97 protein-coding genes and 2 pseudogenes (2 of these 99 cut by a window edge) are annotated in these 115,343 nt (G+C 55.0%); 27 read left to right on the forward strand and 72 right to left on the reverse strand.

Translation table 11 applies throughout. From position 1 onward, the window contains the following. The 11 genes and pseudogenes from ACZ46I_RS12115 to ACZ46I_RS12165 all read right to left on the reverse strand — a co-directional run. A protein-coding gene (locus ACZ46I_RS12115; RefSeq protein WP_464280935.1) for a hypothetical protein crosses the window boundary here: on the reverse strand, positions 1 to 322 show its 5' portion. Its footprint begins 200 nt before the window's first position; the window shows 322 of its 522 coding nt (coding positions 1-322); the start codon lies at positions 320 to 322; its stop codon lies off the left edge, out of view. Positions 323 to 399: 77 nt separating this feature from the next. Further along, on the reverse strand, positions 400 to 1,098 hold the full coding sequence (locus ACZ46I_RS12120; RefSeq protein ID WP_464280936.1) for an RHS repeat-associated core domain-containing protein: 699 nt from the start codon (positions 1,096 to 1,098) through the stop codon (positions 400 to 402). A gap of 98 nt (positions 1,099 to 1,196) precedes the next feature. Continuing rightward, positions 1,197 to 1,487, reverse strand: coding sequence for a hypothetical protein (locus tag ACZ46I_RS12125; RefSeq protein ID WP_464280937.1), 291 nt, complete (start codon positions 1,485 to 1,487; stop codon positions 1,197 to 1,199). Between the two features lie 5 nt (positions 1,488 to 1,492). Then, positions 1,493 to 2,473 (reverse strand): RHS repeat-associated core domain-containing protein, encoded by a 981-nt coding sequence (locus ACZ46I_RS12130; protein WP_464280938.1) that lies wholly within the window; start codon positions 2,471 to 2,473, stop codon positions 1,493 to 1,495. Further along, positions 2,401 to 3,006: a hypothetical protein gene (locus ACZ46I_RS12135; protein ID WP_464280939.1), complete on the reverse strand. Its 606-nt coding sequence runs from the start codon at positions 3,004 to 3,006 to the stop codon at positions 2,401 to 2,403. Before ACZ46I_RS12135 ends, ACZ46I_RS12130 begins: the two co-directional genes overlap by 73 nt. A gap of 184 nt (positions 3,007 to 3,190) precedes the next feature. Next, positions 3,191 to 3,520, reverse strand: coding sequence for an RHS repeat domain-containing protein (locus ACZ46I_RS12140; protein WP_464280940.1), 330 nt, complete (start codon positions 3,518 to 3,520; stop codon positions 3,191 to 3,193). 139 nt (positions 3,521 to 3,659) lie between these two features. Beyond that, positions 3,660 to 4,076: a hypothetical protein gene (locus ACZ46I_RS12145; RefSeq protein WP_464281865.1), complete on the reverse strand. Its 417-nt coding sequence runs from the start codon at positions 4,074 to 4,076 to the stop codon at positions 3,660 to 3,662. Positions 4,077 to 4,109: 33 nt separating this feature from the next. Beyond that, positions 4,110 to 4,322: pseudogene (locus ACZ46I_RS12150) on the reverse strand (RHS repeat-associated core domain-containing protein); the annotation flags it as partial. Between the two features lie 362 nt (positions 4,323 to 4,684). After that, positions 4,685 to 5,287, reverse strand: a complete 603-nt coding sequence (locus ACZ46I_RS12155) for a hypothetical protein (protein ID WP_226508826.1) — start codon at positions 5,285 to 5,287, stop codon at positions 4,685 to 4,687. Further along, positions 5,284 to 8,844, reverse strand: coding sequence for a DUF5675 family protein (locus ACZ46I_RS12160; protein ID WP_464281856.1), 3,561 nt, complete (start codon positions 8,842 to 8,844; stop codon positions 5,284 to 5,286). The genes ACZ46I_RS12155 and ACZ46I_RS12160 overlap by 4 nt, the downstream gene beginning before the upstream one ends. 141 nt (positions 8,845 to 8,985) lie before the next feature. After that, positions 8,986 to 9,615 (reverse strand): annotated as a pseudogene (locus ACZ46I_RS12165) (DUF6531 domain-containing protein); the annotation flags it as partial. A 387-nt stretch (positions 9,616 to 10,002) separates the two neighbouring features. On the opposite strand from ACZ46I_RS12165, the gene ACZ46I_RS12170 reads away from it, so the two are divergent. From ACZ46I_RS12170 to upp, 6 genes are all read left to right on the forward strand, one after another. Beyond that, positions 10,003 to 12,360 carry an endonuclease MutS2 gene (locus tag ACZ46I_RS12170; protein WP_464280941.1) on the forward strand — a complete coding sequence of 786 codons (2,358 nt, stop codon included), beginning with the start codon at positions 10,003 to 10,005 and terminating at the stop codon, positions 12,358 to 12,360. Positions 12,361 to 12,476: 116 nt separating this feature from the next. Then, the gene (locus ACZ46I_RS12175; protein ID WP_464280942.1) at positions 12,477 to 13,229 is read left to right on the forward strand and encodes a Tim44 domain-containing protein; all 753 of its coding nucleotides are present in this window, start codon (positions 12,477 to 12,479) and stop codon (positions 13,227 to 13,229) included. A gap of 3 nt (positions 13,230 to 13,232) precedes the next feature. After that, entirely contained in the window at positions 13,233 to 14,270 is a 1,038-nt protein-coding gene (argC, locus tag ACZ46I_RS12180) for an N-acetyl-gamma-glutamyl-phosphate reductase (protein WP_464280943.1), read from the forward strand. Between the two features lie 13 nt (positions 14,271 to 14,283). Continuing rightward, positions 14,284 to 15,078 (forward strand): septal ring lytic transglycosylase RlpA family protein, encoded by a 795-nt coding sequence (locus ACZ46I_RS12185; protein ID WP_013505425.1) that lies wholly within the window; start codon positions 14,284 to 14,286, stop codon positions 15,076 to 15,078. Between the two features lie 84 nt (positions 15,079 to 15,162). Further along, positions 15,163 to 16,377 (forward strand): solute carrier family 23 protein, encoded by a 1,215-nt coding sequence (locus ACZ46I_RS12190; RefSeq protein ID WP_041726510.1) that lies wholly within the window; start codon positions 15,163 to 15,165, stop codon positions 16,375 to 16,377. 2 nt (positions 16,378 to 16,379) lie between these two features. Then, the gene (upp, locus tag ACZ46I_RS12195; protein WP_013505427.1) at positions 16,380 to 17,009 is read left to right on the forward strand and encodes a uracil phosphoribosyltransferase; all 630 of its coding nucleotides are present in this window, start codon (positions 16,380 to 16,382) and stop codon (positions 17,007 to 17,009) included. A gap of 76 nt (positions 17,010 to 17,085) precedes the next feature. Here the strand turns inward: upp and ACZ46I_RS12200 are convergent, their stop codons facing one another. The 3 genes from ACZ46I_RS12200 to ACZ46I_RS12210 all read right to left on the reverse strand — a co-directional run bounded on the left by ACZ46I_RS12200 (position 17,086) and on the right by ACZ46I_RS12210 (position 20,080). Further along, on the reverse strand, positions 17,086 to 17,661 hold the full coding sequence (locus tag ACZ46I_RS12200; protein ID WP_013505428.1) for a D-sedoheptulose-7-phosphate isomerase: 576 nt from the start codon (positions 17,659 to 17,661) through the stop codon (positions 17,086 to 17,088). Between the two features lie 19 nt (positions 17,662 to 17,680). Beyond that, entirely contained in the window at positions 17,681 to 18,238 is a 558-nt protein-coding gene (locus ACZ46I_RS12205; protein WP_464280944.1) for a TlpA family protein disulfide reductase, read from the reverse strand. Between the two features lie 102 nt (positions 18,239 to 18,340). After that, positions 18,341 to 20,080, reverse strand: a complete 1,740-nt coding sequence (locus ACZ46I_RS12210; RefSeq protein WP_464280945.1) for a cation:proton antiporter domain-containing protein — start codon at positions 20,078 to 20,080, stop codon at positions 18,341 to 18,343. Positions 20,081 to 20,599: 519 nt separating this feature from the next. Here ACZ46I_RS12210 and ACZ46I_RS12215 point away from each other — a divergent pair. Next, positions 20,600 to 22,138: a cytochrome ubiquinol oxidase subunit I gene (locus tag ACZ46I_RS12215; protein ID WP_464280946.1), complete on the forward strand. Its 1,539-nt coding sequence runs from the start codon at positions 20,600 to 20,602 to the stop codon at positions 22,136 to 22,138. Further along, entirely contained in the window at positions 22,138 to 23,268 is a 1,131-nt protein-coding gene (gene cydB / locus ACZ46I_RS12220; RefSeq protein WP_464280947.1) for a cytochrome d ubiquinol oxidase subunit II, read from the forward strand. The genes ACZ46I_RS12215 and cydB overlap by 1 nt, the downstream gene beginning before the upstream one ends. A gap of 258 nt (positions 23,269 to 23,526) precedes the next feature. On the opposite strand, the gene ACZ46I_RS12225 is transcribed toward cydB, so the two are convergent. From ACZ46I_RS12225 to ACZ46I_RS12240, 4 genes are read right to left on the reverse strand one after another with little or no spacing between them, the layout of a single operon-like run. Further along, positions 23,527 to 25,005, reverse strand: coding sequence for a DUF342 domain-containing protein (locus ACZ46I_RS12225; protein ID WP_464280948.1), 1,479 nt, complete (start codon positions 25,003 to 25,005; stop codon positions 23,527 to 23,529). A 14-nt stretch (positions 25,006 to 25,019) separates the two neighbouring features. Continuing rightward, positions 25,020 to 26,264 (reverse strand): EAL and HDOD domain-containing protein, encoded by a 1,245-nt coding sequence (locus ACZ46I_RS12230; protein ID WP_464280949.1) that lies wholly within the window; start codon positions 26,262 to 26,264, stop codon positions 25,020 to 25,022. A 56-nt stretch (positions 26,265 to 26,320) separates the two neighbouring features. Next, positions 26,321 to 26,995: a LexA family transcriptional regulator gene (locus tag ACZ46I_RS12235; protein WP_464280950.1), complete on the reverse strand. Its 675-nt coding sequence runs from the start codon at positions 26,993 to 26,995 to the stop codon at positions 26,321 to 26,323. 54 nt (positions 26,996 to 27,049) lie between these two features. After that, the gene (locus tag ACZ46I_RS12240; protein WP_464280951.1) at positions 27,050 to 28,279 is read right to left on the reverse strand and encodes a sensor histidine kinase; all 1,230 of its coding nucleotides are present in this window, start codon (positions 28,277 to 28,279) and stop codon (positions 27,050 to 27,052) included. Positions 28,280 to 28,638: 359 nt separating this feature from the next. On the opposite strand from ACZ46I_RS12240, the gene ACZ46I_RS12245 reads away from it, so the two are divergent. The 5 genes from ACZ46I_RS12245 (at position 28,639) to ACZ46I_RS12265 (ending at position 33,788) form a co-directional block, all read left to right on the forward strand. Next, positions 28,639 to 29,940 (forward strand): homoserine dehydrogenase, encoded by a 1,302-nt coding sequence (locus ACZ46I_RS12245; RefSeq protein WP_013505440.1) that lies wholly within the window; start codon positions 28,639 to 28,641, stop codon positions 29,938 to 29,940. Positions 29,941 to 29,942: 2 nt separating this feature from the next. Next, positions 29,943 to 31,004, forward strand: coding sequence for a threonine synthase (thrC, locus tag ACZ46I_RS12250; protein WP_013505441.1), 1,062 nt, complete (start codon positions 29,943 to 29,945; stop codon positions 31,002 to 31,004). Beyond that, a complete protein-coding gene (locus ACZ46I_RS12255) occupies positions 31,001 to 32,215 on the forward strand; it encodes a cofactor-independent phosphoglycerate mutase (RefSeq protein ID WP_464280952.1) in 1,215 nt (404 codons plus the stop codon). The genes thrC and ACZ46I_RS12255 overlap by 4 nt, the downstream gene beginning before the upstream one ends. After that, positions 32,216 to 33,448, forward strand: coding sequence for an aspartate kinase (locus tag ACZ46I_RS12260; protein ID WP_464280953.1), 1,233 nt, complete (start codon positions 32,216 to 32,218; stop codon positions 33,446 to 33,448). It abuts the gene before it with no gap. 169 nt (positions 33,449 to 33,617) lie between these two features. After that, complete coding sequence (locus ACZ46I_RS12265) at positions 33,618 to 33,788, forward strand: 4Fe-4S binding protein (RefSeq protein ID WP_013505444.1); 171 nt, start codon at positions 33,618 to 33,620, stop codon at positions 33,786 to 33,788. A 107-nt stretch (positions 33,789 to 33,895) separates the two neighbouring features. Here ACZ46I_RS12265 and ACZ46I_RS12270 read toward each other — a convergent pair whose 3' ends face one another. The 15 genes from ACZ46I_RS12270 to ACZ46I_RS12340 form a co-directional block, all read right to left on the reverse strand. Next, positions 33,896 to 34,675 carry an IclR family transcriptional regulator gene (locus ACZ46I_RS12270; RefSeq protein ID WP_013505445.1) on the reverse strand — a complete coding sequence of 260 codons (780 nt, stop codon included), beginning with the start codon at positions 34,673 to 34,675 and terminating at the stop codon, positions 33,896 to 33,898. A gap of 167 nt (positions 34,676 to 34,842) precedes the next feature. Beyond that, positions 34,843 to 35,490, reverse strand: coding sequence for a fructose-6-phosphate aldolase (fsa, locus tag ACZ46I_RS12275; protein WP_013505446.1), 648 nt, complete (start codon positions 35,488 to 35,490; stop codon positions 34,843 to 34,845). A 13-nt stretch (positions 35,491 to 35,503) separates the two neighbouring features. Then, positions 35,504 to 36,223 carry an RNA-binding cell elongation regulator Jag/EloR gene (gene jag / locus ACZ46I_RS12280; protein ID WP_013505447.1) on the reverse strand — a complete coding sequence of 240 codons (720 nt, stop codon included), beginning with the start codon at positions 36,221 to 36,223 and terminating at the stop codon, positions 35,504 to 35,506. 26 nt (positions 36,224 to 36,249) lie between these two features. Further along, complete coding sequence (gene yidC / locus ACZ46I_RS12285; RefSeq protein WP_464280954.1) at positions 36,250 to 37,809, reverse strand: membrane protein insertase YidC; 1,560 nt, start codon at positions 37,807 to 37,809, stop codon at positions 36,250 to 36,252. A gap of 11 nt (positions 37,810 to 37,820) precedes the next feature. Beyond that, a complete protein-coding gene (gene yidD, locus ACZ46I_RS12290; RefSeq protein ID WP_013505449.1) occupies positions 37,821 to 38,033 on the reverse strand; it encodes a membrane protein insertion efficiency factor YidD in 213 nt (70 codons plus the stop codon). A gap of 3 nt (positions 38,034 to 38,036) precedes the next feature. Continuing rightward, positions 38,037 to 38,390: a ribonuclease P protein component gene (gene rnpA / locus ACZ46I_RS12295; protein WP_013505450.1), complete on the reverse strand. Its 354-nt coding sequence runs from the start codon at positions 38,388 to 38,390 to the stop codon at positions 38,037 to 38,039. Beyond that, entirely contained in the window at positions 38,390 to 38,527 is a 138-nt protein-coding gene (gene rpmH / locus ACZ46I_RS12300; protein ID WP_013505451.1) for a 50S ribosomal protein L34, read from the reverse strand. Before rpmH ends, rnpA begins: the two co-directional genes overlap by 1 nt. 117 nt (positions 38,528 to 38,644) lie before the next feature. Continuing rightward, a complete protein-coding gene (locus ACZ46I_RS12305) occupies positions 38,645 to 39,583 on the reverse strand; it encodes an exopolyphosphatase (protein WP_464280955.1) in 939 nt (312 codons plus the stop codon). A gap of 19 nt (positions 39,584 to 39,602) precedes the next feature. Next, complete coding sequence (locus ACZ46I_RS12310) at positions 39,603 to 39,911, reverse strand: MTH1187 family thiamine-binding protein (RefSeq protein WP_226508810.1); 309 nt, start codon at positions 39,909 to 39,911, stop codon at positions 39,603 to 39,605. 22 nt (positions 39,912 to 39,933) lie between these two features. Further along, positions 39,934 to 41,712 carry an aspartate--tRNA ligase gene (gene aspS, locus ACZ46I_RS12315; protein WP_013505454.1) on the reverse strand — a complete coding sequence of 593 codons (1,779 nt, stop codon included), beginning with the start codon at positions 41,710 to 41,712 and terminating at the stop codon, positions 39,934 to 39,936. 76 nt (positions 41,713 to 41,788) lie between these two features. Beyond that, positions 41,789 to 43,045 carry a histidine--tRNA ligase gene (gene hisS, locus ACZ46I_RS12320; RefSeq protein ID WP_464280956.1) on the reverse strand — a complete coding sequence of 419 codons (1,257 nt, stop codon included), beginning with the start codon at positions 43,043 to 43,045 and terminating at the stop codon, positions 41,789 to 41,791. A 20-nt stretch (positions 43,046 to 43,065) separates the two neighbouring features. After that, positions 43,066 to 43,572: a hypothetical protein gene (locus ACZ46I_RS12325; protein ID WP_013505456.1), complete on the reverse strand. Its 507-nt coding sequence runs from the start codon at positions 43,570 to 43,572 to the stop codon at positions 43,066 to 43,068. Next, positions 43,565 to 44,191, reverse strand: a complete 627-nt coding sequence (gene rdgC / locus ACZ46I_RS12330; RefSeq protein WP_464280957.1) for a recombination-associated protein RdgC — start codon at positions 44,189 to 44,191, stop codon at positions 43,565 to 43,567. The genes ACZ46I_RS12325 and rdgC overlap by 8 nt, the downstream gene beginning before the upstream one ends. Before the next feature lie 120 nt (positions 44,192 to 44,311). Then, positions 44,312 to 45,409 carry an Mrp/NBP35 family ATP-binding protein gene (locus tag ACZ46I_RS12335; protein ID WP_013505458.1) on the reverse strand — a complete coding sequence of 366 codons (1,098 nt, stop codon included), beginning with the start codon at positions 45,407 to 45,409 and terminating at the stop codon, positions 44,312 to 44,314. A 60-nt stretch (positions 45,410 to 45,469) separates the two neighbouring features. Further along, complete coding sequence (locus tag ACZ46I_RS12340) at positions 45,470 to 46,261, reverse strand: SHOCT domain-containing protein (RefSeq protein ID WP_464280958.1); 792 nt, start codon at positions 46,259 to 46,261, stop codon at positions 45,470 to 45,472. A gap of 222 nt (positions 46,262 to 46,483) precedes the next feature. On the opposite strand from ACZ46I_RS12340, the gene pyrF reads away from it, so the two are divergent. Together pyrF and ACZ46I_RS12350 are read left to right on the forward strand one after the other, a co-directional pair. Then, positions 46,484 to 47,185: an orotidine-5'-phosphate decarboxylase gene (gene pyrF / locus ACZ46I_RS12345; protein ID WP_013505460.1), complete on the forward strand. Its 702-nt coding sequence runs from the start codon at positions 46,484 to 46,486 to the stop codon at positions 47,183 to 47,185. A gap of 7 nt (positions 47,186 to 47,192) precedes the next feature. Further along, entirely contained in the window at positions 47,193 to 47,540 is a 348-nt protein-coding gene (locus ACZ46I_RS12350) for a hypothetical protein (protein WP_464280959.1), read from the forward strand. 10 nt (positions 47,541 to 47,550) lie between these two features. Here ACZ46I_RS12350 and ACZ46I_RS12355 read toward each other — a convergent pair whose 3' ends face one another. Both ACZ46I_RS12355 and ACZ46I_RS12360 read right to left on the reverse strand, forming a co-directional pair. Beyond that, positions 47,551 to 48,090, reverse strand: coding sequence for a DUF192 domain-containing protein (locus ACZ46I_RS12355; RefSeq protein ID WP_013505462.1), 540 nt, complete (start codon positions 48,088 to 48,090; stop codon positions 47,551 to 47,553). After that, a complete protein-coding gene (locus ACZ46I_RS12360; protein WP_464280960.1) occupies positions 48,069 to 49,976 on the reverse strand; it encodes a c-type heme family protein in 1,908 nt (635 codons plus the stop codon). The genes ACZ46I_RS12355 and ACZ46I_RS12360 overlap by 22 nt, the downstream gene beginning before the upstream one ends. Positions 49,977 to 50,119: 143 nt before the next feature. On the opposite strand from ACZ46I_RS12360, the gene msrA reads away from it, so the two are divergent. Next, entirely contained in the window at positions 50,120 to 50,686 is a 567-nt protein-coding gene (gene msrA / locus ACZ46I_RS12365; protein WP_464280961.1) for a peptide-methionine (S)-S-oxide reductase MsrA, read from the forward strand. 153 nt (positions 50,687 to 50,839) lie between these two features. Further along, the gene (locus ACZ46I_RS12370) at positions 50,840 to 51,142 is read left to right on the forward strand and encodes a J domain-containing protein (protein ID WP_013505465.1); all 303 of its coding nucleotides are present in this window, start codon (positions 50,840 to 50,842) and stop codon (positions 51,140 to 51,142) included. 2 nt (positions 51,143 to 51,144) lie between these two features. Here the strand turns inward: ACZ46I_RS12370 and ACZ46I_RS12375 are convergent, their stop codons facing one another. Then, entirely contained in the window at positions 51,145 to 52,860 is a 1,716-nt protein-coding gene (locus ACZ46I_RS12375) for an ABC transporter ATP-binding protein (protein ID WP_464280962.1), read from the reverse strand. A gap of 83 nt (positions 52,861 to 52,943) precedes the next feature. Here ACZ46I_RS12375 and ACZ46I_RS12380 point away from each other — a divergent pair, with 83 nt between their 5' ends. Beyond that, positions 52,944 to 53,828, forward strand: a complete 885-nt coding sequence (locus ACZ46I_RS12380; RefSeq protein WP_464280963.1) for a hypothetical protein — start codon at positions 52,944 to 52,946, stop codon at positions 53,826 to 53,828. 40 nt (positions 53,829 to 53,868) lie between these two features. Here ACZ46I_RS12380 and ACZ46I_RS12385 read toward each other — a convergent pair whose 3' ends face one another. Further along, positions 53,869 to 55,269 carry an IS4 family transposase gene (locus tag ACZ46I_RS12385; protein WP_464280369.1) on the reverse strand — a complete coding sequence of 467 codons (1,401 nt, stop codon included), beginning with the start codon at positions 55,267 to 55,269 and terminating at the stop codon, positions 53,869 to 53,871. Positions 55,270 to 55,541: 272 nt separating this feature from the next. On the opposite strand from ACZ46I_RS12385, the gene ACZ46I_RS12390 reads away from it, so the two are divergent. Then, positions 55,542 to 57,272, forward strand: coding sequence for a SulP family inorganic anion transporter (locus ACZ46I_RS12390; protein ID WP_464280964.1), 1,731 nt, complete (start codon positions 55,542 to 55,544; stop codon positions 57,270 to 57,272). Here ACZ46I_RS12390 and ACZ46I_RS12395 read toward each other — a convergent pair. Further along, positions 57,234 to 57,905 carry a metal-dependent hydrolase gene (locus ACZ46I_RS12395; protein WP_464280965.1) on the reverse strand — a complete coding sequence of 224 codons (672 nt, stop codon included), beginning with the start codon at positions 57,903 to 57,905 and terminating at the stop codon, positions 57,234 to 57,236. The two genes, ACZ46I_RS12390 and ACZ46I_RS12395, sit on opposite strands and share 39 nt — an antisense overlap. A 133-nt stretch (positions 57,906 to 58,038) precedes the next feature. Between ACZ46I_RS12395 and ACZ46I_RS12400 the strand changes: the two genes are divergently transcribed. Beyond that, positions 58,039 to 59,496 (forward strand): cyclic nucleotide-binding domain-containing protein, encoded by a 1,458-nt coding sequence (locus ACZ46I_RS12400; protein WP_464280966.1) that lies wholly within the window; start codon positions 58,039 to 58,041, stop codon positions 59,494 to 59,496. Positions 59,497 to 59,607: 111 nt separating this feature from the next. Here the strand turns inward: ACZ46I_RS12400 and ACZ46I_RS12405 are convergent, their stop codons facing one another. Next, positions 59,608 to 59,976 carry a hypothetical protein gene (locus ACZ46I_RS12405; protein WP_013505471.1) on the reverse strand — a complete coding sequence of 123 codons (369 nt, stop codon included), beginning with the start codon at positions 59,974 to 59,976 and terminating at the stop codon, positions 59,608 to 59,610. Between the two features lie 233 nt (positions 59,977 to 60,209). Then, a complete protein-coding gene (locus ACZ46I_RS12410) occupies positions 60,210 to 60,404 on the reverse strand; it encodes a ferredoxin (protein ID WP_013505472.1) in 195 nt (64 codons plus the stop codon). A 1,008-nt stretch (positions 60,405 to 61,412) separates the two neighbouring features. On the opposite strand from ACZ46I_RS12410, the gene ACZ46I_RS12415 reads away from it, so the two are divergent. Next, positions 61,413 to 62,903: a methyl-accepting chemotaxis protein gene (locus tag ACZ46I_RS12415; RefSeq protein WP_464280967.1), complete on the forward strand. Its 1,491-nt coding sequence runs from the start codon at positions 61,413 to 61,415 to the stop codon at positions 62,901 to 62,903. Positions 62,904 to 63,080: 177 nt separating this feature from the next. Then, a complete protein-coding gene (gene folE / locus ACZ46I_RS12420; RefSeq protein ID WP_013505474.1) occupies positions 63,081 to 63,695 on the forward strand; it encodes a GTP cyclohydrolase I FolE in 615 nt (204 codons plus the stop codon). A 9-nt stretch (positions 63,696 to 63,704) separates the two neighbouring features. Here folE and ACZ46I_RS12425 read toward each other — a convergent pair whose 3' ends face one another. The 4 genes from ACZ46I_RS12425 to ACZ46I_RS12440 are packed head-to-tail and all read right to left on the reverse strand — an operon-like array spanning position 63,705 to position 73,543. After that, positions 63,705 to 65,003 (reverse strand): 3-deoxy-D-manno-octulosonic acid transferase, encoded by a 1,299-nt coding sequence (locus ACZ46I_RS12425; protein WP_464280968.1) that lies wholly within the window; start codon positions 65,001 to 65,003, stop codon positions 63,705 to 63,707. Between the two features lie 20 nt (positions 65,004 to 65,023). Beyond that, positions 65,024 to 66,046, reverse strand: coding sequence for a pilus assembly protein PilM (gene pilM, locus ACZ46I_RS12430; protein ID WP_464280969.1), 1,023 nt, complete (start codon positions 66,044 to 66,046; stop codon positions 65,024 to 65,026). After that, entirely contained in the window at positions 66,043 to 68,736 is a 2,694-nt protein-coding gene (glnD, locus tag ACZ46I_RS12435; protein ID WP_464280970.1) for a [protein-PII] uridylyltransferase, read from the reverse strand. Before glnD ends, pilM begins: the two co-directional genes overlap by 4 nt. Before the next feature lies 1 nt (position 68,737). Then, positions 68,738 to 73,543, reverse strand: a complete 4,806-nt coding sequence (locus ACZ46I_RS12440; protein WP_464280971.1) for an NAD-glutamate dehydrogenase domain-containing protein — start codon at positions 73,541 to 73,543, stop codon at positions 68,738 to 68,740. Between the two features lie 382 nt (positions 73,544 to 73,925). On the opposite strand from ACZ46I_RS12440, the gene ACZ46I_RS12445 reads away from it, so the two are divergent. Further along, positions 73,926 to 75,476, forward strand: a complete 1,551-nt coding sequence (locus tag ACZ46I_RS12445; protein WP_464280972.1) for an ATP-binding protein — start codon at positions 73,926 to 73,928, stop codon at positions 75,474 to 75,476. A gap of 58 nt (positions 75,477 to 75,534) precedes the next feature. Here the strand turns inward: ACZ46I_RS12445 and ACZ46I_RS12450 are convergent, their stop codons facing one another. Together ACZ46I_RS12450 and ACZ46I_RS12455 are read right to left on the reverse strand one after the other, a co-directional pair. Continuing rightward, positions 75,535 to 75,993, reverse strand: coding sequence for a hypothetical protein (locus tag ACZ46I_RS12450; protein ID WP_013505480.1), 459 nt, complete (start codon positions 75,991 to 75,993; stop codon positions 75,535 to 75,537). Positions 75,994 to 76,079: 86 nt separating this feature from the next. After that, positions 76,080 to 77,975, reverse strand: coding sequence for a motility associated factor glycosyltransferase family protein (locus tag ACZ46I_RS12455; RefSeq protein WP_464280973.1), 1,896 nt, complete (start codon positions 77,973 to 77,975; stop codon positions 76,080 to 76,082). Between the two features lie 146 nt (positions 77,976 to 78,121). On the opposite strand from ACZ46I_RS12455, the gene bioB reads away from it, so the two are divergent. Beyond that, a complete protein-coding gene (bioB, locus tag ACZ46I_RS12460) occupies positions 78,122 to 79,126 on the forward strand; it encodes a biotin synthase BioB (protein WP_464280974.1) in 1,005 nt (334 codons plus the stop codon). A 31-nt stretch (positions 79,127 to 79,157) separates the two neighbouring features. Here bioB and ACZ46I_RS12465 read toward each other — a convergent pair whose 3' ends face one another. The 7 genes from ACZ46I_RS12465 to gdhA all read right to left on the reverse strand — a co-directional run bounded on the left by ACZ46I_RS12465 (position 79,158) and on the right by gdhA (position 90,743). Then, positions 79,158 to 82,268 carry an efflux RND transporter permease subunit gene (locus tag ACZ46I_RS12465; RefSeq protein WP_464280975.1) on the reverse strand — a complete coding sequence of 1,037 codons (3,111 nt, stop codon included), beginning with the start codon at positions 82,266 to 82,268 and terminating at the stop codon, positions 79,158 to 79,160. Positions 82,269 to 82,271: 3 nt separating this feature from the next. Further along, the gene (locus tag ACZ46I_RS12470; protein WP_464280976.1) at positions 82,272 to 83,339 is read right to left on the reverse strand and encodes an efflux RND transporter periplasmic adaptor subunit; all 1,068 of its coding nucleotides are present in this window, start codon (positions 83,337 to 83,339) and stop codon (positions 82,272 to 82,274) included. 952 nt (positions 83,340 to 84,291) lie between these two features. After that, entirely contained in the window at positions 84,292 to 84,873 is a 582-nt protein-coding gene (locus ACZ46I_RS12475) for a peroxiredoxin (RefSeq protein WP_013505485.1), read from the reverse strand. 66 nt (positions 84,874 to 84,939) lie between these two features. Continuing rightward, entirely contained in the window at positions 84,940 to 87,102 is a 2,163-nt protein-coding gene (gene ptsP, locus ACZ46I_RS12480; protein WP_226508794.1) for a phosphoenolpyruvate--protein phosphotransferase, read from the reverse strand. Positions 87,103 to 87,116: 14 nt separating this feature from the next. Continuing rightward, positions 87,117 to 88,136 (reverse strand): tRNA preQ1(34) S-adenosylmethionine ribosyltransferase-isomerase QueA, encoded by a 1,020-nt coding sequence (queA, locus tag ACZ46I_RS12485; protein ID WP_464280977.1) that lies wholly within the window; start codon positions 88,134 to 88,136, stop codon positions 87,117 to 87,119. Between the two features lies 1 nt (position 88,137). Continuing rightward, the gene (locus ACZ46I_RS12490; protein WP_013505488.1) at positions 88,138 to 89,232 is read right to left on the reverse strand and encodes a 6-phosphofructokinase; all 1,095 of its coding nucleotides are present in this window, start codon (positions 89,230 to 89,232) and stop codon (positions 88,138 to 88,140) included. A 164-nt stretch (positions 89,233 to 89,396) separates the two neighbouring features. Further along, complete coding sequence (gene gdhA / locus ACZ46I_RS12495; RefSeq protein WP_464280978.1) at positions 89,397 to 90,743, reverse strand: NADP-specific glutamate dehydrogenase; 1,347 nt, start codon at positions 90,741 to 90,743, stop codon at positions 89,397 to 89,399. A 284-nt stretch (positions 90,744 to 91,027) separates the two neighbouring features. Between gdhA and ACZ46I_RS12500 the strand changes: the two genes are divergently transcribed. The 3 genes from ACZ46I_RS12500 to aat all read left to right on the forward strand — a co-directional run bounded on the left by ACZ46I_RS12500 (position 91,028) and on the right by aat (position 95,338). Next, on the forward strand, positions 91,028 to 93,637 hold the full coding sequence (locus ACZ46I_RS12500; protein WP_013505490.1) for a PEP/pyruvate-binding domain-containing protein: 2,610 nt from the start codon (positions 91,028 to 91,030) through the stop codon (positions 93,635 to 93,637). 161 nt (positions 93,638 to 93,798) lie between these two features. Beyond that, positions 93,799 to 94,572, forward strand: a complete 774-nt coding sequence (locus ACZ46I_RS12505) for an MBL fold metallo-hydrolase (RefSeq protein WP_013505491.1) — start codon at positions 93,799 to 93,801, stop codon at positions 94,570 to 94,572. A gap of 28 nt (positions 94,573 to 94,600) precedes the next feature. Beyond that, positions 94,601 to 95,338 carry a leucyl/phenylalanyl-tRNA--protein transferase gene (aat, locus tag ACZ46I_RS12510; RefSeq protein WP_464280979.1) on the forward strand — a complete coding sequence of 246 codons (738 nt, stop codon included), beginning with the start codon at positions 94,601 to 94,603 and terminating at the stop codon, positions 95,336 to 95,338. 23 nt (positions 95,339 to 95,361) lie between these two features. Here the strand turns inward: aat and ACZ46I_RS12515 are convergent, their stop codons facing one another. The 19 genes from ACZ46I_RS12515 to ACZ46I_RS12605 all read right to left on the reverse strand — a co-directional run. Next, positions 95,362 to 96,216, reverse strand: a complete 855-nt coding sequence (locus tag ACZ46I_RS12515) for a peptidoglycan DD-metalloendopeptidase family protein (RefSeq protein WP_464280980.1) — start codon at positions 96,214 to 96,216, stop codon at positions 95,362 to 95,364. A gap of 6 nt (positions 96,217 to 96,222) precedes the next feature. Beyond that, on the reverse strand, positions 96,223 to 99,150 hold the full coding sequence (locus ACZ46I_RS12520; protein ID WP_464280981.1) for a motility associated factor glycosyltransferase family protein: 2,928 nt from the start codon (positions 99,148 to 99,150) through the stop codon (positions 96,223 to 96,225). Between the two features lie 84 nt (positions 99,151 to 99,234). Next, on the reverse strand, positions 99,235 to 100,290 hold the full coding sequence (pseI, locus tag ACZ46I_RS12525; protein WP_013505495.1) for a pseudaminic acid synthase: 1,056 nt from the start codon (positions 100,288 to 100,290) through the stop codon (positions 99,235 to 99,237). Next, a complete protein-coding gene (gene pseG, locus ACZ46I_RS12530) occupies positions 100,280 to 101,815 on the reverse strand; it encodes a UDP-2,4-diacetamido-2,4,6-trideoxy-beta-L-altropyranose hydrolase (protein WP_464280982.1) in 1,536 nt (511 codons plus the stop codon). The genes pseI and pseG overlap by 11 nt, the downstream gene beginning before the upstream one ends. Before the next feature lie 2 nt (positions 101,816 to 101,817). Continuing rightward, complete coding sequence (locus ACZ46I_RS12535; protein ID WP_464280983.1) at positions 101,818 to 103,107, reverse strand: aminotransferase class III-fold pyridoxal phosphate-dependent enzyme; 1,290 nt, start codon at positions 103,105 to 103,107, stop codon at positions 101,818 to 101,820. A 4-nt stretch (positions 103,108 to 103,111) separates the two neighbouring features. Further along, entirely contained in the window at positions 103,112 to 103,885 is a 774-nt protein-coding gene (locus tag ACZ46I_RS12540; RefSeq protein WP_464281857.1) for a cytidylyltransferase domain-containing protein, read from the reverse strand. Positions 103,886 to 103,888: 3 nt separating this feature from the next. Beyond that, positions 103,889 to 104,779: an aldo/keto reductase gene (locus ACZ46I_RS12545; RefSeq protein WP_464280984.1), complete on the reverse strand. Its 891-nt coding sequence runs from the start codon at positions 104,777 to 104,779 to the stop codon at positions 103,889 to 103,891. After that, positions 104,776 to 105,309: a GNAT family N-acetyltransferase gene (locus ACZ46I_RS12550; protein WP_464280985.1), complete on the reverse strand. Its 534-nt coding sequence runs from the start codon at positions 105,307 to 105,309 to the stop codon at positions 104,776 to 104,778. The genes ACZ46I_RS12545 and ACZ46I_RS12550 overlap by 4 nt, the downstream gene beginning before the upstream one ends. Then, positions 105,300 to 106,010: a pseudaminic acid cytidylyltransferase gene (gene pseF, locus ACZ46I_RS12555; RefSeq protein WP_464280986.1), complete on the reverse strand. Its 711-nt coding sequence runs from the start codon at positions 106,008 to 106,010 to the stop codon at positions 105,300 to 105,302. Before pseF ends, ACZ46I_RS12550 begins: the two co-directional genes overlap by 10 nt. An 8-nt stretch (positions 106,011 to 106,018) precedes the next feature. Continuing rightward, the gene (gene pseB / locus ACZ46I_RS12560) at positions 106,019 to 107,014 is read right to left on the reverse strand and encodes a UDP-N-acetylglucosamine 4,6-dehydratase (inverting) (RefSeq protein ID WP_041725924.1); all 996 of its coding nucleotides are present in this window, start codon (positions 107,012 to 107,014) and stop codon (positions 106,019 to 106,021) included. 217 nt (positions 107,015 to 107,231) lie between these two features. Further along, entirely contained in the window at positions 107,232 to 107,573 is a 342-nt protein-coding gene (gene hypA, locus ACZ46I_RS12565; RefSeq protein WP_013505503.1) for a hydrogenase maturation nickel metallochaperone HypA, read from the reverse strand. A 76-nt stretch (positions 107,574 to 107,649) separates the two neighbouring features. Beyond that, a complete protein-coding gene (locus tag ACZ46I_RS12570; RefSeq protein WP_013505504.1) occupies positions 107,650 to 109,137 on the reverse strand; it encodes an NADH-quinone oxidoreductase subunit N in 1,488 nt (495 codons plus the stop codon). After that, complete coding sequence (locus ACZ46I_RS12575) at positions 109,134 to 110,642, reverse strand: complex I subunit 4 family protein (RefSeq protein ID WP_013505505.1); 1,509 nt, start codon at positions 110,640 to 110,642, stop codon at positions 109,134 to 109,136. Before ACZ46I_RS12575 ends, ACZ46I_RS12570 begins: the two co-directional genes overlap by 4 nt. 15 nt (positions 110,643 to 110,657) lie before the next feature. Further along, positions 110,658 to 112,574, reverse strand: a complete 1,917-nt coding sequence (gene nuoL / locus ACZ46I_RS12580) for an NADH-quinone oxidoreductase subunit L (protein WP_013505506.1) — start codon at positions 112,572 to 112,574, stop codon at positions 110,658 to 110,660. A 31-nt stretch (positions 112,575 to 112,605) separates the two neighbouring features. Then, positions 112,606 to 112,917 (reverse strand): NADH-quinone oxidoreductase subunit NuoK, encoded by a 312-nt coding sequence (gene nuoK, locus ACZ46I_RS12585; protein ID WP_013505507.1) that lies wholly within the window; start codon positions 112,915 to 112,917, stop codon positions 112,606 to 112,608. Further along, entirely contained in the window at positions 112,918 to 113,424 is a 507-nt protein-coding gene (locus ACZ46I_RS12590) for an NADH-quinone oxidoreductase subunit J family protein (RefSeq protein WP_013505508.1), read from the reverse strand. Further along, positions 113,424 to 113,945 (reverse strand): NuoI/complex I 23 kDa subunit family protein, encoded by a 522-nt coding sequence (locus ACZ46I_RS12595; RefSeq protein ID WP_013505509.1) that lies wholly within the window; start codon positions 113,943 to 113,945, stop codon positions 113,424 to 113,426. Before ACZ46I_RS12595 ends, ACZ46I_RS12590 begins: the two co-directional genes overlap by 1 nt. A 24-nt stretch (positions 113,946 to 113,969) precedes the next feature. Next, on the reverse strand, positions 113,970 to 115,256 hold the full coding sequence (locus ACZ46I_RS12600) for a complex I subunit 1/NuoH family protein (protein WP_464280987.1): 1,287 nt from the start codon (positions 115,254 to 115,256) through the stop codon (positions 113,970 to 113,972). Then, positions 115,253 to 115,343: the 3' portion of an NADH-quinone oxidoreductase subunit G gene (locus ACZ46I_RS12605; RefSeq protein ID WP_464280988.1), read on the reverse strand. It continues 1,481 nt past the right edge of the window; only the last 91 of its 1,572 coding nucleotides appear in the window; its start codon lies beyond the right edge, outside the window — the gene reads right to left on this strand; the stop codon is at positions 115,253 to 115,255. The genes ACZ46I_RS12600 and ACZ46I_RS12605 overlap by 4 nt, the downstream gene beginning before the upstream one ends.

The raw sequence follows: 115,343 nt of genomic DNA on the forward strand, positions 1-115,343 counted from the left end.
GATATTCCAAGGGACGCCCTCCCCAAGCATTATACATACCTGTCGCGTCAAGCACATAAGAACGATCTTGAAATACCACAGTAATTTTCTTCACGTAGTTTTCTGGGATATTTGCATCTACTCCGAAAGGAATACCTCCATTGATACGACATATTGAGCCACCTGAAGAACAATATTCTATATCGGCATTTTTTTTGTCGAACACCGCTTCAATAATCGTCACATTCACACTACTGGGCAGAGTAAAACTTGAAACAGATTCTGCTAAAACCCAAAAGGGGCTGCATAATGCAAGAACTGCGACTATATAAAAACGTATCATGGCACCACCCTCAATATATGATCTAAGCTATTAACAATATACTTACGAATATCCGGACCTAAAATCACACACCCTTCCTATGCGCTTTGATTTCCATATCTATTATCTCTGTGTATCTGCAAAGCGTCCCTGCCAAAAGTATTTGTCCCAGATAGAGGAATTAAGGGCAACACACCAGAACCTGTACGTGTGCTATTAAATTGTGGCCCAATTTGATAAATTCCCTCTGGGATCGGGCCAACATTTTTAACATGCTGCATTTCTGGGTTGTTCCATCCTGGGCCTTTTCCAGAATACCCCCTTCCGACATACGCGAGATCACCATTACCATCATCATAAAACAATTGTCCCGTTGACTGGCGATATACCCAATCAAGGCCAGTCGGATCAATGCGCATTAAAGGGTTATTTCCCACATACCCATAGGTATTCAACCCACCTCTCAATCCAATCGGGTCACTTTGGGTATAGCGCCCGATACTGGCATCATAATACCGGTGCCAATTGTACCACAGCCCGCTTTCCTGGTCGTAATACTGGCCGGGGAAGCCAAGATTCAGCCCGCCGATCTGGTCAATCTGCACGGTGCGGTCAAAGGCCTGGTTGTCTGCTTGCCAGACTATAGACTGGCTGGCGTTGGTCACCACTTCCGGCCGGCCAAGGTGATCGTTGTGGATGAAGGAGAGTGTACTGCCCTTGACCAAGCCGATGGGCTGGCCGTGCAGCCAGATATACTGGCGCGTCAGCGCCGTACTGTCATGGGCTGTCTCACCCAATAAAGCACCATCGGCATAAATCTCAAGTATCCATTCACAGTTTCATCGCAGGTTGCCTTTTCAACAGGGAGCTTGATCCATCATCAACGAATACAAAATTATTTTCCGTCACGAAATAATATGTATTCACCTTCATTGATAAAACCAATTTCCCCATCTGACAAACGAACCTTGTATACTAGGTAATGCTTTACATCAATACACTTCAATACTTTCACTTCCTGTTGCGCCTGCAATTCTGCAATCTTTTTTTTAGGTGGTAATGACATTGCCGTTTCTAATGTCTCATATACCGGCACAACTTCTTTTGCAATCAAGGATAAACCTCTCTCCTGAAAACAACCACTTGCGAAAAAAAACACTACAAAGGCCAATCCAATTCTTATCACTTTTATCACCTCGCCCAAGGAGCATCATCCCAAAAACCACGCCGTGGCCCTGGATAAAATGTTACCCCTCCATAATACGATGAATTCAATAAATCGTAACCAATGCTGACAGGGAAAAAGGAACTCAAAATAGGACTATTTAACACACTATTTAAACAAGTTTTATGTGGATCACCACAGTTGTTACTCAAAGCGCTGTAATTCCCTTGATCTTTCGCGTAACACTCCTCAAGTTGCTGTTCCTGCTCAGATGTTAAGTTGAGAGTAAATCCAATACCTGAACGAAACGTAGATTGTCGATGCGCATAGTTTGAAGCATTAGAATATGTAGTATCCCAGCCATTAGGTCCCCATGAATAATTTTTTCCATTCACGTTTGCAGATATATGTCCAAATGAAGAATTACGCCAACCGATAGGTTGCCAAACAATCAATTCAGTGTAAAGCCCCATTGGATCGACATACTTCACCGGATTCCCATTGGCATACCCATAGGTATTCAACCCACCCGCCAGCCCAATCGGGTCACTCTGGGTATATCTTCCAGTGGTGGCATCGTAGTAACGGTGCCAGTTGTACCACAGTCCGCTTTCCTGATCGTAGTACTGCCCTGGAAAGCCCAGATTCAGCCCGCCAATCTGGTCAATCTGCACGGTGCGGTCAAAGGCCCTGTTGTCAGCTTGCCAGACTATGGACTGGCTGGCGTTGGTCACCACTTCGGGCCGGCCCAGGTGATCGTTGTGGATGAAGGAGAGTGTACTGCCCTTGATCAGGCCGATGGGCTGGCCGTGCAGCCAGATATACTGGGTGGTGAGTGCTGTGCCGTTGGCCGACGTCTCGCCCAGCAATGCGCCATTTGGCGAGTAAATGTAGTTGACACTGCCACCGGCTCCACTTTTGCGCACGCGCTGGTTCAGGGCGTTGTAGATGTAGGTGGTAATGCCTCTCGCATTATCAGATTTATATCCTCTTTCCAAGTTACCCAAGACAAAACCCCAGTATGATAAGGCGAATCTGGCCAACCTGTTGTTATTGAGGGGAATGATGAGGCTATTTCATTAAATTCTTTAAGAGATTCGATATGGTGAGAAGTATAGCCATACACCCTTATCTTTTCATCAGAGTAAACTTCTTTGGCTGGCACAGGACTTTTCATTACAAAAAAGCGTTTCCAGCTCAATCGGTATTCTGGTGGCATAATCCAAATCTCTAGAGACTCTTTAGCAAGTGCTTCACGATGCCAAACTTCATTTTTATCCTTCCAATGAAAAAAGACATCAATATCTCCTTCCAGTAAAAGTAATATCCCCTTAGATCCATCATACTCCAAACCATCATAGTGCCCATAAGGAATAACACCAGTTATTTTTTTTATTAATCGCCAAGAATCCGGCATACTATCTTCTATTATTTTTGCATAATACTCCAGCTCATTATAATCACTAACCATAGCGATACTCACAATACAAAAACTGAATACTACAATAAGAATTGCAATTTTGAACTTGATGAATTTCATTCTGATATTCTTCAAGGTATTGCCCCTAATCTGCCACCTGGTGCACCGGGATATATTAACTCGAAGTTTAATACAGCATCTTGAACGGCATTATGACAGTCATTGATAAAGGGAAACCAAAGTCCATTGTTCTGGTTTTGTCGCATAAATCTCATGATCTCTTCCTCTTTACCCACACTGCCTTCTACTTCATTGCAGAAATCACCACCAGAGCGTCCCCTCTCATTAGAAATTTTTCCACTCCCAAAACTTCCCCGCATCCCTTCAGCCGTATTTGTCGTGGTATCCCACAGGCATGGTTGCCATAAAAGGGAAATCCGTCTACTTTGCGATTGCAGATAAGTACCTGCAACCCCATCGGATCAACATAGTTCAAAGGATTCTGAAGAGCGTACCCATACGTATTCAACCCACCCGCCAGTCCAATCGGGTCACTCTGGGTATATCTGCCAGTGATGTTCTGTTTATAGTTAAAGTAATTGCTCAAAAAATCATCCAGCACCAAAAAGAACATCTATTAAATTCTTCACCCACCGAATTGTTTTTGTGATAAACGAATCCTTCCCGGATTTGAGATCTCTAAAGTAGAGTACCGTGCAGTAAATCATGAAAGCAATAGCAAGACATATTATTACAAATGAAAATGTTGACATTTAAAAACCCCACGTACCTATTTCTCGGATAATTTCCCTAGGTTTATCCTGAAAATTTCCCACTTTATTTTTTAAAAAATTCCACATAGATGGTTCACAAGGGTCATCAAACTCCGTCCCAAAAGGTAAAACTCCCAAAAGATTTTCCCAACTAGCATCGGACCAACTTTCATTCCAAGCTTCATTCCATTGCTGCAGTGAACGATCCCAGGCAGATTGAGCAGACCAGAGGTTCCATGTACCAAGTGTCATTACTCCAATACCAACAGGTACACCCATACCAGTACTCACTAACCCTGCTGTTGCACCAAGCTTTAACATACCGCTCGCATACAGACGACCTGCATTTGCAGCATTACTAAGTGAAGAAACCCCTTTAGTAGGGTTAAATAATCCATGGGGATCAATATACTTCACCGGATTCCCGTTGACATACGAATACGTATTCAACCCACCCGCCAGCCCAATCGGGTCACTCTGGGTATATCTTCCAGTGGTGGCGTCATAGTAACGGTGCCAGTTGTACCACAGTCCGCTTTCCTGATCGTAGTACTGCCCTGGAAATCCCAGATTCAGCCCGCCAATCTGGTCAATCTGCACGGTGCGGTCAAAGGCCCTGTTGTCAGCTTGCCAGACTATGGACTGGCTGGCGTTGGTCACCACTTCGGGCCGGCCCAGGTGATCGTTGTGGATGAAGGAGAGTGTACTGCCCTTGATCAGGCCGATGGGCTGGCCGTGCAGCCAGATATACTGGGTGGTGAGTGCTGTGCCGTTGGCCGACGTCTCGCCCAGCAATGCGCCATTTGGCGAGTAAATGTAGTTGACACTGCCACCGGCTGCGCATTCAGACCATTACCAGCCATCAGCAGTTAGACCAGCACGTTGAATGGAAGCCATGCCCTGCGTTTCATATTGTCGCCTTTCATGTCCATAAACATTCAAACCTCTACAGAATAAGATTAATATCCTGACATGTTTTTCGAGAAACAAAACATATAATGAAATTTAATTATCAAAATCAACCATTAATCTTCAGGCAAAAACTCTAATTGAATCCTAAACAAGAATTCCAGTTTATTAATCATAGAATTACGACAAGCCTCTATAATCATTGAATATTCATCCATATCAACATCATCAAGTATCATGATTCTATTCTGCAATGCAGCTATTTGAGCATGAATATCATCAGCAAGCTCCAGTGGAAAATTTATCAGCATATGAGTCAACTCATCAAGTGAAACATCTTCTTCAATCGATAACCGAAAAAAAATCTCTGGATGTTTTTCGAAAAACAACCCACCACTTCTTTTAAAGTCTCCTCTTTCACCACCATCAAGGCACTTCATGATAATCAATCCTGCATGAAACGCCGCCACACTTCCCATAGAAACCTGTCTGTAAAGTTTCGAATTTAACTCAACAGGAAAAAGTATAGTAGAGTATGGCCCATTTCCCCAACTACATTCCTCCAAAAGAGGAATGATATTATCTCTAAACTCAATAAAAGACTCATCGTTAATACTGTCAATAAATCCACTATATATTTCAATAGCATCAGGCTGCTTACTATTTACGGAAAATGAAAAAAATACAATCAAAATAAATATCGAAAATAATTTTATCATTGCCACCATCCTCCAATTGTCACGTTAATCACTCCAGTACCATCATTCATTATAATATCTGAAATTGCATTCATTGCTTTGACACTCTTCCCAATATAATCCGTCCTTGAGTTTAACCCTACACCAAAACAACCCTCCAATTCTTCAGGGTAATTTGCAACATGAAGCTGTATACGAGTTGCACCAGGAACATCGGTAAGCTCTACACGACCAACACTTCTATCCATTCTTAAGAATGCACTGTAAGTTCCAGCACGCACTGGCAAACGTAGGTTTGGTGGATTGCGATTTTCAAGCGTATAACCTGAGAATGTCTGGTTTGTGATATCGCTTGTGACAGTTATTGTTCCACCAATAGATAATGGAGTAGCTCCTATTCTGTTAATGACAATCGTAACATCGAGCCCCATTGGATCAATATACTTCACCGGATTCCCATTGGCATACCCATAGGTATTCAACCCACCTCTCAATCCAATCGGGTCACTCTGGGTATATCTTCCAGTGGTGGCATCGTAGTAACGGTGCCAGTTGTACCACAGTCCGCTTTCCTGGTCGTAATACTGGCCGGGGAAGCCAAGATTGAGGCCACCTATCTGGTCGATCTGCACGCTGCGGTCAAAGGCCTGGTTGTCTGCTTGCCAGACCACGGCTTTGCTGTTGTTGGTCACCACTTCGGGCCGGCCCAGGTGATCGTTATGAATGAAGGAGAGTGTACTGCCCTTGATCAGGCCGATGGGCTGGCCGTGCAGCCAGATATACTGGGTGGTGAGTGCTGTGCCGTTGGCCGACGTCTCGCCCAGCAATGCGCCATTTGGCGAGTAAATGTAGTTGACACTGCCACCGGCTCCACTTTTGCGCACGCGCTGGTTCAGGGCATTGTAGGTGTAGGTGGTAGTGCCTTGTGGAGTGCTGACACTCTGCTTGCGGTTGAAGCGGTCATACGCATAGGTCCGGTTACTGCCCGCTCCACTCTGGGAGGTGATATTGCCCAGCACGTCATGGGCAAAAGTTCTGGCTCCGCTTCCGCTGATACTGTTCAGGCGATTGCTGTTGCCAGCCACAGCGTACTGACTGTTGCCGGCACTGCTGGTGTGCTGGATGCGGTTGCCGTTGGCGTCATAGCTCCAGCTGTCACTGCCGCTCAGCCGCCAGGCCTGAGCGAGGCGCAGCAGAGGGTCATAGTTGTACTGCGTCGTGCGGGCGCTATTGAGGTGATCCTTGATGGCCAGGATGAGACTGTCAGTGGTCTGGGTATATTCCAGGGACTGCACGCCGCCACTTTGAATGTGGGTGAGCTGGTAATTCAGGTTGTGGGGGGTGGAGCGGCCAAGGCCGTTGCCATAGGTCCAGCCGGAAGATGGCCCGTAGGGGTAATAAGAGATATTCGAGGCCAGGGCGTGGGTAATACCGCCAACCCTGGCTTTGACGGTGCTGACACGGCCAAGATTATCGTATTCATAGAGGGCCTGGTTGCCACCTGGGTAGGTGATGGCGGTGACGCGGCCCTGGCTGTCATAGGTCCAACTGGTCACATAGCTGGTGCCATTGATGACGGCTGTCTGGCTATTCAGACTTCCATCCAGATTATAGCTGTAGCTGATGATGCCGCCGCTGTCGCTGATGGAGCACAGGCGACCCTTGCCATGGGTGCAGGTGTCGTAGCTCCAGCTCTGCACGGCTGAGCCGGAAACTGCCTGGGTGACGCGGTCCAGGGCATCATAGGTATACTGGGTGACCTGCCCGTTGCTGCGGGTCATGCGTATCATGCGCCCGGCAATGTCATAGGCGAACTGGGTTGCTCCGGTGTCGGGGCTGGTGATGCGCAGGAGATTGTCCAGGCCATCGTAGAGGAAGGTGGTCTGCTTGCCTCTGGGGTCACTCACCTGCACCAGGTTGCCAGCGCCGTTGTAAACGTATGTGGTGACGTTTCCGCCGGGCTCCGTGGTGCGCGTGAGCTGGTTGTTGACATTATACTGGTAGTATGTGGTGTTACCCAGGCTGTCAATCCGTGCAATCAGGTTGCCGTTGTTATCCCAGCGGTAGCTGGAGTGACGACCATTGTAACCCTCATCCTCAAGTATACGGCCCAGTGCGTCGCGGACAAGCTGCTGGGAGTACTGCAGGGTGTGGCCAGTCTGATAACTGACGGTCGTAATGTCTCCAGAGAGGATTTTCTCGTATTCCTGCACGATCAGGCGGATGTTGCCAGCACCATGGGCAATGCGATCTATGGTGCCATTGCTGGCATAATCGGTATATTCGGTGATACCGTCAGCGGTTTTTTTCGTGACCCCAAACGGGCCGTACTCAAATATGGTCGCGCGTATCTGTCCTGTGTTTAATGCTTCTTCATGGCGGATAATCCGGCCACGGGCATCATAGGCAATATTCCTGACCAGCCCGTTTGGATCGGTGATTCTGCCAGGCAATCCAAGGCTGTTATGATCTGCGTAGGTTGTTACATGACCCAGTGCGTTGGTTATGCTGGTCAGATACCCTTGGTTGTTCCATTGATATCTGGTCTGATCCGCCGTGCCCGGCAGTGGACCATCCACGATCATCTGGGCCGGCATTGCGTTGCTGTGAAAGGTGTAGCTGTAGGTAATATCACGGCATTGACCGGCAACGCCAAAGCTGCTTCTGTTACAGCGCCTTACCATTTGCAGGCGATGTTTCGCCGCATGAGCAGCCGGATAATAGTGAAGCTGCATCTCATCCAGGGGCTCATTCTGTGACGCGCCAAAACGCTTGATACTGGTCAACCGTTTGGCAGGAAAAGCATTGCTGGAGCTTGGATATTCCCAGGTGTACTGGGTGAACGCGACTTGTGAACCAAGTGCGCTTTCTTTTGTGCGCTCTTCGATGACGGAGTCATTGTTGTCACGCACATATTCTGTGACTGTGCCATTCCAGTCCGTCTGTGAAAGGATCCTTCCGCGCTCATCGTAGGCAGTCTGGGCCATGGCATCAGGGCATGACTGCACACCGCTGCGTTCGACGCGCACGAGCTGACGCTTGCCGGCCACAACGGCGTAGTGGTACTCACTTTGCAAACCCTGTGCGTTGCTTACCCGTGTGGAATCGTCGCCATAGTCAAATGTTGTCTTGAAGGAGCCGTCGGCGCGCGCACTTTCGATCACTTTGCGGCCAGCATAGAGGTAACGGCTGTAACGTTGTCCATTGATGGAGATGCCAGTCAGCAAATCGTTATCCGCGCCATTCTCGCCATAGTGATAGGTCCGCGAACCCGTCCCGCCAGCATAGGTTACGGTATTATTGCCGTAGGCGTAGAAGTTTCCACCGGAATCGGTAATGCCGGTAATGACATCATTATTCCAATGAAACTGGATAAAGCGGCCTGATGTATGGGTAACGCGATTCAGACGCGAGTTACTGTGATAGGTGAATGTCCAGCCTATACCGTTCGCATCGTGCTTACTTAAAATATTTCCATACTGGCTGTAAATTTCAATCCCTCCATCGTCTGGATGGATTGTCCATTTTCTGCTGGTAAAATTATAAGCTCCCCACGGGTCGGCAATATCTTCCTGCACACTGCCATCAGGCAATATCCGATCAATGGCGACAACAAAAAGATCATCAGCATCATATCGCCAGTCGTAGCAACCTCCATATCCAGAACTGCAGGTTTCAAAAGAACCACCTATTACGTTGGCATGCTCGTAAGTAATGTTAAGCGCATAGCTGAAGCTGTGTCTCCATCTTCCCCCCAAGCCTGACATACCAAGAGCGCGTTTTCGTTCGGAGTGATAATAACGAATAAATTCCAGTGGCATCGCAACGGCGCTGCTGTCAGAAAAATCCGTTTCCACCTGAACCTTGTATCCACCTGCAATTATGACGGGATTACTGGCCGTCATACATTCTTCGTTCGAACCTAAAGGTGTGTTCTGCATGGCAGATGGAGGTGTCTGCCCACCTCCCGTGGAGCCATTGCCTCCGGAAGAACCGCCACCACCGCTATTGCCCGGGTCATCTCCTTCTCTGTCCTGGCACCCAGGATACCAGTTGAGACCTTCACATTCTCCATCTTGCTCAGCATCTACATTCACATCTGGAAGTTGGTAAGGATAGACGGCACATTGAGGCAAGTCACCAGCCAAGCACTCGTACTGGTTTGAATAGCTCCCAAAGGCAGAATCACCGTAAAACCATTCACACATTGCGAGAACTTCCTGCTCGCACTCTTGATACGTATCATAAGCCCCTGACAAACCCTTGCCCATGACCAAAATGACAATACAGAGCAATAATACCTTTTCTAAAGGTAACCTGACCTTCATAATACTTGACAAGACACGCATACGAACCCACCTTCCTGGTCAGATGAGAGGAGTTTATCAACCCGTGTCACACCAGATTGACAACCCATTCCCAGTGATCAAACAGCTGATCTGCTAACTCAGCAGACAAGAGATCCACTCCCCCTGGGCCAAATGGACATTAATGACAATCACCGCAAGATAGTGTTGACGATTTTTGTTTTTCCACACTAATGATTCACAATCGTATTGATCTACTGCAAAATGTCAATATATATTTCATGTAAGGTCGCGCTTACTCCATGCAGACATTCTTGACTAATAGCTGCTGACACGGCATAGTTCGCAGATCGGTTCATGGAAACATTTCGCTGCCGTGGCTGCCATATGTCTCCATGCTCACCAGCACGCACTCCGGAGTATCTGAATATGACCACAACCAACCACGCCCTGGCGGTGCTGGAATACGCCAGGCTCAAAGAGCTGCTCAAGGAATTCACGGTTTCCAGCCTTGGCAAGCGGGAGCTTGATCGCCTGGAGCCTGCCCATTCCTATCTGGATGTGCGTTCGCGCCATGCCATCAGTCTGGAGTTCTATCTGCTGAACCGCGACCACGGCGGTATTCCCTTTGGGCCTCTTTACGATCCACTGTGGTTGTGGGAGAAGATCGGGCAGAAGGGGGAGCTGCTGGAGCCGGGTGAGCTTTTGCAGGTGGCCCGCTTTCTGCTGGTGGTGAAGGGCGTCAAGGGCTTTCTGGCGGAGCTGGCGGGCGATACCTTTGTGCGCAGTCGCGAGATGGGGGGCGATCTGCATCCCTGCGCGGATCTGAAGAGCCGCATTGAGCTGTGCATCGAAGAGGGTGGCCAGATCAGCGACAGCGCTTCCCCCAATCTCAAGCGCATTCGGAGGGAGCTGCGCACGGCGCGCTCCAGGGTCAAAAAACAGATGGAGCGCTACCTGAGCGATGCCCAGTACAAGGACATCATCATCGACCCCATTATCACCATTCGCCGCGACCGTTACGTCATTCCCCTGCGCTCCAACTTCAAGGGCAAGATTGACGGCATCGTGCAGGATCACTCGGCCAGTGGCGGCACCTTTTTTGTGGAGCCCAAGGAAAGCGTGGAGTTGAATAACCGTCTGGCGGAGCTGCAGGCGGGTGAGCGCGAAGAGGAGTACCGCATTATCCGCGAGTTGGGCGAGCTGGTGCAGTCGCGCCTGCGGGCCTTGCAGGAGAATACGGCGCTGCTGGCGCGCATGGATATGTACACGGCCTTTGCCCGCTACGCCATCCGTTACCATGGAACGTTCCTGGAGCCTTCCCAGCACAAGGGCTGCTGCCTGCCCAGGCTGCGCCATCCCTTGCTGAAAAATCCGGTTCCGGTGGACGCGTATCTGGGAGGCGAGCACCCCTCCATGCTGCTGATCACCGGCCCCAACACCGGCGGCAAGACTATCGCCCTCAAGTCCCTGGGGCTGGCGGTACTGAGCCACAACAGTGGTATGCCGGTGCTGTGCAGTGAGGTGGAAAGCTTTATGGGCTATTTTGACAGTGTCTTCGCCGATATCGGCGACGAGCAGTCCATCGAGCAGAACCTCTCCACCTTCAGCGGCCATATCGTCAACATCGCCCATGTGGCGGGCAATGCCACGGAGCGCTCCCTGGTGCTGCTGGACGAGTTGGGCAGCGGCACCGACCCTGAAGAGGGCGGCGCCCTGGCGGTGGGGATTCTGGAATACTTCCGTCAGCGCAAGTGCAGTGTGGTGGCCACCACCCACCATAATGCCGTCAAGCGCTACGCCTTCACCACAGGCGGAATCGGCAACGCCTGCATGGAGTTCGACCTGCAGACGCTGCAGCCCACCTATCGCATTCTCTATGGCTATCAGGGGGAATCCAGCGCCCTGGCCATCGCCCAGCGCCACGGCCTGCCCGCTGAAATCCTGGAAACTTCCCGAAACTTCCTGGAAAGCCAGTCCGGCGAAGAGGCCAAGACCATTGCGGCCCTGGAGCGCAAGCTGGAGAAGTTTGCCCGTCGCAGCGACCAGTTTGAGCGCGAGTCCAGGGAACTGAAGGAGAAGTTGCGCACGGTGACCCTCCAGCAGCAGAACCTGGACAGCGAGGCCCAGCACATCCTGCAGCAGGCCACCATGCAGGCGCGGGACATTCTGCGCCAGGCCCGCCGTGAGGCCGATGGCTATATCAAAAAACTCAAGGACACCTCGGTGCGCCAGCACGCCGAAGCCCAGGCTGAATTCAACCAGCTCAGCCGCCAGGTCTACGCCGAAGCGGATCGCATGGAGCGCTCCCACCTGGAAAAACCCCTCTCCCTGGAGCCGGGGCAGCGGGTCTTTGTGGCAAAGCTGCAGCGCGACGGCACCATTGTCAGCCGCAGTGGCAAGAGCGTGCAGGTGGAAGTGGGAGGCATGACCATCAAATCCCGCGCCGATGAGCTGTTTGCGCCCCGCGATACGCAAAGTCCAACGCCGGCAGCCAGTGAAGGCAGGAAGTCAGTGTCAAACTACCAGGCACCTGCCACCAGCGTGAAACCCGAACTGTTACTGGTGGGCAAGCGGGTGGAAGAAGCCCTGGACGAACTGGAAAAGTACATCAGCAGTGCCGCCGTGGCCGAGCGTGAATCGGTGCGTATCGTCCACGGGCTGGGCAGTGGACGCCTGAAGCGGGCCGTGCGGGAGTATCTGCAGCAGAGCCCCCTGGTGAAGGAGTTGCGCGATGGCGAGGCCTTTGAAGGTGGTCTGGGCGCCACGGTGGTGCAACTCACCTGATCCCGGCATGCTTGCGCGCCTTGCCTGATGCCTTTTTCCACGGCACGCTAATTCTTTACTTTTGACGGTCATGTCAGTATTCTGTGACCACAAACTTTCCCGGAGGATTCCAGCGAATGAAGCGTTTTCCCTTTGTACTCCTGATCATCTTTGTGTTCATATATTCCATTTCCACATCCCATGCGGCACCATCCTCCAATTCCGCCACATTCAGTATTTTTGATATCCTCTTTATCGGCGCGATCATCTTCTTCATCGTGCGCGCCCTGCGCGGTCGCACTTCCCGCAACAACAACCCCAAGGACGACTGGACCCTCGGCGGCAAAGACCAGGATAGCTATTCCCCTACCGCCAGCAACGAACCGCGTACAACAACACCCGGTGCAGACAAGATAACCTCCCTGTATCCTGAACAGACAACCCACAAGGGACTGCGCCCCATTGAGATGAGCGACCCCAACTTCACGGAAGGTGACTTTCTGGCTGCCGCCCGCGAGGTTTTCAGCACGGTGCAGCAGGCCAAGGCCAACGAAGAGCTTGAACAGATTGAATTCCTGATGGACAAGGCTATGCTCAACCAGCTTCAGGAGGACATTGCCACCTGGCGCAAAGAAGGCAAGCGCGTTCAGCTGGATTCCGCCACCATCCACTCGGCACTGGTGGCCGATGCCATTCAGCAGATGGGAACGGACTGCATTACGGTGAAATTTGAAGCAACCCTGGACCGCACTTTCCTGCCTGTCGATGTTGAGGGTGAACCTGAGCCGCTACACGAAACAGTCACGGAATACTGGCGCTTCATGCGCAATATCGGCGAAGCCGCCTGGCAGCTGATAGGCGTGTATGACGCCGACGAGTACGAGGAGTAAACAATGATACGGGCCGCCATTATCGGGGCTACCGGCTACACCGGCGCGGAGCTGATGCGTATTCTGCTGCTCCATCCGGAAGCAACCCTGGAAGTCGCCACCAGTCAGTCCAGCTGCACAGAGCGCGTCACCGACCACTATCCGGCCCTGCATGGCCTGTGCGATCTTCGCTTCGAAGAGAACATACCGGAGTCCATAGCCAGGCGCATCGATGTGGTCTTTCTGGCGCTGCCCCATGGCGAGGCCATGGAAGCGGCCATTGCCTACCACCAGCTGGGGGTGAGGGTTATCGACCTGAGCGCCGATTTCCGCATTGATGACGCCGCCGCCTACCGGAATATCTACGGCAAAGACCACCTGGCACCCCAACTGTTGCGTCAGAAAGTCTACGGCCTCAGTGAGATCAATCGCACCGCCATTGCCGCCAGCTCTCTGGTGGCCAATCCCGGCTGCTATCCCACCTGCACACTGCTCTCGGTGGCTCCCTTGGCGCAGAAGGGCCTTCTCTGCAATCCCGTCATCGTCGACGCCAAAAGTGGTGTCAGTGGTGCTGGCAAGAAGCCCGGCCCCCGCACCCACTTTGTGGAAATCAACGAAGGTTTCTCTCCCTATGGCGTAGGCACCCACCGCCACCAGCCGGAGATCACCCAGGAGATGGACAAGCTGGGCACTCTGCAAAGTGACGTGATATTCACCCCCCACCTGCTCCCCTTGAGTCGTGGCATGCTGACCACCACCTACCTGGGACTGCAACCCGGCACCACGGTGGAACAGGTTGTGACTGCCTATGAACAGTTCTGCCAGCACGAACCCTTTGTGTACTTTCTGGGCCTGGACCGTTTCCCCAGTGTGCGCGACGTGCGTGGCTCCAATAACTGCTTTATCGGCATACACATCGACATTGCCCATCAGCGGGCCATCGTGATTGCTGCCATTGATAACCTGATGAAGGGTGCGTCGGGGCAGGCGGTGCAGAACATGAACATCATGTTCGGCCTTCCCGAAGACTGCGGCCTGAAGGGTATGCTTCAAGTGCTCTGACGGAGTCGTATCCATGCGCATTGTGCTCACGCTGCTGCTTCTGGCCTCCACTCTGTGGCTGACCACCGCCTGCGGCCCACGGGATCCACGGGCTTCCATGCCACCCATACGCAAGGACTTCGGCACCCCCGCCGGACACGCTCCCGGCACCTTGCGATCCTATACCATCGACGGACAGACCTATCATCCCGTTGAAACTGTCTCCACAGGCTTTCGTGAGCGGGGCATCGCGTCCTGGTACGGTCACCCCTTCCACGGACGCAAGACCAGCAACGGCGAGACCTACGACATGTACAAGTTCACGGCCGCCCATAAAACCCTGCCCATGAACGTCTATGTGCAGGTGAACAATCTGGAGAACGGCAAGTCCACCATCGTGCGCATCAACGATCGTGGACCCTTCGCGCCACGCCGGATCATCGATCTTTCCAAGGCTGCGGCAGAGCGTATCGACATGGTCGGCCCCGGCACCGCTCCCGTCGAAATCATCGTGCTGGGCTACAACCTGCGCGATCCTCGCGCGCAGACGACCCGCCACCAGACCGGTGATTTTTTCCGCTCCCGGGAAATGATCCAGCAGGGTAATTTCACCCTGCAGGTGGGCGCTTTCCGCAGCCGTGAAAACGCAGAACAGCAAGCGCAACAGCTCCGTACCCAGTACCAGCACGTGAGTGTCACTCCCCATGACTCACCCCAGGGAACACTTTACCGGGTCAGGGTCGGCAGGTATACTACCCTCGCGACAGCCGAACTGGAGAGCGAGCGGCTGCAGCGCCGCGGTGTGGACAACGTCGTGGTGGCTCAGTAGCTCTGTACCAGACCAACACTGTTTATCGCCTGTAACGGGCATAGAATACTTTCTCTGGAGGAATGTTTGGAATCCCTGTCACCCATCCGGAAAACCATTACCGGCGTACAAATGCTCTTTGTCGCTTTTGGCGCCCTGGTTCTGGTTCCCCTGCTCACCGGCCTTGATCCCTCGGTCGCCCTCTTCACCGCCGGCATCGGCACCCTGCTCTTTCAGTTTATCACCAAACGCACAGTGCCCATCTTCCTGGCCAGCTCATTTGCCTACATCGCCCCCATCATCGTTGCCACAGAGCTCTATGGCCTGCCCGGCACACTGGGTGGTCTGCTGGCCGCCGGTCTGGTGCAAGTGGCCCTCTCCTTCGCCGTACGTCTCAAAGGTGACGGTTTTATCCACAAGTATCTGCCCGCCATTGTAGTAGGGCCAGTCATCATGCTGATCGGGCTGATTCTCGCTCCGGTGGCCGTGAACATGGCCCAGGGAATGACTGGCGACGGCAGTTACCAGCTGGTGCCGCTGCCTCAGGCCATTACGGTTGCCGCTGTATCTCTGCTGACCACTATTGGCGTGACCCTGTGGGGACGAGGCATGCTGCGTTTTATTCCGATCCTGATGGGCGTCGGCAGTGGTTACGCTACTGCTTTGATTCTGGGTATCGTCAGTTTTGACCCCATTCGCGAAGCCCAGTGGTTCTCAGTACCGGCCTTCACCATGCCCGAATTCCACCTGGCTGCCATTCTCTTTATGATTCCCGTGGTCATTGCACCGACCATTGAACACATCGGCGATATGATCGCCATTTCCAAGGTCACCGGCAAAGACTATCTGAAGGAGCCGGGTCTGAAGAATACCCTGCTGGGTGACGGCCTGGCCACCTCCACAGCCGCCATGTTCGGCGGACCACCTAACACCACCTACTCTGAAGTGACCGGCGCCGTGGCCCTGCTGCGCATCTACGATACGACCATCATGACCATCGCCGCCATCACGGCTATTACCCTCGCCTTTGTGGGCAAGCTGGGAGCCATACTGGCGACGATTCCCGTGCCCGTCATGGGCGGTATCATGATCCTGCTCTTCGGCATGATCACCGCCATCGGCATTGGTTCCCTGGTACGGGCCAAGGTGGATATGGCCAACGGACGCAACATGATCATCGTCGCCGTCATTCTCGTCTTCGGCATCGGCGGTATGGCGCTGAATATCGGCCAGTTTCACCTGGGCAGCCTTGGGCTTGCCGGACTGGTGGGCGTCATTCTGAACATTGTGCTGCCACAGAACCTGGGCAAGGAGAGCTGAGCGTGCAGGATGTCTTTATTGTGGATCATCCGCTGATCCAGCATAAACTTACCTATATCAGGGACAGGAATACTTCCACCAAGATGTTCAAGGAGCTGCTGGAAGAGGTTTCCATGCTGATGGCCTATGAGATCACCCGCAACCTGGAGCTGGAAGATACTGACATCGAGACTCCCCTGGTGCCAACCAGGGGTAAGGTGCTGGGTGGCAAAAAGCTGGCGGTGGTACCCATTCTGCGGGCAGGCCTTGGTATGGTGCGCGGCATTGAAAACCTGATTCCCAATGTGCGCATTGGCCACCTGGGTATGTATCGCGATCACGATACCCTGCAACCGGTAGTCTACTACAACAAGCTGCCCCAGGATATGCACCAGCGGGATGTTATTCTGGTGGACCCCATGCTGGCGACAGGTGGCAGCGCTGTCATCGCCGTGGATGAGCTGAAAAAAGCCGGAGCACGCAGTGTCAAGTTTATGGCGCTGATCGCCGCGCCAGAGGGCATCCGTCACTTCTTCGACCATCACCCCGATGTGCCGATCTATGTGGCCGCTGTAGATGAAAAGCTCAGTGAGCAGGGCTACATTCTTCCCGGGCTCGGTGATGCGGGAGATCGCATTTTCGGGACCAGATAACGCTGATTTTCTACACACAAACGCCCCCGCAGGAGATTCCCGCAGGGGCGTTTTCTGTTATCACGAACGGGAGAAGCTACCCGAACTCCATACGTTTTTCGATCAGATCGCACAGGATGTGGATCACCATGATGTGCATCTCCTGGATACGCGGTGTATGGGGTGAGGGAATGATGATAGAGTGGTGGGTCATGGCGGCCAGCTTGCCACCATCGCGACCACTGAGGCTGATGGTGACGCCGCCTTTGCGATGGGCCTCTTCCATGGCGCTGATCACGTTGGGGGAATTGCCGGAAGTGCTGATGCCAAAGACAATATCACCTCCCTGACAGAGCCCTTCCACCTGGCGCCGGAAGACATTTTCATAGCCATAGTCATTGGCGATGGCCGTCATGGCGGCATTGTCAGCGCACAGGGCAATGGCGGGATAGGAGTGGCGCTCCAGCAGAAAGCGACCGAGCAGCTCACCGGCCATATGCATGGCATCACTGGCCGAGCCGCCATTGCCCATCAGCAGCACCTTGTGCTTATGGCGCAGGGCGCCGGCTATCACATCGGCGATGGTGGCAATGGTGGGGATCAGCTGCTCCATCTGATCAAGCAGCTGACGGTGCTCCTTCAGCTGGCGGCTGATGATATCATAGGTATCCACTGACTTTCCTCCTGGGCACTCAGTGTGCCATAAGCCTTTCAATCAGGTCATCCATTTCGGTGCCACGGGGAATGCCCACAAAGCGGCGAACGGGATTGCCTTCCTTGTCCAGGATGTCCGACGTCGGCGTTGAGGATATGCGGGTGTTTTCAATAACATAGCCCGCGCTGGTATGCACCACGGGGAAGGTGATGTTGTTCTGCTGCAGGTAACGCTCAAGCTCTGCCGCCGAAATGCGGTCCAGGTTGAAGCTGATAATGTCAAAGTCGCTGCCGTAGTGGGTGTCATAGAGCTTCTGCAGGTGTGGCAGCTCCTGCACACAGGCGGGGCAGTCCTTGGACCAGTAGTTCACCAGCAACACATTGCCTTTGTTATTGCCGATGCTCACCGAACGTCCGAAGACATCCGTGAAACTGGCCTGCTGGATGTGCGCGGAAAGGTGTACCGCTTCGGCCTGGATGGTTTGCTTGTCTCCCGAGAGGCCGATAAAGAGGATCAGGCCGACGATTATGGCCAGTGCCAGGCCAGAGCCAATCCAGAAGGTGCTGTTGCTTTTCTTCTTCGTATTTTTTGCCATGAAAAACCTCGTATTCTGTCATGAAGTCAACAAGTGAGGAAACTATCACAGATTGCCCGGGGCGAAAAGTCCCTGAGGTACTTAATGGAGGCGGGTGAGGGATCAGGTTGCTGTCACTGGAGAGTGAGAACCTTCAGTCGCTTCACGTTGCAGCCGCAGCTCCATGAGAAACTGCGTATAATTCTCTACCTCGAGGATACGCGCCATCAGCTGCGAGTCTCGGAAGAGCCCGCCTATATCTGACATGATATCAAGCTGATGCCCCGCCTCATCATAGGGGGTGAGCACCAGAATGACCAGGTGCACCGGCATATCGTCGGGAGTGTCGAAATCTATTCCCTTGGGCACAATACCGATGGCGACCAGAGGCTCCCTGAGCCAGGGAATTCGCGCGTGCGGGACTGCCACACCATTTCCCAGTGCTGTTGACATCAGGCACTCGCGGTTCCAGACCATCCTGTTCACCCGCTGAGCGTCAAGGGGGTTGGGGCAGGTTTCGCACGCGACATGGGACAATTCCAGGATCGCCTCTTCACGATTTTCCGGTTGCCAGTTGGCGAGAAATGCATGGGAAGAGGCGAAATCAGTGAAGTGCACCGGGCGTTTGCGTTTAAGGATGAACTGCAGCAACGCACCACTAGTCATGGATGTGACCAGCGCCAGTATCACCAGGGCCACGAACATGGGCTGCCCTATCAGACCTACCTGCAGGGCCAGCAGACTGAGAATGATTTCCATGGCTCCCCGCGAGTTCATGGCAAAACCAATGGCCCAGGATTCTCGGCGACTGAAATTCCCGATGCGGGCACCCAGCAGGCATCCACCTACTTTGCCGAGTGTGCCCAGGAAAAGTACCATCAGAACCAGCAGCAAGTCAAAGTGCTCAATAAAATTCACCTTGAGCCCGATGCTGGCAAAAAATATAGGGGCAAAGATAAATGAAATAAACTGATCAATGGTCGCACGAGTGCGTTCGCGCAGATGTCGCGAATCCCCTAAGGCGATCCCCAGAATAAAAGCACCAAAGATGGCATGAATACCTACCCATTCAGTAAAGGCCGCGCACAGAAGCCCCAGAGTCACGGAAAAACCAAGAATACCGCCAGGGTAGCTTGTGTGGGCATTGATCCACGGCAGAACCCGGTTGATAATCCAGCGGCCCGCGGTGAGCATAAATACAACAAAAACAAGGGTAAGCATAATGGTATAGCTGATATCCGGTCCATTACTGACAACGGCAGAACCCATCAAACCAAGGATCATGGCAAAGATAATCCAGCCGGCAAGGTCGTTGACCATGGCCGACGCGATAACAACCATTCCAATGTCAGAACGATAGAGGTTCAGATCCATCAAAGTTTTGGCAATAACCGGAAGGGCCGAAATGGAAAGAGCGGTCGCGAAGAAGAGTGCATAGAGGTTCAAGGAGGTATGGCCAGTAAAATGGAAAAGTGACGGCATGGCAATAACGGCCAGATAACCGAGGCCAAAGGGAATAACCATGCCGAAGAAGGCGATGGAAGTCGCGCTTTTCCCCTGACGCCAGAGGGTGGAGAGATCCACTTCCATACCTGCTACCAGCAGGAAAAGGGTTATGGCAATTAGGCTGAAGGCTCCAATGGCAATTGCCACGGGACCGTAGGCCGGAAACAGGGCGTTGAAAACCGAGGGGAAAAGGGTTCCAAGCAATGTTGGCCCGAGCAGGATGCCCGCCGCAATCTCCCCCAGCACCGATGGTTGGCCAAGCCTGCGGGCAACCTCACCGAAAAAGCGTGCAGCGCCTAGCAACACGGCAACTGCCAGCAGGAACATCACCAGATCGTGATGAGACATTAACTCCATCAGGACAACTCCCTCGGAAAATTATTTGCAGCCCTTCACTGTGCGTGGGAAGACAGGCATAACCGGGACCAGAGAGGGGTAGATGAGCGGTACTTCCACCAGCGTTCCCGCTGAAAAAAACCACTGTGCACCGTGAAGTATTACAGGTATTTTTGTTAAAGGAGCCACGCTCAAGGGAAAATCACCGCACACTACCGCGCTTCAGGCACACCCTTAGCAATTCACCCTGGCTTTATACCAAATCAGACCCTGATTGTCTTTCGAAAATCCACGCTTTCCCCTTCAACCATTCCTCATAATGCTTTTCAGGCTTTCTTTCTCCTCAGAATACACCGCGCATTTTATTCTTGACTGACGCGGTAAACAATATCATAATCGCCAATGTGATTCGGGAAAATAATCACAATTCGCCATCTGCTCTTTCTCAGTACAGTGACACGTGATAGGATGCGCCTGTCAGCTGAAATGAGAAAAGCGCAGGCACTTTAACGCGGAAAAGACTTACACAAGGAGTCGTCTATGGAGTTGGCTACCGGAATAGGGTACGTGGACTGGTCACGTCTGCAGTTCGCGGTTACCGCAATGTTTCACTTTATTTTTGTTCCGCTCACGCTCGGTCTTGCCTTTATCGTGGCTATCATGGAAACCATCTACGTCAAAACCGGTGATGAATACTGGAAGATGGTGACAAAGTTCTGGATGAAGCTCTTTGCCATCAACTTCGTGGTCGGTATTTCCACCGGGCTCATTATGGAATTTCAATTTGGCACCAACTGGTCCAACTACTCCTGGCTGGTGGGCGATATTTTTGGCGCTCCTTTGGCCGTGGAGGGTATTGTGGCCTTCTTCCTGGAGGCGACTTTCTTCGCCGTCATGTTTTTTGGCTGGGACAAGGTACGCCAGGGAACGCACCTCTTCGCCACCTGGATGGTTGCCATCGGCTCCAACCTCTCAGCATTGTGGATTCTTATCGCTAACGGCTGGATGCAGTATCCGGTGGGATCGCACTTCAATCCCGACACGGCACGCAATGAAATGCTCAACTTCTGGGAGATTCTCTTTTCGCCAGTGGCCATCACCAAATTCCTGCACACGGTAGCCAGTGGCTATGTGGTTGCCGCTCTCTTTGTGGTGGGCATCAGCGCCTGGTATCTGCTTAAAAAACGCGATGTGCAGTTCGCCAAGCGCAGTATGGCCATCGGCGCGGCCTTCGGCCTGATGATGTCCATATTCCTGGCCATGAGCGGCGATGAATCCGGCTACGAGATTGCCCAGAAGCAGCCCATGAAGCTGGCTGCCATGGAAGGTCTCTATGATGGCGAGCGTCAGGCTGGCGTCGTGGCCCTGGGGATGCTGACACCAGGAAAACGACCTGGTGACGACCGCGACCCCTTCCTCTTTGATATCCATATTCCCTATGCTCTCTCCTTCATGGGCTATCGTGATGTCAATGCCTTTGTGCCTGGCATCAATGATCTGGTCTACGGGAATTCCGCAGAGGGAATTGAATCGGCCAGCACCCTGATTGAACGGGGCAAAACCGCGCAGTCAGCCCTGGCATCATACAAGCAGGCCCAGGACAACGGCGACTTTGTGGCAGCGGCACGGTACCGTGCGCTCGTGGAGCAAAACGCTCCCTACATCGGTTACGGCTACCTGGAAAACCCCACTGATATTGTTCCGCCGGTGGCTCTGACATTCTACAGCTTCCGGGTCATGGTAGGCCTTGGGGTCTTCTTCATTGCCCTCTTCGCCGGTATTTTCTTCTTCCTGCGACGAGGGACCATAGAAGACAAGCCCTGGTTCCTGCGCCTGTGCGTTTTCTCGATTCCCCTTGGCTTTATCGCCGCCCAGGCGGGCTGGCTGGTAGCTGAAGTCGGGCGTCAGCCCTGGGCCATCCAGGATCTGTTGCCGGTACAGGCTGCCGCAACCTCTATTGGTGCCGGCGCGGTGCAGATCACCTTCTGGCTCTTTGTCCTGCTGTTTATCATCTTCTTCATTGCCGGTCTGCGGGTTATGCTGCAGCAGATCGTCATCGGACCACAGGGAGGCAAGTGATGTTTGGAAGCTTTGAACACCTGACACTGCAACAATACTGGTGGATCATCCTCTCACTGCTGGCGGGTCTGCTGGTCTTCATGATGTTTGTCCAGGGCGGTCAGACACTGCTGCGCACCCTGGCCAGAGACGAGGAGGAAAAGAGCCTGATGATCAACTCCCTGGGACGCAAGTGGGAGCTTGGCTTCACCACCCTGGTGCTCTTTGGTGGCGCTTTTTTTGCCGCGTTCCCACTCTTTTATGCCACCAGCTTCGGCGGCGCCTACTTTGTGTGGATGGCGATTCTCTACTGCTTTGTCCTCCAGGCGGTATCCTATGAGTTCCGCAGAAAACCGGGCAACCTTCTGGGTGCCGGCACCTACGAAACCTTCCTGCTGATCAACGGCAGCATCGGGGTCATCCTGATCGGCACTGCCGTGGGCACCCTCTTCAGTGGAGCGGCCTTCAGCCTCAACGAGTACAATCTCTCCCAGTGGCAGAACGACCTGCGCGGGCTTGAAGCGGCCTTCAACCTGTTCAATGTCTCCCTGGGCCTTGCCGTGTTCTTCCTGGGTCGCATGCTGGGTGCCATGTACTTCATGAATAATATCGACCACCAGGGTATCCGCGAACGGGGCCGCAAGTCGGTGCTCATCAACACCATCCTGTTCCTGCCATTCTTCCTGATCTTTGCCGTGTGGCTGCTGCTGCGTGACGGCTACGCCTACGACCCCCTCAGCGGCTTTGTTTTCCTGGAGAGCTACAAGTACCTGAAGAACTTCCTGGCCATGCCTGTGGTACTGGTCATGTTCCTGGCTGGCGTGCTGCTGGTTCTCTACTCGGTATTCATCACCGTGTTTAAAAAATCCCTCAGCGGTATCTGGTTCGGTGGGCCAGGAGCGGTGCTGGTGGTCATGAGCCTGTTCCTGAATCTGGGGCTCAACAACACCGCATTCTACCCTTCCTACTACGACCTGCAGAGCTCGCTGACCATCGTTAACAGCTCTGCCAGCCACTATACGCTGACGGTAATGAGTTACGTCTCCCTGGTGGTTCCGGTGGTGCTGGGATATATTATCCTGGCCTGGCGAGCCATGGACCGCAAAAAAATCACGGCTGAAGAGATCAGCCAGAACAAAGAAGCGTATTAAGGGGGAGCATATGTCTGAACTGGTAAAATCGGCAGTCATGCTGGCCGTCTGGCCGGTGTTGATCTACGCCAGCTATCGTTTCTGCTTCTGGAGCCTGAAGAGCTATCTGAAAAAAGAGCAGTAACCCGCAGGAGCAACTGTCCTTTTGCCCCTGCTGCAAGGACACACAACGTGCACCTCCGAACGGTTCACACATAATAAAAGCGGCGAGGCCTGAGGGCCCGCCGCTTTTGCATTGTTTCAGCTCTGCCTGCGTTCTCAGCGGCCCAGCTTCTCGATGATGCAGTTGTTCTCAAAGTCGTAGGTAAAGGTGCAGCGGCTGCGGGTGGAATTCAGGTATTTTTCCACCCCATACATGTCGATGACGGTATCGCGATCGCAATGGGAGAGGATGCGAATGGTACCCGGCGTACGCTGAATCATCGTCTTGATAACCTCCTTGAAGCGAACCAGCAGCTCGCGCACCTGGGCAAGGCGTTTGGCTTTCTGGGATGCGTCGGGAGGGATAAACCAGGCGTGAGGATCCGTGGAGAGAATGTTGCCACCTTCGTCAAGTTTGATGGCGTATCCGGGGGGAACCAGGTGTACATTGTGGCTGCGCCGGGCTTCGCCCAGCAGGGATTCGCTTTTAATGCCGATATTGGCGAAATAGCTTTCCAGCAGCTCCATTTCGAAGCTGAGATTGGAGTACTGGCTGCGAAACTGGTTGATCACTTCCAGCGCGCAGGGATCATAGGCGATAATGAAGCTGGGCATATTCAGTGAAGAGTTGATTTCGGAGATGACCAGTTCATCGTAAGCGGTGATGCGACTGGATATCACTGAGTTCACCATGACGTTGGTGCCAATGACTTCCGTGCGGGCGATGGACTTGATGACCACTTCGCGTTCGCTGGTTACCCTGGCGTTTTCGGCGAAATCCATTTGCGCCAGCCTGCGCGCTTTGATATTCCCGTAGCAGCCACCGTTTATCACCACACTTTCACCCTTGATGACGGCATTCTTCTCCACATGGCCTTCAATGGTGACATCTCCGGTGGCTTCGATCTCAAAACCGGCTTTCACGGTGCCAGTAATGGTTACAGAGCCATCAAAGCGGATATTGCCCGTTGCATAATCCACATCGCCTTTCAGGGCGAATACTTCACTGACGATAATGGTCTGTTCCTGCTGCAGGACAACACCATCGCGCTGGGCAATGAACAGGGTACGTTCATTATCGGGATAGTGCTGCTCCCGCACACCGGCACCTGCCTTGAGTTTCAGGCGGTTCTCTCCATTGCGGGCGGCAATGGTTTTGCCGAAAATGGTAAAACCCTTCACTCCCTTGGTGGCCCACTGAATCTCCAGAATCGTATTGCCGGACTTGACCTCTTTGACCAGCCCCCGCTCCCGGAAGTTGATGGCACCGGTCTGTTCGTCAATTTCACCGGGGCTACGCGCCAGGTCAATGGAATAATGAACCGATGAGTCTTCACCATGAACGGGAGGAACTCCGGTGGCAATGGTAATGCGCAAGGGAAATCCCATGGCGCTTTTGGCGTGCTCACGCTGTATCTGTCGGATCTGCTGCGTGACGTCAATCACATAGGGTTCGGCAATGTGCGCCACATCCACCGCGTCGCGCCAGACGGTATCGCTGAGGTTGCGCAGGCTGTATATCAGCAGCGTCGCTTTCAGCTTGTCATCGGATATCTCCAGGGACACGGTTCTGGTAACAGGAATCTTGCTGCTCACCGCGGCCCTCCTGTTCAGCGTTCCAGGGTTCGGATAAAGTTCTGCAGAAACTCGTAGGTATTGATGCGCATATTCTCCAGCGCATCAAGGTCAAGACCAAGCCCGGTGGCATAGCCTTCCACGGTATCCGTGGTCTGCTTTTCCATGGCCTCTACCAGCTGCAGCATGGTGCCGATACGTCCCTCATAATGAAGCACGGCCTCCGACACCACTTCACTGAGTTTCAGGCTGCTGATGATTTCAGTTTTATCCATCTGGAAGATCACGTCCACCAGGGAGAGAATGCCCACCAGAAAGCTCTGATCTTTTTCGGCACTGGCGGAGCCGTACAGATGGGCTGCAATTTCCTCCATCAGCTTGGCGCGAAAGATGGCCGACTCAAAGACTGGCCCGCGCAGTCCACCATTCTGGGGATCAGAGTAGCAGAGCAGGAGCAGCCAGTTCTGGAGCTTGATGCGCCCCATCAGGGTGATGGCATGGTGCAGGGAGGCAATATTGCTGCGCAGGTAGAAGGCACCGGAGTTGATGTATTTGAGGAGATTGACGCTGAGTTCCGGGCAGAATTTCAGCTCGCTTTCGATTTCCTGGGACGTGCTGGTTTCCGAATTCAGCAGCTGAATGGTTTTCAGCACTGTCAGCTTCGAGGGCTCGTAGGCATGGCCTTCAATGACTTCGGTATGGGCGAAGTAATAGCCCTGGAAAAGCGAGAATCCCAGCTTGCGGCACAGTTCCACATCGCGGCGATTTTCCATTTTCTCGATAATCAGCGTAGTGTAGAACTGCCGGTAGGTGTGGGCCATGCGCACCAGTCGACGCGGGCTGTTCAGGCTGAAGTCCACCTTGATAAACTCCACCTTGTCCACCAGGTTCTTGAAGCGGGTCAGGTACTCCCGCTCGAATATCACCTCATCCAGGGCAAAACGGTATCCCTTGAATGACAGGTCGCGCACCCGCTCCACCAGCTCATCGGAAATAGTGCTGTGTTCAAGGATTTCAAAGACAATACGGTCCTGGGGCAGAGCTTCAATGGCATCGGTCATCAGAAAACGATCATCGATGTTGACAAAGCCAAGCTTATCGCCGATGAGGTTGTTGATCCCGAAATTCATGAGAAAATTCACCAGGGTTCGCGCAGAGGCCTGAACAGAATCTTCATACACCGTAAAGTTGGCTTTTCCATGGCGGAAAAACAACTCATAGGCAACAATCTGGTTATCGGCATCCAATATGGGTTGTCTTCCGATATATATCTTGTGCATGGTGTGTACCCCAGTCGTAATTTTTTCCGTCAATGTCTCTCCACATTGCTCCAAACTCAGATACGTCCGCCTTTCCACACCACCAGACCAAAGATATCTTCAGCAGACAGCTGCTCTGGATGCACCCTCTCGGAGGGATAGGCCGGGTTATCGCTGAAAAAGCGTAAAAATCCATTCAACAGGAGCTCTACTCTTTTAATGATCAGGTTCTGTTTCGCCTGAAAAACATAAATACCATTGGTTTCAATAGCGGTACAGCTCCTGTCCACGACCATCAGATCCCCTTTGCGTATGGTCGGTTCCATGCTGTCACAATGGGCGCGCACGATGGCCATGGTCTCTGTTGAAAACCCTATGGCCTGCAGCAGCTGATCCTTGCTGTGGGGAGACACAACTGTCTCAAGGGTTCTGTCATCAATCGGGCTGCTTTCGTATTCATGAAGCAGTGCATTTTCCTCACTGGAGGACTTACCAGAAAGAATTGCCGCTGTTTTTGCCTGAAAAGCAGATACTCCCACCATCTGCCCGTGTTCAGAGATACCGATAAGCGCATCCATGCTGACCTGATAATCCAGCGCGATTTTCAGCATCCACTCCAGAGGAAAAAATCCCCGTTTCTTGGCCCCGGAAACCGAGGCCGGGTTAATTCCCAAGGCATCCGCCAGCTCTGCCTGAGTGGACAAGCCGGTCAGCTGCTGTATTCTGCTCCATGCACCGTTAAAGGGAACCATGGCTGCTCCTGTTTGCCTGTGGGATGGGTAAACCCGGATATGCGCCGTGTGGAATCACTGCACCTCAATACTCAGGGGCAGCCGGATCGTCGTTCGCGTGCCTTCGCTGGTATTTTCCACACTGATGACTCCCGCCATCTTTTCCTCTATGACAATTTTCGCCAGATACAGCTCTGTGCCCGTCCCTCGCACCACTCCACTGCCAACCCCCCGCTCACGGGTAGTGAAGTAGGGGTCGAATATCCGCGCAAGAACAGACTCGTCAATACCTCCACCATTATCACTGATGGCGATAATCACTTCACCCGCTGTCTGCTCCACATGAATGAGAATCCTGCCTGGCTTGCGCGCCAGAATAATCGCGTCGCGAGAGTTGCCGATAATGGACAGCAGTACCTGTTGAAACTCACGGGGGTAGCCGAACAGTGAAACATGAGAGCTGGTGTCTTCAAGGGTGATGCGGATATTGTTGTCCTTGAGCTGCGGCCAGATAAAGATCAGCACACTCTTAAGCGCCTCTTCCAGCTCAAAACGCACCTTGCTGGCATCAGGCTTGAGGATATTGCGAAAGGTGTCTATGGTGCCCGAAAGCATCTTCAGCTCATTGATAATGTCTTCGGCATACTGCTGCAACCCGGTACTGCTCAGAGTGCCTTCATCGTAGTCCATTCGCAGGCTCTCCACCAGCAGGGACACAACCGTCAGAGGCTGCCGCCAATGGTGCGCAACGGCACTGAGCATCTCGCCCATGGCGATAACACGGGTGCGCTGCAGGATAATATGCTGCTGCTGAAGACAACGCTCAGACTCCTCCTGGACACGTTTATTCAGGTAGGTATTCGCTTCACGCAAATCATCAAGGCTTTTATCCACCTGCGATTCCAGGGAAGACACCTTCTCCTCAAGACCACGAAAGCCTGAGCGCAGATGCAGCAGATTCTGCAGGCGACCCAGCAGCTCGACCTTGTCTACAGGCTTTGTAACCACATCGTTCAGGCCGGCATCGAGGGCTTCGTAGAGAGCCCACTTATCCCCTTTTTCCGTAACCAGAATGCCCGCAACATGTTCTCGTCCCGGTATCTGACGGATCTGACGAAATATATCCAGCCCACTGGCTCCGGCCAGTTCGGCGTCCACCACCAGGACATCCACCGGATTCTCGACACACCAGGCGAACCCCTGAACTTCACAGGCAAATCGCTCAGCGCGACTGTGCAGCTTTTCTGCAGCGGCCTGCGTCAATTCTGCTGTGGTAATACTGCCGATGCTGACTACCGTGTTCATGGAGCACCCTCCTGCAGGTCGTACACACTATCCTCTGGAAGCAGCCACAGAGCCGGTGAACCGGCACCTGCGACCGCCTGACATTAACCTCTTATTAATCCATACTGTCAATATGTATACTTCAGGCTAATTTTGTCAAGGCATTTCTCCTCCGTAGCTACATTGACATTCATTATGCGCCATATTGACCCATTTATTTGCACAAAGCTAATCGCGGCACTCCCGCCAGCTCCACTCCCCTGACTGCCCTTCAGGCAGAGTGCCACCCCTTATGCTGTGCCGCTCACCATGCATGAGCCTGTTGACATAAATCATGAAATTGTCGTACATTCCCACCACTTGGAACTCAGGAGATATTCATGAAACAGGTCAATGTTGGGTTACTGGGATACGGTGTTGTCGGAAAAGGCATTGCCGATATTCTGGAGGCCAACCACCAGCTTATTGCACAGCGAACCGGGGTCGACATCCGGGTCACCAAAGCCCTGGTAAAGGATCTGGACGAAGTCCAGGAAAAACCACCCCATATAGAAATTACTGTCGACCCTTACGCCATTTTTGATGACAGCTCCATTGATATCGTCGTCGAGGTCATGGGCGGTTATGAACCGGCCCGGACCTTTTCCATAGAAGCGATGAAGCGCGGCAAGCACGTGGTCACTGCCAACAAGGCCTGCATCGCCGCCCACTACTGCGACCTGCTTGCTGCTGCCCAGGAGAATGGCGTTTCTTACCTCTTTGAAGGGTCTGTCGCCGGAGGCATTCCCATTGTCCGGGCCATCCGTGACAGCCTGACCGCGAATAATGTCCGCAGCATCAGTGGTATTATCAATGGCACCGCCAACTATATCCTCTCCAAGATGACTGACGAGAAGATCTCCTTCTACGAAGCCCTGGCCCAGGCTCAGAAACTCGGCTACGCCGAGGTTGACCCCACCTTTGATATCGAGGGCATCGACGCCAGCCACAAAATCTTCATCCTGGCCCTGCTGAGCTGGGGGGTAGAGCTCGACTTCAACGCTATCTACACCGAGGGTATTTCCAACATATCACCCATTGATATTGAACTGGCCCGCGAGTTGAATAACAAGATCAAGCTGCTGGCCATCGCCAAGGAATGCGACGGCGATATCGACATCCGCGTTCACCCCACCATGGTGGGTGAGGATCACCCTCTCTACAGCGTTGACGGCGTCTTCAACGCGGTGTACCTGGAAGGTGACTACCTGGGACCAGCCATGTTCTACGGACAGGGGGCCGGACGCTACCCCACCGGCAGTGCCGTGGTGTCTGATATTATCGAGATCGCCAGAGACATGGCCTGTGATATTGCCGGAAAGCGCATTCAACCCTTTGGCTACCATACTCTGCGCAAAGCGCGCATCGTCTCCATAGAAGAGATTCATTCAGCCTTCTATATCCGTTTCACCGTCAAGGACACCGTGGGAGTGCTGCGCGATATTTCTCGTATTCTCTCCGAACACGGTATCTCCATCGCCTCGGCCATACAAAAAGAACGCGGCATCCAGGCAGACGACAGCGTCCCCTTTGTCATCATCACCCACGAAGCCAGGGGATATGATATTCTCCTGTCAATCCGCGAAATAGAACGGCTGGACTTCTGCACCGAACCCCCTGTCATGATCCGCGTGGAGGACTAAAAATGTACCAAGGACTTATATACCGTTTTCAAGACCGCCTGCCTGTGAGCGAAAAAACCCCCATGATCAGCCTGTGCGAAGGCAACACACCCCTGATTGCCTGCAGAAATCTGGTCGAAGCCATCGGCAATCCCAACCTGGAAATATTCCTGAAGTATGAAGGCCTGAACCCCACCGGCTCCTTTAAAGACCGTGGCATGTTCCTGGCCGTAGCCAAGGCCGTAGAAGACGGAGCCAAGGCGATCATCTGCGCTTCCACCGGCAATACTTCCGCCTCGGCAGCGGCTTATGCGGCCAGGGCGGGTATCAAGGCCTATGTCCTGATCCCCGATGGAAAAATAGCTTTTGGCAAACTTTCCCAGGCGGTCATGCACGGCGCCCGCGTCATTCAGATCGACGGAAACTTCGACGATGCCCTGAACCTGGTGCGCGACATCTCCGATAAATTCCCGGTAGCACTGGTGAACAGCGTCAACCCCTATCGCATTGAGGGCCAGAAGACTGCCGCCTTTGAAATCATTGAGGCCCTTGGCGATGCTCCCGACTATCACGTCATTCCCGTCGGCAATGCCGGCAACATCACGGCTTACTGGAAAGGCTACCGCGAGTACCACCAGGCGGGCAAGTCAACACGCCTGCCAAAAATGCTCGGCTTCCAGGCTGCCGGCTCCGCTCCTATTGTACTCGGACATCCGGTCAAGGAACCGGAGACCATCGCCACGGCAATCCGCATCGGCAATCCAGCCAGCTGGAAGCAGGCGGAAGCGGCCCGCGATGAATCGGGCGGCCTGATCGACATGGTAACGGACGAGGAGATTCTGGAGGCGTACAACCTGCTGGCACGCACCGAGGGCGTCTTCTGCGAACCGGCCAGTGCGGCAACCATTGCCGGCGTCATCAAACTCAATAACGCCGGATACTTCACGGGCCGCTGCCGTCTCACCTGCACTCTGACAGGTCACGGCCTCAAAGACCCCGACACCGCCATGAAACAGAAGATCGATCTGGTGAAGTCCAGCAGTGATATGCCCAGTGTGCTGGCCGCCCTGGGACTGGAGGCATGAAACACGTTGTCTTTCTGGGCGACGGCATGAGTGATCACCCGCTGGCAACCCTTGATGGCAAGACTCCTCTGCAGGTAGCCCGCACGCCCCATATGGACGCCATGGTGGCCAGTGGTATTGGCGGCAGCACTCTCAACGCCCCCGATCACCTTCCAGTGGGCAGCGATATCTGCAACCTGGGAGTTCTCGGATACCGGCTTGACACCGGCTATACCGGACGCAGTCCCATTGAGGCTGCCGCCATGGGGGTGGAGCTATCCGATACCGATGTGGCCTTCCGCTGCAATCTGGTCAGTCTGAAAGAAGACAACGGCGTCATGGACGATTTCAGCGCAGGCCATATTTCCACGGAGGAGGCCTGCCGCTATATTCAGTACCTGAAGCAGCACCTGCAAAACGAGCAGTTCTCTTTTTTTCCGGGGGTAAGCTACCGCCACCTGGTGGTCTGGCATGGAGGCATGGAGAGGATGATAACGACTCCGCCCCACGATATTTCCGATCAGGCCATCGCCCCTCACCTCCCCCATGGTGAAGGAGCGGAACCGGTGCGCACACTGATGGAACGGTCCATGGAAATACTGCGCGACTGCCCATTGAATCAGGAACGGGCGAGACTGGGAAAGATACCCGTCAGCGCCATCTGGCTGTGGGGCCAGGGAAAACGGCCAAGCTTTCAGCGCTTCACTGACCTCTACGGGAAAAGAGGCGCCATGATCACGGCTGTAGACCTGATGCGCGGCGTCGCCAACTGTATAGGCTTTCGCAATATTCACGTGGAGGGCGCTACTGGCTGGATAGACACCAACTATGAAGGCAAGGCCCAGGCGTGCATTGAGGCACTCGCGGATGTCGACCTCGTTTACATCCATGTGGAAAGCCCCGATGAGTCGGGCCATGCCGGCAAACTGCAGTTTAAGATTCAGGCTATTGAAGATTTCGATGCCAAGGTGGTCGGACCGGTCATGGCGCACCTGCAGTCGCGATACCATGACAACTTTCGTGCTGTAGCGCTGCCCGACCATCCGACTCCGGTCGAGGTCAGGACCCATACACGCGACCGGGTACCCTTTGCCATGACGGGGGCGCGAATCACTCCCGACCCATGCACCAGCTACGATGAAAGTCTTCTGCAATGCGGGTCGGTACACCTGCATGACAGTACACAACTGATGAAAATGTTACTCGCAATCGATGAACAGAAAGGGAGTTAAATGGCACTCATTGTCATGAAGTTCGGCGGGACCAGTGTTGGCTCCGTCGAAAAAATCAAAAACGTGGCTCAGATTGTCTCCAACGTCAAAAAAGAGGGCAACGATGTGGTCGTTGCTGTCAGCGCAATGGCTGGCGAAACCGACAAACTGGTAGGGCTTGTCAGTGAAATCGCACCAACCGCGAACCCCAGAGAGTATGATCAGGTCGTGGCCACTGGCGAACAGGTGACCATCGGCCTGCTTGCCCTGGCCCTGCAGCAAATTGGCATCGACGCCATCTCCTATTGCGGCTGGCAGATGGGCATGATCACCGACAGCGCCCACTCCAAGGCGCGCATTGAAGAAATCCGGGCCGAACGCGTTCACGCGTCCCTCAAAGAAGGAAAGGTCGTTGTCGTGGCCGGATTCCAGGGAATCACCCAGGACACCCAGGACGTGGCAACGCTCGGACGAGGCGGTTCAGACACAACTGCCGTCGCTGTGGCTGTCGGATTGAAGGCCGACCGCTGCGACATCTACACCGATGTCGATGGTGTCTATACCACAGATCCGCGCATTGTCCCGGAAGCTCGCAGACTCCCTGTCGTCTCCTACGATGAAATGCTTGAAATGGCCAGCATGGGGGCCAAAGTCCTGCAGACCCGCAGCGTGGAGTTCGCCAAAAAATACAACATGCCTGTGCGCGTGCGCTCGACATTCAAACTTGATGATGAAGGAACACTGGTTACATCGGAGGAGGATACCAATATGGAAAAAGTCATGATTTCCGGCATTGCCTATAATAAGAATGAAGCCAAGATCACCCTGACCCGCATCAACGACAAACCGGGCCTGGCCAGCACTATCTTCAGCGCCATCGCCCAGAAGAACGTCAATGTTGATGTGATCATTCAGAATATCTCCCCCAGAGGAGACGGCCAGACTGACCTCTCCTTTACCGTGCCCAAAAATGAAGTACACAAGGCTCTCGAAGCTCTGGAGAGCCTGAAATCCTCACAGCAGATTGGCGATATCCTCGTCGATGAAAAGGTTGCCAAGGTTTCCATTATCGGAGCCGGAATGCAATCCCATGCCGGTGTGGCAGCCAAGATGTTTACCGCTCTGGCCAATGAAGGTATCAATATCATGATGATCTCCACTTCAGAAATCAAAATATCCTGCGTCATCGCCGAAAAGTACACCGAGCTTGCCGTGCGCGCACTCCATGAAGCCTTCGAACTGGAGAAGGAGTAACTTCGCAGAGTCATAACCCATTGCTCTGCTGAATGTTGCCAGACCACTGAAAGCGCTTCAGCAGAGCATTTTCATCGGGGAAAAAGACTTGACAACCGACCACTGCCTCGCTAGATTCTGTGCTAGGTATGTTGTATACATTCACCTGAAATTCCCCTGGAGGTCTTCCATGGCTTATGTAATTAGCGATGCGTGCGTAAACTGTGGCGCTTGCGAACCTGAGTGCCCGGTTTCCGCTATTTCTCAAGGCGATGCCATCTATGTTATTGATGCCGACACCTGCATCGACTGTGGCGCATGCGAATCCGTATGCCCTTCCGGCGCTATCTCCGCAGGCTGATCACACGAACTCACTCAGCTTGCCAACAAAAAGAGCCGCCTGACTTTTGTCAGGCGGCTCTTTTATTGCGGAATCTACAGGAAACAGAACGCTTCACCCACGGGTGATCAGTAGGCGCCCAGTCGCCGGGAAATTTCCCGCCCGGCTTCCATGACAATTGGCAGTATCTCATTCTCAACCCGCTCAAGGGTCATGCGCTGCACCGGCCCAGTAAAACTGATACCGGCAACCGGGGTATTTGTGTAATCCTTGACACTGACTCCCACACAAACAACTCCCTGCTGATACTCCTCGAGATCAACAGCATAGCCCCGTTTCGCGGAAAGCTGCACATCTTCCATAATTTTATCGACCGAATCAAGGGTGTTCGGGGTCCACTTCCTGAGATCACACTGGGAGAGAATACGCTCAACCTCTTCACTGCTGTCATGGGAAAGCTGAGCTTTTCCAATGGCGGTACAGTACGCCGGAACAATAGTTCCCACACGGGGAACCACCCGAACAGGATGTGAGGTTTCGACGATATCCAGGTACACCACGTTGGTATCGCGCAGGACGCCCAGATAAATGGACTCGTTGCACTTGGCCACCGCCTCTTCCAGCACAGGCCGCGCCTGCTTCAGCAATCCCAGCTGACTGACAAACACCTGACCCAGCTCAAGGGAGCGATAGCCAAGCTGATAATTTCCATTGACCGGGTTCTGCTCGATGTATCCTCTGGATTCGAGGGTTGCCAAAAGGCGAAAGACATTGTTCTTATGCAACCCGAGTTTTTTGGAGAGCTCGGTCACTCCCATCTCGGATTCTTCGCTCACACAGAACTCTTCCAATATATCCAGAGCGTGGGAAACGGATTGAATAATATAGTCAGTTTTTTTGCGTTCCATTGGTTGCCTACCTTCAGAGTCATAATTGCCGGACAATATAGAATGATGTTTTATAACAGTCAATAACTTTTATCGACTCTCTCTTGTGTTATTGTGATAACATTCTCAATCCCCTTGAAATGACACTATTTGTGAAGATAGTGTCATGGAAATGTCAAAATACCATTCTATTGGTTGGTTTTCTGCCAGTCAGCGAGGAAGGCATCAATTCCCCGATCGGTAAGGGGATGCTGAACCAGTTGGGAAAGGACCTTAAAGGGGATAGTTGCAATATCAGCGCCAATCAGAGCGGAATCAAGCACATGCAGGGGGCTGCGCACACTGGCGACAATAATCTGGGTGGCAAAATCGTAGTTATCATATATGGTGCGGATTTGGGAAACAAGCTCAAGTCCACCAGCAGCGATGTCATCCAGTCTCCCCACAAAGGGACTGATATAGGTAGCACCGGCTTTGGCTGCCAGCAGTGCCTGATTCGCACTGAAGCACAGAGTGACGTTGGTCATGATACCTTCAGAGCACAGCGCCTTGGTAGCCTGAAGACCTTCGAGGGTCAGGGGGAGCTTAATGACAATATTATCGGCTATCTTCGCCAGCTCCCTGGCTTCGCGAAGCATTCCCTTTGCATCAAGGGCTATGACCTCGGCGCTGACCGGACCATCCACGAGAGCGCAGATATCACGGAAAAGTTCTCGCGAATCCTGCTTACCCTCTTTGGCCAGCAGGCTCGGGTTGGTGGTAACTCCGTCAATCAGACCCCAGGCACTGGCCTGAGTAATTTCCTGCAGGTTAGCGGTATCAATAAAAAACTTCATAGGTGAACTCCTTCTACTCTTCCGCAGCCTGACGAGGCCCGCTGCTGCGCCGCCTGCTGTTTGCCCCTGGGCGGCGACTGTTACTGTAAGGTCGCTCGGCGCCTTCCGGGATAATAATCACCTTGCGGCGGTGCCCTTCACCGCTGGAGGCGGTTTTAATACTTTCAATATCCTGCAGTGTGACATGGACAATTTTTCGCTCGCGCGAGTTCATGGGGCGCATGGGAATACTGCGACCGGTATCTATCGCCTTTTGAGCCAGCTCCAGCGCCTCTTCTCGCAGCGTAAGCTCAACTTCCTTCAGGTAGTTGTTGCTGTCGATCATCAGTCGCAGGTGATCTTCCGCAGACTGATTCACCATACGCGAGATAACAAAGGCAATGGCTTCCAGGGGCTCACCATTGTGATAGCGCAATACCTCGTCGTCAGTGGAGTTCACATGAAAAAGCCAGGTACCGTCGGATTGCTCGGTGCGGCTGATGGAGATGACATTCACCCCCATTCGCTCGAGGAAGAATTCAAGGTGCCGCTGAGCCATGTCCAGCTTCCCGCCTTCAGGGGTATAACTGACACGCACTCGGGTCGGTCGTGTACCCAACAGTCCAAACAGGCCCTTGGTTCCCTCTTCAAGCACCTCAATGGTCACGCTGTCGCGGCTGACGCCGCCAAGCTCTTCAAGGGCAGCGCTGACTGCCTCATCTACAGACTTGCCTTCTATTTCTATCACTTTCATGCAGCGACTCCTTACAGGTATCAGTCTCAGTCAGGTCGTTTATTAATGTAGTACTGCTGGGCGATGGACAGAACATTGTTGACTATCCAGTAAAGGATCAGACCTGACGGGAATGTCATAAACAAAAAGGTGAACACAATGGGCAGTGAAAGCATGATCTTGCGCTGCACCGGATCCATGGCGGTGGGAGTCATCTTCTGCTGCAGGAACATAGTGGCACCCATGATGACCGGGGTAATATAGTAGGGATCAAGGGCGCTCAAGTCATTGATCCACAGCGCAAAAGGAGCATGACGCAGCTCAATGGCGTTCATCAGGGTTTTGTACAGAGCAAAAAAGACGGGAATCTGCACCAGGATAGGCAGACATCCGCTCAGGGGATTCGCCTTGTGGGTCTTATACAGTTCCATGGTTGCAGTATTGAGCTTCTGAGGGTCATTTTTGAACTTCTCTTTGAGTTTTTTCAGCTCAGGAGCCAACACGCTGATTTTCTTCATGGACTTATAAGACTTATGGCTCAGCGGGAAGAAGATGATCTTGATACACACGGTCAGCAGGATAATGGCCACACCGTAGTTGCCGGTCAGCGAGTAGAACCAGCGGATAGCCTGCATCAGCGGCGCTGCAAGAATGCTGAGGAATCCGTAGTCGATCGTCTGGGAGAGACCGACATCATAGGTATCGAGTATTCCCTTGAGTTTGGGACCAGCGAAAACGGTCACCGATGTTCCCAGTGGGCTCACCAGGGCGGCACCACGCTGGGGGATGTCCGGGAAAAGGCGAAAAGTGTCCTGTGGGCTGGGCAGAAAAGCAATCAGGAAGTACTTGTCCATCACACCACCATACCCAATGTTCCGGATATCCCGTACCGCCGAAACATCGCTGTACTTGATTTTATCCAGACCAGCATCGGCGGATCCATGAACAATCCCTTCAAAGGAGAAGGTGTCGCCTTTGACATTTGCAACAATTTCAACGGGCAGTGTGGTAACGGCAGCACAGGCTCCCGGTGCGCACTCCATATCGTAGCGGATGGAAAATTCGTAGGCGCCGGAAAGTGTATACTGCTTGCGCACATCTCTGCCATCGGGCAAAAGCGTATGAAAGGTGACACTGTTGTCGGTCTGCTGCTCCACAGTGAAAGGCAGTCCTGCCAGGTCAATGTTGCCCGTGGGAGTTGCGATAACTGAGGTAAACGCTGGGTAGCCCGCTCGTATCATTTCCACCATGGCGCCGCCTCGGCCATCCTCCTGATGCTCCTTGAGCCGCAGAGACTGCAGATGTCCTCCGGAAGTACTGAAAGTCGCGATGATAAGATCATTTTCCAGAACCACATCTCGACCATCAACAATACGCAGGGATTGGTCAGAAAGGCCCTGATCCAGTGAGGGTGACGAGGAGAACTGGGTAGCGGGAAGCGCAGGAACCGCATCATTCTGAGCAGGTGCCTGTAGAGTGGGCTCCGCAACTTTGGCCGGAGCGCCATCAACGGGAAGGGGAGGTTCGTCCATCTCTATAAAAAAAATCTGATAGCTGAAGAGCACTATTGCCGAAAGCACGATGGCAAGCACCATCTTGTTATCCATGTAATCCTCCTTTAGTCAGGTACAGGGTCATAACCACCCTTGCAGAAAGGGTGGCAACGCAGCAGACGCCACAGCGTCAGATAGAAGCCTTTAAAGAAACCGTGGCGAGTGAAAGCTTCCAGCGCGTAGGAGCTACAGGTGGGCGTAAACCGGCACGAAGGCGGGAGCATGGGAGAGATGATATACCGGTAGAAGCGGATAATCAGAATCATAACGTGTTTCATAGGTCAATCACATGCCGGAATGAACTTGGCCCTTTGAAGCAGATGCTCAAGTGCGCTCATCGCCTCGGGGCCCTTCAGTTCTGCAGCAGGCGGCCTGGCCGCCATAATGATATGGTACTGTCCCTGAATGTACTTTCGGTTCCGACGGAAGGCTTCACGCATCAGACGCTTTAATCGGTTCCGCACGACGGCATTTCCCACTTTCTTGCTTACCACAACTCCAACTTTCAGTTGTTCTGCCCGGAGGAACACCAGCACGAAATACTGGCTGCGCACAACCTTCCCAGCGTCGTAAACCGCCCGGAACTGGCGGTTTTTCTGTAGTCGTAGCGACGCTGGAAAACGGTTATCGTCCATCAGGCAGCGAGTACGGCTCTCCCTTTGGCACGACGACGTGCGAGTACCTTACGGCCATTCTTGGTTGCCATGCGGGCGCGGAAGCCTTGCTTTACCTTTTTGCGGCGGTTGTTGGGGCGGAATGTTCTCTGTTGCATATTATCTCCTTACATTTCCATGTTCTGTATTTCAATCTCTGCAGAAAATCTGCCTGAAGAGGCAAAACCGGCGCATTATAGAGAAGACCAGTGGGAAAAGTCAACGCCTTTCGCCCCTTATCCCTGGAGTTTCTCCACCAGCTCACGCAGAAGGCTCTCAGCATCCTGATTCCCCACCTGACAGGTACCGGCATTGGCATGGCCACCGCCCCCATATTCCAGCATCAGCTTACCTATATTGACGGTTGAAGAGCGGTCAAAAATGGATTTCCCCACCGCAAAGACCGTATTCTGTTTCTTCAGGCCCCACAGGACATGGATTGAGATAAGCGACTGGGGGAAAAGGGCATAGATCATAAAGCGATTGCCCGTATAAATGGTATCCTCTCCACGCAGATCAAGCACTGCCAAGGTTCCACGCATGGTGGTGCAGCGCTTTATCTGATCCTTGAAGAGATCCTGCTGCTCAAAAAACAGCTCCACCCGCTCCTGCACGTCGGGTAAAGCCATGATCTCCTGTATGGAGTGGTGTTTACAATAGTCTATCAGGTCCATCATCAGCTGATAGTTGGAAACACGGAAGTTGCGGAAACGACCAAGTCCGGTGCGGGCGTCCATCAGGAAATTCAGGAGCACCCAGTCCTTGGGATCCAGAACTTCCTCACGGGTAAACTGAGCGGAATCCCCCTTGTCTACGGCAGCCATCATATCAGAGGAAATAATGCCACCGAAGCGCTCATCGCCACCAAAGTAGTTATAGACGACGCGGGCTGCCGATGGTGCCATCGCGTCGATGATATGATTTTCCTCGCGAGTGCCTCCAGCACGGATGACTTCGCTCTCATGGTGGTCAAAGGCCAGATGCACACCCGGGACATAGGGAAGGTTCGTGGTGATATCCCGCGACGTTATCTGAATTTTCTGATCCTGCATATCTTTGGGGTGCACGAAGAGAATATCGTTGATCAGGCCCATTTCTTTCAGCAACACACCGCAGACCAGACCATCAAAGTCACTGCGGGTTACGAGACGGTACATTCCTCCCAATGGAACCATGATTCACTCCTTTTTCCAGTTATCCCGAACCACCCTGGTCCAGTTTGCTTTCCACTGACTTGACCTTCTTGTACAGGGCTCCGGTGGTGCCCACCTTGTCGTCAATCTTAATGGAGGTGGAAACTCGCAGAGAGTGCTGACGCATGTTGACATGGCACTTCTGGATCAAGGCAAAGACCTCTTCCGGTTCACCCTCAACAATAGTTCCCATGGCATGCAGTTCATAGGGCAATCCACTCTGCCGTATAATCTCTATGGTTTTGGCAACATATTCCGACAAGTGCCCGTGAGCTTTGTCGATGGGGGTTATGGAAAACTCAGCCAGCATGCTCGCACCTCCGTTTCAGTGGCTATTCAATATGCGTACTCTTGATATGCAGCTCCTGCAGCTGACGCTGGTCGACCACACTGGGGGCATCGGTCAGCAGGCAGGTGGCCTTCTGGGTTTTCGGGAAAGCGATGACATCGCGGATGGAGCTGGTGCCCGAAAGAATCATGGCGATGCGGTCAACGCCGAAAGCAATACCGCCGTGGGGAGGCGCACCGAACTCCAGGGCATCCAGCAGGAAGCCAAACTTCATGCGCGCCTCTTCTTCGCCGATTCCCAACAGGGAGAACATGCGCTGCTGCAGCTCCATGGTGTGAATACGGATGGAGCCGCCGCCGATTTCCGAGCCATTGAGCACCAGGTCATAGGCGCGGGCGCGGGCGGCACCGGGATCGCTCTCCAGCAGACCGAAGTCCTCTTCCAGGGGAGAGGTGAAGGGGTGGTGCATGGCCATGAAGCGCTTGCTGTCCTCATCCCACTCCAGTAGGGGGAAGTCGGTGACCCACAGGAAGTTGTACTGATTGTTGTCGATAAGGCCGAGACGCTGAGCCAGAATCAGGCGCAGCTGGCCCAGGGAGTTGGCCACGACGCTTCTGGTGTCAGCCATAAAGAAGATACAGTCGCCCGGTTTCGCACCGACGCGCTTAACGATGGCCTCCAGGGTGGCCTCGCCCAGGAATTTGGTGATGGGGCTCTGATACTCGTTTTCCCGCACCTTGATATAGGCCAGGCCTTTGGCACCGTAAACCGCCAGGTCCTTGGTGATGTCGTCAATATCCTTGCGGCTCAGGTGTTCACAGCCCACTCCATTGATGGCCTTGACCTGGCCGCCATTTTCAAGCGCGCTCTGGAAAACCTTGAAACCTGAGAAATCCAGGTCGCTCAGATCCTGCAGCTCCAGTCCAAAACGGGTGTCAGGCTTGTCGGAGCCAAAGCGGTCCATGGCCTCCTGGTAAGAAAGGCGGGGGAAGGGTACGGGAATTTCCCGGTCGGCGATATCGCGCCACAGCTTCTGCATCAGGCCTTCGATCAGCGCAAAGAGCTGCTCGCGATCGATGAAGCTCATCTCCATATCCAGCTGGGTGAATTCGGGTTGGCGATCGGCGCGCAGGTCCTCGTCGCGGAAGCACTTGACGATCTGGAAGTACTTGTCGTAGCCGGAAACCATCAACAGCTGCTTGAAAAGCTGGGGTGACTGAGGCAGGGCAAAGAAGCGGCCGGGATTGACCCGCGAAGGCACCAGGTAGTCCCGCGCCCCCTCGGGGGTGGATTTGGTCAGCACCGGCGTTTCGATATCCAGAAAGCCTTTTTCGTAGAGGTATTCGCGCATGGAGCGGGTCAGGCGGTGGCGGTTGATGATGTGCTTCTGGATTTCGGGACGGCGCAGATCCAGGTAGCGGTATTTCAGGCGCAGGTTTTCGCTGACATCGGTGTACTCGTCGATCATGAAGGGCGGGGTCTTGGCCACGCTGACAATGCGCAGCTCACTGACCACCACTTCGATGGCACCGGTTTTCAGCTTCTCGTTTACCGTACCTTCGGGGCGGTGGCGCACAGTGCCCACAATGGCCAGCACATATTCGGAGCGGATGGATTCACCCTTTTCGTGAACCTCCTGATTGACCTGGGGGTCCATGACCAGCTGGGTCAGTCCGTCGCGATCACGCAGATCGACAAAAATCAGGCCACCGTGGTCGCGGCGGCGGTGGGCCCAGCCCATCAGGGTAACTGATTCACCAATGTTCTCTATGCCAAGCTGGCCACATGAATGCGTTCTCTGAAGTCCCTGGATACTGTCCATAAACGATGGATCTCCTTAAGCTATAGTACAAAAATATCAGGCTACCTGTTTGGCCGTAATCCCGGAACAATCCTGGTTACGGAAGTTTCGCAAGCTCAGCCAGTGGAACCTGGCGCTGTTCTCCCGTCGCCAGCTCCTTCACCGTAAAGAAGTTGCCAGCGGCTTCATCACCACCGATCAGTACCACGTGGCGGGCACCCAGGCGATCACCGCGCTTGAAGATGTTTTTCACTGAACGCTGGCGGGTATCAAGCTCGCTGGTTTTCCCCAGCGCCCGCAGGGCGCGCAGGGCCTGCAGCCCCTGTAAAGTAAAAGTATTCTCCGTGTATCCAATATAAAAATCAAGGGATAAGTCTGCCTGTAGTGAATCGAAATGCTCCACCAGCAACATGACCCGTTCCATGCCGAAGGCAAAGCCCACGGCAGCTGTGGCAGGACCACCCAGATCCTCCACCAGTCCATCGTAGCGACCACCACCACCAATGGCATTCTGGGAGCCCAGCAGGCTGGTGGTAAACTCAAATGCCGTGCCCACATAGTAATCCAGGCCTCGCACCATAAACGGGTTGCGCTGGTAAGGCACTCCGTAGGCGTCCAGATAGATCTGCAGCGCTCCATAGTGTGCGGCACAGGATTCACAGCGGTGTTCGTCAATGGTGGGAGCACTGGCCACCTGGGCCTGACACTCCGGGTTTTTGCAATCCAGCACCCGCAGGGGGTTTTTCTCAATGCGCTCCACACAGTTTTCACACAGGTGCTCGCGGCGGGCATTCAAAAATGCCACCAGAGCCTGGCGATAGCCGGGACGACACTGGGGGCAGCCGATATTGTTGATTTCAATGGTCACCCCTGCGGCAATGCCCAGTTCGACCAGCATGGTGTAACCAAGGGCGATGGTTTCGGCGTCAATGGTCGCCTCGGTTTCGCCGAACACTTCCACACCCAGCTGGTGAAACTGGCGATAACGGCCTTTCTGGGGACGCTCATAACGGAACATGGGGCCACGGTACCAGACCCGCTGGGGAGCCAGCTCGTTGTAGAGCTTATTCTCCACATAGGCCCGCACGACTCCGGCGGTGCCTTCGGGACGCAGGGTAACCGACTCGTCCGATTTGTCCGCAAAGGTGTACATCTCTTTGCCCACGATATCGGTGTTCTCTCCGATGCCGCGGCAGAAGAGTTCTGTTTTTTCCATGATGGGCAGGCGGATCTCCTGGTAACGCCAGTTTTCAAGGATCTCCTGCAGAATCTGCTCAGCCTGACTCCAGCGCCTGGCCATGGGGCTGAGCAGATCATTGAAGCCGCGTATTGCTTTAATCTGTTTTTCTGACATATTTTTCCCTGTATGCAGACTCAGCAGGATTCGCGTTTCTGGCGAATCCACTGGACGATGCGCTCCTTGCGCTCTTTCCAGGCGTCTTTCTCCAGACGCTCACGCACAAAATCTTCGAACAGCACACTGATCAGACGATCAAGCTTTTCCAGCCAGTGCACGCGTTCAATGAATATCTCCTCGTCATTTTCCAGCAGAATCAGCGGCAATTTGATGCTTGCCAGCTGCAGCGTCGTCCCCTTGAGCGTGAACAAGGCGTTCTTCTCGGGGCCAAACTCCACCTTGATCTTGCACTCCTTGACCTTTTTCCCTTCATACAGGGCCATGGCCGCTTCCGGGCTTATGGATGGTTCACCCTTAGACAGCCGGGATTCACGGGCATCGCCAAACTGGCTCTCCAGCACGATAAAATCGTCGATCCAGATGTGAATCAGCTCGTTCTCAAAGGTGTAGCGCCCTTCCATGATTTCACTCTTGTGCCAGAGCCAGATCAGAAACTCTTTGCCCAGAAAGTCGGTATTATTCATGCTCCACCCCGAAACTTTCCGGTGCCAGCTGCTCGCGGGCCCATGCCATGGCAGAAGTCAACTCCATGTTCCCCATGCGCCAATGGGGGGTAACCAGGGAGATCTTTCGATCAAAGGTCTTGCGGAAGTACTCCACAAAGAGATCATTGGCTGCCTGAGCCGTCGAGCCAAAGAATACCCGTCCAGCCGGCACATTATAGAGCATATCCCACACCTTGGTCTGGGGATACTGCTGTTTGATGAGGAACTGCCGCGTCTGCTCCTTGATAAAGATGCGGTCATCGCGGGTCAACCGTTCTTTGCCGCTCTCGCGCTGATACTGCTGCTCGCGCTCAGGCAGCAAGGCTTTAAGCATCTGGGAGGGGACGACTTTTTTGTCAAGGCGCAGGGAGATCAGAATGTGATCTCGGGAGGGGAAGACCTCATCCTGAGTGAAGTGATTATGGAGAAAATTCCTGGCCGAGACCCACCCCATGGTACTCTCGGAAAAATCCACCTCGTCAAAGGAGACAAAGCGGTTCTGCAGCAGACTTTCAAACATCTGCTCCATATAGTCGATACCGGGTTCGCCCTGCACCGCATAGGGAGTATAGCTGATGGAGCCACTATAAAAACCCATGGATATCACCCTTTCCCATTTATCATAGAAGCGTGTCAGGGTACTACACCAGTCGCCCGCTGTAAATACGGCGTGTACCCTTCCCAGCGCTTGTCACAGGCGCGCCGGGATCTGTGCGATTTAATGGCAGCCGGATGGCTGGCGACTGACAACCGCTGCTGCGGGTTTGGTGAGATTGCGCACATCAACACTGGAGACCAGGTTTCTGGCTATTTTCGCGAAGCGCTGGCGCAGCTCATCGTTCTCATCAAGGCAAAGGAAGAATGGCTTGCCACCGTCACCGGTCTGGCGCACGCTCAACTCCAGGGGCAGGTCGCCCAGGAAGGGGAATTTCTTCTCTTCGGCATACTTACGCGCACCGCTGTCGCCAAAGATATGGCTCTTGTGGCTGCATTCCGGGCAGATGTGATAGCTCATGTTCTCCACAATACCCAGTATTTCCACCCCAGTGCTCGCAAACATGCTTACGGCTTTTCTGGCATCAAGCAGGGCCACATCCTGGGGCGTGGACACGATAACCGCTCCGGTCACCGGCAGCATATTCACCATGCTCAGCTGAATATCGCCGGTTCCCGGTGGCAGATCCAGGATAAAGTAGTCGATTTCCCCCCACTTCACCTCTTCGACAAACTGCTTCAGGGCAGCATGCACCATGGGGCCACGCCAGATCACCGGGCTGTCATCCTCCACGAAAAATCCGATACTGATGACCTTTACATCGTACGCCACCACAGGGATGATCATATCGTTATCGACGGTGGGTTTTTCTTCCGTGATGCCAAACATCTTCGGGATGGAGGGGCCATAGAAATCCATGTCCAGTACCGCAACGCGATGGCCCATGTCGGCGAGTGCCACCGCGAGATTGGCGCTGACCGTCGACTTGCCCACGCCCCCCTTCCCGCTGGCAACCGCAATAATGTTCTTTACTCCAGGCAGAGGAGTGCTCTTGGCCGTGCCTTTGCGGCTATCGCGGGCCGTCAGGTGGATATTGACCGTCCCGATGGATGGAAGCGCTGCTTTGATGGCATCGCGACAACTGTTTTCGATGGTAGACTTTAACGGGCAGGCGGCCGTGGTCAACTCCACCGTCACATCGGTGTCATTTCCGCTGACCTGAATATCCTTGATCATACCAAGCTCCAGCAGTGTCCTGCCAATTTCGGGATCCTTCACCGGAGCCAGTGCTTCACGCACCTGTTCAACTGTAATACTCATAGATATCTATCCTCATGAAAATTTTCTGTATCAGACGCAGCGCACTGCGCGGACAGTTTTCTACTGCAGGGTATCGAGCAGCCTGCTGCGGCGCTCTGTGTATTCCTGTTCAGAAATCAGGCCACTTTCGTGCAGTTCCTGTAAAAATTCCAGGCCTGTGCGCACTCGCTCGCGATGCTGCTGCACAGTACCCATTGACGGATCAGAGGACTCTGTTCCCAACGCCGATTCGTACAACAAGGAAGCATCAACTTTCACCCAGAGGGGGTACGGCTTTGCGTTGGATTGAAGCTGATGGTGCCAGTGCTCGGCATCCATGGCAAGGGTAACCAGCGAATCTGTAACCTGAAGCGGCTCCAGGATACCATCCATGGAACGGGGATTCATATTGTCAATATCCGGCAGCAGGCGGATATTGGCAAAGGCAATATTGAGCTGAGCCTGGGCATCGACAAAGAGCACCCCATCTGTGCGACGCTCCCGGAGTGCGCTGCCAGGTTCCCGAAAAAACGACGAAAAGAAGATCCGCTGGTTCTGATCAGCGGTGGACAGTGCCTGAACGAGAGCCGGTGCCAGCTGGCGGACTTCCAGCTCATGAAAAACCGGACCACCAGAGCTCACCAGAACACCTTTTGCCCTGTAGGTCAGCTGCTCCAGCATGTCCGACAAAATACGCTCATCAACCACCAACGGATGTCGGTAACCCTGCGTCTGCACCTTATCATCTGCAACCCGATGCTGAACCCGCACGGTATAGGCAGACTGCTCATCAACCTGGATATTCTGCCAGCGCGGCCCACCGCAACCGGCAAGCACAAACAGCGCCGTCAGAATCAATACAAGACTTCTCACTCCAACCCTCCATTATCAGCTGTATGTATATTTGAGTCGCATCACGTTAAGACCTCATGGGCGAAAACGCAAAGAAGCAGGACTGGTTATACGCTGCAACGCTGCAAAATTCAACTCTCAGCAGGAGAGTTGTCTCGGGCGCAGGAAGGGTGTATGATGCCCGAAATCATAGGTGGAGAAAAACGGTAACCTCCACGAAAATGGGAAGTAAGAGGAGAAAACATGCATTCAACCATCATTGTCGCCCTGGACACCCGTGACCGGCTGGCTGCCAAAAGCATCGTGACTGAGCTGTCACCCCACAATCCATGGTTCAAGGTGGGCAAGGCCCTCTTTGTGTCCCGAGGCACCGACATTGTGGAAGAGTTGATGAATAATGGAGCCAACATCTTTCTGGATCTGAAGTTCCACGACATACCCAATACCGTTGCCGAAGCCGTGAAGGCGGCTGCCGACATGGGTGTGCGCATGGTGAACGTACACTGCCTGGGCGGACGCAGGATGATGGAGGAGGCCGCGAACGCCGTCGCGCACCTCTCCAGCCCGCCACTGATAATCGGAGTCACAGTACTCACCAGCATGAATCAGCGCGACATCGAAGAAGTGGGAATCACAGAGCCCATTGACCAGGAAGTCCTCAAACTTTCAGCCCTGGCCAAAGACTGCGGCCTGGACGGCGTGGTCTGCTCCCCTCAGGAAATCGCACTCATCAAACAGCAGCTCGGAGCGGAGTTCATCACCGTGACACCGGGCATCCGTCCCGCATGGTCAGCCACTGACGACCAGACCCGCATCACCACCCCGGCTGAAGCAGCCACCCTGGGCACCGACTACATGGTCATCGGACGCCCCATCATCAAACACCAGCGCCCCCTGGAGGCGTACGAAAGCATTCAGCAGGAGATTCAGGCTGCTCTATCGTGACCCAAACATGGAAGTATACCGCCACCCGCAGCCCGGCACCCTGTCACGCCGCAACAGCATTCATCTGCTGCGCCACAAGGGATATCTGCACACTGGAGAACACCAGGGGCTGATTGTCGCCCGAGAGGTTCCCGCCATGTCGGTGCATGTCAAACTGCTGTGTAGTGGTGAACTTCCTCCCGCCGATATCCACCCGCATCCATGCTCAAACTGTGTTCGCTGCATCAACCGCTGCCCGGCCAAGGTCATTGGCAGTGGCCTTGGTGGGCGACGCAGCCTCAAGTGTGCCCTCTATCGCTGGCTGCTGCGCTGCAACCAGTGCTTCGAGGCCTGCAGTCAGGTCATCAGACCCTGAACGTTTCCCCTCAATCCCACTCAAGGCAGTCGCCCACCTGGATGCCGCGGTGCGAAAAGTACCCCTGAACCACCTCCAGGGCGTAGCGGTAGGGCTGTGCTGGACGATAGGCGACGGCTTCGCGCTGGCAAAGCGAGACAGGCCCTTCAGAACACGGGAACATATCCCTGATATCGGCAATACACCTATCGGAAGCAATGTAGGCGATACTGAGGGGCAGGTGGGTGCGGTACATCCAGAAACCGCTGGTGTGATCGTGGGAGAAGATGAAGAGCATCCCGGAATTCTCCGGCATGGCAGTGCGGTACATAAGGCCCCGCTGGTGCTGGATGGTACTGCCGGCAACCTCAACCAGCAGCTCATGGCTCCCACCGGCAGCTGCATGAATGCGGAGTCGGGTTGTCTCAAAGGTGATGGGCGACTGATCCCGGGGAAGTTCAAGAACGGAGCCATTGGCGGTGACAAGCGCCTGCCGGCCATGACTTCCTGTCGCCACCAGAAGTACCAGCAGCAGGCTGACCAGGTGGTTCAGACGCGAATATCGCCACACGGCCCACAATCCGTCGTCCCGTCGTGGGGAGGAAGCTGCAGCGTAAAGACCACGCCACCATCGGTGTTCGCCGCATATATCCTGCCGCCCATATGCCCATCGATGATGGAGCGGGCCATATAGAGCCCCGTCCCCATGCCACTTGGCCGCGTACTTACGTGCTCGCGGAAAATTTCTTCTTCCATGCCTTCCGGTATGCGCGTACCCGTATTGAATACCTCGACAATGTACTTGCCGGACTCTTCATAGAGGCGGAGCTCGACCCGGCCCTCACCACGGGCAAGGTCGCCCTGGTTGCGGAACATGACAATGGCATCCTTGGCATTGCCGACGATATTCAGTACCACCTGTTTGAATTCATTGGCGTAGCCACAGATCATCATGGGGCGGGCCAGGGTACTTTCCCCATGGCAGCGGTAGAGGGCCACGGGGATCTGGTGGTGCTGCAGAAGTGGGGAGAGGATCTGCAGGACTTCCTCAGTGGCCCTGGCAATGTCAAAGGATGTCTTCTGGCGACTTGGACGCAGAAAATCACGAAAAACCCGGACGGTCTGAGTCAGAAAACGGATGTTCTCCTGACCCTTCTCCACCTGCCCAAGGAAGTGTTCCGGTTCCGCAACTTCCTGAGCGTAGCGCTTCTTGATATCCTGCAGAATCAGGCTCAGCCCGGTCAGCGGCTGACCCCACTGGTGGGTTATATTGGAAAGCATCTGTCCCATGGTGGCCATTTTAGACTGCTGCACCAGTATCTGACGCTGCTCCTCCAGGCGCTTGCGCTCACGGATATCCCGCACAATGGCAACCACGACTTCCATGTGCTCCAGCTCCAGGAAACTCAGACTGATCTCCACGGCGATAAGTTCACCACTGCTGCTGCTCAGGTGGCTTTCGAGAAAGGTAGCCGATGGAGAGCGCTGGTCGAAAAACTCGCGAATACTCTGCTTCAGGGCGACGCCATGGGGCGCCGCCACCAGATTCGTGAGCCGCAGCTGCAACAGCACCTCCCGAGGGTAGCCCATCTGACGGCAGAAGGTATCGTTCACATCGGCAATGGCCAGCCTCCCCTCGGTGTCGGAGGAAAGAACCATGATGCCATCGTGGATACGATGAAACAGGTGCTGATATTTCTTCTCTGCCTCCTGCCAGCGATCCTGGACTGTTTTCATGCGACTCTGCACCCGGGAGGAAAAGGGCAGGGTCAGGAAGTACACCCCCATCAGGGCCAGAACCACCGTAATGGCAGAGGCCGCTGTCAGGAATTGGCGGTTGGAACGCAAATCATTCAGAATCGCGTCGGCGGGAACCCAGATACTGATGCCACCATGAATTTCACCGGGAACATAATTGGTATGACAGCGCACGCAGGTCGGCTCAATGGGAAGCGGGGCCATATAACGGAAAAACGGCTTACCATCACGCTTCTCATAGAGAAAGGTCTCCATCTCACCGGCGCGGAATCTTTCAATGGAAGCGGTTTCAAAGTCATCAGCCTGATTTTTCGGATTGATGGGCAGCAGTCCAGCCATTCGAAAAGCAAAGGCTCCGTGAATATTGGCCAGATCGGAAACTTCATGGGTCACCATGGCGGGAGTGCGCAGCAGATACTCATTACCGAATTCGTCGCGTATGCTGCTGCCATTGCCGAAGATTTTCTCCAGATGGGGGCTGGGGATCATCCCCTCCTGGCGCTTTACATAGATACCGCCATGCAATGAAACCCAGCGCCGCACATAGACAATCTCCTGCAGAAAGGTACGTCCACGATCAAGCAGCTGTTCATGGGAGGAACTGCTCAAATGCATCCCGAACGCGAAGAAAACCGCAAAAAGGATCAGGGTCATAAACACGTAGATGAAAATGACATATTTGCGGATAAGGTCCAGCAATGGGTACTCCAGTATAATTGCGGCGTGTGACATCAATGTGCATAAAAGAACAAAGACAATTGTATAAGCAAAGGAGCTGAAAACACAAGTCCAACCGCTCCTGCCACTGTTGACTTTTTCACGTTCCCCCTCTACAAAGTGGCATGGACAATAACGCTGTGAATCAGCAGACAATTGAAACGGCAACCATGGGCGGCGGCTGCTTCTGGTGCACGGAAGCCGTTTTTGCGCTCCTGCCCGGGGTCCTGAGCACTCTGCCCGGCTACAGCGGTGGCGAAACCCCGGAGCCAACTTACGAGCAAGTCTGCCGTGGCGAAACCGGCCACATCGAAGTGGTGCAGGTCGTTTTTGAACCAGCCATTCTCAGCTACCAGCACCTCCTGGATGTTTTTTTTCGCAGCCACGACCCCACTTCCCTGGATCGCCAGGGGAACGATATCGGTTCCCAGTACCGCTCGGTCATCTTTTTCCATAGCCCCGAACAGGCCCAGCAGGCGCACGCCTGTATCGACAGGCTCGAGAGAGAGCACCAATTTCCTGCGCCAATTGTCACCCAGGTTCTGCCACTGGACGTGTTTTACCCTGCGGAACCCTACCATCATCGCTATTTCACGAACAACCCCTCCCAGGGGTACTGCCGTGCCGTTATCGCCCCCAAAGTTTCACGTATACAGGAGAGCTTAACAGCGTGCAGGAACACCACAGATTAAACAGGTTGCTGAAAGATACTCAGGGGCAAAGCGCCCGCAGGGCGAGGAGGGCAACGTACGCCCCATTCCCTGCAGCACCGCGCGACAGCGGGCCACGACATCAATGGGGATTTTTCAGTACGTTGTCAGAAATACGGTTGCCGGGAGCAGAGAATGGAGCGTGAAGACATTACTCTGCAGGACTTCCGGCACGCAGTCGAGATATTCGGCATGCCCGGTCGCTTCACTCTGGAGCGCCTGAAATCACGCTACCGTCAGCTCAGTCGCAAACATCACCCTGATTTCGGAGGGGATGCGGACACCATGGCTCAGGTGAACCGTGCCTACGGCATTCTGAGCGACTATGTGGAGCGTTACCACTTCCAGTGCAGCGATGACGAGTTTCTGCGCCAGAATCCTACCCAGAAATACTACCACCAGTTTCATCACGCGCCCCAGGCAGACAGCGACACATAAACTCAGCCAAACTGCATGGAATAGTAGCGCTGATAGGTTCCCTGGCGCCGCAGGAGCTCTTCATGGGTGCCAGCCTCCACGACACTGCCGTTTTCCAGCACCAGGATCTGATCTGCGTGAATAATTGTGGAAAGGCGGTGGGCAATCACAAAGGTCATGCGCTCACGCATCAGGTTCGTGAGAGCTTCCTGAATAAGGGCCTCGGATTCATTGTCCAGGGCGGAAGTCGCCTCATCGAGAATCAGTATGGGAGCCTCGCGCACAATGGCCCGCGCCAGGCAGATACGCTGCCGCTGACCGCCGGAAAGACGCAGCCCCCGATCCCCGATATAGGTATCAAGACCATCGGGCAGCCGGGAGACAAACTCCAGGGCGTTAGCAGCACGGAGGGCGTTGTCCAGCTGCTCTTCAGAAGCATCGGGTCGGCCATAGAGAATATTCTGGCGTATGGTATCGTTGAACAGAATCGTCTCCTGATCCACAAAGGAGATCAGGGAGGTCAGATCCTCACGCCTGATATCGCGGATATCCACTCCGTTGATGCGTATGGCCCCCTCAGTCACGTCGTAGAACCTTGCCAGCAGGGAAACGATCGTGGTCTTCCCTCCACCGCTCATACCCACAAGGGCGACAACCTGATTGTCCCTGGCCTCTATATTGATGTCCCGCAGCACGTACTCCTGCTCATCATAGGCAAAATTCACCTGCTCAAAGGACACCTGGCGCACCGGCAGCTCCACGCGCTGTGGCTGCTGAGGATCTTTTATGTCCGCTTCCGTGTCGATAACCTCAAAGACCCGTTCCGCCGCGCCAAAGGAAGCCTGCAAAGTGGCATGCAGTTTCAGTAATTGTTTGATGGGCTTGTAGAGCATGGTCAGGGCGGCCATAAAGCTGAAAAGCTCGCCGGTGGTCATGGAGCCCTCCACCACCAGTTTGCCGCCAAACCAGATGGTCAACGCAATGCCAAAGCCCGTGAAGAGTTCAATGACCGGGGTTGCCATGGCATCGCCCTTGATGGCCTTGCGGGTAAAACTAAAGTAGCGGCTGTTGCTTTCCGTGAAATGCTGGCCCATCTTTCGCTCAAGGCCAAAGGCTTTGATGACCTTGATGCCGCTGAAGGTTTCCTGCAGTATCTGAGAGAGATCGGCAATTTTGGCCTGGGCGAAGCGGGTGTACTTGCGAATACGGCGGCTGATGGCACGCACGGGAAAATAGGTCAGGGGCATGACCACAAAAGCCAGTACCGCCAGCTGCCAGCTCTGGTAGAAGATCAGCGCCAGCAGAAATATGACCGTCAAACTGTCTTTGACGATGATTATGGCAGCCTGGGCAATGGCATTGCGCATGATGTCGATGTCGTTGAGGGAACGGCTCATGAGCGAGCCGGTTGAGCGCTGCTGATAGAAGCGCATGGAGAGGCTGAGCATATGCTGGTAAAGTTCGTTGCGCAGGTCCTGCACAATACGCTGACCGACCACTTTGATGGTGTATTGTTGCCAGAACGTGCAAAAACCTTTAAAGAAAAAGAGCAGAATCAGCCCGATGGGAAGATAGATCAGCAGATCCGCCCGTTTGGCGATAAAGATGTCATCCAGTACCGGCTTTACCAGGTAGGCCGTTCCCGCATCGGCCAGTGAAACACCGATACCGAACACCACAGAGATAACAATCAGTCGGGTATAGGGGAAAACATAGCGAAAAAGGCGACGTGCTACCATGAAAAAGCCATCTCACTTTGCCGGAACGAATCTGAAAATGCCAGGCCAGAATACCCGAAATTCCGCTGAATGAAAGGAAAAAAATGAATCGCATACTCTTGCTGCTGCTACTCATCCTGGGAACGGGTCTTCCTTCCAGCGCCCATGTCATAACCTCCCTGGAAAAGCAACCATGGGCAACCCAGCTTTCCACCAGTCAAAAACTGGAAATACGCGACGCCATCAGCACAGTCATGGGCAGCGCCCAGCCACCGGGCCCCACCCAGAGACAGCGTTTCTGGGAACTGCTCGGATCCATGCCTCCTGCTGAATTTCAGCAGTTCACCCGGGATGTCATCCAGATACACCTGCGCCATCAGCTCCTCTGGACAAGAGACGCCCTGATTACCGCCCGCAGCGGTGTGGCCCGCAAATCCCCGGAACGGGAGACTCTGGAGCAGGCCATGATGCGCCAGGGCATCTTCTCCCGCTGGCAAGTGGAACAGATGGATACGGCCCTGACCCAGTTCGCGGCGGGAGAGGCAACCCGCCTTCCTGGGCTCATTCCCCTGGAAGCAGCAACCCTGGAGCAGACCCTGGATAATCTGGAAAAGGCGGAAGAGCACCTGGCTACGCTGTTCAGCCGCCCACTGGACATGCCTGCAGACAGTGCGCTCACCCACTTCACGACCCGCGCCTTCCAGGCCACCATCCAGTCGCGACAGGGCCCTCTGGACGTGCAGGCCGCACTGAAAATCCACTTTGCCAGCCGCAATCCTGCCACGACCATGCAGGAGCTGCGCACAGTTCAGAACCATATTGAAAGCACTGCCCGTGATGTGATTTTCGCCCAGCGGGCTGAATCCGTGGAAACGCCCCAGGGCAGAGAACGCATGCTGCGTCAGCTGGCCAGAGACCTCGGCGCCCTCATCCACAGTGGACGCATTGAACGGGTGGAGCTGCAGAACTGGAATGTCAGGGCCCCCTGAAATCCATACGTACTCTCATTTCACACCTGAAGGATACAGCTCAAGTTTCGCACCCTTGAAAGAGCATGCTGACGACGCAGTCTTTGATTCTCTGCTGGAATGCAGCGATTTGTTCTACAAAGACAGCAGTGCTTGACTTCAATATCTCGCCGCAGAGCTCATAGACGAACTCAATGTACTGATCGAGATTAAAAAGCACACTGAGTGTTTGCAGCTCGCACTCGGTTTTCTCGAATAGGGTTCCTTTGTAGCGATAGTCTTCTTCTTGTCGCTGCATGATGGTGAACACGATGCTCCTGATCATGCTGATGGTTAAAAAGCAGATATTTGACTCAAAGTTGCGGCACTGGCTTTTGCCAAAGTCCCAGGTGTGCTTGAGCTCCTTAAAAAGCGTTTCTATGGACCAGCGATTGGCATAGGTATCTATAACTTCCTGCTCGCTGTGGTGGGTCAGGGTGCTCAGCAGGATAATAGGCTTGTAGTGGCTGCGCTTGTCTACAGGACGGCAGAACACCAGCTTTACCGGAGTATTGCCGAAGTCTGCTCTTATGGAGCGAACTTCCACCTCCACATTGCGCACGGTGATGACTTTTGCGCGCAGGCTGGGAACAACCGTATTCCAAAGCTGCTGTGTTGCGTAAGGTTTCCCTTGGCAGGTCACCATGATCGTCCTTGTCGCTTTGAGCTGAGCGCAGACGTTGTAGCCGATCTCGTGGTAAATCTTGCCCACCAGTTTGGGATAGCAATACCAGCTGTCAAAGAGTACCGCATCGGCCTCAACTCCCTGGTTCCGGGCTCTTCTCAGCATTTCCAGCACCAGGTCGGTTTTCTTCATTCCCACTTCCATGCGACGTCTTGCTGCATACGAGCGCCCATCAAGATCAGCAGGTTCCAAATGCTCACTGACCCGGTTCGCTGAAGACTTGATGGCAAAGTCCATGGGGATAGTGGAAGTTCCATCGGTGTAGCTCAGGCACGGTATTTCGAAACCCATGGTTGAGCGCTTCTTGCTCTTGTCGAATATCCAGCTCAGGTACTCAATACGCTTGCCGGTCTTTTCCAGCTGGGAGTCGTCAATAGTCAGGTAGCGTCCACTATCCGGATAGTATTTACCCAGGATGCCAACAGCGCGCATGGCAACACACAAAAGCAGTTTGCGCCAGTGAATGCACTGGCGCTGTGCATAGCGGTAGGCAGTGTCCTTCTTCAGGCTGAATACGGAGCCCTGTGCTTTACGCACAAACCTGGCTATCGTGCTGGAGGTAAATACTGCCATAAACAGGGAGACAAAGACCTTCACCCCATCTTCGCCCTGCTGCTTGTTCATGCCACACTTCCTGGCCAAACGCTGAAAGTCCAGCATGCGCAAAACCCGTAATACTTCGAACTGTTCAAGAAGACGCGCTTGCAGTTTTTCATCACTCAGGGTAACTTTTGCCATTGATGACCTCCTGTGGCTTGGATACTCGTTTTGTGTTAACTCAAGTATACCAAATTGCGGGGGTCATCGCTAGTTAAATGCTAGCTTTTAAAGACCTTGCGCTAGAATCAAAGGATGCGAAACTTCAGATACAGGATATTTCCCCTTGCTTTTTTCCAAAGTGGGCGTATACCAGATGGTCTGCACAGGTCCTGCATGGCAGGCACAGGGCAGCACCGGTGCAGACTTCACTTGTCTTTCCTGCCCACAGCGACAGGGGAAAGGTCAAGAAAATGGATTTCAGGTCGTTTTTTCAGGCTGATGTTCCCAAAACCGTCACCTGCCTTCGCGAAGGCTACCGTTTCAGCGTATTCACCGCCGACCTGATTGCCGGACTCACGGTCGCCATCGTCGCCCTCCCTCTGGCCATGGCCTTCGCCATCGCCTCAGGAGCCAGCCCCGCCCAGGGGCTCTACACCGCGATAATCGCCGGATTCATCATCTCCGCCTTTGGGGGGAGTCGCCACCAGATCGGTGGCCCGACAGGCGCCTTTGTGGTCATCGTCTACGCCATTATCATGCGTCACGGCTACGATGGCCTGCTGCTGGCAACCCTGATGGCCGGGGCCATGCTCATCCTGATGGGGGTTTTCCGGATGGGCACGGTTATCAAGTTCATTCCCTACCCCGTCACCACCGGATTCACCGCCGGCATAGCCCTGATTATCTTCATTTCCCAGATTAAAGATTTCCTGGGACTGCCCATAGAGACACTGCCCGCCGAGTTCATCCACAAGCTGATGGTCTACGGGGGCAGCATTCACCAGATAAGTGTCCATGCCTTTGTCCTGGCCACCAGCGGTGTCATTATCATTCTGGCGTGCCGACGTTATGTACCCAGGCTGCCGGGGCCCATTGTCGTCGTCACCCTGGGAGCCCTGGCGGCATGGTTCTTTGGGTTGCCGGTGGAAACCATTGAAAGCCGCTTCGGCAGTATCCCCAACTCCCTGCCAGCGCCCTCATTGCCCCAGTGGGACTGGCAAAAAGTACAGGCGGTCTTCCCCTCAGCCCTTACCATAGCCCTGCTGGCTGCCATTGAGTCCCTGATGAGTGCTGTGGTGGCCGATGGTATGACCGGGCGACGCCACAAATCCAATGTGGAGCTGGTGGCCCAGGGGCTGGCCAACATGGGTGCTGCACTTTTCCAGGGCATTCCTGCCACAGGCGCCATTGCCCGCACGGCAACCAACATCAAGGCCGGAGCCATGACGCCCTTTGCCGGTATATTCCACAGCCTCTTTCTGCTCCTGTTCATGCTCCTGCTGGCTCCTCTGATCGTCAAGATACCCCTGGCTTGCCTGGCGGCCATTCTCGTGGTGGTTGCCTGGAACATGAGCGAGATGAAAAGCATACGACACCTGCTCCGCGCTCCGCGCAGCGATGTGGTGGTGCTCTTCACCACCTTCGGCCTGACGGTGCTCATTGACCTGACCGTCGCAGTGCAGGTTGGAGTACTGCTGGCATCCCTGCTCTTCATCAAGCGCATTATAGATGTCAGCAACATCAGCCCGGTAAACCTGCAGGCATTTTCCGGCGAAAACGAAGAGCGGCACGACCCCGATGCCACGGAACACAAGCAGGTTCCCCATGGAGTGGAGGTCTACGAAATCAATGGCCCCTTCTTCTTTGGCGTAGCCGATCGCCTCAAGGGCGTCCTGCAGATTATCAGAAAGCCGCCACAGGTTTTCATTCTGCGCATGCGCAGCGTCCCCTTCATTGATGCCACGGGAATGCATGCCCTGGAGGAGTTTCACCAGAAATGTGAGCGCAACGGTACACAGCTTGTGCTCTCCGGCGTCAGTCCGAACCTGGAACAAAAACTGCGCAGATATGGTTTCCATGCAGCTGTTGGCGAAGCGAACATCTGCCCCCATATTGATTGTGCTCTGGCTCGCGCCCGAGCAATCCTGGAAATACCTGCGCGCTCAGTGAAAAACAGCGCCCCAGAGGGCCTGGGGCAGTGACACAATACTCTGCGGAACCGGCGGAGAGAGCAGCCACAGTGCCACCAGCACCACAAGGCACAGCAGCGTGGGAAAGGGTTCGCCGTAGAGCTTCAAAGCACTGCCAAAGGATCGCTTGAGCTTCGCGCCACTGATATTCACCGCATAGACCTCATCCATGACCAGGTGAATCAGAAACCCTGCCAGCACAAAAAGCGCCAGCCACCAGCTCTGCAGCGCACTGCTTCCCAGCAGGGTGTGACTGGCCACCGCTGTGGCGGTGGTCGCCACCAGAGCCGCCGGGATGCTGTGAATAATGCCGCGATGCACTGCAAAACGCTGCAGCACACTCTCCAGCACAACTCTCAGGCCGAGAAAACAGATTCCATAAAGCAGTGGCAGCGCCCAGAAGGGTATCGAGGAGACCAGGCGGATACAGATCAGCAGTGACAGCGCCATGGCAAATATGGACAGCATCACCCTGGTAGGCCTGGACTGGGGAGCGTCGATATCGGGGAGCACGCTGCCGAGGGTGCCTGCCAGTACCAGGCCCAGCGCCAGGCTCAGGGGAACATTCTCATGGGTAACGGCCAGGGTGGCCAGGGCACCGCTCATGACCGTGCCGGCCGCCAGGTGGGTATCAAACATCGCCATTCTTCACTCCTCGCAATTCCTTCTTCAGCAGCAACGCCCTGAGACTCTTCCGGGCAAGCAAAATAACAATGATCATTGAAAAAGCAGGCCGGACAGGGTAAATACAAAGATAATAAACACCAAGGATATCCCCATGAGCCACCGTGATGGAGTACTGGAAGCCAACATCAAGACGACCGATGTCAAGGAGACCCTCTCCCAGGCTGCCCGCAAACACAAGGTCAGCCTTGAGGACATCAGCTTTACCATACACCAGTGCTCGGAGGCCAGGCGATCCGGCAATCACCTGTACCGGGAGTACCTCATTGACATATTCACTAAGGGCCTCTATCCCGTCGTTCTGAAGTACCATATACAACAGCGGGTCAAGGATGGCCGCAAGGAAGCCTACCTGCATATAGACGATGCCAGCGAGATCGACCTGAGCATCGCCACGCCCCTGGAGGTACTGACGGAAATCAAGAAGATCCTCGCCTATGAAGGAGTCATCTTTGGTATTATCGCCGATGAGCTTCTCTACGAGATAGCGGTTCAGGTATACAAGGCCTCCAAGGAAAACCAGCCCCTATGCCCGGAACCCTATCTGGTAGCCAGGGGACAGGCGCCAAAGTCATCGGAACTGCCAGGCCCCACCCTCTACCACTTTGATCACCAGGGAGGCGTAGCCAAGGGCAGAACAGCGGGGGAGACCTTTCTGGTACGCGAAGGCGAACTGCTGGTCACGGAGCCTGTCATCCGCGACAGCTCCCTGTTCATCACCCCCAATGGTTCCATTGTCCTCCCCGGCAACCTGCCCCCCGTAGTTTTCACGGAAACATCTTCCGGAATCCGGCGCGAAGAGTCAGCGGATGAAATCCGTTATTTCGCTGAGTCTGCCGGATACCTCTCCATTGAAAATGGCGTCCTGACCCTGCGCTCTTCCGCGAAGCCCACTCCCGGCGCCAGGCACGAGGTTCTCGAACAGGTGCAAACCCCTGCCTCCACGCCGAAGCCACCACCGGTGGACACACCAGAGCCGCAAACCGCCACTGTGGAAAAGCCTCAGGCAATCGCTGAGGAACATGCGGCACCCACCCCGGCAGCGAGAAAAGCGGAAATTGACATGCGCAAGCTCTCTGATGCCCAGAAGACGCTGCTTAAGGTCAAAAAGCTCTTTTCGCTTTTCGAAGGACTCACTAACGAAGGCTTGCTGCAGGTGACCTCAGAGGCCCGCATTATCCGTTACAAGAAGTTCGACATTGTCTTTGAACAGGGCAGTGCAGGCAAGGAAATCTACTTCATCATCAACGGGGTGGTGGATGTCATGGTTGGCACGCGCCACGATATCGGCAACCTTGAGCGCTACATCGACCACTTCACCGCTTCACGGCTTACCCAGGGATCTTTTTTTGGTGAAATGGCCCCCATCACCGGGGAGAAACGCAGTGCCCGCTGCGTCTGCTCATCCAACGAAGCAGTCCTGCTCTGCTTTAAGGTCACAGATCATATCACACCGCAAAATGCCATGCAGATGGCTATTCTCTACCAGAATTTCGTCAAGGCTCTGGCAGCCAAACTCAAAAGTTCCAACGAGGCGATCGCCCAGTCCTGATTCCACTCTGCAGGGTCCGCAACGCAGAAAGTGCCGATTGCAAAGCAACCGGCACTTTCTCTCAAGGAAGGAGTTCTATGGTGAGAAGGAAGGGGTCTCGTCAAAAGCCTTTCAGCGGGCTTCCCGTGGAGTGAATGGGCCACGGACATAACCAGCCGGGTTTACGTGAAGAATAAACGTATTGCCACGATCATCAACTACCGTTGCCGTGTACATGGTGGCTCTGGGCGTTTCATAGGAAACGACATCCGCCACCGTAAAACCGTTGAGATTTTTGGCAACAAATTCCTGTGCAGCCTGGGTCGCCTGCTCCTGAGTGACCGGATCTCGCTGCTCCCTTGCCTGCTGACACTGCTCGGTGTCACATCCACCAAAACAGCCCCCGCGCTTGCCACCGGGACCGCCCGGATACGCGTAAGCTGCTGTGGCAATTATGGCCATGAGGGCCAAGCCTGCCAGAAAACGGCCTTTTGTGTTCATACTACTGCTCCTGAGTCAAAGTGTGAAAAGTGTGTTGTGTGTGCTGTACTTCAGGATATTGCATGTACCATGCCAATTGTGAAAATGTTTATTATTGGCTGTTGGCTGCCCCATGAGAGCCTTTCACCTGTTAAAGCTTTGCGCATCTGTGCAATTTCTGCACAGGAAGAGGGGCGCATCCAGGTGTCCTGCGCCTGTCCCCAACAAAAGGATCAGGCGCAGTTACCAGGCGATCAGGTTTCTTCCCAAAAGATACAGGCTGCCGGGCAACCGTCTATGGCATCCTGAATACTGGCTTCATCGGCGCCATCAGGGTTTGCGACAAAGGCTGTGCCCTCATCATCGCTGCCAAATACATCGGGAACACTGTCATAACAAAATCCGCAGGCAATGCAGGCGTCTGAATCAAGGCATACTTTCCTGGCCATGATATCCTCCTCAGGTGCAGGGTTAATGAATTCACTGCTTTTCCTGTGTGAAAGTATAGGCATCTGCCAGCGGTTTTCCTTGACAAATATCAACTTTGCTCCCCAGGTGTCGTTTACCAAAAACCCGTCGACACCCACGCCCTTCGCCATTCACGCAATACATATTCAACTCGGGCATCTACCTCCGCGCGCTTTGATGTTCTGCACCCCTATACCGTTTGCAGAAATACCTCAGCAATCGAAAACACTCAGATCTGAAGTTTCGCACCCCCCGAAACGGCAGGTTGTCGGTGTCGACACTGATGCCATATTGGAATGGCAGAAATGGCTCTGCACAGGCGGCGTCGCTTGACATTATCCTCACCATATAGACGAGTTTCTTTTGCCACTTTTTACCCGCAAAAAGTGGCTGGGAAACGGCCCCCAGTGCTTTCCTTAGCAGCCGTCCGCTTGCCTGGAACTGGGGACCGCAAACAACCGCCCTCCGTGGCTTTTGGTTTGCGGTTGCCGCCGTCGTGGCGGCAACCCTGCGGGTCCATAGCGTTATGCAGGCAATTGAAAAGCTCTCAGGTGCAAGGCGCAAGCAAGGTGAGAAGTGAGGCGTACTTCCTGTACGGCGCAGTGACGAGCGATGCCCGGCAACGCAGCAGATGGGCCTCTTTGATCAGCCTGCTGTCGGATCTCCAGAACAGGCGAGCAATGAGCCGGAAAAACGGGCGTTCGGGGGGCGCGTTTTTGTGTCCTTTTTGCGCGGTCAAAAAGGACAATATCCGGAGACAAAAAGTGGATTATCAGATAAGTCAAGCATGCAAAATCAATAGGGTTTTCGCGAGACAAACACAAGGATAACAACAACTTAACCCAAGACAACAAGGTACGAAAGTTGAGTCAGATGCGATAAAATCTCAACACCATGTGTTTTTTCACAAATTTTCGCTGCGCAACAGTTCCACTCATGATACAGTCAACCGGTCAACGAGAAAACCTATAGGGATAGTGGAGTTTATCATGGGTCGAAATATGACGCTTCAGGCAAAGATCTACGTATTGATTGCTTTCTCCGCTCTGGGCCTCCTGGCACTCGGCTGGGTTCTGTTGAGCAACCTGCAGGATTCCATGATGGAAGACCGCAAATCAAAACTGGTCGGCGTCGTCGATGTGGCCTACAGCCTGATGGAAAACTATCACGGACGTGTTCTGGCTGGTGAGCTGGATACCGAAACCGCCCAGCAGATTGTACTCAATGCCATCCGCCCCATGCGTTATGACGGTGATGAGTATTTCTGGATCAATGACATGCATCCCCGCATGGTCATGCACCCCTTCAACCCGGCCATGGAAGGTCAGGATATCAGTGGCAACCGCGACCCCAATGGCCTTCACCTCTTCCTGGAAATGGTGCGGGCGGTACGCCAGAGTAATGCCGGCTTCGTGAATTATTTCTGGCCAAAACCCGGCCACACGGATCCTGTCGAAAAAATATCATACGTAAAAGGCTTTGAGCCCTGGGGGTGGATCATCGGCAGTGGCGTCTACGTGGACGATGTCCGCGATGATGTCAATGTGGTCTTCCGCAAGAGCGCCATTCGCGGCGCACTGGCCACGGCCATTATCCTGACCATCTCCATCGCGGTTGGCTTGCTGATCGGACGCTCCATTTCCCGGCCAATTTCACGTGCTTTCCATGAAATCAACCAGTCGGGAGACCAGGTTCTGGTGGCCTCCCAGGAGATAGCCAGCAGTGCGGCCAGCCTCGCCGAGGGCGCCAGTGAACAGGCCAGCAATGTCGAAGAAGTGAACGCCACGATTCACGAGGCAAGCTCTGCCAACGAGCAGAATGCCGAAAATGCCAAGCAGGCCAATCTCCTGGCCCACGAAGCCAACCAGGCCGCTGTCACCGGCGACACCCAGGTCAAGGAACTCATGGTATCCATGGAAGAGATAACCACGGCCAGTGAGCAGATTGCCAAGATCATCAAGACCATTGACGAGATAGCCTTCCAGACAAACCTGCTCGCCCTGAATGCTGCTGTGGAAGCCGCCCGTGCCGGTGAGCACGGGCTCGGATTTGCCGTTGTGGCTGAAGAGGTCAAGAGTCTGGCGGGCAGATCAGCCAATGCGGCCCGCGAAACAGCCACCATCATTGAACGAGCCATTGTCCGCATCAAAGAGGGCAATGCCATTGCGCTCCGCACCAATGCCGCGTTTGGCGATATTGTCGACAAGGTACGCAAGAGTTCGGAAATCATCAATGACATCTCGGCATCCATCCAGGAGCAGGTCTCTGGCATGCAGCAGATTGCCACATCCATGTCACATATTGACCACATCACCCAGCGCAACGCTGCCACCTCTGAAGAAGCAGCCGCCGCCAGCGAAGAACTCAATGCCCAGGCCCAGAACATGATGCATGTGGTGGGCGAGCTGGGGAGCATAGTGGGGATTCGCATCAGCAAGCAGGTTCAGGAGTACCTGCCCCCCGCTGACAACCGGCGCTGACAAACAACCTGCTCCTGCCTGGCACGCTCATCGCGCGCAGCGCTGTCAAAAAATGCGGATTTTTGCTATTTCCCATTGGACAGCGCTGCGGAAAAAGCGTATACATTGCCGGCAATAATACTTCCCCTGGCTCCGCCTCAGCGGGCTGGCGAAATTCCGGAAGTTCGAGGATTCTGCATGAAAACTATGGATTATGATACGAAGCAAAGCAGCTCGCTGCCAGCAATAGAGGATTCGGTCGCCACAATACTGCAGGCCATTGGCGAAGACTCGGACCGTGAGGGGCTTCTGAAGACTCCCCAGCGGGTTGCACGCATGTACCGTGAACTGACCAGCGGCTACCGCACAGATATTCATGAAATTATCAATGACGCGATCTTTGCCAGCGAAGACGAGGATATGGTGCTGGTCAAAGACATCAGCTTCTCTTCGCTGTGCGAGCACCACATGCTGCCCTTCCTGGGTAAAGCCCATGTGGCCTATATTCCCGATGGTAACATCATCGGGCTTTCAAAAATTCCGCGTATCGTCGAAATGTATGCGCGACGCCTGCAGGTACAGGAGCGCATGACGGCCCAGATCGGCAAAACGCTCTTTGACGTGCTCAAACCCAGGGGAGTGGCGGTCATGGTTGAATCGGTGCACATGTGCGCCATCATCCGGGGAGTCAAAAACCACTCCACCACCATGACAACGACATCCATGTTCGGCAGCTTCAAAGAGGACCGCCACCTGCGCAGTGAATTCATGGAGCACACAGCCAACACTTCGCGCACATCCATCCACTGGTAATTTCCGCAGTTACTTCCTGAATACCGCGGCGAATATGCGATCTACCGCCCCCTGGTTCTTGCGCAGCAGTGCCCGGGCCTGATCGCCCATGTGCCTGGCGAGGGCAGGATTTGTCAGCAATCCATTGATACTGTCAAAAAGCTCCTCTTGGTCCATAATCCAGTTACCGGCCTCCCACTGGCGCACCACCACGGCGATCTCCGTAAAGTTATCCATATAGGGGCCGAAAATCACGGGCTTGCCGACTCCGCACGCTTCCAGGATGTTGTGCCCCTGTACTTTCTGGTCAAAGCTGCCACCCACAAACACCACATTGCTCACAGCATAGGCCTTGATCAGCTCGCCTATCGTGTTGAGTACAAGGATATCCCCGGATTTGAGGCGTTTCTTTTTTGTAGGAAGTTCCGTACGCAAATAGCCCTTGAATCCGCTCTCCTCAATACGCTCCAGAAGTTGCTTCTGGCGTTCGATATGACGCGGCGCCAGGATGGAAACGATTTCCTGTCCCTCGTCGAGCAGGCGCTTATGGGTCTGCAGCACCATTTCATCTTCGCTGGGGTGAATACTGCCAAAGCACAGAACGTCCACCTCATCGGGATCCGGCAACTTCAGGTCATCGCGGAAGTTCTCGACCCACTCGCTCTCTTCCTGATCATGCATGGCCAGATCAAATTTCACATTTCCGGCAACTTCCACCTGCGACGCATTCACCCCAATCTCCAAAAAACGCCGCTTGTCCTCGTCGGTGCGGGCAAAAATACGCTGCACCTGCCGCAGGATCGGTCCGAAAAACCAGCGCAGTGCCCGATAGCGTCCGAAGGACTTTTCCGATATGCGACCATTGGCGATATAGACGGGAATGCCCATGCGGGTTGCCTCGCGGATAAAGTTCGGCCAGATTTCCGTCTCAATGATTATGATTTTACATGGCCTGACCACGCGCAGAAATCGCCTTACGGCGAAAGGGAAGTCGAAGGGGAGATAGAGGCAGTGATACACCTGATCGATGGTCTGCCCGATCAGGTTCCCCGTATCAGTGACATTGGAGAGAATCAAGTGATAGCCGTCACTGTCAGAGTAAATTTTTTTAATCAAGGGAATAGCCGCTCTGGTTTCTCCCACGCTTGCAGCATGAATCAGTACCGTTTTCTCCAGATTCTGGAGCAGAATCCGATTCTTGCGACTAAAAAATCCCAACCGCTGGAGTGTACCCTTTTGGATGCGGCTGCGGGCAAAGAATATTTTGACCAGGTGCACTGGAGCCAGCACAAGGCCGAGCAGGTGCAGCAGAATGTTGTAGAGAAACATGGATACGGGAAACTCCTTGCTCACAAGTAAAAGCTGAGGCCAACGGCCACCGCGTACTTCCCCAGGCCCTGAGAAGCCAGCGGCTGCACGCGATCGGACATCTGAACCCCGGGGATGCTGGTTATACTGAGAGCCTGGGTGTCGAGGCGATCGATAATGCGATTGGCAAATGCCACACTGCTGCCAACACCACCGGCGAGAATACAGCGCTCGACAGCCATGCGGCGATATCGCTCTTTCAGGACTTTAGAAAGATTCCGAACAACCCGCTCCGCCAGCTTGAAGAATTCCTCGTTGACCATCTGGTGCACATCGCCTTCGGTATCACGGGAAAATGAACCCCGCGTCATGGCGACTGCGTCGTTGAAGGGAATATCAAGAGTTTCCGATATATCCTGGGCCACGTGGGAACCGCCGATGGGCAGAAAGCCCTGGTAATCCGGAGTTCCGTCCACGACAATGGCGTATTCCGTGTACTCGTGCCCCACATTGATGATAATTCCAAGCCCACTGGTGGGAGCCACCATACCGTAAAACCGCTCCAGCGCCAGGGTGCTCAGATCAATGGCGTTCACGCTCACACTGATATCGGCGAAGAGGTTCGTGTAGTTGGCCACCAGGTATTCCGGAATGGCATAGACGTCCACGCAGCTTGTGGCAGGATCACTGTGGCTCTTATGGCCGGAAAAGGCCACGGTGACCGCGCTGGTATCACTGCCTTCAGGCAGATACTGAATGTAATCCCAGCGGATCATTTTCATGGCGTCCTTCATGGGCGTGCCGGGATACTCAACGGTTGCCTTGTGCAAAAGGCTGCAGCAGGGAATACTCAGCACCACCTTACTGCCCGTCAGGGTGACATTGGAGAGAACCTTGCGCAGGGACTTGAACACGATTTCGTGGTTGGTGAAAGATCCACCGCTGAAGCCACCGGACTCCATGGGTTCCTCACCCACAAAGATCAGCTTGCGTTCCTTGCCTTTTATCTCGGCTGCAGCGCATTTGACACTGTATGAGCCGATGTCGATACCGACCGTTATCATAGCAATCCGCCTACCTGTTCCTTGATACCTTCGATACGCTCTTCAGACAGAACCTTATTCCCCTTCAGGTCACTGACGTAGAATACATCAACAACCTGCTCCACATTCGTGGTGATACTGGCCGAATGTATGGTCAGCCCCAATGTGTAGAGAAGCCGCGTCAGGTCGTAGAGCAGCCCAGGTTTGTCCCTGGTGAACACTTCCACCACGGTGTATTTTTCCGACTGGTCATTATGCACAAAGACCCGGGAAAAATCCTTTTTAAGGGTCTTGCGCCGTGTCCATGAACGGGAAAGCTCCAGCTGACGTTTCCCCAGCAGCACGTTCTGGATATAGCCAATGACTTCCTTCCAGTAACTGACACTGGCCCCGAGCATGCTGTCGCGATAGTATACCGTGAAGACATCGAAAATCATACCATTTTGAAATGTCTGGACCCGGCAGGAAATGATCTCAAGTTCATTGACGAGAATGGCGCCGGCGATGTTACTGAAGATTCCCGGCAGATCATAGCCCGTGATGAAGATATCCGCCGTCTGCGTCTCAGGACTGACACGGTGGGACACCAGCAGCGGCTGGGCACTGTCACGCAGACGAGCGATCAGTCGGGAATGCAGCAGGATATCTTCATCGTTGAAGAGCAGCAGGTATTCATCATCAAAGAGCTGGAGCGTGAAGGGGTCAACGCCTTTTTCCAGCAGGTGCTGGCGCATTCTGCGCACCGCCTGCACATTGTATTTCTCGGTCTGGCCAGTACGCAAGTAATGCTCCGCTGCTTCAAAAAGTGACTCCAGCAGCTGTCCTTTCCAGTCAGTCCACACCTTCGGCCCAACGGCACGGATATCGCAGCAGGTCAGCAGGTAGAGGTTCGCGAGCTTCTCCATGGAGTCAACTTCCCCGCAGAAGATCTCAACCGTACGCGGATCTGCGATATCGCGACGCTGGGATATATTTGCCATCAGCACATGATGCCGAATCAGAAACTGGATCAACTCCGTCTCCACCTCACTGAAGCCCATGCGCTGACAGACCGGACCCGCCAGGATCGCCCCTTTGTTGCTGTGGTCACCACCCTTGCCCTTGCCCACATCGTGGAGCAGTATGGCCATATAGAGCAGATCCCGCTTGCGGGCATGGGCAATAGCCCGGCAGAAGATCTCCTTGTTGCCAAGGCAGCCCTGCTGATAGAGCAGTTCCATAAATTCCACTGCTTTCAGGGTATGTTTGTCGGTGGTGTACACATGGTAGCGATCGAACTGTACCAGGCAGTCAAGGGTGCCGAATTCCGGCAGCCATTTCCCCAGCACCCCGCACTGATGCATCTGGCGCAGGGTTCGGGAGACATTGGCGGTGTATTTCAGGATTGAGCGAAAAATGCCATTGGCGGAGAGTGAGCTCCGCAGTTTTGGCGTGAGGAAGCCAAGATTCTTCTGGATCGTCTGCTTGGCATCCGGGGGAATGTGGAGGCTCTTGCGCTGGGCCAGAGAAAAGAGCTTCAGGATGCGCAACGGATCTTCCCGAAAAAAATCATCCCGGGCCGGTATGGCAATTTCATTGCCCTTTTGGATAAAACCGTCGGGCAGCGCCCGCACCAGCAACTCGCCAAAAATCTTGCGCCGGAACTTCTGGGGTGTACACCGGTAGATAATCTGTTCGGTCGCGGCCTGGATACGTCGGGTGCACTTGTAGTAGTCGTGCATAAAGAGCTCCACGGCCAGTCGCTTGCGGCTGCGCTCGTCGCGGTAGCCGAACTTGCGGGAAATCTGCTGCTGGTTCTCAAAGGTCAGGATGTCCTGGGAGCGGTTGGCAATGAAGTGAAGCTCGTTGCGCACACGCCAGAGGAACTCTCGGGCTTTCTTCAGATCGCCGAACTCCAGCTTCTCCTCCAGGTGCGCCATGCTCATGCCCCCATAGCGCACCCGTGCGATCCAGACGCAGGTATGAATATCGCGCAGCCCGCCGACGCCCTCCTTGACGTTGGGCTCCAACAGGTAAAGGCTGCTGGACTGTTTTTCCAGGCGCTGCTTCTGTTCATTGATCTTCTGGTAGATAAAGCTGTCCGTCTGGCGATGAAAGATGCGGTAGAGCACCTGGCCGTCGAACTGCTCCCATGCGGCGCTGGAACCGCAGATAAAGCGCGCTTCCAGCAAAGCCGTTTTCACGGTGATGTCACTCATCCACTGCAGGCACTCGTCAATGCTGCGCACCGAATGGGATATTTTCAGGCCTACGTCCCAGCTCATGTACAGCAGGTTGTTGGCCAGGGTATCCACCGTGCTGTCGATGGCGTGGGTGCTGACGATCAGAAGATCAATGTCGCTGAAGGGGTTCAGCTCGCCACGGCCATACCCTCCCACGGCGATAATTGCCGGCACATTGCAGCCATCGGCACGCCGCTCGCATTCGCGCTCCACCACCTCCCACATCTTCTGCACACACACATCCACCAGCACCGTATGGAAGGTCACAGTGTAATCTGCCGACACACCGCTGTCATGGAGCGTGCGCATCTGGTGAAAGCTGAAATGGTAGAATTTGCGGAAAATTTCCACAACGGCGCTGCGGCGCATCAACTCCTGGTTGGGGAGCGAAGCGCCGCAGTAGTTCGGGTCCTGATTCAGTTTACGCAGGCGATTTTCCAGCAGAAAGTCAAGCCGATTCCGCAGATCAGCGTGAATGCGGTACATCATCCTAGGTGAGTCCCCTCAGGGCGATAAACAGGGGATTAAAGTTCTTCAGTCCTTTTTCCCGTACATTGTTGATAATCTGCTCATAGCCCGTGTTGTCAATCTCTCTGGATGGGTCTGCCAGCAGGCTCATGGTGTATTCCTCAAGGCGATCGGTAATGGTGCCAATGAGCGTATTGCGCGCCATGCGATCCCACACATCCAGCAGGGGCATAGTGTAAACCATCTCCTTGAAATCATCCACATGCAGTTGATCCTTGATGCGGAAATACACGTCCAGAACCTTTTCCAGGGATTCCGCCTTTTTGACCGACACATAGCAGATGGAGAGAATATCGGCGATAAAGCGACTCTTCTCGATAAAATCGGCCACCCTGGCGTGGTGTTCATGGTGCTCGTTGCTCTTGATGGCCACGGCCAGTTTCTCCAGATACGGCTTGGGCAGGAAACCTTCCAGGCCGGCGAATATGCCGCCAAACTGCTGCAGCACATCCTCACACATGGCGCAGTATTCCCTTTCCGCGACATTTTTCGTAACAATCCAGCGTACGCCCCGGCGCATGGCGTTCTCAATACTGATGAGCATTTTTGTCTGAACGGCGGAAGGCTTCTTGTTATCCAGGGCGAATACCGCCTGACGCAGCTGATCAACACCAAGCAGGTGCTCAAGGGTAATATAGTTGCGTGCCACATCGGCAACCGTGCTGCGCGTCGTCGACATCAGGTTATAGACAAAGGTGCAGCCCGCCTGGTTGACAATTTTGTTGGCTATCAGGGTACAGGCAATCTCCTTTTTCAGCTTATGGGCGGCGACCTCCTCGGGGAATCGCTCCAGCAGCTGGGGAGGGAAGTAGGAGCGGTAGAGCTGTTCAATGGCCTCATTCCACTCCAGCTCCGACTGCATCAGGGTATCGTAGATATCCATGCGGGCATAACTGGTGAGTTTGCTCAGCACAGGCGCCGGTATACCCAGCCCCCTTTGCTGCAGGGCATCCAGCTCCTCACCCACAGGAATATGCTCGGTTTCGGCATCCATCCGGCCAGTTCTGACCAGGGCGTCTATCAGCTCCTGGAAGAGCAGCATGCTCTCGGAGCTCAGCTGTACATCCAGATCGATGGAGCAGCCATTGAGATAGTTGGTCTGCAGCACATGGGCTTCCACCGCCGGCTCCATCTCCTTGAGCAGTTCGTTGCGCTGCTGGAAAGTGATCTTGCCCTGTTCCATGGCACTCTGCAGGAGTATCTTGATATTGACCTCGTGGTCAGAGGTATTGACCCCCGCCGAATTGTCGATGGCATCGGTATAGAGCATGCCACCAGCCATGGAAAGCTCGATGCGGGCTTCCTGGGTCATACCCAGATTCCCTCCCTCTCCGATAACCTTGGCGCGCACTTCCGGCGCATCAATGCGCAGATTGTCATTGGCCTTGTCGCCCACATCGGCATGGGTCTGGTGGGTCGCCTTGATGTAGGTGCCGATCCCCCCGTTCCACAGCAGCTCCACGGGAGCGCGCAGAAGAGTCTTGATCAGTTCGTCGGGAGCGAAGACAGACCTGGTTGTGCCAAGGGCCTTCGACGCCTCACGGGAGAGAGTAATCTTCTTGTCGGTGCGCGCGTACACGCCACCGCCAGCTGAGAGGAGTTTAGTGTCGTAATCGGTCCACTGGGCCCCTTTGGTGCGGAAGAGTCGCTGACGCTCCTTGAAGGAGATGGCTGGATCGGGATCGGGGTCGATGAAGATGTGCTTGTGGTTGAACGCGGCGATCAGCCGAATCTGACGGGAGAGGAGCATGCCGTTGCCAAAGACATCGCCACCCATATCGCCGATGCCCACAACGGTGAAGGGCTCGCTCTGGATATCCTTACCCATGGCGCGGAAGTGTCGCTTGACAGCTTCCCAGGCTCCCTTAGCCGTGATCCCCATGATCTTGTGGTCGTAGCCGTAGCTGCCGCCACTGGCAAAGGCGTCGCCAAGCCAGAAGTCATAGGCGTTGCTCACTTCATTGGCCACATCGGAAAGATGGGCCGTACCCTTGTCCGCCGCCACAACCAGGTAGGGGTCCTCTTCATCGTAGCAGACCACATTCTGTGGCCGCACCACCTCGCCCTTCACGATATTGTCGGTGATCTCCAGCAGGGCGCTGATATAGTTCCGGTACTGCAGATCCGCCTCTTCGCGGGCCTGTTCCGGCGAAAGCATTTTTCCGCGGATAATAAAGCCACCCTTTGATCCCGTGGGAACAATGACGCTGTTCTTGGTCATCTGCGTACTCACCAGGCCAAGAACTTCCGTGCGGAAGTCGTCGGGGCGATCTGACCAGCGCAGGCCACCACGGGCAACTTTACCACCACGCAGGTGGATGCCGCTCATGTACATGGAGTACACAAAAATCTCGAACATGGGCTTCGGCAGAGGCGAGTCCAGTACTCTCGCCGAATCAATCTTCAGAGAGAGTACGCTCCGCTGGTACTCGCCCTTATAGTAGGAGGTGCGCAGCGTGCACTCCAGGGCGTTGACAAAGCGCCGCAGCACATAGTCCTCGGCGATGGACTCCACTGCCTCGATCTTTTCCGCGATGCCCAGCAAACGCTTCTCAAGATCCGCAAGGCGTTTTTGCTCGCTGGTCTGGCGGACGGGCGAGAATTTCAGGTCGAAGGTGTCCAGCAGATCAGCGGTAATATCACCATGATTCAGGAGCGCCTTGACCGACACCAGCTTGGTGTATTTCATGCCCACCTGATAGATATATTCCATATAGGCGCGAATGACGACGATCTTCCAGCAATCAATGCCCTGCTGCAGCGACAGGGCGTTCAGCTCGTCACTGGCAACCCGTCCGTGCAGCACCGCCAGGGTCGTCTGAATGACTGACTGACGATTGCGCAGCAGGTTTTCAACCCCGCCTCCCTCTTCTGTCACGCGAAAGCGGTGCACGTAGCCCGGCATGCTATCACCGGGTTCAATGGTATACAGACTTTCCTCCAGCACACGCAGGCCCATGTTCTGAAAGAGGGGAATCAGGTCACTGAGGAAGTACTGGGCCAGGGAGTAGATCTTCACATAGGCCGACACCTCGTCTTTGCGCTGAATGTCGACCTGATCGGCATTGGCGTGCAACAGGCGCTCCAGCAGAGAAATATCGTCTGTTGCCTCCTTGGGGGTATTTTCCGCCCGGTAATTCTCGGCAAAGGCGTTGCGGTACTTGAAGCTCAACTGCTCAATATCAGCATCCGCATCGCTGAAGAAAAAGGCAATGCGTTCCAGCAGGCGACCTGTCCAGTCAATGGTCTGCTCATCAATGCGGTTTTCCAGCGCGCTGAGGTCGACTTCCTTCAGAGATTCGTCAGGCACCAGATAGATATAGACCTTGATGGCGTCCGTATCGCTGCCGAAGTGGCGATACTCAAAGAGCTGTACCTGAAAGGCATCGCGGATGATATCCAGCGCGTCGCGCAGACTGCTCTGACTGTAGTTCATGGCCGGCAGAATCAGTAAAAGGCTCTGACCACGCACGTTGAGATTCTCCAGGGGAATAATCTTCACCTTGTCAAAGGAGATGATATTCAGCAAATCGGTAACCACTTTGCTCAGCAGCGATGGCTGCATGAAAAAGAGGTCTTCCTTGGGATAGTAGTTGAGGATCTCGTAGATGCGATTGTAACTGTAGGTCTTGTAGAGGATCTTTTTGTTTTCCAGCACGCGATTGATGCGTGAGCGTAAAAAGTCGATGGAGTTCACTGCGTCGCGGGAGTACTTGGAACTGTAGAGTCCCAGGAACACATGCTCGCGGAACTCATCGTCGCTGATCTTCTGGCGAATACCGATATAGTCCATGTTCTTGCGCATGGCGTGATATACCGGGCTCAGGGAGTTGGTCTTGTCCAGCGTGATGTAACGGGAGGAAAACAGAGACTCCTGTTGGGAAGCGGTCAGTGACGCGACCTTCACCGGCTTGCGGTATTTTGAGGCCTTCTCCTCGCTGAGAATCCCCAGTCCGGACCCCTCCACTGTCTGCAGTGTTGCCTTCTTGCGATCAGCAGCGTGAAGTACGCGATACTGGCGGTATCCGAGGAAGACAAAGTTCTCCTTCTCCAGCCAGCGAAAGAACTCAATGGTATTCTCTCGCTCCGTATCGCCAATCTGTGTCGTGGTGTTCACAAAAAGTTCAATTTCCTGGACCTTTTTGAGCATGGGAGCAAAATCACGCACTGCCAACTGAGTACTGGAGAGAATCCGGCGCAAATCGCGGCAAAACACCTCCAGCTCCGCTGCCTTTTCGATAGCCTGAAACTGGATAACGATAAATGATTCCAGTTTTTTCGACACTGACGGATCGTTATAGCGGGTATCCACCGACAGGAGTTTCCCGCGTCCATCGCGCTCCGCGTTGACAATAGGGTGAATCGTCAGAAAATGGGCGATACGCCGGGACTCGAAATAGGAGTAAATGCTCTTCAGAATAAACGGCGAATCCGGCATGTTAATGAACAGAATACTTGAGTGAAGAATCCCGTAATCGAGATTATCCTCCTCGGGCGTAAAGACCTCGAGGTTGATGCTCGTGCCCTTGCGCACCCGCAGAAAATCCAGAAAGCGCTGCAGCTGGACAAAAAGCTGCTCTTCGCTGATAAAGTCCATATATTTCCGGGGTGCATTGTCGAACAGCACATCCATCAGGCTGATCAGCAGGGCCGCATCGTCACTTTCTTTCAGAGCTTCACCAATAAGCGCGCCCACGGCTTCACGTTTTTGCAGGAGCAGCTCCTGAGCGTTCTGAAACTGATTTTGTCGCAAAACAACTTTACCCATACACTCTCCCGGAAATTGAATTTTACAGAGCAGTACGCACCGAAGAACCAACGCAAACAGTGCTTTGTTACAAGTAATATATACGCCCCATGGGGGAATGCAATGGTTTTTGGGCTCCTGCTGCGCACAACCACACTCCCGGCGCCACACCAGGACACCCGGCTGACAGCCTCACCACGTGGTATTGCCAGGGAGGGTTTTCGCGTACAGGCAATGAGCTTCTTTAACAGCAACACCTTATGAAATATTTCACAACAGCCGCTTGTTTTTCCCGGCCCAAGACGCCATATTAGAACAAATAGCACTGAAGGCAAAAACACCAGCGCAGCTGTAAGGGTCAAAGACAACAGCTTCTGAAAAGTCCACCAGGGAGGGTTCTGCCATGGGAATCAGGCATACTACCGAAGGAATGACTTTGCAACGCCTGCGCTGGTGTACCGGGATAGCCATTATCCTCTGGATCACCGTGCTCCTGCTGTCACTGGCATGGAATATCCAGAGTCAGAAGCGACAGACACTGGCGCTGGCGCAAAAGGAAGCCGTGGCCAGCATGGAGCGCGACATAGCCGTACGCAATTGGCTGGCCAAGCGCGGTGGAATTTACATTCACGCAGATAAGGGCATCGCCCCGAATGAGTTCCTGCAACATCCGCAGCGAGATCTCGCCGTCAACGGGATTGCTTTAACCATGGTCAACCCCGCCTACTTCCTGCGCACCCTCATGGAAGACCCCATCCTGCAGAGCAGCGTGCGCAGCCGTATTGTCAGCACAACCCCTATCAGGCCGGAAAACACTGCTGACTCCTGGGAAAGCTACGCCCTGGAGCAGTTCCACCGCGGTGAACCAGTGGCATTTCAGCTCGTACGCGAGGAGGGGGGCAGACACCTGCGAGGCATGCAGCCCCTCATCACCAGCGATTCCTGCATGAACTGCCACACCGAGCAGGCATTTGAGCCGGGCAATGTTGGTGGAGGCATCAGCATCATCCTCGACATGGCACCCTTTCTTGCGGCCCAAAACCGCAATATCAGCCTGATCGCACTCTCACACGTCATACTCGGCAGCCTTGGCCTTTTGGGTATCACCTTCATGTATCGCCACAGCGCCAGTGGCTTGCGACAGGTTGAACACGCCATCACCGCCCTGCGCAACAATGAGGAACAGCTTGAAAAACGCGTGGAAGACGAAACGCGACAGCGGCGTAAAAATGAAGAGCTGCTGGTGCACCAGTCGCGTATGGCCACCATGGGGAAAATGATCGCCGTTATCGGACATCAGTGGAAACAGCCGCTCAATGTGCTGGCAATCCTCGTTCAGGATCTTCCTGAAGCATTCAGACACGGGGAGGTAAACCAGCAATACCTGGATACCGCCGCCACCCAGGCCATGGAACAGATCGATTTTATGGCCAGTACCATCGACGACTTCCGTAATTTTTTTGATCCAGGCAAGCAGATGGAAACCTTCAGCGTCAATGGCGCCATCTCCCTTGCCCTGAAACTCATCCAGGCCCAGTTGACGCACAATAACATTCAGGCGAATCTCGACAGCCAGTGCGAGTGCTCAGCCAGGGGGCACAAAAACGAGTTTCAACAAGTCATACTGAACGTGCTGGTCAATGCCCGCGATGCCATTTACGAAAGGCGCTGCCAGAACCCGGATCACCACGGACTCGCCGGAATCATCGACATTCGCATCAGCTGTGATGATGGCACTGCCAGTGTGCAGATCTGTGACAATGGTCCAGGTATCGCCGCAGACATCACAGAGAGGATCTTCGATCCATACTTCTCCACAAAGCCGGGTGAGGGCTCAGGTATTGGCCTGTGGATGGCAAAGAGTATCATGGAAGAGAGCATGGGCGGCTCCATCAGGCTCGAACCAGACAGACAGGAAGGCGCCTGCTTCACCCTGTGCTTTCCAGTTGTGTAAAAGCTGAAATCCGGCAGGCCGCGGAACGAAAAAAGCCCCCCGATCGGGGGGCCCTGTGCTATTTCTTGCGGGTGCTGCTTCGCTTTGTCCGGCGCCCCTGATTCAGATCCAGAACCTGGAGTGCTTTTACCTTGCGCACCGAGAGATTCGACTTGATCTTGCGCAGATACTGCTCATAACTCAGGCTTCCCTGATCGCGAACCGTGATCCCCATTGCCGCAACAGCCGCGTCAATATCCTTTTTCAACTGAGCCACATCAATCGAGGAAAGTGACTTCGTGGTCTTGGTGCCTGACTTCTTCTTGCCCGCCACCGCATCCAGAATGGACTGCACTTCCTGATCACTCAAGGCGTACTCTTTGCGCAACAGTCCCGTCAGGCCCTTGTCATTCTGCTTCTTCGCACCTCGAGCCGTCTTGGGCTTTACCGCACTCAGGTAACTGCTGATCAGCTCCGACAGGGTAAGGATTTTCGCCAGCTCATCACTGTAGCGTTTAATAACATCAATATTCTGCATTGAAAGTCTCCCAGGTTCGCGGTTATAAAAAAAGACTTTCCTCTTATAATATACATTGGTGATTGATTCAACAATTCCCGAAAATTCTACTGAATTTTCTCCCGCATGCCATTCAGTTGAGCTCCAGCTCTCCGCAAAACCTTTTCCACCGAAATCGTGTGTTTTCTGCATTCATCAATCCACTGTGGAAATCTCGCAATAATGTTAATCTTCGCCATATGTGGCGCCTGATACTTGAAAGCCAATTCCTTTTCACGGATAAGTTCATCCAGCACATAGGACTGAAATACATGCATAATCAGGCACTCGTAGGTCGCGCCGCCACTTTCAACAATCCCCTGTTTACGTTTCAGAAGCTGATCGTACACCTCATCCACCCGCGCAGGAGGAATATCGTCGATCTGCTGCTGCAAAAGGGCATTGACTTCACCCTGGATAAATGGCGCTATTTCACCGGACGCCTGTTCGCAGGCCTCAAGAACACGCTGGCATTCGGAAATTCCTTGCGTAATGCGCTGGGAAAGCTGCTGGTATACCGCTTCACTGGGAAGAAGCCGATGCTCCAGCAAATGCGCCTCCATGACATTGCGGAAGTCATGATCATGAAGTGTAAGCCCGGCTATAACTTCCTCAAGTGGTTTCACCGTCGTTCCGCCTATGCGCACACCGCGCAGGGTCGTGTTAATCGTTGTGGCCCTGGAGCGGGCAATATCCACCTCATAGGACTTCACACAGCTGTACCATATCTGGTGGGTCAGCACCGGCGTTCCCCGGTTTGAAGGGACCGCGAACTTCTGCCGCGATTTTTCAATGGCAATGGCATCTTCCATGGCAAAATTCGCGGCATGGGTTGAACCACTGTCGCCATAACTCAGATCTTGACCCACCAGAATAATCGGATCGCATCCCATATAATCAGCGATCACATAAGCCATATTTGCCACCGAAGATTTAATATCAAGCATACCCCGTTCAATGCCAATCCAGTCAAAGTGCTTCACATTCCGATAGGTAATAATTTTCTTTCCGCTGAAACTCTCGAAAGTGTGGCGGTTCTGCAGGGGCGGAGCGCACAGGAATGTGCGCGAGGCATCAAAGGTCGCGAAAAATTTTGAAATAAGGGGTTTGCGCTCTACTGATGTCACCAGCTGAAAGTCAACACCCGCCTCGACCAGCGGGCGCACAGAGGCATCGCAGGCAAAGACCAGGCCCCGATGCGCGGCGTCTTTCAGATGGGGCAGCGCTTCGTCGAGAGATGGCCCGGTGGCGACAATAAAGGCCGGCACGCCGGCAAAGGCCCCCTTGAAGCAGTTCACGCCCGGGTTTTCGACAATGATATCCAGGTTGTCGAACATGTTTTCAATGCCGATCAGGGAGTCGTGGGGATCATTGCCATAGTAGATACGCCCTTCATACAAGCCACTGCGAACCTCCTCCAGGTACTTCTGGAAAAAGGGCATACAGCGCTGCATCCTCACCTGGGAGCCCAGCAGCTGTACCGCCCGGCAAAGCGCCAGCAGGTGCGGCTGGGCAATACAGCGATTACGCAGTTCAACGGCGAGATTCCATTCCCCTGCGCCTTTGAGCACAATCAGCATGGAGCCGCTGAGCAGACTGCGGCTGATGTCAAAAAACCGCAGGAACTTGCGCAGGGAGGCCAGCGAGTCTTCCAGAAGGATCAGCAGGCGTATCTTCGAGATATCGGCACCCTGGTTGCGAACCAGGAAGTCTGTCAGCGTGTCACTGCCAGCAACCACGGTAATGGATTCAACATCGGTGCGCACAGGTTCAAATAAAACACCGTCAGCCACCTGATCATCCGCAGACGAAGGAGATTCCAGCGCCAGGGCAAGAGCTGGCAGAACTTTCCTGAGAGCGCTGACATTCAGGTTCCATGTCTGTGTATCCCCCAAAGGAGCTCCCCCGGGTCGCTGGGCGTTCTGCTTTTTCCTGGGGACTTTTTTTCGGATTTTTTTCGGCATGGTTTTTCCTCCCTTCCCACAAGATTACACTTCAATAATGAGCAGGGAAAGGGTAAAGTATAAATGTAAACGCACGCGCATGGCAAGGTTCACAATGAACCCTTTCACCGTGACATCGCCTGCGCAAGCACATGAAAGGAGTACCCGTGAGCACGATTTCCGACACTTCCCGATACTGGCAGCAATGGGCAGACAATGTCCTGGAAGGCCAGCAGCTGCCCGATGCCATCGCCCTTGAAATTCTCCACAGCGACAATGAGTCTCTCCTGCCTCTGCTTCAGGCCGCCTATACCATACGACGGCGATTCTTCGGACGCGGCGTCTGGCTCCACGTCATCCGCAGCGCCAAAAGCGGTCTGTGCCCCGAAGACTGTTCCTACTGCAGCCAGTCTGCCAGCGCCTCCAGCGACATCACCACCTATCCTCTGGAAACCGTTGCCTCCATTGTGGAGGGAGCCCGGGAGGCCCAGTCCAGACAGGCTATACGCTACTGTATTGTCACCAGCGGGCGCATGCCCGTGGAGCACGATCTCGAAGTTATCTGCGATGCCGTCAGCCAGATCAAGGCCACCATGCCGCTGCAGATCTGTACTTCCCTCGGAATGCTGGACGCCGCCAAGGTGAAACGCCTCAAAGAAGCCGGAGTCGACCGCTATAATCACAACCTGGAGACCTCGGCCGCACACTATGGCAACATCTGCTCAACCCACTCCTATGAAGATCGCCTGCGCACAGCACGCATGGTCAAGGACGCTGGCATGGAACTGTGCAGCGGCGGGCTGCTTGGCATGGGGGAGAGCCTGCAGGACAGGGTGGAACTGGCCAGCAGCCTCCGGGAGCTCGACACTGACTCTGTCCCTCTGAATTTCCTGAATCCGCGCCAGGGAACACAGCTGGAAAACCTTCAGCCCATGGCAGCTCCCGATGCCCTGCGCGCCCTGGCGATGTTTCGTTTTATGCTGCCCTCAAAGGAGCTGCGCATTGCCGGAGGGCGCGAACTGATTCTCGGTCCGTTGCAGGCGCTGGGCCTCTACCCTGCCAACTCCATCTTCACCAAAGGATACCTGACAACCGACGGGCAGGGATTTGAAGAGGATAAACAAATGATAGAAAGCGCGGGTTTCCACATCGCTGAAATCGTTGACGCATAGGGGGCGGCTGAAAACCGCAGAGAAGCATGGCTCAGACCCGCGGTTTTTCTCCCTTCAGAACAAACATCAGCAGGCAGGGAATAACCAGGATGGTAAACACCGTGGACAGGGCCATGCCCCCCACGATAACGCTGCCCAGCCCCCGGTACAGTTCACTGCCGGGCCCTGGAGCCACCACCAGGGGCAGCATGCCGAAAATGGACGTCAGGGTGCTCATGAAAATCGGACGCAGGCGGTTGCGGGTGGCATCGAGCACCGCGCCCGCCATCTCCATGGAGTGGTAGCGGATGTTATTCAGGGTCTGGTGTACGATGAGGATGGCATTATTGACCACGACCCCGATCAGGATAATAAAGCCCAGCATGGTCAGTATGTCCAGCGCCTGGGGCGCGATCAGCGCGTTGGTCAGGCGCAGGCCCGCAAAGCCCCCCGCTGTGGCCAGGGGGACAGTGAACATGACCACCAGTGGATACACGAAATTGCCGAAAAGTGCCGACATGAGCAGGTAGATAATCGCCGAGGCCAGCACAAAGTTCATGGCGAGCAGCGCCACGGTTTCCAGCAGCTTGTCTGCGGTTCCGCTGAGCTGCACCTGAATCTGGGGGGGGATTTTCCCCTCCTGTTTCAGGGAAGGCACAATGCGTTCCTGCACAATCTCCATGGCCTCTTGAATGGTGATATGATCCGGCGGCGTCACCTGGAGCGTGATAGTACGGCGCCCTTCATAGTGGCGTATCTCCGTGATGCCGTAGCGTTGCTCCATGCGCACCAGGTTGGACAGGGGCACCAGCTGCCCTCCGGGAGCCGCGATCTGTGTCCGGAAGAGATCCTCGGGACTGGAAACACGGGACTGGGGAGCAGTCAGAACGAGGTCGATCTTTTTCTGCCCCTCCTGCTTGAACTCACCCACTTTGCGGCCCTCCATCAGCACATCAACAGCGGTTCCCACGGATGCGGCGCTCATATTGACTGCCCGCACCATATCACGGTCGGGAATCAGGGCCACTTCGGGATAAAGCAGTTCCAGTGATGGAACCGGGCGCACCTGAGCGCCCGCGATGGACTGCCCTACCGCCGCGAAAAGGTGGGAAGCTGCTGCGACGATTTCATCCAGGTCATCACCCACCACATCCACGTCAATGGTGCGCCCCTTGCCCAGCCCCTGCTGAAAGATGCCAATCTGGTTGGATATGCCGAAAATACCGGGGAAGGAGTTGAGAACCGGGCGCATCATGGGAATCAGTTCGCGGCCGCGCTGCTCATCGGTGCTGCTGGTTCCCAGGAGCATGATGTTGGCCGTAGCCACGTAGAAGGCATTCTCGATACCGGGTTTCCCATCAACTTCTGTGCGATAGAAGGGGCGGATGGCAGCAAAGATCTTCTGACCGATATCCTCCTGCTCCGCCACACTGAGGCCGGGGGGAGGAATGAGAATATTCACGACAAAATTCTGGTTGCCGTGGGGCAGGTATTCCATTTTGGGAAAGAGCACCCAGGCAACTCCGATGGAAAAAACCACCAGGCCAGCCACCGTCGCAATCCGGCTGGTGACGGTGCGGCTGGCGCGCTCCACCACCATCATGATCAGATCCACCGCCATGCGGCCCGCGCGCACCGAGGGACGCTCAGGTCCCGGCGCCGTGGTACTTCCACCGCTGCGACGAAATATCTGGGCACTGAGCATGGGAATAACGGAAATCGAGACAAAGAGGGAAAAGGTGACAGCAGAGGTCACCGCCAGCGCGATATCGCGAAACAGCTGACCCGCCTCGCCTTCCAGGAAGACAATGGGCAGGAAAACCGCGATGGTAGTCAGGCTGGAGGCGATAATCGCCCCCCAGACCTCCCGGGTACCATCGTAACAGGAGTGAAAGGTGGATTTTCCCAGCTTGCGATGGCGGTCGATATTTTCCAGTACCACGATGGCGCTGTCCACCAGCATGCCTACGGCAAAGGAGATTCCCGCCAGCGAGACGATATTCAGGGAGCGCCCCAGGGCATTCATGATGATAAAGGTACCGATAATACTGATGGGGATGGCAACAGCGACAATACCGGTGGACGAGGCGCTGCGCAGGAAGGTCACCAGAATGACGATTGCCAGGACGCCGCCGATCAGAATATTCTGCTGAACCAGTTTGACGGCACCCATGATGTACCCTCGCTGATCCCGTACCCAGCGCAGATGCAGATCCCGAGGGTGCAGCAGTTCGTCGTTGAGGCGGTTGACCACCTCCTCCAGGGTATTGGTCAGCTCCACCACGTTGGTTCCCGACTCGGCACGCACTCCGACCACCATCCCCGGCTCTCCCATCAGCATGATGGATGCCGTCTTGCGGGCGTAGGCAAAGTCCACTTCCCCCACATCACCCAGGCGCAGCCGATGCTGCCCATCGGAGCGAATAATGATATCCCGTATCTCCTGGGGACTTTCAAATTCGGCTACCGTCCTGATGCGATAGCTGCGCCGGCCCATATCCATCTGACCGGCGGAAATGTTGATATTTTCCCGCTGCACCACACTGATGATCTCGTCATAGGTCAGTCCGAAGGCAGCCATGCGCTCGGGATCGAGGAGAATATGCATCTCCAGATTGCGGCCACCACCGAAGAAGAGATCCGAGACGCCATCCACCCGCTCAATATGCTGACGGACCTCGTTCTCGAAAAAATTCCGATAGGTGTCTATATGGTTGGGATTGTTTTCACGGGCCTGCATCATCATCCAGACCACCGGGCTGGAGGTATCGCCGGAAGCGTTCACGGAAGGTCGTTCGACTCCTTCAGGATAACTGCGCACCTCTCCAAGCTTATTGGAAACATCCAGCAGGGCGCGGTCCATGGGAGTGCCGATCTTGAAACGCAGGGTGATGGTTCCCATGTTATTGCGGCTTGAACTTTCGTACTCCACGAGATTGGGAATACTCTTCAGGTAGTTCTCCTGAACTTCGACCACATCGCGTTCAATCTCGTAAGGTGACGCACCGGGCCAGGTGGTGCGAACCGTAATCTCCGGTTCCGACACCTCTGGAGTCAGCTGGTAGGGCATATTACCCAGGGAGATGAAACCAAAGAGAAGAATCAGGATAACCCCGACAATCACGGTGACGGGTTTTTCTATGGAAAATCGGATAAAGTCCATGGCTCAGTTATCTTTCACAGAAGTTGTGGCACCGATGATCTGAACAGCCTGCTGCGGGGAAATGCGCTCATTGCCTTTGACAACCACCAGGTGTCCCTCCTGCAGTCCAGCCACCCGGACCCCCACCTGCAGTTGGTCGTAGGCGATGATTTCTACCGGCTTCATTTCCGCCTTGCCATCCACCACCACAAAGAGCACATCCTGGCCAAAGCGACGGATGACACTGTCACGGGAGACCAGCAGAACCTCAGCCTGATCATTGCCGGCAAACATCACCTGAGCCCGCATTCCTTCCATCAACTGGCCGGAATGCTCCACCCGTACTTTTACCGGAAAGGTGCGCGTGGCGGTGTCAGCCTGAGGAATAACCGCATCCACAACGCCAGCATGGAGCTTTTCCTGCACGCGTATCTGCACCGGCTTGCCCACCTGTATTGCACCCACATCTGCCTGGGAGACGTTGACGATCACCTGCATGGGTCCGTGTGCTGCCAGATTGACCACCGACGCTCCGGGCGTCACCCACTCTCCCACCTCAACCTGCTGCTGCAGAACCACGCCGTCAAAGGGCGCAAGGATACGCTTTTGGGCTAGCTCCAGCTCCAGGGCACTCAGATTACGCTCCTGGGCCACCAGGCGAAACTTGAGCTCTTCCAGGGCATAGTGCGCGTCATCATAGGCTTGCTGAGAGCTGAGATTCTGCCGGAAGAGGTTCTCGGCGCGCTTGAAATTCTGCCGGGCACGCTCAATCTGCACCCGCAGTTCATCGGCCTGGGCTCTGGCGGCCAGGAGCTTCTGACCGAGAATATCCGAACCCAGGCTCACCAGGGTATCACCACGGTTCACCCGCTGCCCTTCACGAACCTGAACCTCCTCGACCCGCCCGCTGACCTCACTGGTCACACGGGCAGTGCGGTCAAAAAAAACCGTCCCCTGATAGACAAGCGGCTGCGAGAGCACACCCTGCCTCACCGCTTCAACCTCCACGGGGGAGCGTTCCTGCTGAGCCCAGACTCCCTTCGCACCGGCCAGCATCAGGCAGACCACCATAAGACGCGCAATAGTATTCATGAACATACACCTGTTGTTTTTCGTTTCCCACCGCTTCCTGAAATACCTTGAACTGAAGTTTCGCATCCCCGAAACGGCAGGTTGTCAGCGCTGACCCTGATGTCATGCTGCAATGGCCGAAATGGTTCTACACAGACTGCGTCGTTTGACATTATCCTCACCATATATACGAGTTTCTTTTGCCACTTTTTACCCGCAAAAAGTGGCGCAAAAGCGGCCCCCAGTGCTGTCCTTTTCAGCCGTCCGCTTGCCTGGAACTGGGGACCGCAAACAACCGCCTTCCCTGGCTTTTGGTTTGCGGTTGCCGCCGTCGTGGCGTCAACCCTGCGGGCCCATAGCGTTCCAGTCGGCGCGTCCTGGCTGGGCCAGCACACGGGGGAGAGGCAGAAGCAGGCCGTTCCCCCCTGAGCCCGTCCGGTGAGTGCGACGCCTGGCTGGCAAGACCCGAACGGGACACCTGCAGGAAGCAGGTGGTCCGGCAGCACTGCAGGGAGGCAGTGTCTGCCGGATCTCCAGAACAGGCGAGCAGGCGATCCGGAAAAACGGGCGTTCGGGGGGCGCGTTTTTGTGTCCTTTTTGCGCGGTCAAAAAGGACAATATCCGGAGACGAAAAATGGAATACCAGATAAGTCAAGCATTCAAAATCAATACGGTTTCCGCGAGATAAGTGCCAGTATAATAACAGCTTAACTCAAGACAACAAGGTGCGAAAGTTGAGCTCGAACATGCAGGCAGCTGAAAACCCACAAGTATAAGGCGCCCGCAGAGCGGCGAAATGAAGCGGACTTCCTGCACCTTGCCGCACGCGAACATCCAGCGGACAGCGCCGCAGATGTTTTTTCAGCAGCCTGTTGAAGAAGCACTACACATACTTGATTTCCGTGTAACTGTAAACCTGCCACCAAAAAAAGGCCCGCAGACTACGTCTGCGGGCCCTGAAAGTCATCCTGCTTCAGTTATTATTTTTGAAAAATTCCTTGGATCTGCTTACATCAGGGACAATGGTGTCCTTGCCGGGAGTCCAGCCAGCCGGGCACACTTCACCATGCTTCTTGGTGTACTGCAGGGCATCAATACTGCGCAGGATCTCATCAACATTGCGGCCAATGCCCAGGTCGTGAACCAGCTCAAACTGAACCACCCCTTCGGGATCAATGATATACGTGGCCCTCAGGGCCATGCCACCGGGCAGGAGAATGCCATAGTCGGAGCTGATCTGCTTTGTGAAATCGGCAATCAGCGGATACTCTATCTTTCCGAGTCCGCCTTCGGAGCGCGGCTGCTGCTCCCAGGCCAGATGGGAAAACTTGCTGTCAGTGGAAACGCCCAGTACTTCGACACCACGCTGCTTGAACTCACCAACACGGTCGGAAATGGCCGTGATCTCGGTGGGACAGACAAAGGTGAAGTCAAGGGGGTAGAAAAAGAGCATCACCCACTTGCCACGGTAGCTTTCCAGGTTGACTTTGGTGAATTCCATATTCGAAACGGCTTCGGCACTGAAGACAGGGGCCTGCTTGCTTACAAGGCTCATATATACCTCCAAAAAAGATGTTATGGTGTTAATGATACTGATTATCGATTGACTGTCAAGAGAAAGTTACTTCACCGTCGCATACTCGCGCTGGACAAATCGCTTCAACCCATTGATGACGTAGGGATTGACACTGAAGGTGCGAAAACCAAGATCAATAAGATGACGCAGCATGGCGCGGTCCGTGGCGATCTCCCCACAGATTTCCACGGGAATATTCAGGCGCTGCGTCGCGGTAACGATCATCTCCAACAGGCGGAGAAACGCCTGGCTGTTAGGGTCATAAAAACTGCTGACCTTTGGGTCCGTGCGATCGAGGGCAAAGAAATACTGGAAGAGGTCGTTAGTGCCGATACTGAAATAGTCGGCCCGGGTAGCCAGCTCATCCATGCAGAATACGGCGGACGGGATCTCCAGCATGACTCCGACGCGCGGCACCTCCAATTCCATGGCGTGGCACTGGGCCTCAATCACATCCCGTATACGGAAGAACTCCGATGGCTCGGAAATAAAGGGAACGAGAATATTAATATCCCGGGGCTCATGTTCGCGGCGATACTCAGCGATAACGTGGAGCAGAGCCTTAACCTGCTCCAGCAGAAAATCGGGCTCTCCCAGCAGCAGCCGCGCGCCACGATAACCGAGGGCCGGGTTGTCCTCTTTGATTTCTCGGGTGCTCTTTTTATCAGAACCGATGTCGAAGAGACGGAAGATCACCGGCCCCCGCGAGTAGATATTGACGATCTGACGATACACTTCCACCTGCTGCTCATATTTCCAGTCGCCATCATGCTGCAGATAAAATATTTCCGTACGCACCAGACCGATACCACTGGCGTGATCCTGCTCCGCCCGCTGGGCATCCAGCACACTGGAGACATTGGCGTAAAATATGATTTCATCGCCACCTGGAAGGAGGATAGGCCCCAGGGGAGTCTCACGACGACTGTCGCGGTCACGGCGGCGCTGGCTCGACTGCTGCTGGCGGGTGTACTGCTCCACGGTCGCGGGCTGGGGATTGACGATTACCAGACCCTGATACCCATCCACGATCAACTGGCGCGCGTACTCCGTCGCTTCAAAGAGCTTCGGAATCCCGGTAACCGCAGGGATCTGGCGGTTCTTCGCCAGTATGGCCGTATGGGAAGTGGCACCATCCTTCTCAGTGACAAAGGCTTCGACTTTTTCCAGGTCAAGGGAAGCCGTCTCCCCAGGGGTCAGCCGGTCGGAAATAATAATGCTGTCCGCCTGCAGCTGCGCTTTTCGGCTGAGCACCCCCAGGTGAGTCATCAGGCGCTGGCAGATATCCTCAATATCAGCAGCCCGCTCGCGCAGGTACGGATCCTGGAATGAGGTGAACTTTTCAATCAGCTTATCGGCCACATGGCGCACAGAGAAAGCCGCGCTCTTGCCATGCTCATTGATATGACGCTGCACTTCTTTTTTAAAGCTGCTGTCTTCAAGCATCAGCAGGTGGGTGTGGAATATCTCCGACTCCGCCGCCGCGCCGCGCTTTTCCATTTTTTCCGCCAGCTCCCTCAGGTCATCGGCTGTCTTGACACTGGCTTTCTCGAACGCCTGCAGCTCCACCACCGGATCAACCTTGCCCACGGCGCTTTCAATGAAGCGGTAGATAATGCGAACCGGGTGGCCGATGGCAATGCCCTCGGCCAGGGGAACGCCCTGTAAAAGCACTTCCTGATGGGGATCTTTTCCTTCGTCTGCCTGGGCAGAGCCCTCCACCATGTAGTGACGCAGCACCAGGCCGGAAACCTGGGCGGCAATGGCCGTCAACAGCTTCTCCTGTATCCTGGTGTTGTTTTTGCGATTTTTGAACTGAAAGACCAGGACGCCAAACGTGTTCAACCTGCTTTTCAGCGGAATACCGATAAAGGTGCGGAAAGGCTCTTCACCAATACCGGGGAAGTACTTGAACTGGGGGTGGTGGGAAGCGTCACGGATAAAGGTATAGGTGTTGCTGCGGAAGGCGAGGCCCGTCAGACCTTCATCGGCAGCCATGCTGACCTGCCCCACCGCCTCCTGACGCAGACCCTCGGTGGCAGCCAGCGTCAGAATGCTCTCACTGGAACGACTCTGGAGATATATGGAACAGACGTCGCTTTTGAGTTCGCGTTTCAGATAAGTTGTTATCTCGGAAAGGGCGTTCTCGTGGCAGGATGAATCGAGAATAATATTGCTGACATCGAGGAGTATTTCAATCTTGTTCACAGGTGGCCCACCCACTACGGCAGAAAGAGCATGCCGTCACCATAACTGAAAAAACGGTAACGCTGGCTCACGGCATACTGATAGATCTGCTGGATATTTTCACGCCCGTAAAATGCACTGACCAGAAGGATCAGGGTGGAGTCAGGCAGATGAAAGTTTGTTACCATACCATCAATCACGGCAAATGAGTAGCCCGGACGGATAAAAATATCAGTGGAGCCCCCTGTTCGCAACGGAGTATGGCTAAAGCAGCTTTCCAGTGCGCGCACCACTGTTGTTCCCACGGCAATGACACGACCACCTGAGCGACGGGTGTCCGCAACCAGATCCAGGGTCTGCGCCGGCACGTGAAAGTGTTCGGAGTGCATGCGATGTTCGTCAATGCGCTCACTTTTCACAGGCAAAAAGGTGCCCAGCCCCACGTGCAGCGTGATGGTGGCAGTGCGCACCCCACGCTGGCGCAGCCCCTCCACAATGGCAGACGTAAAGTGCAGTGATGCCGTAGGGGCCGCTACCGCCCCATCGCGGGCGGCAAAGACTGACTGATAACGCTGGCTGTCACGGCTGTCGGCTTCCCGCTTGATGTAAGGTGGCAGGGGAATGGCCCCGCAGGCAAACAATTCCTGATCATCAGCACTGAAGCGGGCGACGGCCATCTCCCCATCCCGCTCCTCAATCACCGCCTCAACCCCATCGCCAATATGAACCAGGGTACCGGGTACCAGTTTTTTCCCCCTGGTCAGGACACGCCAGCACCGGGGAGCGCAGGGCTCAACCAGAAAAATCTCCACCGCCCCGCCAGTTGATTTCCGGCCCTTCAAGCGTGCCGGAATCACCCGGGTATCGTTAAAGACCAGCAGGTCGCCGGGCCGCAGATACTCAGACAGCCGGCTGAAGGTACTTTCACCAACGATGGCTGGCGCCAGTGCACGGGACAGTACCAGCAGGCGGCTGGCATCACGCTGCGCCAAGGGTTCCTGGGCAATCAGCTCGGCGGGAATATCCACATGGTAATCGCACAGATATTCGGACACCTCAGCGTCCCAGGCAGACGCCGATCTCCTCAGCAGCGCGTACCAGCTGCCCGTCGGGATCAACGAACTTCAGATTCTCTATGGCCTCCTCAAAGGTCACATCGCAGATTTCCGTTCCACGCAGGGTCACCATGCGACCGAAGTTCCCCTCGTGGATCAGATCGGCTGCCGCCACCCCGAAGCGAGTAGAAAGTACCCTGTCGTAGGCCGTCGGCGCCCCCCCCCGCTGCACATGGCCAAGCACGGTGGTGCGCACTTCAGCTCCGGTAAAGTGCTCTATTTCCTCGGCCACCTTATAGGCGACGCCTCCCAGGCGCTCCACCGCGCCCTGACCACCCTCATGGAGGACCGAGTGACTTCCACCAACCGGCTTGGCCCCTTCAGCCACCACGACGATGGAAAAGCCTTCGCGCTTCATGCGCTGCCGGATCACATCGCAGACACGTTCTATATTATAGGGAATCTCGGGGATGAGAATCACTTCAGCCCCACCAGCAATACCGCTGTGCAAGGCAATCCAGCCCGCATAGCGGCCCATCAGCTCAACGACCATCACCCGGTGATGGCTGGCTGCCGTTGTCTGCAGGCGATCCAGAGCATCGGTGGCAATGGCCACCGCCGTATCAAAACCAAAGGTGACATCGGTGGAAAGCAGGTCGTTATCAATGGTCTTCGGCACTCCCACGATGGGTATACCCTTCTTGTACAACTGATTCATGATCAGCATGGTGCCATCGCCACCGATACCGACCACGGCGTCTATATGCTCCCGGCGGATATTTTCCACGACCGCGTCGCTGATATCCACCGTCTGCATGCGGCCATCTATTTCCTGTTTGATTTCAAAAGGGTTTCCGCGATTGGTAGTGCCCAGAACCGTGCCGCCTTTCTGCAGAAAACCCGCCACATTATGGCGATTCAGGGGAATCAGCTTGGTGGTCGTATCCATGACGCCCTGCAGGCCATCCTTGATACCGACAACTTCCCAGCCATATTTGATGTTTGCGGTTCGCACCACAGCCCTGATAACCGCGTTCAGCCCCGGACAGTCCCCCCCACCCGTGGAAATGGCAATTTTCCTGATTTCGATAGCCATAGAGCAACCTCCTGTGAAACCCGAGAGTTCGATCACAAAACAGAAACACTCTAGCAAAAAGCGCCAAGGCATTCACCAAGAATATGGAACCAGAAGGGGTAAAGACAAAAACAAAAGCCACCCCGCAGGGTGGCTTCCGAAAAGCTGCATGGAAATGGCAAGGCTCAGACAACGCCCAGCGCCATCATGGAATCGGCAACACGGATGAAACCAGCCACATTGGCACCCATGACATAGTTGCCGGGCTCGCCGAATTCTTCGGCAGTTTCAAAACAGTCACGGTGAATGTTCTTCATAATCTGCTGCAGGCGCTCTTCCGTATACTCAAAGGTCCAGGAATCGCGGCTGGCGTTCTGCTGCATTTCCAGCGCGGAAGTGGCAACACCACCGGCGTTTGCCGCCTTGCCTGGGCCGTAGAGAATTTTCGCGTCCTGGAAGACCTTGATACCACCAGGGGAGGTGGGCATGTTCGCCCCTTCACCTATGGCGATGCAGCCGTTTTTCACCAGGGTCTTGGCATCCTTGGTGTTGATCTCGTTCTGAGTTGCGCAGGGCAGGGCGATATCACAGGGGATATCCCAGATATTACCCTTCTCAATATAGCGGGCATCGGTTTCGTACTTGGTGTAGTCCTTGATGCGACGACGCTCCACCTCTTTCAGCTGCTGCACAAGCTCCAGGTTGATACCTTTTTCGTCAATAATGACACCATTGGAATCGGAGCAGGCAATAACCTTGCCCCCCAGCTCGTGAACCTTCTCGGTAGCGTAGATGGCCACGTTGCCGGAGCCGGAAACCAGTACCCTCTTCCCTTCAAAGCCATCTTTATGGGCCTTGAGCATTTCATCCACAAAGAAGACCGTGCCATACCCCGTCGCCTCAGTACGCACCTGAGAACCACCGTAGCACATACCCTTGCCCGTCAGTACCCCCGACTCATAACGGTTGGTAATGCGCTTGTACTGACCGAACATATACCCAATTTCACGGCCACCCACTCCGATATCACCAGCAGGCACGTCGGTGTACTGCCCGATATGGCGATAGAGCTCTGTCATGAAGCTCTGGCAGAAGCGCATGATCTCTCCATCGGAGCGTCCCTTGGGATCAAAGTCGGAGCCACCTTTGCCGCCGCCGATGGGCAAACCCGTCAGAGCGTTCTTGAAGATCTGCTCAAATCCGAGAAACTTGATAATTCCCAGGTATACGGAAGGATGGAAACGCAGGCCACCCTTATAGGGCCCAAGGGCGCTGTTGAACTCGACGCGGAAGCCGCGGTTGATGTGAATGTCGCCCTTGTCATCGGTCCAGGGAACGCGGAAAATGATCTGGCGCTCAGGTTCGCAGATGCGTTCGATGATGCGCTGATCGGCGTACTCCGGATACTTGACCAATACAACTGACAGGGATTCCAGAACCTCATTTACCGCCTGGTGAAACTCCGTTTCCCCTGGATTGCGGGTAATGACCTGCTGGTAAATTGTCTCAATGGTTTCTCGAACATCGGGCATAAATGACTCCTCCTGGAAGTGAGATGTCGTGTCTGAAGAGAAAAGCCCTTCCCCGCTGGCACAGAATCGGAGGCGCAGATACGGACCGGGGCAAATGAACTTTCCCGCAGCCGGTAATTGGGGTAAAGTGGACAGGATAACTGCCTGCAATGGTCACTTTCCTGACACGAAGGATATGATTGTATACAATCATCACAAGACTTGCAATGGAAATGTAATAAGTGTCAAAAGTGTCCGTTTTGTCATTATGGCAAATACACCATACCTTAAACCGGAGCACAATAATGAGTTACGCACTTCGTGAGAAAATATCCACTGGCAATAATGGACTTGACCTTATTCTTGATCACCTGCGCCTCGGTGACAATGTCGTCTGGAAGGTCGACGAGCTCAGCAGTTATCGCCACTTCGTGGGGCAATTTGTCGAACGCTCCCGCCAGCAGGGGCGCAAAATTGTCTACATGCGCTTTGGCAGCGGAGAGCTCCTGATTGAGCCCTGCACGGATGTGGAGATAGTGGAACTCAACCCCAGGCTGGGTTTTGAGCCCTTTGCCACGGAAGTGCACCGGGTGCTCACCTCACGGGGACGGGGTGTCATCTATGTCTTCGACTGCCTCTCAGACCTCATATCCGCCTGGGCAACAGACTATATGGTAGGAAACTTCTTCCAGATCACCTGCCCCTACCTGCTCTCCCTGGACACCGTAGCCTACTTCGCCGTACGCAGCCAGAGCCACAGCCTTGACACCATGCAGCGCATCCGCAAAACCACTCAGGTCTTCCTGAACCTGTACAACCATCAGGGGAGCCACTATGTTCACCCCCTGAAAGTCTGGCAGCGACACTCGCCGACCATGTTCCTGCCCCACCGCGACCAGGGCGGCGAGTTTGTCCCCCTGGCCCGCAGTTACGAAGCCACCTCCCTCATGAGCCGCGTCCTGGAAGGAACACGGGACGTCACCCGCCAGCTGGATCACTGGCAACTGCTCTTCCTGAAAGCGGAAGAACTTCTGAGCAACGGCGGACCCGAAGAAGAGCAGAAGCGCATGGTCGTTCACCTGTGCCGCCATCTCATGGGTAAAGACGAACGCGTGCTTCAGCTGGCCCACCAGTACTTTTCACTGGCCGACCTGCTTGCGTTTAAACGTCGCATGATTGGAACCGGCTTTATCGGCGGCAAAACCACAGGCATGCTGCTGGCCAGCAACATACTTACTCAAAGCGATCCAGACTACTGGCAGCATGCCCTTGAACCCCATGATTCGTACTTTATCGGCTCCAACCTTTACTACTGGTACCTCATCCACAACGACTGCTGGAGCCTCTTCATGGAGCATAAGGAGCACGAGGACCACAACAGTCCGGCCGCGCAGCAGCTGCGTGCCCGCATCATGCACGGAAAATTCCCCACGGCGATTCGCCAGGAATTTGAAACCATGCTCGAATACTATGGACAATACCCCATTATCGTGCGCTCTTCGAGCCTCCTGGAAGATGGCTTCGGCAACGCCTTCGCTGGAAAGTATGACAGCTTTTTCCTCGCCAACCAGGAGATATCTCCGGAAGAGCGCCTTGAACATTTCGAGGATATTGTCAGGCGCATCTACTCCAGCACGATCGGCGGTGATGCCCTTGTCTACAGGCGCAAGCGCGGGCTGATTGAGCAGGATGAGCAGATGGGACTGCTGGTGCAGCGGGTTATCGGCTCCTACCAAGGGCATTACTATTTCCCTGATGCCGCCGGCGTAGGCATTTCCTACAACACCTTCGTCTGGGACAGCGCCATGGATCCCCAGGCCGGTATGCTGCGCCTGGTGGCGGGACTGGGGACCAGGGCCGTTGATCGCGCTGAAGGCGACTACGCGCGCCTGGTCGCCCTGGACCACCCCGGCAAGAAGCCGTATCATGAAGGCGAGGACACCCGTCGCTACGCCCAGAAGGATGTGGATGTCCTTGATCTCAACGCCAATGACCTGCGCACGGTGCCCTTCCAGTCCCTGACACAGAAGCAGATGGAGCATGCCCTCGAGAAGATCGCCCTGCGTGAACGGCGCACCATCTCACGCAAGGGCAAGCTCTCCCAGCCCCACATCAACTGGATACCCACCTTTGACCCCATGCTGGCAGACACCGACTTCGCTGAGCGCATGCAGAAGGCCATGCAGACCTTGGAAAAGGTGTATCAGTACCCCGTGGATATTGAGTTCACTGTCAACTTCCGCGCCGATGGCAGCTACTGCCTGAATATCGTCCAGTGCCGACCTCTGCAGACACGGCGCCTGGGGCAACGCATCGATATTCCCAGGGACATCCCCGACTCCCACATCTTCCTGCGCCAGCAGGGCAACTTCGTGGGTGGCAGTATCTGCTGTGACATCAAGCGCATCATCATCGTCTATCCCCAGGCATATCATGAACTTTCCCTGGCCCAGAAACACGAACTGTCGAAAATAGTCGGCGAAATCAATGCCGTCACCAGCCGCACGGAAGAGCCCACACTGCTGCTGGGACCAGGACGCTGGGGTACCACCACCCCCTCCCTGGGCGTACCCGTAAGCTTCTCTGAAATCAGCAACATGGCGATTCTTGCTGAGGTCGGCTGGGAACGGGGCGGCTTCATACCCGAGTTATCCTTTGGGACCCATTTCTTTCAGGATCTGGTGGAGAGTGAAATTTTTTACGTGGCCATCTTCCCCGAACGCAAAGAAGTAACTTTCCGTGAACAGTGGATTGACACCCTGCCCAATGAACTGGACCAGTTTACGTCTCTGGCCTCGGACTTTGAGCACGCCATCAAAGTCTGCACGGCTCCCACATCCCTGTGCCTGCTGGCCGATGTACTCTCCCAGCAGCTGATGTGCTTTTCCGCAGAACCGGTCGGCGACAATGCCTGAGTCAGTCCGGCAAATTCAGCGGAAGATCCAGTGTCAATTTTCGGATACTTTTACCTGAAGTGACATTTCCTCCTGTTTCCGCCATATTATCCTTGACCTCACAACGGAAATAGGCAATAACGGAAGAATGCCGCAAAACCAGGAAGCAAAGGGAGATAGATATGCAGATTGAGATTCTGGGGATGCACGACTCCATCGCCCCCGGGAAAAGTGGAATGTGCCTGCTGCTGAACCAAACCATTGCCCTGGACGCGGGCGCCCTCACTGACAGTCTGCCCCTGGAACGACAGAAAAAGATCGAACATATCATCCTCACCCATTGTCACTTTGACCACATCAAAGGGCTGCCGTTTTTTGCCGACGGGCTTGCCATGACCTACGGTTCCCACAGCAGCAAACCCGCCCGAGTACACAGCCCGGCCAACGTCATCGACGACCTGCGCAGACACATCTTCAACAATGTCATCTGGCCGGATTTCACGGCTATCCCACCCAAAAACCCGGTACTGGCATACCATGAAGCACCGGAAACCTTCAGCATAGATACCTGCCGCTTCCGTTTTATCCCAGTCACCCACGGTGTCCCCACCTACGCCATCCATATCTGCTGCGAAAACAGGCATGTGCTCTACGTCACTGACACTGGCCCAACCATGCAACTGTGGAACTATCTCAATGACCTGCCCCATGCCATAGACGCCATGTTCATCGACGTGGCCTTCCCCAATCGCCTGGAAGAGCTGGCCATACTCAGCGGCCACCTGACTCCGGGGCTGCTGGCCCGGGAGCTGGAGAAAACCTCGAACCTCCCCGCCATGCTCTACCCCATACACATGAAGTCGCCTTATCGGGATGTCATCGGCGATGAGCTCGCCCAGACCCTGAAGGCCGGCTCCTACCACATCCCCGAACCCCTGGATATCATCACCTTCTGAGTTCCTCTGAAGGTGCTTGAGGTACCCCATGATCCTCGTACACGCTGAACCACCAGTCTACTACCTGAACCCTCAGCAGGTGGAATTTCCCGACCCGCTGCAGGGAGCTGGCGATGAACCCATCGCCATTGGCGGAAGCCTCTTGCCACACTGGCTGCTGCACGCCTACCGAAGCGGGATCTTCCCCTGGTTCAGCGAAGACGGACTGCCCTATTGGTACTCTCCGGACCCACGCATGATCCTGCCCCTGACTGAGCTCAGCATATCGCGCTCAACCCGGAAATTTCTGCGCAGATCAACATGGGAAATCCGCTTCGATACGCACTTCATTCAGATCATCAGCCAGTGCGCCAATACCCTGCGCCCCGGACAAAAAGGCACCTGGATCAGCGAGGACTTCATAGACGCCTACTCCCGACTCCATGACATGGGCTATGGACATTGTGTGGGAGTCTACGAAAACGGCTTGCTCATCGGCGGGCTCTACGGATTATCCCTGGGAAAGGTCTTCTTTGGAGAATCCATGTTCAGCCAGCGGGATAACGCCTCGAAAACCGCAATGATCGCCCTGGTGAAGCACCTTCGCGCATGGGGCTTCGACTTTGTGGACTGCCAGATACCATCGGAGCACCTGAAGCATCTTGGCGCACAGGAGGTGAGCCGCCGCCAGTACTTCAGGCTTCTGGAGCAATCTCTGGAAGAAGTGGATCGAGTCGGAAAATGGAATGTCATCTGCCATGCCAGCGAACTGATCACGGGCCTGTAGAACATTTAACAGGAACAAGCGGACTACGGATCAGAGACCCCAATCCTTCCCAGATCACGGGAATTCAGAAAGAGCAGCGGCTCAACCCGCACATCGCCCAAGCTGACAGTCCAGTGCAGATGGGGACCCGTGGCGCGGCCCGTGCGCCCGACAGTTCCAATGACCTCTTCGCGCGCCACCTGTTGTCCCGTGCTCACGTGAATCTCGTGCAGATGGCAGTACATGGTCACCAGCCCATGGCCATGATCAATGAACACCGTCTTGCCGTTGAAAAAGTAATCCCCCACTTCCACCACCATGCCAGCAGCGGCCGCAACCACCGGGGTACCCTGGGCGGCCGCAATATCAATGCCGCTGTGGGGGCTGCGCGGCTCGCCATTGAAATAGCGGCGCAGGCCAAAGGGGCTGGAAAAACGGCCCGTGACGGGCAGGCTCAGGGAGGGCTCACTCACATGCCATGTGTCAGTGCGCGTTGCAAAGGCCGCCAGAATCTGTGGCCGCTCCCGATGAAAGCGGGCCAGATCCTCCTCGGAGAGGCGTACCGTGCGATCATCGGGCAAGGTGATGCGCTGAGCGGGATACTCCTTGGGCAGAATTTCAAAAAAATAGGAGCGGGCGCGCCCGTCGTCCATTGTCACCACGACGCGGTGCTCCCCCGGCTTTGCGTCCAGGGGAATACCCACCACGGCTCGCAGTTCGCCATCAAAGAATCTGGCCAGTACTGGCCGATCGTCAAAAAGGATCTGGACGGCCCTTTCGCTCTCTGCGGAAAGGGGAACCAGGGCCACGCCTCCGGGAACCGGATCGTGACGGACAAAGGCCTGGGCACTGCCCACCAGCAGCAGCGCCAGGAGAAGAAGCGGCAGGATTCTGCTCATGAATGACTACTCTGCCGCAACCGAACTCTGGGGCATCCAGAAGCCAGGTCGAGTGCCAAGGGGCTGACTGACAAAGCCCTCTGCCTGCCAGTCCCACAGGAAGACATCTCCGCCATGGCACTGGCCCACGAGGAGCTGTTTGCGGCCATTACCCAGAAATGCACCGCAGCCTTCCACTCTCAGGTCATCACCCAGGGTTTCAGCGCTCACTCCGTCATCACTGCCCATCGCGATCAGCCGCACCTCGCCAGTTTCGCTGTCACGCACAACCAGTTCATCCCGGCCAGTGCCGCGCACATCGGCGATAGCGATAACCTGAGACCGGGCCGGAAGCTCCGCCAGAACCATCTCGCTAAACACGCCTTCAGCGCGATCAAGCACATACCCCATGACATCACCGCCACCCAGGCTCTCCTCGGCCAACCGGGCAGATTCCAGATAACCGGGTGCGATTTTCCAGGCACTCAGCTCGTGGCTGCGGGTACAGCGCCAGAGTATCTCTTCCACTCCGTCGCCATCCACATCACCGGTTCCCAGCAGCTCAAGCTCAGGTGCCACTTCACCCAGCTGAACAATGCGGGACAGTTTCCCTGCCTCCAGAATCCAGAGCAGCACGGCGTTATCCTTATGGCTGCGAATAAGAATATCATCGGAAGCAGGCCGCAGGCGCACAACTTCAATCTGCCACTCCCGACCCAGTCCTGCCAGTTTGCAGGGCTTGTCGTGCTCAGGATGGTTGGTCAGCAGCAGGTGCAGCTCCTGGGCAAAGATGTTGCGGTTGCGCAGCAGGATTCCGGTATAGCCATCAAAGGTCCCCGCACCCTCTTCGTAAAGACTGCCACCAATGCGATAGGCTGGTGTCAGAGCACGCACTTCTGCGTGAGCGGAAAAGCGCCACAGGCACAGCTCATTGTCGAAGTGCTGGCGCCACAGCAGTGAGGCATCAGGCTTTTCCGCACTCTCCGGTGGCAGCACTACCGCTGTCGGACGTTCCATGGCATCTTTCGTCTCCTGCAGGGTGCGCCGGGCGATATTGGCCAGGTGGATGGCGTTGAGGAAGTAGTCCTCACAGGTGAGCACTGCTGTCAACTGCCCCTCGGCCGGGTTATCATAGGCTGCCGGCATGTTGCTGTACTGGGACTCATAGTTGATCAGGTAGGGCTGCAGCACGTGAAGAACCAGAGCCACATAATCCTCGTTTTTGGTATAGCGGGCTTTGATGCGCAGCTGCTCAAGGTCGTAGTAATCCTTGCGTATCTCTGCGGCGTCCAGGTCTTCCACCTGTACCCTTTCGTACACATAGTCCGCGTATTTCTCAATCACCTTCCGGGTATAATCAAGACCCTCCAGCAGCTCGTGAATATTCTTTTCCGCCAGGCCGATGGCGCGGGTGAGTTTGGCGTGAATGCGCTGCTTTTCGCGGTCAACATCAACGGAAAACTTGTCGCGCAGGCGCAGGATTTTGTCGTTGATGCGCTCAGGCTGCCGTTTTGCCACATAGGTGCTGATGGCATCGGCAAAGGGAATATGCACCGCCCCGTCAATGGAAGCTCCGCCCTCGGTGGCGTTGATGGTGATGATGCCCTTGGTATTGCCCTCGGCCACGTCGGTAATATAGTGGTTGCGGAACATCTGCCAGACCCAGGTGCTGTCCACTTCGCCCCCGTAGTAACCGGGCAGCTTCACCAGGTTCGCCTTGTCAACCTTCTGTTCGGCGATATGGATGGTGCCTTCAGCGTGGGTGCGGTAGTCCTCGCCATAGGCGTGATCCTGCCCGATGACGATGATGGGGTTACAGCCAAAGGCCGTGGCCAGGTTGTAACACATGTTCCCCGCCGAGCCCTTGATCCACAGAATACCGCGGTCAACCCCCAGCCAGCGGAAGTGGTGAAAGCCCCGGTAGCCGATGAACGTGCTGCCGTTACAGGCATCGAAGACCTCGGGAACAACAACGGGTACCGGCACATAGTGCATGTCGTCGCCGAAATCAAAGGGACTGATCAGTTTCTCGACACCGGGTACCCGTTCCAGGGAGGTGACGAAGTTGGGGCGGATACCGGCATCGGTCAAAGCGCGCAGCGAGGCCTCGGGAGCCAGAATCAGCACCTTGCCCTGGATCTCCTTCAGCAGGGGCAGCTGTTTTTTCAGACTCGGCCCCGTGGATGCCACCACCGCCGGCATATTCTTGAACTTGTTGAAGAACAGGTTCACACCGGGGAGCTGAATAATGCTCTTGAGGTTGAGGAACATGTGCTCAATACCCAGCAGCGAGTCATAGGGGTCGTTGCCAAAGAAGATAAAGCACTGGAAGAGGGCATGGACGATATTCTTCGCCACTGCCGAGTAATAGTCCTTCTCGTGCTCATACAGGGCATCGTTGAGGATTACACAGGTGGAGCGGGCATGGAGAACAATCCACTGCTTCTCCATAAAATAGCGCCAGAACTTCGAGTAACTTTCGTCCTGCCGCAGCCCCACGAAAAAGTGGGCATTCTGGTTGCGAAACAGAAAAGCGATATTGGAAATGCCCAGGGATATCTTGAAAAGTTCAATGTCCTTTTCCACAAAGATGGTGGAAAAGGTCTCCGCCTTTTCCTCACTCTGAAAAAATCCGTTGGCATGGTAGGAGAGCCCGATACCCAGGAAGACCAGGTTTTTGCTGTGGGGCTTGAACTGCTCCTGAAAACTCTTGATGGCAAACTCTTCAGGATGGCCGGAACCATACAGGGGCGAATACTCCTTACCCTTGCGGACATGCAGATTGGGCCAGCGATTTTTATACAGCGACACACCGTACCTGTCAGTGATTCGCGTACGCTTCACCTGCTCATAGAGCTCGGGATAGCGGAGCTTCAAGGCATCCATATTGGCCTTGAGGACATTCTGGTCAAATCCGACTTTATTGGCAGGAACAATTTTTGGTGTTGCAGACAAGGAAGCCTCCCGTTACTACTGACTGTTATTGCGTATACTTATACAGCTACTGTACCACTGGTGCCATGAAATAGAAAGTCTTGCTCAGTCACCACTTACCATGTGCCAATCCAGAGCCGAACCGCGGACAATGGCCTGCGTGGCCCTTCGCCCAAGCACCTGCTCAAAGTATTTTGGGGCAAGGCCGTAACCGGGCCGAATGCGCCTGATATTCTCAGGGGAAAACTCCTCACCAGCCTGAATATCCCTCACCGCATAAATGGAGCGACGAAACTTCACATTTGCCTCTTCCGCCGTTTTGCGCTCGTAACCCGCCTTTCCCAGGGCCAGCCATGCCTGACGGGAGGCATGGCAAAGCTCCCTGAGCTCAGAGGGTTCCAGGGAGAATTCCGAATCGGGCCCTTTGTCGGCCCGGCTGAGGGTGAAGTGTTTTTCAATGAAGCAGGCTCCCTGGGCCACCGCCGCGATGGCGACCGTTGTTCCCAGGGTGTGGTCAGACAGGCCTGCCACCACGCCAAAGCGCTCGGCCATATCCGCAATGGTGCGCAGATTGGACTGCTCCACCGGAGCGGGGTAGGAGCTGATGCAGTGGAGCAGGATCAGCTCTGTGCATCCACCACTGCGGGCGGCTTCCACGGCTTCGCCGATCTCCGCTTCGTCGGCCATGCCCGTGGAGATGATCATGGGTTTACCCGTTCTGGCCACATAGCGGATCAGGGGAATATCCACCGCTTCAAAGGAAGCGATTTTGTACGCCGGTGCCTGCAGGTGCTCAAGCAGATCCACCGCCGACTCGTCAAAGGGCGTGCTGAAAAGGGTTACGCCCTTGCTGGCGGCGAAATCAAACATCTTCTGATGCCACTCGAAGGGCGTCTGAGCCCACTGGTACAGTTTATAGAGGGTATAGCCGTCCCACAGCCCACCCTGGATACGAAAATCCGGCAGATCGCAGTCGATCGTCAGGGTGTCGGGGGTGTAGGTCTGAATCTTCACCGCATCGACACCACAGTCGGCGGCGGCGGCAATGGTCTGCAGTGCCCGTTCAAGGTTGCCGTTGTGGTTGGCCGAAACCTCCGCCACCACATAGGGGGGGCTGTCGGGGCCAATGGGTCGACCGTTGATATGCACGTTATTTGTCATGACGGGCCTCGCGAAGGTAATGGGTTTCGTCCGTCTGCCGATAGCCGCACCGGGAAAACAGTTTCACGGAAGCAGCATTTTCGGGTTTGATATGGGCCAGCAGCGAAAGCTGCGCAAAAGCGCGGTTGATGGCAACCAGTGCCTGCTGGGCAAACCCCTGACCATAGTGGTCAGGATCAAGGGAAATGGAGGTTTCATACAGATCCTGGCCGCTATCCACCAGGTCAATGCGCACCGTGCCTACGGGCAGCCCGGACTGTTCTATCAGGTACATGAAACTCGAGGGGTTGCGCAGCCTGTCCTTCAGCCATTCACAGTGCTCCTGCCAGGTCGGCGGAGCGCTGTTGCGGGAATGGCGACGGGTCTCGGGGTGAATCTGCCACTCATACAGCTGTCGCGCGTCGCTCCATTGCACTCTGCGCAGTACCACATCCTGGCGCTCACAGGGCACCGGCACAAGATGGTCAGCAACGCGACTCACCCCGAGCTGATCGCAGACCTCCCGTGCCCGCAGGCTCAGATTTTCACGCCGTGCCACTGCCTCCATCAGAACCGTGCACAGCGAGTCCATGGAACGCATCTCCAGCATGGCGCCATGCTCTCCCAGCTGTGCCAGAATTTCCCGTTGATTTGCCGCCGATCCATACACCACACTCGGCACCCCCAGACAGCAGCGCTCCCAGGTGGTACTGCCCGCCGCCCCAATACACAGGTCACTGCCTGCCAGAAGCTCAGCCATGTTGCCCACGCCACAGCGTACCTCGGTCTGCCATGGCAGGCTCGCGGCATGACGGCGAACCTCGTCGACATGGGGCGAGCCGTGGCCGAGGATAACCGTGATTTTCAGATCATGCGGGAGCTCGCACCCCCGCAGGGCTGTCAGAACCAGACTGGTATGGTTGGCAGCGTCAACACCACCCATGGTGACCAGCAGGTGCCGGAACTCTTCGCCGGTTCGTCGCTTGAGACTATACGTCCGCCATCTGGCAAACTCCGCCCGCAGCAGGGCGTACTGGCTGCCCAGCAGGAGCACGGCGTGCTCCGACACCAAAGGACCATATTGCTCTTCGCAGCGTCCATAGGTCTGGTCCAGCAGCAGGTCGCAATCATGATGGCGGTTGGCCAGATCGTCAATGACCAGAATCTTTGCCGTATGGGGACGCAACAGCTGCTCCCAGTGTTGATCGATGGCGTAGTGATCCACGATGAGCCATGCCACTTCCATGCCCTGCAGGGCTTCCATGGTCTGGCGCGCGTCCTCCCCGGCGGGAGCGCCCAGCCAGGTGGCGTAATCATCGGCATCGAAGGGTATCACCGGGGGCGGCAGAAGCGTCAACGCAAATCCCCGCGCGCTGATGACTTCGCCCATGTGGCCGGGGTGGGCACGACAGAGAAAGTGGACATTCGCGCCGCGCTGGCGCAGTTCTTCGGCCAGGGTCAGGCAGCGCATGACATGCCCGGTGCCGATGCCGGTGGAGGCGTCGGCGCGGATGGCGATACACGGTGATCCTGCCCTGGTTTCCATTACTACCGCACCCGGAAGAGGGGTTCCAGGACGCGGCCCTCTATCTTCTGCGCCAGGTTTTTGCTGGCGACACCTTCCACCACGGCGGGGATGATCTGCCGGTATGCTGCCAGCAACCGCTCGATGTCCTCTTCACTGTGGGCGGCACTGATGTTATGGGTACCCAGGGTGAGTATGCCCCGGGCATGCATCTCCTGCATCAGGAAGGTCTTGACCTGCCACATGCTGGCACCTTCGGTGTCCCTGATATTCAGGAAGCTCCAGGCGGGATGCCCGCTGAGACTGAAGAGATGGCTGGCATCATGCTGGTCAATCACCAGCTGCAACTGTTCCAGCAGGTGCTTGCCAAGATGGTGAATGTGCTGCAGCAGCGGCTGGGTACGCAGTTTATGAAGCACTGCCCTGGCAGCTGACAGGGAGATGGTCTCGCCGCCAAAGGTGCCGGAGAAGAAGATTTCTTCCATGAGCTTCATGATCTCCCGTCGACCGACCACGGCGGAGAGGGGATAGCCATTGGCAAGCCCTTTGCCGAAGGTTGCCAGGTCGGGCGTCACGCCAAAGAGTTCCTGGGCGCCCCCCAGGCTGAAGCGAAAGCCGGTGATGGTCTCGTCAAAAATCAGCAGGGCACCATGCTGCCGGGCCACGCGCGCCACAGCTTCCAGGTAGCCTTCACGGGGCCACTGGACATTCATGGGCTCCATGATGACCGCGGCCACCTTGCCCTGATGCGCTTCCAGGACGTGTTCCAGGCTCTGTATATCGTTGTAGACAAAAGTGTGGGTCAGATCCCGCACACATTGGGGTACTCCCAGGTTGCGGGCGGTGGAGCCAATGTACCAGTCCTGCCAGCCGTGATAGCCGCAGACGGCCACGTGCTCGCGCCCGGTATAGGCCCTGGCCAGACGAATGGCACCGGAGGTGGCGTCGCTGCCGTTCTTGGCAAAGCGCACGGACTCCGCGCAGGGAATGATTTCTATCAAGGACTCCGCCACTTCCATTTCCAGCCGGTGGGGCAGGGAGAAGATCACCCCGCTCTTCATCTGCTCCTGCACCGCCGCGTCCACTTCAGGATCACCATATCCCAGGCTCACGCACAGCAGGGCATTGACAAAGTCGATATACTCGTTGCCATCCACATCCCAGACCCGGCTGCCTCTGCCTCGTTCCAGGAAATAGGGTGAAACGCCGTAGGGCAGTGCCGTGCGGCTTTTACTGAATGTCTGGCTGCCCAGGGGAATGGACTGTTCGGCCCGCTGCAGCAGCTCTTCGGATTTCTGATAACGCGTTCCCACGGCACTACTCCTTGTCATTCAAGAGAGGTTTGTCCTTCTCCAGTGATTTTGCATATCCTTCATTGCGCTGGAATTTCCGATTGTGCTGTGAAAGCTCCGGTTGGCGCTTCAGGAGGTTCAGCACTTCCTCCATGCCAAAGGCGGGATTGACTGGATATAACTGCGCATAAACGCTTTGTACAAAAGCGAAATCTTCCGGTTCATCCACGGTCCAGCGCAAGCCAGACAGATCTTCGGTCTGCCTGTGGTTGCCCTGCCGGTAGCGATGTGGCTGGGAGTGTATGAATGGGGTCACGTGCTCGCGCTCTGAGGGGAGGATCGCTTCGCGCCAGGCCTCTTCCAGGCAGGCAAAGCGCACCACTTCCACATCGAGCCCATCGGGGAATGTGGGGGGAAAGCAGTTGGAGGTGTAGTCGTAGTCCCCATCAAGGTGCAGGGCGATGACTTCGTCCATGACCGCCGGGTCGGTCAGGGGGCAATCGCCGGTCAGCCGGACCACATGCTCAGGCTGATATTTCCGCGCGGCCTGGCAGAAGCGATCCAGCACGTCCTCCAGGCTGCCCCGGTACACGCTTACTCCATGTTTCTCCAGGGTAGCGGCCAGCAGATCATCGCTGGCATCACTGCTGGTGGCCACCACCAGCTTTTCCAGCCGGCTGCTGCGCTCCAGACGCCAGATCTGATGCAGCAGCATGGGAAAGCCCTGCAAGGTTTTCAGCACCTTGCCCGGCAAACGGGTCGATGAATAGCGCGCCTGCAATACTCCCAACACCTTCATCATCTACTCCTTCCAGCGCCTGGGGTCGATAAACTCCTCCAGTGACGCAGCAACTCCAAAATCCAGAATCTCCCGTGGAGCTCCGGCAGCACGCTCCCAGGCTTCGGCAATCTCCCGCAGCTGCTCAAGGCTGTTGACGCCCACCACCGCGCGGGAGACTTCCGGCACCTGACGGAGAAAGGCCAGTGCCCCTTCCAGCGGGTTCAGGCCCTTTGCGGTCAGCCACTGGTGGTAGCCGCGCAGATGGGGCACAAGAGGTGCCAGGGTGCCCGGAATTCGTGAAGGCTCCATCAGCAGCAGCCCCTGCAGAAAGACCGACCTGACGTGGATTTCCACCCCGCGCCGGGCCAGCATGGACAGGTGACCGCTGCGCAGCAGGCGCTGGTCGAGAACATTCAGGGGCAGCTGCACAAAATCCATGGTGTAGCGAGCCAGGAGCTCCTCAATCTGCTGGGCATCGTACAGGGAAAACCCGATGCGCTCCGTCAGCCCTTCACGCTTCAACTGCTCCATTTCGCGGTAAATGGCTTCGCCACCAACCTGCAGACAGTCGTCGGCGTGATGGACCAGCAGCCCGTACAGCCGGGACTGGCCGGTACGCTGCAGGCTCTGCTGGCAGGACTGGCGCACCAGGGGGCCAAAGTCGGCAGCACGCTCCTGTGCGCCCATGCGGGGCACCTTACTGACCACAGCAAACTGGCCACTCAGCGGCAGGCAGCACCCCAGGACGCTTTCGCTCTCACCATAGGCGGGAGCGGTATCCAGCATATCGATTCCCTGTGCGGCGGCACACTCCAGAATGGCACGCACCTCATCCAGGGGAGTCTGCCCCATGCCGTTGCTGATGCCATAATCCAGGCCAAACTGCACAGTGCCAAGAGCCAGCTGTGTCATGGCCGAAACTCTTCGCGCAGCAGTTCCACCAGAAGCACATCCACATAGGAGCCACCCACAAAGACATGCTGCCGCCAAGTGCCCACCTGGCGAAACCCGTTTTTCTCGAAGCTGCGCAAGGAACCCATATTGGGCTGATAGAGTCCGGCGGTCACCTTATGGAGGTTCAGGCACTCAAAAGCGGCCCGGCAGCACAGCCGGATCGCTTCCGTACCAATGCCCTTACCGTGGCACTGCCGGTCGCCAATGAGCAGGCCGATATCCCCGTAGCGATACACCGGATGAATGCCTCCCAGCTTGATATTACCGATGTGGCGACCACTGGCGCTCTCAAACATGCCGAAGAGAAAATTGGCCCGGCCATCGTTGACACTGGCGATATAGGATCGCACGTCGTCAACGGTGTAGTGCTTCCAGCGCGACTCAAGATACTGGTTCACCAGCGGGTCATTCAGCCAGGCAGCATATTCGCTGCTGGCGTCATCGGGGCACAGGAGTCGCAGATAAATCTGATTTCCTTCTAGGCGCATGGTTCACCTGCCTGCTGAAGCTGGCGTACCCGGTAGAGGTATTCCACCGCCTGCCAGTCTTCCTCGTCATTGATATCCTGGGCCGCAAAGCGGTCAACACGCAGTGCCCGCGTATCGGGGCCAAACAGCTCCGTGTGCTCCAGGAAAGCCCTGATATTGAACCAGTAGAAAAGTCCTGCGTCATAGCAGGCCAGCGGAGCGTTCTTGTCATAGGCATCGAAATGCTGCGGAAAAAGTTTCTGCAGCCCACCACGATCATCCAGAGCAAAACCGCGATAGGGATGAAAGGGGTAGGTTACCACGGGAACCACAGCAGAAGCTTTCTCCCGCTGCAACAGGTCAAGGGCTTCGCGGATCATCGATGCCTGCAGCAAGGGGGCAGTGGCAAACACACAGCAGACCTCCTGAGGTTCCTGCCCCAGAGAGTGCAGCCAGTGGATCGCGTGACGCACTGGCTCCAGCATGGAGGTGTGGTCGTCTGCCAGGTGCGCCGGCCGCAGAAAGGGGACATCGGCCCCCCACTGCTGCGCCACGGCGGCAATTCGGGGACAGTCCGTGGAGACCATGACCTGCTCAAAGAGCCCCGACTTGCGGGTGGCTTCTATGGAGTAGCTGATCATGGGACGGCCGCAGAATTCGCGGATGTTCTTGCCCGGAATCCGCTTACTGCCGCCTCTGGCGGGTATTATCGCTACGCGCACACAGGCTCCTAAAGACTGGCGTTCATCTGGCGCAGTTCATCAATACTCATAAACACCGGATTGGTGCCGGAGTTATATTCGAATCCCTGGGGCACAGGAGTTCCCGTTTCCCCCAGCTGATTTTTTTCGTAGTGAAAGTCCTTATCCACAAACTTGATGGTCGGCTGCAGCACGTAGTGGTCGTGAAACTCCAGGGTCAGGTGGGAGTCATCAGCGGGGCACATGATCTCGTGGAGTTTTTCGCCGGGCCTGATGCCGATGATTTTCGCTGGCATATCCGGCGCCATGGCGCTGGCCAGATCGGTGATACGCATGGAGGGAATCTTGGGGACGAAAATCTCTCCGCCGTACATGCGCTGAAAGTTTTTCAGTACGAAGTCCACGCCCTGCTGCAGGGTAATCCAGAAACGGGTCATGCGCTCGTCGGTTATGGGGAGGGCGTCGGCGCCTTCGGCGATGAGTTTTTTGAAAAAGGGGACCACGGAGCCGCGCGACCCGACGACATTGCCGTAGCGCACGACAGCAAAGCGGGTGCGATGGCGGCCAGCGATGTTATTGGCGGCCACAAAGAGTTTATCGGAAGCCAGTTTGGTGGCTCCGTAGAGGTTGATGGGGTTGGCGGCCTTGTCGGTGGAAAGGGCAATGACCTTCTCCACATTATTCTGCAGGGCAGCCTTGATGACGTTCTCGGCGCCGTGGATGTTGGTCTTGATACACTCCATGGGGTTGTATTCCGCTGCCGGAACCTGCTTGAGCGCGGCGGCGTGAATGACGTAATCAATGCCGTTCATGGCCTGTTTCAGGCGCTCCTGGTCGCGCACATCACCAATGAAATAGCGCAGGGCAGGGGAGTCAAACACCTGCTGCATCTCGAACTGCTTGAGCTCATCGCGGGAATAGATGACCAGGCGACGTGGCTGGTAACGCTCCAGAATCGTCTGGGTGTATTTTCTGCCGAAGGAGCCTGTGCCACCAGTGATCAGAATGGATTTGTCGTTGAACATGGCAGACCTTCCATGGGCAGGCTGCTGAAAAACCCCCATCCACGGACGTCCTGCACCTGTGGGTTTTTCAATTGCCTGCCTGAATGTAACGTGTTCCAGCAAGCTGCTGTGTGTTGGCTACAGCACATTCATTTTCCTTGCCAGAACACTTTACCCACTCTGAAAAAACCATTTACACCCCACCAGGCACCTGGGGCCATGGAAAATTTTACCGCTGCTATTCCATCTCAAGGCGCATCAGCAGGATATCCTCACCCTTTTCCACCCGCACACTTGTGCTGCCGCACTGCTGGCAGGAGTAGCGGGGCTCATGAAGGGACGTCAGTGAAGCGCATTGCAGGCAAAAGAGTTCAAGGGGCTGCCAGTGGATTTCCAGCTCGGCATCGCTGCAGACGGTCTGCTGGCGGAACGTGTCATAGGCGCGTTTGAACAGTTCCGGTTCCACACCAGCCATCATGCCGATGCTGACATGTATGGCCAGCACCTTGTGCGATCCTGCCTGCTCGGCGTGGTATTCACACTGCTGCAGAAGATTCTGAATCAGGGAAAATTCGTGCACGTTCTCTCTCCGTCAAAAAGAAAAAGGCTCTGCGCCATGGTTGACGCAGAGCCTTTGTACTGTATTTCGGTGGCGCTTACAACAGCAGCGACTGAATACTCAGCCGGGCAGCTTCCAGCAGACTTTCCGCACCGGGGAAAATCACAAGGGTCATGCCGCCTATACCGCCCCAGATCGCTGCCAGCGCGGCGATCCCCGCTCCGACCTTGGCATAGACCGGAACCTGTACCTCGAACTCATCTTCAGCGGTACGGAAGTACATGGCGATGATGATACGCAGGTAGTAGTAAAGGGATATGATGCTGTTGATGATACCGATCACCGCCAGGGACACAAAGCCTGCCTCCACGGCGCTGGTGAAGAGGTAGAATTTGCCGATAAAGCCGATCAGCGGCGGCAGGCCAACAAAGGACAGCATGAACAGCGAAATCACCGCCGCGATAAACGGATGCTTGCGGGCCATTCCGTTGAAATCGCTGAAGTTGATGCGCTTTTCGCCCTTGCCCGCCACATAGCTCAGAGCGGCAAAGAGGCCCAGGGTGCTGACCGCGTAAGAGACCAGGTAGAACATGATGGCCGGCGCAGCTGCCGCAGACGCACCCAGAGCCGTCATGCCGATGAGCAGGTAGCCGGTATGCACGATACCGGAAGCCGCCACCATGCGCTTGACGTTATTCTGGGCTATGGCCAGGAAGTTCCCGGCGAACATGGTGAAGATGGCTGCCCAGAACATTATCGGCGTCCACACTTCCTCGATGGCCATGAAGTTGGTCATGAACATGCGCAGCACGATGGCAAAGGTCGCCGCCTTCACCGCCGTCGCCATGAAGCCGGTTACCGGATAGGGCGCGCCGTCATAGACATCGGGAGACCAGGCGTGGAAAGGGAAGGCCGCAATCTTGAAGAAGATGGCGATCAGCAGCATGGTCAGACCACCGATGAACACGGGAGTGTGCACGGCACCTTCCTCCAGCGCCACGGAGATATGGGAGAGGATAGTGCTGCCAGTGGCGCCATAGATAAAGGCCGTTCCCATGACAAAGAAGGCTCCCGCAAAGGCACCCAGGACAATGTACTTCAGCGTTGCCTCTGAAGCGCGCAGGCTGTTGCGGTTGAAGCCGACCATGACATAGATGGACATGGACATGATCTCCAGGGCAATGAACATGGTGATCAATTCACCAGCCATGGCCATGATGATGATGCCGAACACAGAGAACAGCAGCAGCGCGTCAAACTCCACCCGGTGGAACTGATTCTCCTCGAAGTAGGAAGAACAGGTCAGGGTGGTCATGATCCCACAGGCCAGGGCCAGCAGGATAATAAAGCCGGAAAAGGTATCCCCGATGAGCATGCCGTTAAACAGGCCACCCATGGTGCCATAGCTGTACACGGTTCCCATCTGGAGGAGCTGGATAACCCCCGCCACGGCCATAATGGCGATGGACAGAGCCGACGATCCGCGTACGCCCAGCTTGTTGGACGCGCCGAAGATCATCATCACCGTGGCCCCGAGGCCGACAATAATGCCCGGAAGCATCAGTTGGATGTTATCGGTGATCATCGTTTTACCCCCCCGTCAATACGTACTTCAGCCTTGGAAGCTTCCTGCTGAATCAGTTGAATGTAGTTTTCCACTGTAGGCTCTATCTTGTCGATAAACGGCTTGGGATAAATCCCCATGAAGATAATCAGCACCACAATGGGAGCGAGGCCGAGAATTTCACGGGTATTCAGATCCTTGAAGCCTTCGGTCAGCGTGTTGGTTTTCTGGAAAATTACCCGCTGGTACATCCACAGGATGTAGGTCACACCTACGATAACCGTCGTGGCCGCCACAACCCCCAGCCAGGTGTTGTACTTGAAGGTTCCCAGGATAATCAGGAATTCACCGATAAAGCCATTGGTCCCTGGCAGGCCACAGCTGGCCAGCATGGCGATGGCGAAGAAGGTGGCATACACGGGCGCCACCTTGGCGATACCGCCCAGGGAGTCGATTTCACGGGTTCCCAGCCGTTGCTCCAGCAGTCCAACCAGGAGGAAGAGCATGCCCGTCGCCATGGCGTGGGCCACGATCTGGTACACACTGCCCACCATGGCCTGAGTGTTCATGGCAAAGATACCCACGGCGATCAGCCCCAGGTGCGAAGCCGAAGAGTAGGCCAGCATGCGCTTGGCATCCTTCTGCTGAATGGCGGCAATGCCGCAGTAGATCATGCCGATCAGTCCCAGTACCAGCAGAACACCGGCGTACATGATGTACTCCTGAGGGTAGACTGGCAGGACAAAGCGGATAACCGCGTAGACACCGATTTTGGCCATAATGGCGGAAAGCACGAAGGTAGCCGCGGTGGGCGCTTCGGTATAGGCATCGGGCAGCCAGGTGTGCAGTGGAAAGAGCGGAATCTTGATGGCGAAAGCCAGCATGAAGGCCGCGAAAATCCAGAACGCCGCCGAACCACTCAGAGTGACCTGGGTCAGATCGGCCAGAGCGAAGCTCCACTGTCCAAACTGACTGTAGTAGCTGAATGCCAGGGCGAGAATGGCCACAAACATCAGCAGTGAGCCCGCCATGGTATAGATGGTGATCTTGATGGTAGCGGCAATGCGATCCTTACCGCCATACAGGCCCATCATAAAGAAGATGGGGATCAGCATCAGCTCCCAGAAAACGTAGAACAGGATCAGATCGGCGGCACTGACGGCACCGATCAGGGCACCCTGGACCAGCAGCAGGTTCCCCCAGAAGCCTTTGGTCTTGCCCTCCCACTGCAGCAGGAAGAGCATGGGAAAGAGCACGGTAATGATCATGACCAGCATCAGGCTGATGCCATCAAGGCCCAGGCTGTAGTAGACGCCGTATTCGGCGATCCAGCTGTACTTTTCCGTGAATTGCATATTTCCGGTGGCAGCAAAGTTCCCAAAGAGCATCAGCCCGAGCAGCAACTGCACCAGAATGACTACCATCCCCAGTGTCCGGGCCGCAGTCACTGCCATGGGCGCAGCCAGCAGAACAAACCCGGCCAGGATGGGGAGGAATATCATGATGGAAAGCATGGAATTAAGCATTCTGTCCTTCCTCCCTTAGACCTGTCGCAGCATGAACAGGCAGATAATTGATATGCCGACCACCATGTAGAAAGCGTAGAAGCGCAGCTTTCCGGTCTGCGAAACCGCAAACATGGAACCCGTAACCTGATAGACCAGTCGACTGCCTCGAACCAGGGCATCGATGATGCCATTGTCGAAGAACTTCCAGATGATGGTGCTCAGTGCCCGCAGGGGACGAACGAAGAAGGCGTCGTAGGCTTCGTCCACAAAGAACTTGTTGTGCACCAGGTTGCGCCAGCCATGGGAGTAGACCGGTTCTTTGGCACCATGGAAGAAGAGCTTGTAGGCAATGGAGATACCAATCACGGCGACACCCACACTCAGCGCCATCAACCCGTATTCGACAGCAGCCGAGGGGTGGGAGACGTAAATGGCCGGTGATGTCTCGCCGATCCACTTATGGAACCAGGCATTGCCGCCAAGAACCTTGGGGATACCCAGCCAGCCGGCGCCAACGGCACCGATGGACAGGATCATCAGCGGACCCGTCATGGAAATGGGAGCCTCATGGGCATGGTCATACACATACTTGTCACGGGGCTCTCCGTGGAACGTCAGGAAGAACATGCGGAACATGTAGTAGGCCGTCAGTCCGGCAGTCAGGATACCCATGGCCCACATGAGGTAATGGCCGTGGGAGAAGGCGCTGAGCAGGATTTCATCCTTACTGAAGAAGCCGGCAAAGGGCGGGATGCCCGCGATGGCTATACAGCCCAGCAGCATGGTGATGTAGGTGATGGGGAGTTTTTTGCGCAATCCCCCCATTTTCCACACGTCCTGCTGGTGATGCAGGGCGTAGATGACCGCGCCAGCACCCAGGAAGAGCAGGGCCTTGAAGAAGGCGTGGGTGAAGACGTGGAAAATACCGGCGGAGTAGGCACCCAGGCCCACGCCGACGAACATGTATCCCAGCTGACTCACGGTGGAGTACGCCAGAATTTTCTTGATATCACTCTGCTGCGTGGCAATAACCGCCGCCAGCAGCGCGGTCAGGATACCGATCCAGGCAATGAACAGGCCCACATCGGGAACCGAGGTGTACACGAAGCTGAAACGGGCGACCATGTAGACACCAGCGGTAACCATGGTTGCCGCGTGAATCAGTGCGGAAACCGGAGTCGGGCCAGCCATGGCGTCAGGCAACCACACATAGAGGGGAATCTGAGCCGATTTTCCGGTTGCGCCCACAAAGAGCAGCAGGGCAATGGCCGTGGCCATGCCGGCACTCAGCATCCCGGAATGCGCCTCCAGAGCCACAAAGCTGAACCCGCCAAAGCCGATGGCCCAGAAGAGCAGCGCCATGCCGATGAGGAAGCCGAAGTCACCGACGCGGTTGACGATAAACGCCTTGTTGCCGGCCACCACATTATCCTTGTCGCTGTAGTAGAAGCTGATCAGCAGATAGGAGCACAGGCCCACGCCTTCCCAGCCCACAAAGAGCAGGACAGGGTTGTCAGCCAGCACCAGGATGAGCATGCACCCCAGGAACAGGTTCAGGTAAGCAAAAAACTTTCCGAAAGCCTCGTCATCACCCATATACCCCGTGGAGTAGATGTGAATCAGGGTTCCGATAAAGGTGACAAACAGAATCATCATTCCCGAGAGGGTGTCCCCCAGGAATCCGATATTCAGCGTCAGCGTGCCCACGGCAATCCATTCAAAAGCCGTGTACGTCAGCATGCGGCTGTCGGCGGGCATCGCCATCAATTGAGAGAAAACCATGACTGCAGCAACAAAACTGGCCGCCGGTCCTGCAACAGCGATAATACCGTACAGGGCATTGGGCAGGCGGGTTTTATTGCACGTAGCCATGTACATCAGGCCGATAACCAGGGCTCCCACAAGGGGAAAGAGCGGTATCAGTCCAAGCAGTACTGCTTCGTTTTGCATAAACTTCCCTTTCCTGTATCAGATGTTGTGGTCATCCCCGAAGGATACGGAAGAAGTCCGTATCCAGGGAGCCCCTGTTGCGGAATATCAGAACCACGACGGCCAGGGCCAGCGCGGCCTCCGCAGCAGCCACCGCCATAACCATGGTCGCGACTATATGCCCTTCCATGCCTTCCCAGAAGCGACTGTAGGAGACAAACGCCAGGTTGCCGGCGTTGAGCATCAGTTCAACAGACATAAACACCGTAAAGACATTGCGTCGTGCGATCACGCCGAGTATCCCCATGAGAAAGAGGATGACGCTGAGGGCAAGATATGCCTGAACACCAATAAATATATCCATTTATATCCTCCTCTTGGCCAGGACAACGCCGCCGACCAGCGCCACCAGCAGCAGGGCTGAAACGACTTCAAAGGGCAGAATCCAGTCCGTGAAGAGCATCATGCCAAACTGGTGAATACCCCCGAACCCGTCACCCACTATGGCCGTGGAGACGTAGGGCAGAGCGAAGATCGCTTTCAGCAGAATCCAGGCAATGGGCACCAGGAAGACGCATCCCCCTGCCATCAGGAAGATTCGGTTTGACTCATCGGGCAGATCCTCATCACGCACGTTGATAAACATGATGATGAAGAGGATCAGCGACATGATCGCTCCGGCGTAGACGATAATCTGGAAAGCGAACAGAACCTTGGCTGAAAGCAGCGCGTAGAGTCCTGCCAGCGAAATCAGCGTGATGATGAAGCTCACCGCGCAGTTCAGCGGGTGCCGGAAGAGAATCAGCCCGGCAGCACCGGCGATGGAAAGCGTCGCGAAGGCCAGAAACAGCAGTGCGGCAACAATTCCCATTAGTTCTCCTCCTTCGTGGGTTCGCAGCCAGGCATTCCTGGTGTCTGCATGAGTTGCTCCTTGGTGACAACCATGTCAGCGCGGTTGTCAGTGACCACAGAGAAAATTCCCGTATCCATGCGGATAGCATCCACGGGACACGCCTCCACACAGAAGCCGCAGTAAATGCACTCCAGCAGATCGATATCAAAGCGCGCGGGCATCTTTTCCGTCACCCCGTCTTCACGCTCCGTCGCCTCGATGAAGATACACTTGGCCGGGCAGTTGGTGGCGCACATGAAGCACGCAACACACTTGATGCTGCCATCCTCACGGGTTGTCAGGCGGTGACGTCCGCGCCAGCGAGGCGGAATCTCCACCTTCTGCTCCGGATAGTCGCGCACGATAATATTCTTGCTGTCATGAAGGTTGCGCAGGAAGTGCCGCAGGGTAATGCCCATCCCCTTGATAATCTCCGGGAGATAGAGCCTTTCCATCAGCGTGGATCCTGCCCTTTCAACAGTTCGTACTTTGATTGCCATAATTCCTTACCTCTTCCCTAATTCCTATTGCAGGCTCAGCACCACAACAGCGGTGACGATAATGTTGACAAGGGCGATTGGAAGCAGAACCTTCCAGCCTAACAGTTGCAGCGTATCATAGCGGAAACGGGGAAGAGTCCAGCGGATCCACACATAGAGGAAGCCAACCAGGAAGGTTTTCAGAATGAAAACAATGATCTGGATGATCATGGTGAGGATCTGGGCACCCATTTCTCCAAGCCCCATGGAAAGCGCCAGCAGCAGAACAAGCTCAATGGCAGCAGCCAGGCCGATGAACACCACAGTCAGCACATTGGCTTCGCGCACCCGTGGGTCATTGGGCCGGTCATAATGACAGCGGCTGTTTTTGCGCATCCACAGAATGAACATGGCAAAGAACAGCGGCACCAGTACGAGCAGCGTCTGGGCCACCGTGGTGGCGTTCTCCCGCAGGGTTTCGGTATTGAGCCAGGGAATATGGTAGCCACCAAAGTAGAGGGTGACGATGATAGCACTGGAGACAAACATGGCCACATACTCGCCCATGAAGAAGAGAGCGAATTTCATGGAGCTGTATTCCGTGAAGTAGCCGGCAACGATCTCACTCTCGCCTTCCGCGATATCAAAGGGAGTCCGGTTGGCCTCGGCCACCGCTGTGATCATGAAGAGCAGGAAACCGATGGGCTGCACCACAATGCCCCAGGCGGGAACAAAGCCCCACAGCAGTTCACCCTGATAGCGAACCATGTCATTGAGGTGAACGCTGCCATAGACCCCCAGCAAAGCGATAACGGCCAGGGCCAGAGGGATCTCATAGCTGATGACCTGAGCCGTGGCGCGCAGGCCGCCCAGCATGGCAAACTTGTTATGGGAGGACCAGCCCGCCAGAATGATGCCGTACACCGCAAAGCCGGCAATACCCAGGAACCACAGGATACCCACGTCCATGGGAATGCCCTGCATCATGTAGGTCTTGTCGCCAATGGTGATGTCGTCGGCAAAAGGCACCACGGCAAAAGTCAGCAGCGCGGCCGCGAAGACAATGGCCGGCGCCAACATGAAATAGAATTTGTTTCTGATATGTCCGGGCGTCAGATCTTCCTTGAAGATCAGTTTCACCGCGTCGGCAACGGGCTGCACCAGGCCGCCCAGGGTGAAACCACCCACATTGGCGCGGTTCGGGCCGCTGCGATCCTGAATATAAGAGGCCCCACGCCGTTCCATCCAGACAAAGATGACAATAAATGTCAGTGGCACCAGGATGGCGAAAGCCAGACGCAGGACCACCATGAGAATATCAACACCACTCATGCATGTGCCTCCTTCTTGTCAAGGGCGACTCCACTGGCAGGGAAACTGCTCCAGGGAGCATCGGCAAGCGCTGCCACCTTCCCGGAC

It is taken from the genome of Desulfurispirillum alkaliphilum, assembly GCF_055378285.1.

Excerpts from the sequence above, each read along its gene's own strand:
- ACZ46I_RS12390 (WP_464280964.1), top strand. The coding sequence starts at position 55,542 with ATGGATTTCAGGTCGTTTTTTCAGGCTGATGTTCCCAAAACCGTCACC.
- ACZ46I_RS12465 (WP_464280975.1), bottom strand. The coding sequence starts at position 82,268 with ATGGACTTTATCCGATTTTCCATAGAAAAACCCGTCACCGTGATTGTC.
- ACZ46I_RS12335 (WP_013505458.1), bottom strand. The coding sequence starts at position 45,409 with ATGAGTATTACAGTTGAACAGGTGCGTGAAGCACTGGCTCCGGTGAAG.
- ACZ46I_RS12245 (WP_013505440.1), top strand. The coding sequence starts at position 28,639 with ATGAAACAGGTCAATGTTGGGTTACTGGGATACGGTGTTGTCGGAAAA.
- hisS (WP_464280956.1), bottom strand. The coding sequence starts at position 43,045 with ATGTCAGAAAAACAGATTAAAGCAATACGCGGCTTCAATGATCTGCTC.
- jag (WP_013505447.1), bottom strand. The coding sequence starts at position 36,223 with ATGAAAGTGATAGAAATAGAAGGCAAGTCTGTAGATGAGGCAGTCAGC.
- ACZ46I_RS12450 (WP_013505480.1), bottom strand. The coding sequence starts at position 75,993 with ATGCAGAATATTGATGTTATTAAACGCTACAGTGATGAGCTGGCGAAA.
- yidC (WP_464280954.1), bottom strand. The coding sequence starts at position 37,809 with ATGGATAACAAGATGGTGCTTGCCATCGTGCTTTCGGCAATAGTGCTC.
- ACZ46I_RS12310 (WP_226508810.1), bottom strand. The coding sequence starts at position 39,911 with ATGCTGGCTGAGTTTTCCATAACCCCCATCGACAAAGCTCACGGGCAC.
- ACZ46I_RS12395 (WP_464280965.1), bottom strand. The coding sequence starts at position 57,905 with ATGGCGATGTTTGATACCCACCTGGCGGCCGGCACGGTCATGAGCGGT.
- ACZ46I_RS12470 (WP_464280976.1), bottom strand. The coding sequence starts at position 83,339 with ATGAATACTATTGCGCGTCTTATGGTGGTCTGCCTGATGCTGGCCGGT.
- ACZ46I_RS12570 (WP_013505504.1), bottom strand. The coding sequence starts at position 109,137 with ATGATCACCGATAACATCCAACTGATGCTTCCGGGCATTATTGTCGGC.
- ACZ46I_RS12385 (WP_464280369.1), bottom strand. The coding sequence starts at position 55,269 with ATGGCAAAAGTTACCCTGAGTGATGAAAAACTGCAAGCGCGTCTTCTT.
- rdgC (WP_464280957.1), bottom strand. The coding sequence starts at position 44,191 with ATGGGTTTTTATAGTGGCTCCATCAGCTATACTCCCTATGCGGTGCAG.
- rpmH (WP_013505451.1), bottom strand. The coding sequence starts at position 38,527 with ATGCAACAGAGAACATTCCGCCCCAACAACCGCCGCAAAAAGGTAAAG.
- ACZ46I_RS12265 (WP_013505444.1), top strand. The coding sequence starts at position 33,618 with ATGGCTTATGTAATTAGCGATGCGTGCGTAAACTGTGGCGCTTGCGAA.
- aspS (WP_013505454.1), bottom strand. The coding sequence starts at position 41,712 with ATGGACAGTATCCAGGGACTTCAGAGAACGCATTCATGTGGCCAGCTT.
- ACZ46I_RS12205 (WP_464280944.1), bottom strand. The coding sequence starts at position 18,238 with ATGGCAAAAAATACGAAGAAGAAAAGCAACAGCACCTTCTGGATTGGC.
- ACZ46I_RS12500 (WP_013505490.1), top strand. The coding sequence starts at position 91,028 with ATGAGTTACGCACTTCGTGAGAAAATATCCACTGGCAATAATGGACTT.
- ACZ46I_RS12455 (WP_464280973.1), bottom strand. The coding sequence starts at position 77,975 with ATGCCGAAAAAAATCCGAAAAAAAGTCCCCAGGAAAAAGCAGAACGCC.
- ACZ46I_RS12410 (WP_013505472.1), bottom strand. The coding sequence starts at position 60,404 with ATGGCCAGGAAAGTATGCCTTGATTCAGACGCCTGCATTGCCTGCGGA.
- glnD (WP_464280970.1), bottom strand. The coding sequence starts at position 68,736 with ATGATGTACCGCATTCACGCTGATCTGCGGAATCGGCTTGACTTTCTG.
- ACZ46I_RS12380 (WP_464280963.1), top strand. The coding sequence starts at position 52,944 with ATGAATCGCATACTCTTGCTGCTGCTACTCATCCTGGGAACGGGTCTT.
- thrC (WP_013505441.1), top strand. The coding sequence starts at position 29,943 with ATGTACCAAGGACTTATATACCGTTTTCAAGACCGCCTGCCTGTGAGC.
- cydB (WP_464280947.1), top strand. The coding sequence starts at position 22,138 with ATGTTTGGAAGCTTTGAACACCTGACACTGCAACAATACTGGTGGATC.
- ACZ46I_RS12170 (WP_464280941.1), top strand. The coding sequence starts at position 10,003 with ATGACCACAACCAACCACGCCCTGGCGGTGCTGGAATACGCCAGGCTC.
- ACZ46I_RS12595 (WP_013505509.1), bottom strand. The coding sequence starts at position 113,945 with ATGGCAATCAAAGTACGAACTGTTGAAAGGGCAGGATCCACGCTGATG.
- ACZ46I_RS12540 (WP_464281857.1), bottom strand. The coding sequence starts at position 103,885 with ATGAAGGTGTTGGGAGTATTGCAGGCGCGCTATTCATCGACCCGTTTG.
- pseI (WP_013505495.1), bottom strand. The coding sequence starts at position 100,290 with ATGACAAATAACGTGCATATCAACGGTCGACCCATTGGCCCCGACAGC.
- ACZ46I_RS12445 (WP_464280972.1), top strand. The coding sequence starts at position 73,926 with ATGGGAATCAGGCATACTACCGAAGGAATGACTTTGCAACGCCTGCGC.
- ACZ46I_RS12210 (WP_464280945.1), bottom strand. The coding sequence starts at position 20,080 with ATGGAGTTAATGTCTCATCACGATCTGGTGATGTTCCTGCTGGCAGTT.
- ACZ46I_RS12545 (WP_464280984.1), bottom strand. The coding sequence starts at position 104,779 with ATGACACAGCTGGCTCTTGGCACTGTGCAGTTTGGCCTGGATTATGGC.
- ACZ46I_RS12240 (WP_464280951.1), bottom strand. The coding sequence starts at position 28,279 with ATGAACACGGTAGTCAGCATCGGCAGTATTACCACAGCAGAATTGACG.
- ACZ46I_RS12325 (WP_013505456.1), bottom strand. The coding sequence starts at position 43,572 with ATGAATAATACCGACTTTCTGGGCAAAGAGTTTCTGATCTGGCTCTGG.
- ACZ46I_RS12370 (WP_013505465.1), top strand. The coding sequence starts at position 50,840 with ATGGAGCGTGAAGACATTACTCTGCAGGACTTCCGGCACGCAGTCGAG.
- ACZ46I_RS12425 (WP_464280968.1), bottom strand. The coding sequence starts at position 65,003 with ATGTTTCTCTACAACATTCTGCTGCACCTGCTCGGCCTTGTGCTGGCT.
- ACZ46I_RS12515 (WP_464280980.1), bottom strand. The coding sequence starts at position 96,216 with ATGAGCAGAATCCTGCCGCTTCTTCTCCTGGCGCTGCTGCTGGTGGGC.
- nuoK (WP_013505507.1), bottom strand. The coding sequence starts at position 112,917 with ATGGATATATTTATTGGTGTTCAGGCATATCTTGCCCTCAGCGTCATC.
- ACZ46I_RS12260 (WP_464280953.1), top strand. The coding sequence starts at position 32,216 with ATGGCACTCATTGTCATGAAGTTCGGCGGGACCAGTGTTGGCTCCGTC.
- ACZ46I_RS12475 (WP_013505485.1), bottom strand. The coding sequence starts at position 84,873 with ATGAGCCTTGTAAGCAAGCAGGCCCCTGTCTTCAGTGCCGAAGCCGTT.
- ACZ46I_RS12155 (WP_226508826.1), bottom strand. The coding sequence starts at position 5,287 with ATGATAAAATTATTTTCGATATTTATTTTGATTGTATTTTTTTCATTT.
- ACZ46I_RS12415 (WP_464280967.1), top strand. The coding sequence starts at position 61,413 with ATGGGTCGAAATATGACGCTTCAGGCAAAGATCTACGTATTGATTGCT.
- ACZ46I_RS12600 (WP_464280987.1), bottom strand. The coding sequence starts at position 115,256 with ATGAGTGGTGTTGATATTCTCATGGTGGTCCTGCGTCTGGCTTTCGCC.
- nuoL (WP_013505506.1), bottom strand. The coding sequence starts at position 112,574 with ATGCAAAACGAAGCAGTACTGCTTGGACTGATACCGCTCTTTCCCCTT.
- ACZ46I_RS12405 (WP_013505471.1), bottom strand. The coding sequence starts at position 59,976 with ATGAACACAAAAGGCCGTTTTCTGGCAGGCTTGGCCCTCATGGCCATA.
- ACZ46I_RS12185 (WP_013505425.1), top strand. The coding sequence starts at position 14,284 with ATGCGCATTGTGCTCACGCTGCTGCTTCTGGCCTCCACTCTGTGGCTG.
- gdhA (WP_464280978.1), bottom strand. The coding sequence starts at position 90,743 with ATGCCCGATGTTCGAGAAACCATTGAGACAATTTACCAGCAGGTCATT.
- fsa (WP_013505446.1), bottom strand. The coding sequence starts at position 35,490 with ATGAAGTTTTTTATTGATACCGCTAACCTGCAGGAAATTACTCAGGCC.
- argC (WP_464280943.1), top strand. The coding sequence starts at position 13,233 with ATGATACGGGCCGCCATTATCGGGGCTACCGGCTACACCGGCGCGGAG.
- ACZ46I_RS12305 (WP_464280955.1), bottom strand. The coding sequence starts at position 39,583 with ATGGTTCCATTGGGAGGAATGTACCGTCTCGTAACCCGCAGTGACTTT.
- ACZ46I_RS12215 (WP_464280946.1), top strand. The coding sequence starts at position 20,600 with ATGGAGTTGGCTACCGGAATAGGGTACGTGGACTGGTCACGTCTGCAG.
- msrA (WP_464280961.1), top strand. The coding sequence starts at position 50,120 with ATGGACAATAACGCTGTGAATCAGCAGACAATTGAAACGGCAACCATG.
- ACZ46I_RS12255 (WP_464280952.1), top strand. The coding sequence starts at position 31,001 with ATGAAACACGTTGTCTTTCTGGGCGACGGCATGAGTGATCACCCGCTG.
- ACZ46I_RS12375 (WP_464280962.1), bottom strand. The coding sequence starts at position 52,860 with ATGGTAGCACGTCGCCTTTTTCGCTATGTTTTCCCCTATACCCGACTG.
- ACZ46I_RS12490 (WP_013505488.1), bottom strand. The coding sequence starts at position 89,232 with ATGGCTATCGAAATCAGGAAAATTGCCATTTCCACGGGTGGGGGGGAC.
- ACZ46I_RS12235 (WP_464280950.1), bottom strand. The coding sequence starts at position 26,995 with ATGGTTCCCTTTAACGGTGCATGGAGCAGAATACAGCAGCTGACCGGC.
- ACZ46I_RS12550 (WP_464280985.1), bottom strand. The coding sequence starts at position 105,309 with ATGCGCCTAGAAGGAAATCAGATTTATCTGCGACTCCTGTGCCCCGAT.
- ACZ46I_RS12350 (WP_464280959.1), top strand. The coding sequence starts at position 47,193 with ATGGAAGTATACCGCCACCCGCAGCCCGGCACCCTGTCACGCCGCAAC.
- pyrF (WP_013505460.1), top strand. The coding sequence starts at position 46,484 with ATGCATTCAACCATCATTGTCGCCCTGGACACCCGTGACCGGCTGGCT.
- ACZ46I_RS12440 (WP_464280971.1), bottom strand. The coding sequence starts at position 73,543 with ATGGGTAAAGTTGTTTTGCGACAAAATCAGTTTCAGAACGCTCAGGAG.
- ACZ46I_RS12175 (WP_464280942.1), top strand. The coding sequence starts at position 12,477 with ATGAAGCGTTTTCCCTTTGTACTCCTGATCATCTTTGTGTTCATATAT.
- yidD (WP_013505449.1), bottom strand. The coding sequence starts at position 38,033 with ATGAAACACGTTATGATTCTGATTATCCGCTTCTACCGGTATATCATC.
- aat (WP_464280979.1), top strand. The coding sequence starts at position 94,601 with ATGATCCTCGTACACGCTGAACCACCAGTCTACTACCTGAACCCTCAG.
- pseB (WP_041725924.1), bottom strand. The coding sequence starts at position 107,014 with ATGTTCAACGACAAATCCATTCTGATCACTGGTGGCACAGGCTCCTTC.
- ACZ46I_RS12575 (WP_013505505.1), bottom strand. The coding sequence starts at position 110,642 with ATGCTTAATTCCATGCTTTCCATCATGATATTCCTCCCCATCCTGGCC.
- pilM (WP_464280969.1), bottom strand. The coding sequence starts at position 66,046 with ATGATAACGGTCGGTATCGACATCGGCTCATACAGTGTCAAATGCGCT.
- ACZ46I_RS12505 (WP_013505491.1), top strand. The coding sequence starts at position 93,799 with ATGCAGATTGAGATTCTGGGGATGCACGACTCCATCGCCCCCGGGAAA.
- ACZ46I_RS12590 (WP_013505508.1), bottom strand. The coding sequence starts at position 113,424 with ATGGGAATTGTTGCCGCACTGCTGTTTCTGGCCTTCGCGACGCTTTCC.
- ACZ46I_RS12140 (WP_464280940.1), bottom strand. The coding sequence starts at position 3,520 with ATGTTCTTTTTGGTGCTGGATGATTTTTTGAGCAATTACTTTAACTAT.
- ACZ46I_RS12135 (WP_464280939.1), bottom strand. The coding sequence starts at position 3,006 with ATGAAATTCATCAAGTTCAAAATTGCAATTCTTATTGTAGTATTCAGT.
- folE (WP_013505474.1), top strand. The coding sequence starts at position 63,081 with ATGAAAACTATGGATTATGATACGAAGCAAAGCAGCTCGCTGCCAGCA.
- ACZ46I_RS12270 (WP_013505445.1), bottom strand. The coding sequence starts at position 34,675 with ATGGAACGCAAAAAAACTGACTATATTATTCAATCCGTTTCCCACGCT.
- ACZ46I_RS12230 (WP_464280949.1), bottom strand. The coding sequence starts at position 26,264 with ATGCACAAGATATATATCGGAAGACAACCCATATTGGATGCCGATAAC.
- rnpA (WP_013505450.1), bottom strand. The coding sequence starts at position 38,390 with ATGGACGATAACCGTTTTCCAGCGTCGCTACGACTACAGAAAAACCGC.
- pseG (WP_464280982.1), bottom strand. The coding sequence starts at position 101,815 with ATGGAAACCAGGGCAGGATCACCGTGTATCGCCATCCGCGCCGACGCC.
- ACZ46I_RS12400 (WP_464280966.1), top strand. The coding sequence starts at position 58,039 with ATGAGCCACCGTGATGGAGTACTGGAAGCCAACATCAAGACGACCGAT.